Here is a 101659-nt window from a genome sequence, read left to right on the forward strand (position 1 = left end):
CGCTCGTGGTAGGTGAAGCGGGTGCGGGTTCCCACCTGGCCGGGGGCCTGGTCGGTGACGGGGGCGAGGACGAGACCGTCCAGCGAGGGCGGCATACAGGAGGCTCCCTTACAAAAGCGCTGCTCCAGGGGCTAGGGTGGCCACCGTACAAGCACTCGCGGGAGCCCGGACGCACCGGGCTGAGAGGGAGGCTGGCGGCCTCCGACCGTACGAACCTGATCCGGGTCATGCCGGCGAAGGGAGGGGCTGGACGCCCATGTCGTTGCCACGTACGTCAGACGTCCTCGTCGTCGGGGGCGGGATCATCGGGCTCGTGACCGCCTGGCGCGCGGCCCGCAGCGGGCTGGCCACGGCCGTGGTGGATCCGGAGCCGGGCGGCGGTGCCGCGCAGGTGGCGGCCGGGATGCTGGCCGCCGTCACGGAACTGCACTACGGCGAGGAGACCCTGCTCGGCCTGAACCTGGCATCGGCCCGCCGCTACCCGGCGTTCGCGGCCGAGCTGACCGAGCTGACCGGCCTCGACCTCGGTTACCGCAGGTGCGGGACGCTCGCCGTGGCGCTGGACGCCGACGACCGCGCCCACCTGCGGGAACTGCACGCCCTGCAACAGCGCTCCGGCCTGGAGTCGGAATGGCTGTCGGGGCGCGAGTGCCGGCGCCTGGAGCCGATGCTCGCGCCGGGCGTGCGCGGCGGGCTCCGGGTGGACGGCGACCACCAGATCGACCCGCGGCGGCTGGCCGCCGCCCTGGTGGCCGCCTGCGAGCGCACGGGCGTCGTCTTCCACCGCGCGTGGGCCGAGCGGCTCACCGTCGAGCGGGAGCGGGCCACGGGCTGCGTGCTGCGCGACGGCACCGCGCTCGGCGCCGAGCAGGTGGTGCTGGCCGCCGGCAGCCTCAGCGGACGCCTCGCGGGGGTGCCGGACGAGCTGCTGCCGCCGGTGCGGCCGGTGAAGGGGCAGGTGCTGCGGCTGACCGTGCCGAAGCGGTACGCGCCGTTCCTGAGCCGCACGGTGCGGGCCGTGGTGCGCGGCGGCCACCTCTACCTGGTGCCGCGGCTCAGCGGCGAACTGGTCGTCGGGGCCACCAGCGAGGAGCTGGGCTGGGACACCACGGTGACGGCGGGCGGCGTCTACGAGCTGCTGCGCGACGCGCACGAGCTGGTGCCCGGCATCACCGAGCTGCCGCTGACCGAGACCCGGGCCGGGCTGCGCCCCGGCTCCCCCGACAACGCGCCGCTGCTCGGCCCGACCGGTCTGGACGGGCTCCTTGTGGCGACCGGCCACTACCGCAACGGCGTGCTGCTCACGCCGGTGACCGGTGACGTCATGGCCCACGTGCTGACGACCGGCGAGCTGCCGGACGAGGCCCGTCCCTTCACCCCGCGGCGCTTTCGCGCCGCCGCCCTCACGGAGCAGTCCGCATGACCCTCCCCGTCCGCATCTCCGTCAACGGCGAGCCGCGCGAGTTCGCGCCCGGCACGGCCCTGGACACCGTCGTACGGGCCCTGACCGCGGCGCCCTCCGGGGTGGCCGCCGCCCTCAACGAGACCGTCGTCCCGCGCGACCGGTGGCCCGCCACCGCCCTGACCGAGGGCGACCGCGTCGAAATCCTCACCGCCGTCCAAGGAGGCTGACCCATGGCCGACGACCCCTTCGTCCTCGGTGGTACGTCCTTCACGTCCCGGCTGATCATGGGCACCGGCGGTGCGCCCAGCCTGGACGTCCTCGAACGGTCGCTGGTGGCCTCCGGCACGGAGCTGACCACGGTCGCGATGCGCCGGGTGGACCCTTCCGTGCACGGCTCCGTGCTGTCCGTGCTGGAAAAGCTCGGCATCCGGGTGCTGCCCAACACCGCGGGCTGCTTCACGGCCGGCGAGGCGGTCCTCACCGCCCGCCTCGCCCGGGAGGCGCTCGGCACCGACCTGGTCAAACTGGAGGTCATCGCCGACGAGCGCACGCTGCTGCCCGACCCCATCGAACTGCTGGACGCGGCGGAGACGCTGGTCGACGACGGCTTCACGGTGCTGCCCTACACCAACGACGACCCCGTGCTCGCCCGGAAGCTGGAGGACGTCGGCTGCGCCGCGATCATGCCGCTGGGCTCGCCGATCGGGTCCGGGCTCGGGATCCGCAACCCGCACAACTTCCAGCTGATCGTGGAGCACGCGCGCGTGCCGGTGATCCTGGACGCGGGCGCCGGCACGGCCTCGGACGCGGCGCTGGCCATGGAGCTGGGCTGCGCGGGCGTGATGCTCGCCTCGGCGGTGACGCGGGCGCAGGAACCGGCGCTCATGGCCGAGGCGATGCGGCACGCGGTGACGGCCGGTCGCCTGGCCCGGCTGGCGGGCCGCATCCCCCGGCGGCACTTCGCCCAGGCGTCCTCCCCGGCGGACGGCCTGGCCGACCTGGACCCGGAACGCCCGGCCTTCTGAAGCGGGGCGGGGCCCGCGTCCGGAATCCGGCCGGGCCCGCGTGCGTGCCCGGCCCGACCCCGCGTCCGAAGCCCGGCCGAGGGCACGGGTGGGATTGGAGCCAGCCCGCCCGCGGAACCGGGCCGGCCCCACGCGTGAAGACGGACGCGCCCCCTGCCCGAAGCACGGTCGGAGGCGCGTCCGTACCCCGACCGAGCCCGCGTCCTGCCCGGCCGAGGGAGCCCGAGGGCCCGGAGCGCGCACGCGCTCGGAATGGGAGCGGGCCCGGGTCCGGAGCCCGGCCGGGGGAGCGCGAGGGCCCGGAGCGAGCACGCCCGCCGAACCGGGGGGCCGAGCCCACGCACGAAGCCAGGCCGAGGCCACTCGTGGACCCCGGTGGGGCCACCCGTGGACCCCGGTGGCCCTCCGTAGGCCCCGGCCGGGCCACCCGTGATCCCCGTCCGGGCCCCGCCCGTGACCCGGGCCAGGCCCGTGCGCCCCGCGTGCGCTCCCCGCTCGGCGCCCGCGCGCGTGGGAAGCGTCACAGCTCGGCTGCAGTCCCGGGGTGCGGGCCCGCCAGGCGGCTCGGGTGTCCGTGGCGGCTCGTAGACTCCCCTGCGTGGATACGACCCTTCAGGACCCTCTCGTCGGGCAGGTGCTCGACGGCCGGTATCGCGTCGACGCGCGGATCGCCGTCGGCGGGATGGCCACGGTCTACCGGGGCCTGGACACCCGCCTGGACCGCGTTCTCGCGCTCAAGGTGATGCACCCCGCGCTCGCGGCCGACGGTTCGTTCGTGGAGCGGTTCATACGGGAGGCCAAGTCGGTGGCCCGCCTGGACCACCCGAACGTGGTGCAGGTCTTCGACCAGGGCACCGACGGGTCGTACGTCTACCTGGCCATGGAGTACATCGCCGGCTGCACGCTGCGTGACGTGCTGCGCGAGCGCGGGGCGCTCCAGCCGCGGGCCGCGCTGGACATCCTGGAGCCGGTGCTCGCGGCGCTCGGCGCGGCGCACCGCGCCGGGTTCGTGCACCGGGACATGAAGCCGGAGAACGTCCTGATAGGGGACGACGGCCGGGTCAAGGTCGCCGACTTCGGACTGGTCCGGGCCGTGGACTCGGTCACCAGCACCACCGGCGCCGTCCTCGGGACCGTCTCCTACCTCGCCCCCGAGCAGATCAAGCAGGGCACCGCCGATCCCCGGGTCGACGTGTACGCGTGCGGTGTCGTGCTGTACGAGATGCTCACCGGTGGCAAGCCCCACCAGGGCGACAGCCCCGCCCAGGTGCTGTACCAGCACCTGCACGAGGACGTGCCGGCCCCGTCCGCCACCGTCCCCGGACTGCCGTTCGCGCTGGACGAGCTGGTCGCGGCGGCCACCGCGCGCACCCCGGACGTCCGCCCGCACGACGCGGTGGCGCTGCTCGCCCGGGTCCGCGAGGCCCGCGCGGCGCTCACCGCGCAGCAGCTGGACGCCCTGCCGTCGCAGGCCCGCAGCGCCGGGCACGACAACGCCCAGGACCGTACGAGCGTGATCCCGCGCGCGCTGACGGTGCCGCGCCCGCTGCCCGTCGACGAGGACGACGAGGCCGCCGCGACCGGGGCCGCGCTCCACCGCACCAGCCGCCTGGAGGCGCCCGCGGCCCTCGCGGCCCGGCGTCCGGGGCGGCGGCCCCGGCGGCTGGTGCTGACCGTGGTCGCCGCCGTCCTGCTGGTCCTCGGTGTCGGCGGTGGCGTGTGGTACATCAACTCCGGCCAGTTCACGAAGGTGCCGCCGCTGCTGGCGAAGACCGAGACGCAGGCCCGGGCACGGCTCGGGAAGGCCGGTCTCGACGTCAAGGCCGTCGAGCACGCCTACAGCGACACCGTGAGGCGCGGCACGGTCATCAGCACCGACCCGGCCGCGGGCGCCCGGATCCGCAGCCACGACGGGGTGACCCTCACCGTCTCCGACGGCCCGGAGACCGTGAAGGTGCCGGACCTGAAGGGCCGCCCGCTGGGCGCGGCCCAGGGCCTGCTGAAGAAGGCCGGGCTGGAGCCGGGCATGGTGAGCCGCGCGTTCAGCGAGGACGTCACCGCGGGCTCGGTGATCAGCACGAACCCCGACCCGGGCACCGCGCGGCACGCGGGCTCCGCGATAGCGCTCGTGGTCAGCAAGGGCCGCCCGGTGGACGTCCCGGACGTCACGGGTGAGGACCTGGACCAGGCGAAGTCCGACCTGGAGGACGCGGGCCTGAAGGTGACGGTCGCCTCCGAGCAGGTCAACTCCGGGTTCGACAAGGGCCAGGTCGCCCGGCAGACCCCGGCGGCCGACGGCAAGGCGGCCGAGGGCGAGACGGTCACGCTGACGCTGTCCAAGGGCCCGGAGATGGTCGAGGTCCCGGACGTGACGGGCGACAGCGTCGACGACGCGAAGAAGGCACTGCGGGACGCCGGCTTCCAGGCCGAGGAGGACCGCGGGTTCCTCGGGCTGTTCGGCGACACCGTGAAGAAGCAGTCGGTGGAGGGTGGCGAGCAGGCGCCGAAGGGGTCCACCATCAAGATCACCATCAGATGACGAGACGGGGATCACGACGGCCCGCCGCCACCGGCCGCGGGCCGTCGTGACACCCTGAACGGGTGAGCAGTCAGCCGTCCCCCGCTTCCCCCTCCCGGCCCGGCGCCGTCCGCGATCCGGTCGCCCTCCGCAATCCGGTCGGCGGCCACGTGCCGGTGGCCGGCGGCCTCCACCGCGTCGGCCTGTCCTACGCCCGTGAGCTGGGGGCCGAGACGGTGCAGGTCTTCGTCGCCAACCCGCGCGGCTGGGCGACGCCGGACGGTGACCCGCGCCAGGACGAGGCGTTCCGCGCGGCCTGCGCCGAGGAGTCCGTCCCGGCCTACGTCCACGCGCCCTACCTGATCAACTTCGGCTCGCACACCGAGGCGACCGTGGAGCGCTCGGTCCACTCGCTGCGGCACTCTCTGCGGCGCGGGCGGGAGATCGGCGCGCTGGGCGTCGTCGTGCACACCGGGAGCGCCACCGGCGGCCGGGACCGGGGGGTGGCGCTGAAGCAGGTACGGGAGCACATGCTGCCGCTGCTCGACGAGCTGACCCACGACGACGACCCGTACCTGCTCCTGGAGTCGACCGCGGGCCAGGGCGCGTCGCTGTGCTCGCGCACCTGGGACTTCGGACCGTACTTCGAGGCGCTGGACGCCCATCCGAAGCTGGGCGTGTGCCTGGACACCTGCCACATCTTCGCCGCCGGGCACGACCTGACCGGCCCGGACGGGATGCGCCAGACGCTCGACCTGCTGGTGGGCACCGTCGGCGAGGGACGGCTGAGGCTCATCCACGCCAACGACTCCAAGGACGTGGCGGGTGCCCACAAGGACCGGCACGAGAACATCGGCGCGGGCCACATCGGCGAGGATCCGTTCCGCGCCCTGATGGCGCACCCGGCGACCGCGGGCGTGCCGCTGGTCATCGAGACGCCCGGCGGCAAGGAGGGGCACGCGGCGGACGTGGCCCGCCTGAAGCGGCTCAGGGACGGCTGAGCCGGAGCCAGCCTCACAGCCCCGGGCCGTCCCCGGCTTCCTCCTGGTAGGAGTAGCGCTGTTCCTTCCAGGGGTCGCCGATGTTGTGGTATCCGCGTTCCTCCCAGAAGCCACGGCGGTCCGTGGTCATGTACTCCACACCCCGGACCCACTTGGGGCCCTTCCAGGCGTACAGGTGGGGGACGATCAGGCGGAGCGGGAAGCCGTGCTCGGCGGTGAGCAGTTCGCCGTCCTTGTGGGTGGCGAAGAGGGTGGTCCCGGCCGTGAAGTCCGCGAGGCGCAGGTTGGAGCTGAAGCCGTACTCCGCCCAGACCATCACATGGGTGACGTCCGGCGCGGGCGGCGCGATGTCCAGGATCGTACGGGCCGGGATGCCGCCCCACTCGGCGCCGAGCATGCTGAACTTCGTCACGCAGTGCAGGTCGGCGACGCGCGTGGTGTACGGCAGGGCCGTGAACTCCTCGTGGGTCCAGCAGTGCTTCTCGCCGTCGGCGGTGGCGCCGAAGACCCGGAAGTCCCAGCGCTCGGGGCGGAACTTGGGCACCGGCCCGTAGTGGGTGACCGGCCAGCCGCGCTGCAGCCGCTGCCCCGGCGGAAGCTCCGGCTGTGCCGCCGCTCCCCGCGCTGCTCCCGACGCCTCCCCAGACGAGCGTTCCACCGGCTGACCCATGCCTCCATCCTGACAGACCGGGCGGGGTGCACATGACCAGCCCCGCATTCATTCGGACAACTCGCATAAGCGTGCACTTACTGGACGACTGTAGGTGCCGGTGCAATCATGCGGCGCTATCGGACCGTACCGGCCCAAATCGTCCCAGTCAGGCCCGTCAGCGCAGAAGGAGTTCTCCGCATGCAAGGCGACCCCGAGGTCATCGAACTGCTCAACGAGCAGCTCACCGCCGAGCTGACCGCGATCAACCAGTACTTCCTGCACGCCAAGCTCCAGGACCACAAGGGGTGGTCCAAGCTCGCCGAGTACACCCGGGCCGAGTCGTTCGACGAGATGCGGCATGCGGAGATCCTCACCGACCGCATCCTGCTGCTCGACGGCCTGCCCAACTACCAGCGGCTCTTCCACGTGCAGGTCGGGCAGACGGTGACCGAGATGTTCCGGGCCGACCGGCAGATCGAGGTGGAGGCCATCGACCGGCTGCGCCGCGGCGTGGAGGTCATGCGCGACAAGGGCGACATCACGTCGGCCAACGTCTTCGAGGCGATCCTGGCCGACGAGGAACACCACATCGACTACCTGGACACCCAGCTGGAACTGGTCGACAAGCTGGGCGAGGCGCTGTACCTCTCGACGGTCATCGAGCAGAGCCAGCCGGACTCGTCGGGCCCCGGCACCAGCGGCTTCTCCGCCCACTGACGGGGCCACGCGGCCGGACGGGTTGCTCAGGCGGCGTCGCCCAGTTCCTCGGGGGCGGCGCCGTCGGCCTGCGGGGCGAGCCGGGCGAGGGCCGGGGCGCGGCGCTCGATCAGTTCACGGCGCGGGCAGGCGCCCCGGCCGAGCAGCGCCTGGATGCGGCGGACGCAGCCACCGCAGTCCGTGCCCGCCTTGCAGGCCGAGGCGATCTGGCGGGGCGTGCAGGCGCCGCTCTCCGCGTGCTGCTTGACCTGCTGCTCGGTGATGCCGAAGCAACTGCAGACGTACACGCTTCGCTCACCTCCCGCCGGGATCGATCAGTGGTGCCGCCCCGACTTCTCGGTGAGGCAAACCTAACCTTACCCGCCGCTCCAGGCCTGTGAAAGTGGGTGGGGCGCGGACCGTGTGTGATCCGCGCCCCACCCCTTCATGCGGCCCGATGCCTCACTGGTCGCGGTACATCTCCGCGACGAGGAAGGCCAGGTCAAGGGACTGGCTGCGGTTGAGCCGCGGGTCGCAGGCCGTCTCGTAGCGCTGGTGCAGGTCGTCGACGAAGATCTCGTCGCCGCCGCCCACGCACTCGGTGACGTCGTCACCGGTCAGCTCGACGTGGATGCCGCCGGGGTGCGTGCCCAGTTCCTTGTGTACCTCGAAGAAGCCCTTGACCTCGTCGAGCACGTCGTCGAAGCGGCGGGTCTTGTGCCCGGAGGCCGCCTCGAAGGTGTTGCCGTGCATCGGGTCGGTCACCCAGGCCACGGTCGCGCCCGAGGCGGTGACCTTCTCGACCAGCTCGGGCAGCTTGTCGCGGACCTTGTCGGCGCCCATGCGGACGACGAAGGTCAGCCGGCCGGGCTCTCGGTCCGGGTCCAAGCGCTCGATGTACTGCAGCGCCTCCTCGGCCGTCGTGGTCGGACCGAGCTTCACGCCGATCGGGTTGCGGATCTTCGAGGCGAACTCGATGTGCGCGTGGTCCAGCTGCCGGGTGCGCTCGCCGATCCACACCATGTGCCCGGAGACGTCGTAGAGCTGTCCGGTGCGCGAGTCGACGCGGGTGAGCGCCGTCTCGTAGTCGAGCAGCAGCGCCTCGTGCGAGGAGAAGAACTCGACGGTCTTGAACTCCTCCGGGTCGGTGCCGCAGGCCCGCATGAAGTTCAGCGCGTTGTCGATCTCGCGGGCGAGCTGCTCGTAGCGCTGGCCGGAGGGGGACGACTTCACGAAGTCCTGGTTCCAGGCGTGCACCTGGCGCAGGTCGGCGTAGCCGCCGGTGGTGAAGGCGCGCACCAGGTTCAGCGTGGAGGCCGAGGCGTGGTACATCCGCTTCAGCCGCTCCGGGTCGGGGACGCGGGCGGCCTCGGTGAAGTCGAAGCCGTTGACGGAGTCGCCGCGGTAGGTCGGCAGGGTCACGCCGTCGCGGGTCTCGGTCGGCTTGGAGCGCGGCTTGGAGTACTGGCCGGCGATCCGGCCGACCTTCACCACCGGCACCGAGGCGGCGTACGTCAGCACGGCGCCCATCTGCAGGAGCGTCTTGAGCTTGGCCCTGATGTCGTCGGCGGACACCGCGTCGAACGCCTCGGCGCAGTCGCCGCCCTGGAGGAGGAACGCCTCTCCCTTGGCGACGGCCGCCATCCGGGCGCGCAGGTTGTCGCACTCCCCGGCGAAGACGAGCGGCGGGAAGCTCTCCAACTCGGTGATCACCTTACGGAGAGCGCCCTGGTCCGGATACTCCGGCTGCTGGGCCGCCGGGAGGTCTCGCCAGGTGTTCATGTCGATGATGGAGGCGTTTGGGTTCACGCCCCCAGCCTACGGGCTGCGTGCGCGGTGCCGGCCCCATGCCCAGACTGTGGGACACCGGGTCCCGGGGAGCCGGCACCCGGCGGGGACCGGATCGCGCCGTCTCAGGCGGGCCCCGGCCTTCCGGCCGCCCTCACGCGCCGGTCCCGACGTCCAGCTGGTTCCGGTCGACGTTGATCTTCGAGCCGCCGTACGTCTCGGTCCGGTCCCCCGCGTACTGGTGGACGCGCTGCCCGTCGGTCCACAGGGCGGCGGGCAGGGCCGCGTCGGTGGTGACGGCCTCGTCGTTCCAGCGCGCGAAGTGGATCACGTCCGGCAGGGTGGTCCTGGTGGCGTTGCCGACCAGGTCGGCGACCAGGGAGGAGACGCTGCCGTACGCCCCGGAGCGGTAGCCCAGCTCGTGCAGCCGGCCGGTCCAGGCCTCCAGGTAGCCGAGGACGCGGGCGGTGAGGGCGGCGCCGGGCGTGTACTGCTCCAGGTCGTTGTAGAGCACCGAGCCCTTGCCCAGCCCGAGCGCGCCGGCCTGGGCGACGGCGTCGTCGGCGGCGGCCTTCCCCTGGGCCGCCGGGTCGGTGATGGCGGCGCAGCCGGCGGTGCAGCTCCCGGCGTCGGCGGCCGGCTGCGGGCCGACGTAGAGCGGGAGGAGGCGCCAGCCCTTGGCGTACTGGGTGCGCACCCAGTCGGCGGTGAGGTTCGCCTGGGCGCAGCCGCGGTTGACGCCGCCGATGTAGATGCCGACGGCGCCGTAGGGCGAGCCGGCCTTCCAGGCGTCCATGGCGCTCTGGCCCGGCGCCGTACAGGTGTCGAAGCCCTTCCCCCGGTGGGCGGTGGCGTCGGCGGGCAGGGCCGGGACGGACACGGCGGGGTCCGCGGTCTCGGAGCGCGCGGCGGAGACGGGCAGCCCCGCGCTGTCCAGCACGCGTTCGACCGTGGCCCGGTCGTCGCGGTAGGGGGCCGTGACGGCGATCCCGTCGGCCGCCGCCGTGGCGTGGAAGAGGTGTGCGGTGCGGTTCTCGGTGACGGCGGCCTTCGCCGCGGTGGCCGGCCGCACCCACAGCGCCTCGGTGCTGCCGGTGACCCGGGCCGGGCAGTCCTGGGTCCCGCCCGGGTCGCCCAGGTAGACGGCGTGCCGGTCGAAGCGGACGCAGGCCGAGGGGTGCGCGGCGAGGTCGACGACCTCCCAGTCGGCGGGGACGGTGAAGGTGTGGCCGCGGTAGGCGACGGTCCTGGTCGCGCCGCCGGACGGCCCACTGGGCGGGCCACCGGACGCGGTGCCGGCGGCGGCCGGAACGCCTGTGGCGAGGGCGGTGCAGGCGGTCAGCCCGGACAGGAAGGCCAGGACGCGGGGCGTGCGGCGGTACGGGCGGGAGGGGCGCGGGTGGGGCCGGGGCGGGCGTGGTGCGCGGATGGCGGGCTCCTCGGTCGGCGGGGCTCGGACGCCCGCCCTCCTTCCACCTCCCGTGCCCGGGGGAAACCGGCGTGTGGTGCGTCCGGGCGACCCGCGCGGGCCGGGTGCGGTAGGGTGCGGGGCATGTTCGCGCACTCGATCCAGATCCAGAACTGGTGGTGGACCGCTTCTCCGGCGGCCCGCTGACTGCGCGTATCCAGACTTCGCGAAGGCCGCCCGAGGGGCGGCCTTCGGCGTTTTCGGGGTCGTTCCTCACCGACATCGATCACGGCATCGATCACGACAGTGATCGCGGCGGTGGTCACTCTCATCGACGGAAGAGGACCCATGGACCCGGACCTGGCACGGCTCCTGCACGACGACCGCCCCTTCGCCCTGCTCAGGCGCCGCACGCCCGGACACGACCACGACCTGGTCGAGGTGCTCCTCGGCCCGGTGTCCACGTGCGAGCGCCTGGCCGACCTGCCCGAGGAGGGGCTGGCCCTGGTCCCGTTCCGGCAGATCCGTGAACGGGGCTTCGACGTCCGCGACGACGGCACCCCGCTGACGGTGCTGATCCCCGAGGAGACGTACACCCTTCCGCTCGCCGAGGCGCTGGCGCAGCTGCCCGCGCACGACGTCCGCGTCGAGGGCGGCGGTTTCGACGTCTCTGACGAGGAGTACGCGCGGATCGTCGGGCGGGTGCTGCGTGAGGAGATCGGCACGGGCGAGGGCGCCAACTTCGTGATCCGGCGGACGTACGAGGGCGGGATCCCGGGCTTCGGACGGGCCGACGCGCTGGCGCTGTTCCGGCGGCTCCTTGAGGGTGAGCGGGGGGCGTACTGGACGTTCGTCGTGCACACCGGAGACCGGAAGGGGCCCGAAGGGCCTTCCTTGGAAGGGCGGGGGTGGGAGACGGGTGGGCGCACGCTGGTGGGCGCGAGCCCCGAGGTGCATGTGCGGATGTCCGGCGGCACGGTCGTCATGAACCCGATCAGCGGCACGTACCGCTACCCCGCCGAGGGGCCGACCCCCGAGCACCTGCTCGGTTTCCTCGCCGACGGCAAGGAGATCGAGGAGCTGTCGATGGTCGTCGACGAGGAACTGAAGATGATGTGCACCGTCGGCGACATGGGCGGGGTCGTGGTCGGGCCCCGGCTGAAGGAGATGGCGCACCTCGCGCACACCGAGTACGAACTGCGCGGCCGGTCCTCGCTGGACGTGCGCGAGGTGCTCAGAAAGACCATGTTCGCGGCGACCGTCACCGGATCGCCGGTGCAGAACGCCTGCCGGGTCATCGAACGCCACGAGGTCGGCGGGCGCGGCTACTACGCGGGCGCCCTGGCCCTGCTCGGCCGGGACGCGGGCGGCGCGCAGACCCTGGACTCCCCCATCCTGATCCGCACCGCCGACATCGACGCGGCCGGGCGGCTGCGGGTCCCGGTCGGCGCGACGCTGGTGCGCGGCTCCGACCCGGCGGGCGAGGTGGCCGAGACCCATGCGAAGGCGGCGGGTGTGCTGGCCGCCCTGGGCGTAGGGCCCGCCCGGCCGCGGGCGGAGGGGGAGCGGCCGCGCCTCGCCGACGACCCGCGGGTGCGGGCGGCGCTGGACGGGCGGCGGGCCTCGCTGGCTCCGTTCTGGCTGCGGATGCAGGAGACGTCGGACGTGCTGTCGGGGCACGCGCTGGTGGTGGACGGCGAGGACACGTTCACCGCGATGCTCGCGCACGTCCTGCGGTCCTCGGGTCTTGAGGTCACCGTCCGCCGCTACGACGAGGCCGGGCTGCGCGCGGCCGTCCTCGCGCACGAGGGACCGGTCGTGCTCGGGCCCGGCCCCGGCGACCCGTCCGACCTGGACGACCCGAAGATGCGGATGCTGCGCGCACTGACCGCCGAGGTGATCGCCGCGCACCGGCACGGCGTGCTCGGCGTCTGCCTCGGGCACGAGCTGATCGCGGCCGAGCTGGGCCTGGAGATCGTCCGCAAGGAGGTGCCGTACCAGGGTGCGCAGACGACGGTCGACCTGTTCGGGCGGCCGGAGACGGTCGGCTTCTACAACAGCTTCGTGGCACGCTGCGACGACGAGGCCCACGCCGAGCTGGCCGCGCACGGCATCGAGGTGAGCCGCGGCACGAACGGTGAGGTGCACGCGCTGCGCGGGGTCGCGGGCGCGCCGGGGAGCGGGTTCGCGTCGGTGCAGTTCCACCCGGAGTCGGTGCTGACGCTGAACGGGGCGTCGATCGTGACGGGCCTGGTGGGTCAGCTGCGCGGGACCAGCACGTTCTCCGAGCGGCGGCCCGCCCTGTAGTCCAGGACGTTGCGCACGGTGGCGTTGACGATCTGCCGCAGGGCGTCCTCGGTGTAGTACGCCTGGTGGGAGGTGACCAGGACGTTGGGGAAGGTGACCAGGCGGGCCAGGATGTCGTCCTCGATGGCCTCCAGGGACTTGTCGAGGAAGAACAGACCCGCCTCGGACTCGTAGACGTCCAGGCCGACGCCGGTGAAGCGGCCCTCGCGCAGTTCGGTGACGAGGGCCGCGGTGTCGACGAGGCCGCCGCGGCTGGAGTTCACCAGGATCGCGTCGTCCTTCATCGCCTTCAGGGCGTCCGCGTCGATGAGGTGCTGGGTCTGGGGCATCAGCGGCACGTGCAGGGAGACCAGGTCGGACTCGGCGAGGAGCTGGTCCTTGTGGACGTACGTCATGCCGAGTTCCATGCAGGCGGGGTTCTCGGCGATGTCCCAGCCCAGCAGCCGCATGCCGAAGCCGTGGGCGATCCGGGCGAACGCCTCGCCGATCTTGCCGGTGCCGAGCACTCCGGCGGTGCGGCCGTGCAGGTCGCGGCCCATCAGCCCGTCGAGCCGGAAGTCGAAGTCGCGGGTGCGGGTGGAGGCGCGCACGATGCGCCGGTTGACCGCGAGGGCGAGCGTCCAGGCGAACTCGGCGACGGCGTAGGGCGAGTAGAACGAGACCCGGGCGACCGTCATGCCGAGCCGTTCGGCGGCGTGCAGGTCGATGTTGTTGAAGCCGGTGGAGCGCTGGGCGACCAGCCGGGTGCCGCCGGCCGCGAGGGTCTCCAGGACGCGGGCGCCGAGTCCGGCGTTGACGCTGGTGGAGACGATCTCGTAGCCGGCGGCGATGGGCGCGGTGTCCTCGTTGAGGAAGACGTCCAGGCAGCGGACCTCCTGGTGGTCCCGGAACGCGTGCTCGATCAGGGGCTTCTCGTCGGCCTGCACTCCGAAGGCCAGGATCTCCACGGCGACTCCCGTTCTGGTGGGGTATGAGCCGAATATACGGGGATGTACGGGGACATACGGCTCACCCCCCGCGCGACCGGCCCCCCGCTGCCGTGCGGTCAGCCGAAGAAGACCCCGGCCTCCTCGTACAGCTTCGGGTCCACGGTCTTCAGCTTGGCGGTGGCCTCGGCGATCGGGACGCGGACGATGTCGGTGCCGCGCAGGGCGACCATCTTGCCGAAGTCGCCGTCGTGGACGCAGTCGACGGCGTGCAGGCCGAACCGGGTGGCGAGCCAGCGGTCGAAGGCGCTGGGCGTGCCGCCGCGCTGGATGTGCCCGAGGACGGTGGTCCGCGCCTCCTTGCCGGTGCGCTTCTCGATCTCCTTGGCCAGCCACTCGCCGACCCCGGAGAGGCGGACGTGCCCGAAGGAGTCCAGCGACCCGTCCTTGAGCACCATCTGGCCGTCCTTGGGCATGGCGCCCTCGGCGACGACCACGATCGGGGCGTAGGAGGCCCGGAAGCGGGAGGTGATCCAGGCGCAGACCTGGTCGACGTCGAAGCGCTGCTCGGGGACGAGGATGACGTTCGCGCCGCCGGCGAGGCCGGAGTGCAGGGCGATCCAGCCCGCGTGACGGCCCATCACCTCGCAGACCAGGACCCGCATGTGGGACTCTGCGGTGGTGTGCAGCCGGTCGATCGCCTCGGTGGCGATGCCGACGGCGGTGTCGAAGCCGAAGGTGTAGTCGGTGGCCGACAGGTCGTTGTCGATGGTCTTGGGCACGCCGACGCAGGGCACGCCGTACTCGTCGCTCAGCCGCGCGGCCACCCCCAGGGTGTCCTCGCCGCCGATCGCGATGAGCGCCTCGACCTCCTGCTTGGCGAGGTTGTCCTTGATGCGCCGGATGCCGCCCTCCTGCTTGAGCGGGTTGGTGCGCGAGGAGCCGAGGATGGTGCCGCCGCGCGGCAGGATGCCGCGGACGGCGGGGATGTCGAGGCGGACGGTGTCGTTCTCCAGGGGGCCGCGCCAGCCGTCCCGGAAGCCGACGAAGTCGTAGCCGTACTCCTGGACGCCCTTGCGGACGACACCCCGGATGACGGCGTTGAGCCCGGGGCAGTCGCCGCCACCGGTCAGTACTCCGACGCGCATGGAAATGTCCCTTCGCCACGGTTGCCTGGTGAAGGGCACGTTAATGGTGACCCACGTCACTCCGACATGGGCGGAAAAGTCAATTCCTGTGGATTGTCCGGTAGTTGATCACGGCAAATCCACTCGAAAGAGTGGGTGGGCCGGGTACGGCGGTTTACTCGCCGTCGAGTCCGCGTTCGATGGCGTACCGGACCAGTTCCACCCGGTTGTGCAACTGGAGCTTGCCGAGGGTGTTCTGCACATGGTTCTGGACGGTGCGGTGCGAGATGACCAGGCGTTCGGCGATCTGCTTGTAGCTCAGGCCCTTGGCGACCAGGCGCAGCACCTCCGTCTCACGCTCCGTGAGGCGTGGGGCCTTCGGGCCGCTGCCGGCCGCGGCGTCGGCGGCCACGGGTTCGGCGGCCAGGCGCCGGTACTCGCCGAGGACCAGCCCGGCCAGACCGGGGGTGAACACCGGGTCACCGACGGCGGTCCGGCGCACGGCGTCCAGCAGTTCCTGCGTCGAGGCCGACTTCAGCAGGTAGCCGGTCGCCCCCGACTTCACGGCCTCCAGCACGTCGGCGTGCTCACCGCTCGCGGAGAGCACCAGCACCCGCAACGCCGGGTTGTGCGCGACGAGTTCCTTGCAGACCTGGGCGCCGGGCTTCGCGGGCAGGTTGAGGTCGAGCACGAGCACGTCGGGCGCCGCGGCCTTGGCCCGGCGCACCGCCTGCTCGCCGTCCCCCGCGGTGGCGACCACCTCGATCCCGGACCCGGCCAGGTCACGGGCGACGGCGTCCCGCCACATGGGGTGGTCGTCGACCACCATCACCCTGATCGGTTCCTGCTGTGCGCTCATCGGCTCTCCGTCTTCCCCCGTGCCGGCTTCGCCCGCTTCGGTACGTTCAGTTCGACTTCCGTGCCCTGCCCGGGCACCGAGATCAGCTCGGCGGTGCCGCCGACGTCACGCAGCCGGCCCCGGATCGACTGGGCCACACCGAGCCTGCCCTCGCCCTCGGCCTGCGCGAGCCGCCCCTCGGGGATGCCCGGCCCCTCGTCCCGGACCGTCACCAGCACCGCGTCCGGCTCGTCCTCCACCAGGATCCAGGCCCGCGCGTCCTCGCCCACGTGGTGCCGGACGTTGTCCAGCGCTGCCCCGACCGCCGCGGCCACCTGCCGGGCCACAGCGGCCGGCAGCGGCACCGGGGCGCCCGGCTCGGCCAGCGCGGTACGGGAACCGGCGTACGGGGCGAGCAGCGCGCGCAGGTCGACGGGCTCCTCGCCCCGCTCCCCGTCGTACGCGTCGTACCCGTCGTACCCGTCGTCCTCGACGACCCGGACGACCGCGCCGTCGGCCGCGCTCTCGGAGACCCGCGAGACGGGCACCAGCCCGCCGGAGACGAGGGTGCGCAGCGCCACCTCCTGCTCACCCGCCAACCGGCCCAGCTCCGCCGCCTCGCCGCCGATGACCGCGCCGCGCCGCTGCACCATGGCGAGCACCTGGAGCACTCCGTCGTGGATGTCGCGGGCCAGCCGCTCGCGTTCCCTGGTCGCCGCCTCGATCTCCAGGGCGCGGGCCAGAGTGCGTTCGGAGGCGCGGGCCACCTCGACGACGTAGCCGATGGCGATGGAGGCGACCCAGACCAGCATCACGTTGTGCACGGTGTCGCGGGCCGGGGTGCCGCGCTCGACCAGGTTGGCGAGGGCGACGGCGGTGGAGGCCACGGCGGCCCAGCGCCAGCCGCCCTTGACGGCGAAGGCGAGGACGGAACCGGCCGTCCATATCGACGGCAGCGTCGGGCCGCCGTCCGCGATCCGCGCGTGCGCGTCCGCGAGCGGGGTGAGCAGGATGCCGCCCACCGCCAGCGCCAGGTCGGCGGCGAGGAAGCGCTTGGTGCAGTGCGCGGCGCTCGCGACCCTGGGCAGGGTGGCCAGCGTCCACACGAACAGCACGCAGTAGTAGGCGATGGCGACCCCGGGGCGGGGGAAGCGGCCGTAGGCGGTGGCGAACAGGCCGGCCGCGTAGAACAGGGTCAGCACCCGGTAGCCGGCGAGCGCCCGCCACAGCGGCTGCTCGACCGACATCCTCATGACGCGCTCGCGCCTGGCCATGCCCCCCCGGTCCCCGTTCCGTCCCCGCCCCCCGGCGGGGGCTACTGCGCGCCCGTCTCCCGCTCGGCGCGGTCCTCGCCGGCCGCGGGGCCGCCTTCCGCGGCAGCGGCCTGCGCCGCCTTCTCCGCCCTCTCCGCCTCTTTCCCGGCTTCCTTCTCGGCCTTCCCGGCCTTCTCCGCTTCCTTCTCGGCCTTCGCCGCCTCCGCGATCTGCCGCTTGGCCGCGGTCGCGTAGATGTCGACGTACTCCTGGCCGGAGAGCTTCATGATCTCGTACATGACCTCGTCGGTCACGGCGCGCAGGACGAAGCGGTCGTGCTCCATGCCCTGGTAGCGGCTGAAGTCGAGGGCCCTGCCGATCCTGATGCCGGGGCGCATCAGCTTGGGGACGACCTTCCCGGGCGGCTGGATCTTCTCCGTGTCGATCATGGCGACGGGGATGACCGGCGCCCCGGTGGCCAGCGCCACCCGGGCCAGGCCGCCCGGCTTGCCGCGGTAGAGGCGGCCGTCGGGCGAGCGGGTGCCCTCGGGGTAGATGCCGAACAACTCACCGCGCTCCAGCACCTCTATGCCGCTCCTCACCGCCGCCTCGCCCGCGCCGCGCGCGCCGGAGCGGTCCACGGGAAGCTGGCCGACGCCCTTGAAGAACGCGGCGGTCAGCCGCCCCTTCACGCCGGGCGTGGTGAAGTACTCGGCCTTGGCGATGAACGTGACCTTGCGGTCGAGCACCGCAGGCAGGAAGAACGAGTCCGAGAACGAGAGGTGATTGCTGGCCAGAATGGCGGGGCCCTCGGCCGGAATGTTCTCCGCGCCCTCCACCCAGGGCCTGAAGGCGAGCTTCAGCGGCCCCCCGATGGCGACCTTCATCGTGCCGTAGAACAACCGACTGCCTCCCGTGTGTGTCGCTCAGACCATAACCCGGGGCGACGCGGAAGGCGCCTGCGGCCCTGGTCGGTGTCAGTGCCGTCGCGTACGGTGAAGTACCTGCGATCGGCGGCCGTGTGCCGCAGGCGCACCACCCTGCCCCGCGCACACCTGTCATCGACGTGCCCAGCCCACTTCACGAACAGGAGACCGACGTGCCGGTCCTCCCCGGAGCCGAGCCGTTCCGCCACGAGGGCGGGGAGGTCGGCGTCCTCCTCTGCCACGGCTTCACCGGTTCCCCCCAGTCGCTGCGCCCCTGGGCCGATCACCTGGCCGAGCGCGGCCTGACGGTCTCCCTCCCGCTGCTGCCCGGGCACGGCACCCGCTGGGAGGACATGCAGCTCACCGGCTGGCAGGACTGGTACGCGGAGGTGGACCGCGAACTGCGCGCCCTGAGCGAGCGGTGCGCGCAGGTGTTCGTGGCCGGGCTGTCCATGGGCGGGGCGCTGGCGCTGCGCCTCGCGGCCCGGCACGGGGACGCGGTCGCCGGGGTCGTGGTGGTCAACCCGGCCAACAAGGTGCACGGCCTGTCCGCGTACGCGCTGCCCGTGGCCCGGCACCTGGTGCGCACGGCGAAGGGGATCGCCAGCGACATCGCGAAGGAGGGCAGCGCGGAACTGGGCTACGACCGGGTGCCGCTGCACTGCGCGCACTCGCTGCGGACCTTCTTCCGCCGGGTGGACGGGGAGCTTCCGCAGGTCACGCAGCCGCTGCTGCTCCTGCGCAGCCCGCAGGACCACGTGGTGCCGCCGGCCGACTCGGCGCGGATCCTCGGCCGGGTCTCCTCCGTGGACGTCACGGAGGTCCTGCTGGAACAGAGCTACCACGTCGCGACGTTGGACCACGACGCGGACCGGATCTTCGAGGAGAGCCTCGCCTTCATCGGCCGGATCGCACCCAGTGTCGGCAAGGAAGGGACGGCCGCAGGTGGCTGAGCACGACTCCGACCGCGAGAGCCGCGAGGGCCGTGAACCGGGCGAGCCCGGGCGACCCGCGCAGCCCGGGCAGCCGGCCGAGACCGCGCAGCCGGTGGAGCCCGCGCAGTCCGATCGGCATGCGGACCCGGCGCCGCCCGTACAGCCCGTGGAACCGGTGCAGCCCGTGCCGCCCGTCGAGCCGGTCACGGCGGCCGACGCGGCCGCTACCGCGGGGTCCGTCGATCCGGTCGGTCCCGGCGCTTCCACCGGTGCCGCCGAATCCTCCGGGGCCTCCGCGGCCACTGGTCCCTCAGGTTCCACCGGCCCCTCAGGCCCCGGTGGTCACACCGGTCACGGCGGTGACGGGGTGGCGCTCGACGAGGAGGCCGCGTGGGCCGCGATCGTCGCCGGGTACGGCCAGGAGCCGCCGGACCCGCCGGGGGCCAAGCCGTTCAAGCCCATCGAGGACCTGCTGCTGCCGGAACCGCCGAACGCCGACGGCACGGACGGTGCCGGCCGCGGGGAGCCGAACCCGGCCAGGACGCTGGGCGGCTCGGTCTCCTTCGCGCCGGGCGTCGCCTCGCCGGGCACGGGCCCGCGCGACTACGCGCCCGACGAGCCGTCCGACGACGACTTCGGCACGGACGACGAGGGCCACTTCGTCCCGCCGGAGCCGCCGCCGCTGCCGGACGCGGACGCGACCGCGAAGTTCGCGTGGCTGGGGGTGATCGGCGGCCCCGTCCTGCTCCTGCTGGCCGTCCTGCTGGGCTGGGACATGACCTGGTGGCTGACGACGCTCGGCATCGGCGGCTTCGTCGGCGGCGTCGCGACGCTGGTGGCCCGCATGAACCCGGGCGACGAGGACGACGACGACCCGGGCCGCGGCGCCGTGGTGTAGCCCACCCCGGTCCGCCCCGGGCCGGGGCCGACGGCAGGGGTCACGCGTCTGCCGGGACCCGTAGGGCCGCCAGGACCGGGAGGTGGTCCGTGCCCGCCCTCAGGTCCGCGTCCGTCACTCCGACGAGCCCCTGCGGCACCCCGCAGCCGAGGATCTCGACGCCGTGCGTCGCGAAGACCGCGTCGATGCGCCGGTGCGGGTCGCGCGACGACCAGGTGCGCTCCCCGCCCCAGGGCGCCGTGGCCCAGCCGTCCTGGAGCGTGCCGGCCAGCCGGCGGAAGGCGGGGCCCTCCGGTCCCTCGTTCAGGTCGCCGCCCGCGACCGCGTGCGGCACGCCCATCCCGGCCAGCCGGTCCAGGAGCAGGCCGCTCTGCGCGTACCGCTCGTCCTGGTCGAGCGAGAGGTGGCAGCCGAGCACGCCGAGCCGGGCACCCCCGAAGCGGACCACCGCCGTGGCGAAGCCGCGCCGGTGCTGGCCCGGTGTGAGCGGCAGCAGGACGTCCTCGGTGCGCTCGACGGTGGCCCGGAGGGAACAGAGCACCGCCGGTCCCGCCGCCGTCCCGCCGCCGGTGAGGACCACCAGGTCCGAGGCCGCCGCCAGCCGCGCCAGCTTCTTGCGCCAGCGGAAGAAGCGGGGCGCCTCCTGGAGGAGGACGAGATCGGGCGCGCAGGCGCTGATGACCCGGGCGAGGGCGGCGGTGTCGTCCCGCATCGACCGGATGTTCAGGCTCAGGACGCGGACGACGGCGGAACCGTCGGGTTCGGTGCGGGAGTTGGGCAGCTGCATGACGATCAACATACGCGGGGACGGGACCGCTTCGGCACGGCGGTCGGGCTGAGGCCCCGGGCACCCCGGGTACGCCCCGTGTGCGGCGGCCCCGACCGGCCCGTACGCCGGTTCCGTACGACGCTTCCCCACGCCGTTCCGTACGCCGGTTCCGTACGACGCTTCCCCACGCCGTTCCGTACGCCGGTTCCGTACGACGGTTCCGTACGACGGCGCCCACCGGCCCGGGCGGAGGGGACGGTGGGCGCTCACGGCGGCAGGTGCCTCACATGACCGGGTCGGGCTCCCGGGCCAGGTCGGCCGCGCCCACCAGACCGGCCTTGTTGCCGAGCTGGGCGGCGATCACGTCGGCGACCGGACGCCAGTTGCCGCCGACCAGCCACCGCTTGTACGACTTGCGGATCGGGTCGAGGACCAGGTCGCCCTCGTCGGAGAGGCCGCCGCCGACGATGAAGGCGGACGGGTCGAACAGGGACGCGAGGTCGGCCAGGCCCGCGCCGGCCCAGCGGGCCAGCTCGCGGTAGGAGTCGACGGCGACCGGGCAGCCCTGGCGGGCGGCCATGGAGATGTGCTTGCCCTCGATGCCGTCCGGGGTCCCGTCGCCGAGGGCGAGCAGCACCTCGGCGCGCTCCGGGGTGGCGTTGGCGCGCTGCTTGGCGTACCGCACGAGGGCGCGCCCGGAGGCGTACTGCTCCCAGCAGCCCTGCGAACCGCAGCCGCACAGCAGGCCGTCCGGGACCATCCGGATGTGCCCGAACTCGGCGGCCACGCCGAAGTGGCCGCGGCGCAGCTTGTTGCCGATGATGATGCCGCCGCCGAGGCCGGTGCCGAGCGTGATGCAGATGACGTTGCGGTGGCCCTTGCCGGCGCCGAACCTGTACTCGCCCCAGGCCGCGGCGTTCGCGTCGTTCTCCACGACGACCGGGAGGCCGACGCGCGCCTCGACCTTCTCCTTGAGCGGCTCCTGGCGCCAGTCGATGTTGGGCGCGAAGTAGACGGTGGAGCGCTGCCGGTTGACGTATCCGGCGGCGCCGATGCCCACACCGACGATGTCGTGCCCCGCGCGTGCGCCCTCCACCGCCGAGGCGATGGCGTCCACGATGGCCTCGGGCGTGGTGGGGGTCGGCACCTTGAAGGTCGAGAGGATGTTGCCTTCCTCGTCGACCACGCCGGCCGCGATCTTCGTGCCGCCGATGTCGACGCCGATGGTGAGTCCCATGAATCCCTCAGTTCCGGTCGAGCCCCGCTACGGCCAACCGTACCCGAGCATGGGGTCAGTCCAAGTCGATGCGCTCCCCGCCGCCGGTGCCCTCGCCCCGGTCCCGTCGGCCGTCGGTGCTCTTCGGGGCGCCGTGCGGGCGGTCCCGCGGTCCGTCCTTCGGGCCGGCGCCGCTCCAGCCGTCCTCGGCGCCGCCCGTACGGGACGTCCAGTGGCGTTCCTGGGCCTCGACGGCGGAGCGGTAGGCGGCGAGCAGTTCGCCGCCGGCCGCCGCGAGGTGGTCGATGACGTCCGGGTTGCGCTCCAGCACCGGTTCCACGGCCGCCTTGGCCTGCTGCACGACCTGCCGCACCATCTGCTGGGCGGCGGGTCCGGCGACCGCGCCGAGCAGCGGCGAGCGCAGCGAGGACAGTCTGTCGGCGACGGTGTCGACGAGTTTGCGCAGCTCCTCGGCGGCCGAACCCGGCGGCGGCCCGTACTGCGTGCGGCGCCGGGCCTTCTCCGCCTCCAGGTCCTCGGCGCAGGCCGTGGCCCACGCGTCGGCGTCGGCGGCCCGCCACTGCCCCTCGTCGGCCGTCCGCCGCTCCCCCTGCTGGCGGGTCCCGTCCGCACCGGGTGCACTGCCACGGCCGGCGGTCTGCTCCTGAGCGGCGTCGTCCCGCGCGGCGTCGTCGGACGGTGGGCGCTCTTCGCTCATGGCGGGCTCCTGACTACGGTTCGTCCTTCCGACGTTACCCGACCGGGGTCCCTGGTTCACCTGTCGCGCGGCCAGAGCGCCGGGTCCGGCGCGAACCGGATGCGCAGTGCTCCCTCGCGCAGGGCGGCGCCGTCCACGGCGCACCGGCGCAGCGCCGAGGGCAGTGCCACGATGCGGCGGAAGGCGCCCGCGGTGAGCACGAGTTCGTCGCCGCGCCGCACGAGGTCCAGTTCGTCACGCAGGGCTCCGGGCAGCGGGATGTGCCACACCAGGACGCCGTCCTCGGCCAGCCGGTCCTCGACGGGCCACTCGACGGCGGCGGGGGCGGGGCCGGCCGCGGGGACGGCGAGGGCGGTGACGTCGTCGGGGCCGCGCGGGTCCCGGCCCAGGTGGGCGGCCGGGTGGACGGTGTACGTCTCCTGCCACTCCTCCAGCGCCTTGCGCTGCTGGGCGGCCAGGCCGGTCAGCCAGGAGTCGGCCGGGGTGTCGGGCAGCACACGGGAGGCGACCAGGGACTCGACGGGCAGGGCGCGCACGGCCAGGCCGAGGGCGGTGGCGCGGACGGCGTCGGTGCCGGCCGGGCCGGGCTCGGCCACCAGGCGGACGGCGGTGCCCGGGGCGGCGACGACGGCCTCGACCGCGGCCAGCTCGACGTCCCAGCGGCCCGCCGTCTCGTAGAGCCAGTCGGCGGGCATGGGGACGCCGGCGAGGCGGCCCAGGACCGGGCGCAGGGCGCGGGCGGCCTGCCGTTCGGCCGGCAGGAGGCGGCGCAGGTAGCGGCGGAGTTCGGCGGGCAGGGCGAGCAGGGCGAGGGCCTGCGGGGCGGGCGGCAGGTCGACGACCAGCAGCTCGAAGCGCTCGGAGAGGGCGGCGTCGCGCAGCGCGCGCAGCAGGGCGAGTTCCTCGGCGCCGGGCAGCGGGGTGACCTCCTCGGCGTCGAGGCGGGAGGCCCCGAGGAGGTCGAGGACGCTTGCCGCGCGGTCCTGGAAGGCGGCGAGGTCGGCGCGGAAGCCGGCCGCGGCGTCGGGACGCCAGGCGGTCAGGTCCGGTGCGGCCGGCCCGGGCCGCGCGCCGGTGGGCACCCCCAGGGCCGCGCCGAGGGTGTCGGTGCGGTCGGCGCTGAGGACGAGGGTGCGGGTGCCCTCGCGGGCGGCGGCGATCGCGGTGGCGGCGGCCACGGTGGTGCGACCGGAACCGCCCGGGCCGGTGATCAGCAGGGTGCGCATGGGGGTGAACGCTACCTTCGCGCTCCGCCGCACGGACGCCCGCGGCCGGGCCTCCTGCTCGCCCGGCGCCACCCGCCGCCTACTCGCCCGACTCCACCCGCTTCTTCAGTCCCGCCAGGGCGCGGTCGATGACGACCTTCTCGGCCTTGCGCTTGATCATGCCGAGCATGGGGATCTTGACGTCGACGGTGAGGCGGTAGGTCACCTCGGTGGCGCCCGCGCCGGCCGGCCTGAGCAGGTAGGTGCCGTCGAGTGAGCGCAGCATCTGGGACTTGACCAGGGTCCAGGAGACCTCGTCGTCACCGGTCCAGGTGTAGGCGAGGGTCTGGTCGTCCTTGATGGCGCCCGCGTCCATGACGAGGCGGACCTGCTCGGCGCGGCCGCGGTCGTCGGTCCTGAGGACCTCGGCCTCCTTGACCTCGCCGGTCCAGTCGGGGTAGCGGGCGAAGTCGGCGATCACCCCCATGACGTCGGCGGGGGCCGCCTCGATCGTGATGCTCGAGCTGGTGTGTTCCGCCATCGCCGTGGCTCCTCCAGATGCGGGCCGGAAGTCGGTCGTCGTGCGCACGTGTGTGCAGCGTGAAGGCTACCGCGCAGCCGAACGGCGGACGCCACCCCCGCCTGGGGACATGGCGCGAAGCCGCGTCCGGGGGGCCACCGCCGCCGCGTGAGGGCCAGTTGCGCGCGCCGGGGGCCGCCGCCCGCCGGGGGCCGCTGTCACCACTGGAGGGCCCAGGGGGTGCCGGTGCGCGCGAAGTGGCCCACGTTCACGCACTCGGTGGCGCCGACGCGCATGCGGCGGACCAGCGGCTGGTGGACGTGGCCGAACAGGGCGTAGCGGGGGCGGGTGCGGCGGATGGCGTCGAGCAGGGCGCGGCTGCCGCGTTCGAAGCGGCGGGCGACGGTGTCGTAGACGAGTTCGGGCACGTCGGGCGGGATGTGGGTGCACAGCACGTCGACCTCGCCGACCGCCTCTATCTTCGCGGCGTACTCCTCGTCGCTGATCTCGAACGGCGTCCTCATGGGGGTGCGCAGGCCGCCGCCGACGAAGCCGAAGACGCGGCCGCCGATCTCGACGCGTTGGCCGTCGAGGACGGTGGTGCCCTCGCGGACGTACTCGGGCCACAGCGGCGGCATGTCGACGTTGCCGTAGGTCGCGTACGTCGGGGTGGGGAAGGCGGCGAAGAGTTCGGCGTACTGCTTGCGCACGGCCTCTTCGACGACCTGGGTGCGTTCGCCGTCCAGGCCCGCCCACAGCCGGGCGCCGAGTTCGCGGGCCTCGGTGAAGCGGCGGGCGGTGCGCAGCTCGACGATGCGGTCGGCGTTCTCCACGCCGAACAGGTCGGGGAAGATGCCGCGCGAGTGGTCGGCGTAGTCGAGGAAGAGGATGAGGTCGCCGAGGCAGATCAGGGCGTCGGCACCCTCGCCGGCTCGGGCCAGGTCACGGGCGTTGCCGTGCACGTCGCTGACCACATGGACACGTGTACCGCTGCGACGGACTGGTGTGGGTGCCATGGAGACAAAGGGTATGCGGTGAACAGTGGCGGTCGGACCTGCGGTTACTGGCCAGTCGTTCAGCGGGTCGACTACTGTGCGCGAGGAAACACCCATCGTGTGACGCAGCGAACATCTCACGGGGACCCCCTGTCGAAAAAGCCATACCGACGGGTAACCTCCGGGCAGTCCAGTCGTGCTCTGGATTTCAACCACCGGGCCCGAAGCGGCTCCTTGGCGAAGCCCCTGGGCACCCCACCGAGCCTTGGACCGCACCGTCGCATCACACAACGTCGTGGCGCCGGCGCCCTATGAGGAGCAGCAGTCTTGCGCGAGTTCAGCCTTCCGGCTTTGTACGAGGTCCCCACGGACGGGAATCTGACCGACATCGTCCGCAGAAACGCCGCGCAGCATCCCGAGGTCGCCGTGATCGCCCGCAAGGCGGGAGGCGTCTGGCAGGACGTCACCGCGCGGGACTTCCTCACCGAGGTGCACACCGCCGCCAAGGGCCTCATCGCCTGCGGCGTCCAGCCGGGCGACCGGGTGGGCCTGATGTCGCGTACGCGCTACGAGTGGACGCTGCTGGACTTCGCGATCTGGAGCGCGGGCGCCGTCACCGTGCCGGTGTACGAGACCAGCTCGCCGGAGCAGGTGCGGTGGATCCTCGGCGACTCGGGCGCGACGGCCTGCCTGGTGGAGACGGACACCCACGCCGCCGCCGTGGAGTCGGTGCGCGAGAGCCTGCCCGCGCTGAAGAACGTATGGCAGATCGAGGCGGGCGCGGTCGCGGAGCTGGGCCTGGCGGGCCAGGGGATCAGCGACGCCACGGTGGAGGAGCGCGGTTCGCTGGCCAAGGCCGACGACCCGGCGACCATCGTCTACACCAGCGGCACCACGGGCCGCCCCAAGGGGTGCGTGCTCTCCCACCGCAGCTTCTTCGCCGAGTGCGGCAACGTGGTGGAACGACTGCGTCCGCTGTTCCGCACCGGCGAGTGCTCGGTGCTGCTGTTCCTCCCCCTCGCGCACGTCTTCGGCCGGCTGGTGCAGATCGCGCCGATGATGGCGCCGATCCGGCTGGGCTGCGTCCCGGACATCAAGAACCTCACCGACGAGCTGGCCGCGTTCCGCCCGACGCTGATACTGGGCGTCCCGCGGGTGTTCGAGAAGGTCTACAACTCGGCGCGCGCCAAGGCGCAGGCGGACGGCAAGGGGAAGATCTTCGACCGGGCGGCGGACACGGCGATCGCCTACAGCAGGGCGCTGGACAGCGCGGCCGGCCCGTCGTTCGGCCTCAAGCTCAGGCACAAGGTGTTCGACAAGCTGGTCTACAGCAAGCTGCGCGCGGTCCTCGGCGGGCGCGGCGAGTACGCCATCTCCGGGGGCGCCCCGCTCGGCGAGCGCCTCGGCCACTTCTTCCGCGGCATCGGGTTCACGGTCCTGGAGGGCTACGGGCTGACCGAGTCGTGCGCGGCCACCGCGTTCAACCCGTGGGACCGGCCGAAGATCGGCACGGTCGGGCAGCCGCTGCCCGGCTCGGTCATCCGGATCGCGGACGACGGGGAGGTGCTGCTGCACGGCGAGCACCTGTTCAAGGAGTACTGGAACAACCCGGCCGCCACCGCCGAGGCGCTGGCCGACGGCTGGTTCCACACCGGGGACATCGGCACCCTCGACGAGGACGGCTACCTGCGCATCACCGGCCGTAAGAAGGAGATCATCGTCACCGCGGGCGGCAAGAACGTCGCGCCGGCCGTGATCGAGGACCGCATCCGCGCGCACGCGCTGGTCGCGGAGTGCATGGTGGTGGGTGACGGGCGGCCGTTCGTGGGCGCGCTGGTCACGCTCGACGAGGAGTTCCTGGGCCGCTGGTGCGCCGAGCACGGCAAGCCCGCGGGGTCCACGGCGGCGTCGCTGTGCGAGGATGCGGATCTGCTCGCGGCGATCCAGAGCGCGGTCGACGACGGCAACGCCGCGGTGTCGAAGGCGGAGTCCGTGCGCAAGTTCCGTGTCCTGCCCGACCAGTTCACCGAGGAATCGGGACACCTCACCCCGTCCCTGAAGCTGAAGCGGAACGTGGTGGCGAAGGACTACGCGGACGAGATCGAGGCGATCTACGCGAAGTAGTTCGCGAGGGGGGCGGGCTCCAGAGGTTCGCCCATCCGCCGGACAGGCCTCAGAGCAGCTCCTCGAGCCGTTCCGCCAGTAGGTCCCAGCGCCACTTCTCCTCGATCCAGCGGCGGCCCCGCTCTCCCATGCGCCGGCGTAGTTCCGGGTCGCCCAGGAGGGTGGTGATGCGGTCGGCGGTCTCCTCGGGGGCGTCGCCGCGCACCACCCAGCCGGTCTCGCCGTCGAGTACGGCGTCGGGTGCGCCGCCGGAGTCACCGGCGACGACGGGGAGGCCGGTGGCGGAGGCCTCCAGGTAGACGATGCCGAGGCCCTCGACGTCGAGGCCGCCGCGTCGGGTGCGGCAGGGCATGGCGAAGACGTCACCGGCGCCGTAGTGGGCGGGCAGTTCGCTCCAGGGCACCGGGCCGGTGAACCGGACGGACGCGGCCACCCCGGTCTCCCGCGCCAGCCTGCGCAGGTCCTTCTCGTACGGCCCGCCGCCGACGATCAGCAGCACCGCGTCCGGCTCGGCGGCCAGGATCGCGGGCATCGACCGGATCAGGGTGTCCTGGCCCTTGCGCCGGACCAGCCGGGAGACGCACACGACCACCGGCCGGCCGGCGAGGCCGAGCCGGGCCCGTAGCTCGTGGCCGCCCGATCCCGGGTGGAAGGTCTTCTCGTCCACGCCCGGTGGGAGCCGCACCATCCGCGAGGCGGCGCCGGGGGTCAGCGCGGCGGCGATCCGGGAGCGGGTGTACTCGCCGAGGTAGGTGATCGTGTCCGTGGACTCCCCGACGCGGCGCAGCAGTTGCCGTGCCGCGGGCAGTTGGGCCCAGCCGGCCTCGTGGCCGTGGGTGGTGGCCACCAGCCGCTCGGCGCCGGCCCTGCGCAGCGCGGGCGCCATCAGTCCGAGCGGGGCCGCCGCGCCGAACCAGACGGACGTGCAGCCGTGCTCCCGCAGCAGTCCGGCCGCGCGCCGGGTGGCGTCCGGGGTGGGCAGCAGCATCGTCGTACGGTCTCGTACGACGGTGAAGGGCTGCTCCGCGTCGAAGGCGGCCGTCGCCCGGACGCCCTCCGCGCTCCGCTTCCAGGTGGAGGCGTAGACGACGAGCCGCTCGGGCTCCAGGCGCAGCGCCATGTTGTGCAGGAACGCCTGGATGCCGCCGGGGCGGGGCGGGAAGTCGTTGGTCACGACGAGGGTCTTGTGCATCGCCGCAGACCTTATCCAATCCCGCTGTCCTGTCCCCCGTCCCCTTGTCCCGTTCCCCTTGTCCCGCCCCTGACGCCTCCCCCTGACGCACCACCGCCCGCTCAGCCCAGCTGCGCCCGCACGTACTCCCGCCACCGCGCGGTGAAGCCCTCCAGGGTCGTGCCCAGCACCGTGTGGAGCGCTTCCTCGACCGCGCCGGGCCGTCGCTCGTGGGCGCCGACGGCCCGGTAGAAGGCGTCCAGCCGGTCCTCGCCCCAGTGGGCGGCGATCATCCGGCAGGCGAGCCAGCCGCTCTCGTAGGCCTGGGCGAGCCGGGTGGCGTCCTCGGCGAAGCCGAAGTCCTTGTCGGTCGGCAGCGCGGCGGGCACGTGTCCGGCGGCCACGGCGTGCTGGAGTTCCGGTGCCGCCTGCTCCGGGGTGCGCCCGGAGCGCCGGTAGCCGACCCAGTCGGCGTAGCCCTCGGACAGCCACAGCGGGGTGGCGGCGTCGGTGTGGGTGCGGGTGGCGACGTGCGTGGTCTCGTGGGTGAGGACGACCTGTCTGCCGAGGGGGCCGAGCAGGCTGTACGCGTCGGGGTTGATGACCACCCGGTCGGCCGGTGCCCGACCGCCGCCGCCCGCCTCGCCGGTGGTGACGGCGGCGATGCCGCGGTAGTCGTCGGCGGGCGAGCCGAGCAGCGCCGCCATGCCGTCCAGCGAGCCGGGGACGAGGACGACGACCCGGCGGCTCCACTCCGTGCCCCAGGCGTCCGACACGGCGGGCACCGCGTGGTCGGCCAGACCGGCGTAGCCGCGCAGCGTGCCCGCGCTCTGCCCGACGCCGAGGACGATGCTGCTGCGGCCCCGGACCACCGACACGGTCCCCTGGTCCCACAGCTGCTGGACCGAGCTGTGCGCGGGCCGGTCGGAGTCGACGTACCACTTCCCGTCGGCGGTGGTGGACAGGGTCAGGGTGCGCGCGACGGTGACGGGGGCCGTGTCGTAGCCGGTCACCCGGTAGCTCAGGTCGGCGTCGGCGGTGGCGCGGTCGCCGCTGCGGCGCAGGGCGGTCACACGGTAGGACCAGGCGGTGAACGGCACGGCGCCGAGTCCGGCGTACGGGGCCCGGGTGCCGGTGGTGGCGTACGCCGCCGGGTCGTGGTGGAGCACCGCGGCGGCCCGGGTGTCGAGCAGTCGTTGCACCTGGTCGCGGGCGGTGTTGGTCGCGGAGTGCCCGCCGCATGCCGTCAGGGACGCGAGCAACAGGGACGCCGCCGCCACCGACGTTCCCGGCACCCGCCATCGACCAGCCATTTCCCGATCGTACGGCTGCCCGGGGGCGGCGTCAGACCCTGGTGACCGACGAGACCGGCAGCATGTGCACGGGGTCGTAGCGCACGGGGGCGCCCGGGTAGGGGGCGTGGATCACCCGGCCGCCGCCCACGTACATCGCCACGTGGCTGGCGTCGGAGCGGTAGACCACGAGGTCGCCGGGGCGGGCCTGGGAGAGCGGGACCTGCCGGCCGGCGTAGCGCTGTTCCTGCGAGGTGCGCGGCAGATGCACCCCGGCCTGTGCGTACGACCACTGCATCAGGCCGGAGCAGTCGAACCCCGAGGGGCCGCTCGCGCCCCAGACGTAGGGGCGTCCGAGGGCGGAGCGGGCGGCGGCGAGGGCGGCCGCCGCGCGCCCGGAGGCGGCCGGGCCGCCGCCGGGGCCGGACAGCAGGTCGTCGCGGCCGGGCAGGACGCCGTCGCCGCCGGAGCGGGACGCCCGGTCGTAGGCGTCGCGCTCGGAGCGGGTCAGGGAGTTGAGCAGCCGCCGGGCCTGCGCCAGTTTCCGCTCGACGGTGTGCTTGTGGGCGGCGACGGCGGTGCGGCTCTTCTCCAGTTCGGCGAGGGCACCGGTGGCCTCGGCGCGTTCCTGGGCGAGTTCGCGCAGGGCCTGGCGCAGTTCCTGGAGTTCGCCGGCCTGGTGGGCGCCGATCCGGTCGAGCGTGGTCGCCTTGTCGAGGTACTCGGCCGGGTCGCGGGAGAACAGCAGCGCCAGGGACGGGTCGAGGCCGCCGGAGCGGTACTGGGCTCCGGCCACCGAGCCGATCGACTCCCGCAGCGCGTTGACGCGCTGCTGCCGCCGGGCGATGCGGTCCTGCGCGTCGCGCACCTGACGGCGCAGCACATCGGCGCGCTCGTCGGCCCGGTCGAAGTCCTGGGTCGCCTTCTCCGCCTCGTGGTAGAGCCGGTCCACCTCGGCCCGCGTGCCGCCGTGCGGCGCGGCGACGGCCGAGGTGGCCGGAAGGGCGCCGAGGACGGCTGCCGCGGCGGACAGCGCGGTGACGGCGGCACGGGCGGCACCGGCGCCCCGGTCGAACCCGGACGGTGCAAGGCGGCGATGGGACCCCACGGGAAGCCGAACTCCCTCCACTGGCTGGCAAGGACTGCCTCCCCGCAGGCCGGGTACCGGGGCGGGGTGCGCCACGGCGGCAGGGGGAAACGCGGCAGACAGTAGCCGCGCGGAGACGCACCGGCCAAAGACCTCGGCGGGCGCACGACACGGCGCCCCGCCTCCGACACAGGTCAGGGGCGGGGCGCGGGGTCAGCGTGCGTTGATGCGATTCGCCCGTTCGGGCGGTGTGACAGCGTGCCGGGGCGGCTGGCTTACGGGCCGGGAGGCCCGGTTCGGGGGCCAGGAGGTCCGACCCACGGACCGTGGGGTCCGGCCCCCGGGCAGGGAAGCCCGGTGCGCGTGCGGGTGGGTCGGGATCAGATGCGGACGCCGAACTGGAAGGGCATGTTGCCGATCGACTCGTAGCGCACGTTGGCGCCGGTGTGCGGGGCGTGCAGGACCATGCCCTTGCCCGCGTAGAGCCCGACGTGGTGCAGGTCGCCGTAGAACAGGACCAGGTCGCCCACCTGGAGCTGGCTCTGCGAGTAGATCCGCTGGCCGGCGTTGGCCTGTGCCTCGGAGGTGCGCGGGATGGAGACGCCGGCCTGCGCGTACGCCCAGGAGGTCAGGCCCGAGCAGTCGAAGGAGGACGGGCCGGTGGCGCCGTAGACGTACGGGGTGCCTATCTTGCTCTGCGCCGCGGAGAAGGCGGCGCCCGCGTGGCCGCTGCCCGGGGTGATCTTGCCCATGGAGACCCGCTCGGTGCCGCGGGTGGCGCGGGTCTGCTCGGCGGCGGCGAGCTGCTGCTTCTCCTTGGCCGTGAGCGTGTTGAGCAGCTTCTGCGCCTCGGCGAGCTTGCCCTGGACTTCCTTCTTCTTGCTGCCCAGTTCGGTGCGGGTGGCCGCGAGGTCCTTGAGCTTCGCGGTGGCCTCGGCACGCTGCTGGGCGAGCTGGCGCTGCTTGTCCTGGATCTTCTTCAGCGCGTCGGCCTGCTGGCCGCTGACCTGGTCGAGCGTGGCGGCCTTGTCCAGGTAGTCGTCCGGGTGGGACGAGAGGAAGAGCTGGAGGGAGGGGTCGATACCGCCGGTGCGGTACTGGCCGGCCGCCATCGAACCGAGGCCGTCGCGCAGTTTGTTGAGGTCCTGCTGGCCGCGGGCGACGTTGTCCTGGATGGTGGAGATCTCCTTCTGGAGCTTCTCCTGGTTCTCCTTGGCACCGTTGTACTTCTCGGTGGCCTGCTCCGCCTGCTCGTAGAGCTTGTCGACCTTGGACTTGACCTCGTCCTTGCTCGGCTTCTCGCTCGGCGCCGCGTTGGCCGCCTGCGCGCTGATCGCGACGGCAGCGGCGGCTGCGGTGGTGAGCATCGTCACGCGTGCGCGACTGGGCTGTTTGGGTCGACGGTGGGACGCCACGGAAGCGAGCTCCTTCTTGTGAGTGACCACCCGCTCGGAGGTTCGAAGCCAGACCCTAGTGACCTCATCGTGATGAATTCAAATCCTGCCACCAAGAAATTCCGTCACAGCCCGCATTCTTTGCACGCAACTCACGAGGGGTGAGGCATGGTTGACGCTACGTCGCGTGACGGTTCCGTCAATTCGGGCATCAAACCTCTATGTTGCGAATGATAAGTAAATCGCCTTTTGCCCGAATTCAGCCGTGGGCAGGTCCTTCAGCCGTGGGCAGGTCCTTCAGCCGTGGGCAGGTCCTTCAGCCGTGGGCAGGTCCTTCAAGTCGTGGGGCACGCCCTTCAGCCGCGCGGCGAGGGAACTTCAGCCGCGCGACAGCCGCTTCAGCAGCACCGCCGACGCCACCGGACGCGCTCCCGCCCGGGCCACCCCGTCGGCCACCTCACGGTCGGTGGAGGCGACGATGACCGGCCGGCCCGGCGGCTCGGCGCGCACCAGCTGGCGGATCAACTCGTCCGCGGTGACACGCGGCTTGGAGAAGAGCACCCGCACTCCGCGCGGCGGCGCGAGCAGCACCGGCGCGGCCAGTTCGGCCCCGTCGAACACACAGGTGACCTCCGCGCCGGTCTGCGCGGCGAGCTGCGAGAGCTGCCCGAGGAGCCTGAGGCGCTGCTTCTCCAGCGGCATCTGCGGATAGCCGGTCTTGGTGACGTTGTAGCCGTCGACGACCAGGTGCGCCTGCGGCAGCGCCAGCAACTGGTCGAGGATCGCCGGGTCGTGCTCGGACAGCGCCCGGGCGGCGATGTCCTTCGGCGTCATCCGGCCCGGCTCCACCGCGTCCACGGTCTCGGCGGGCCGTACGGACACCGGCGGCAGCGCCAGTTCACGCCGGAGCCCCTGGGCGGCCTCGAGCACGGTGTCCAGCAGCAGCCGCACCCGCATGTCCTCGACGCTGCGCCCCTCGCGGGCCGCCTTGCGGGTGGCCTCCAGGGCGGCCTCCGCCTCGCCCAGGCGGGCCTTGAGCCGCCGGTTCTCGCTCTCGGCGGCCGACACCTGCACCTGCGCCTCGGCGCGCACCGCCTCGGTCTCGCCGCGCAGCTTGCGCAGCGCCGCCTCGCCGCGCTTGACGTCGCTGAGCGCCGCGCGCAGCTTGCGGTGCAGCGACTCGGCCTCCTTGCGGGCCGCGTCCAGGTCGGCGCGCAGCCGTTCGGTCTCGGCACGGGTCTGCTCGCGGGTGGCGGCCACCTGCCGGCGCAGCCGCTCCAGCTCGGCGCGGTTCTCCTCGTCGGCGCGTTCGGCGTGCGCCCGCAGGGCCTCCTCGCCGGCCGCGGTCACCAGCTTCACCCAGCCCGCCGGGCGCAGGACGTAGGCCGCGGCGGCCACGTCGAGCGGGTCCGCGGCCGGGGGCGGCGAGCCGGCGTCGAGGGCGCCGCACAACTCCTCCTGCGCCTCCCGGAACTTCTCCCCGACCCGCTGCCGGAACACCGCGTCCGTCTCCAGGGCCGCCGCCATCGCGTTGCCCGCGAACTTGGCCCGGCGGTTGGGCGCGAACCGGGCGTACTGGCGCAGTTGCGCGGGCAGCTCGCTCACGGTCAGCCGGCCGAAGGCGTCGGCCACGATCTGCACGACCCGGCGACGCACGCCGTCGGGCAGCGGACGGTCGAGCACCTCGGCGGCGCCGTCGCCCGGCTCCCCGCCTCGTGTCTCCGCCATCCGTCACCCCAATGCCTCACGGGACCCCCGCGGGGTCACCTGTGCGGGCCCGCTCCGCTCAGGAGCCGGTGCCCGGCCTGTCCACGAGTTCGACCTTGTCCACGGCGTTGCACCAGCGGCAGCGCACCGACTCGATGGTCTCACTGACGACCTCGCGCTCCTCGACCGTGGGCTCTCCGGCCAGGTCGAGGTGGACGTACTCGACGACCTTCGACGAACGCGTCACGTCGAAACGGGTGAGGTTGCCGCAGAGGGTGCAGCGCCACCGCGTCGTGGCGGTCGGCAGGGGAACCGTCATCGGGGCTGCTCACTTTCCTTCCCAAGTCCGTGACGCGCCGGCTTCCCGGTGCGCCGGCTCGTAACCCTACGGCCTGGGGGCCCCTCGGCGCCCGGCTGTCCACGGCGGCGAGGCGATCTGTGCTGGTACGCCCCGTTGCGTCATGCTCTGTGCACATGATCAGCTACAGGAACGCGGTCGCCGCCCGGGCGGTCAGGGCCCTCAGAGCGGTACGGACCACACCGGCGCCGGTGACGACCGCCCTGATCGTCCTGTGCTGCGCGGTCTTCGCGAGCGGCCCCGCGGCGGGCCTCGTCCCCGCCTACGGCACCGGGGACGCCCTGGTGCGGGCCCAGCAGGCCTACTTCCGGCACTGGGGCGTGCTCCCCGCCGACCTCTTCACGGGCTCGGCGCGGGCCGCGCTCACCCCCGCGACGGCCCTGTTCGTGCACGGCAGCTGGGTGCACCTGCTCGGCAACATGCTCTTCCTGTACGTCTTCGGCGCGATGACCGAGGAACGCGTGGGCCGCGTCGAGTTCACGCTGTTCTACGTCGGCTGCGGCTACCTGGCCCTGCTGGGGTACGCGGGCGCCCACGCGGACTCCGCCCAGACCCTGGTCGGGGCGTCGGGCGCGATCTCGGCGGTGCTCGGCGCCTTCCTGTACCTCTTCCCGCGGGCCCGGGTCACCAGCGTGCTGCCGTTCCTCTTCTTCCTGCCGCTGCGCCTGCCCGCCTGGGTCGTCCTGCCGTTCTGGGCGGCCCTGCAGTGGCTGGCGGCGGGCCGGGCGGCCGACGGGCCCGGCGTGGCCTACCTGGCCCACGTCGTCGGCTTCGCGCTCGGCTTCGGCTACGCGTGGGCCAGGTTCGGGCGGCCGACTAGAGTGAAGGTCACCCCTGCTCCGGCCCCCGAGGGAGAGAACCAGCCGTGATCACCGCGATCGTCCTCATCAAGACCAGCGTGGACCGGATCCCCGAGATCGCCGAGCGGATCGCCTCGCTGGAGAGCGTGAGCGAGGTCTTCTCCGTCACCGGGACGTACGACCTGATCGCCATGGTGCGGGTGGGCCGGCACGAGGACCTGGCGGAGATCATCCCGGGCCGGATCAGCAAGATCCCCGGCGTTCAGGCCACGGACACGCACGTCGCCTTCCGCACGTACTCGCAGCACGACCTTGAGGCGGCGTTCGCGATCGGTCTTGACTCCTGACCGCCTGAACACCGCCTCCTGGACACCACCCTGCGGACACCGCGTCCGGGGCGCCGGGCCTCACACGGCCGGGACGCAGCGGCCGTCCTCCGTGCGGTACGACCACTTCGCACCCTCGGCCACCAGTTCCCGCACCGCCGTCACGAAGCGCTCCACGTGCTCGTCGGGGGTGCCCGCGCCGAAGCTGACACGGATGGCGTTGAGGGACTTCTCGCCGGGCGCGGCCTCGGGGGCGCCGCACTCGCCCTGGGTCTGCGGGTCGCTGCCGAGCAGGGTGCGCACCAGCGGGTGGGCGCAGAACAGGCCGTCGCGGACGCCGATGCCGTACTCGGCGGAGAGCGCGGCGGCGAAGTGCGAGCTGTTCCAGCCCTCCACGACGAAGGAGATCACGCCGACCCGCGGGGCGTCGTCCCCGAACAGGGAGAGCACCTTGACCTCCGGGACCGCGGCCAGCCCCTTTCGGACCTCGCCGATGAGGTACTGCTCGCGGGCCACCAGCGTGTCGAACCCGGCCTCGGTCAGCGCCTTGCAGGCCGCGGCGATGGAGTAGGCGCCGATGACGTTCGGCGAGCCGGCCTCGTGGCGGGCGGCGCTGTCGTGCCACTCCACGTCCACTCCCCCGTCGGTGCGCCGCGTCACCCGGCGGCTGGCGCCACCGCCCGCGAGGTACGGCTCGGCCGCGCGCAGCCAGTCCGCGCGCCCGGCCAGCACGCCGGAGCCGAAGGGGGCGTAGAGCTTGTGGCCGGAGAAGGCGACCCAGTCGACGTCGAGGTCCTTGACGGACACCGGGTGGTGCGGGGCGAGCTGGGCGGCGTCCAGGACGATCCGGGCGCCGTGCGCGTGCGCGGCGGCGGCCAGCTCCCGTACGGGCCACAGTTCACCGGTGACGTTGGAGGCGCCGGTGACGCAGACCAGGGCGGGGCCGTGCGGCTCGCGCTCGGCCAGGGCCCGCTCCAGGGTGGCCACGGCCTGCTCGGGGGTGCGCGGGGCGTTGAGGTAGGTCACCTGCGCGTCCCGCCACGGCAGCAGCGAGGCGTGGTGCTCGGTCTCGAAGACGAACACCCGGCAGTCCGCCGGGACCACCCGGGCCAGGAGGTTGAGGGAGTCGGTGGTGGACCGGGTGAACACCACCTGGTCGTCCGCGCGGCAGTCGAGGAACTCGGCGACCGTGCGCCGGGCGTTCTCGAAGAGGTCGGTGGAGAGCTGCGAGAGGTAGCCGGCGCCGCGGTGGACGCTGCCGTAGTACGGCGCGTACGCCGCCACGTCGTCCCAGACCCGCTGGAGCGCGGGGGCGCTGGCCGCGTAGTCGAGGGCGGCGTAGCTGACCTCGCCACCGGTCACCAGCGGCACGGTGACATCCCGTCCCAGAACGGGCAGCGGCCCGGAAATGTCACGGCAAACGGACTGGTCGGCGGCAACGGTGGAGACAGACATGGAGGAACTCCCGTGAAAGCAGGTGGAATCACCGCGCGAGCACGTACTGCTCGAAGACCGGAAGAGGCTCCAGCGCGGCGAAGGTGAAAAAGGGTGTGCGGAGGCGGGGCTCGACGCCCTAACGCATTCGCTTGCTCACGGAAGGCTCCCTCGTACGACCAGGACCCCTGGTGACGCGAGGGGTCCGCGCTTGCCGTAGACCTCGCTGCCTACGACCTGGTCTTCACCCGGGGCACCCCGCCACGGACGGAGGGTTGCCGGACAGCCGGCCGGGGCCATATGGCTGTCACTCATGACCTGGTCCAACATCCTGCCATACGATCTTGTGCGCGCAAGGCGCAGTCCGGATCGTGGACTGCGCCCCGCGTCGCACCGCACGGCCTCAGGCGTTGCTCGCGGCCACCCAGCGCTCCAGCGTGCGCCGTGCCGCCCCGGAGTCGATCGACTCGGCCGCCCGCGCCATCCCGGCCCGGATCCGCTCCACCAGCGTCCCGGAGCCCGGCTCCAGGGCGACCAGGGCCGCCGCCGAGTTCAGCAGCACGGCGTCCCGTACGGGGCCGCTCTCGCCGTCCAGCAGGCGGCGGGCGACCTCGGCGTTGTAGGAGGCGTCCGCGCCGCGCAGGGCCTCCACCGGCACCAGTTCCAGACCGACGTCGCGCGGGTCGAAGGCCTCCTCGGTGACCTCGCCGTCCCGGACCACCCACACCCGCGAGGTCGCGGTGGTGGTCAGCTCGTCGAGCCCGTCGTCGCCCCGGAAGACCAGGGAGGAGTTGCCGCGTTCGGCGAAGACACCCGCCACGATCGGTGCCTCGTGCGCCACGGCCACACCGACCGCCTGGGCCTTCACCTTCGCCGGGTTGGTCAGCGGACCGAGCAGGTTGAACACCGTACGGATGCCCAACTGCCCGCGGGCGGCGCCGACATGGCGCAGCGCCGGGTGGAACTTCACCGCGAAGCAGAAGGTGATCCCGGCCTCCTCGGCGACCTCGACGACCCGTCGCGGGGTCAGGTCGAGGTTGACGCCGAGCTTCTCCAGCACGTCGGAGGCCCCGGACGCGGAGGACGCGGCCCGGTTGCCGTGCTTGACGACCTTGGCGCCGGTGCCCGCGACGACGATCGAGGACATGGTGGAGATGTTCACCGTCTTGGCTCCGTCGCCGCCGGTGCCGACGATGTCGACGGTGGCGCCGGGAACCTGGATCACGTTCGCGTGCTCGTACATCGTGCGGACGAGTCCGGTGATCTCCTCGACGGTCGCACCCTTGGCGCGCAGGGCGACCGCGAAGGCCGCGATCTGGGCGTCCGTCGCCTCGCCGCCCATGATCCGGTCCATGGCCCAGGCGGTGTCGTCGGCGGCCAGGTTCCGGCCCTCCAGCAGACCGTTCAGCATCCGGGGCCAGGAACGGCCCGCCGCGGTGTCGCCTCCAGCGGGGGTCACAGCGCTCATAAGCCGCTCCTGAATCGGTGTCCGGGACGCCCGGACGTTCTGCCGTATCGCCTTCCACCCTATCCAGCCCCGGACAGGGCGAAGGGCCCCGTCCGGGGTTCGGACGGGGCCCTTCGACCGTGGCGTGGCGACGCTCAGGGTTAAGCGATCAGTGGTGGCCGTGGCCGCTCGTGATCTCCTTGTACTCCTCGACGGTCGGCTTCGCGATCTGGCTGTCCTCACCGAAGTACGCGTTGCTGAGCTTGGCGCGCAGCTTCTCCGTACCGCCGACCTTGCGCTCGACACCGTTCTCGTCGACCGTCGGGCCGATCTCGGCCGGCTCGTACTGGTGGTGAGCCGTGAGGGTGTACAGCTGCTCCTGGCTGAGCGGCTCGTGGACCTCGATGAACTCACCGTGCGGCAGGCGCTTGATGATGCCCGACTCGCGGCCGTGCAGCACCTTGTCCTTGTCCCGCCGCTGCAGGCCGAGGCAGATCCGCTTGGTGACGACGAACGTGATGACGGGCACCAGGAAGAACGCGATGCGGACGAACCAGGTGATGGCGTTGATCGACAGGTGGAAGTGGGTGGCCCACAGGTCGTTTCCACCACCGACCAGCAGCACGAAGTACCAGGCGATCCACGCGGCACCGAAGGCCGTGCGGGTCGGGACGTTGCGCGGGCGGTCCAGGATGTGGTGCTCGCGCCGGTCGCCGGTGACCCAGGCCTCGATGAACGGGTACAGCGCGATCGCGGCGAGGACCACACCGAAGAGCGCCAGCGGGATGAACACGCCCAGGACCAGCGTGTGGCCCCAGAAGTTGATCTCCCAGCCCGGCATGGCGCGGATGAGACCCTCGGCCATGCCCATGTACCAGTCGGGCTGGGCGCCGGTGGACACCTGGTCCGGCCGGTAGGGGCCGATGGCCCAGATCGGGTTGATCTGCGCGATCGCCGCGATGGCCGCGATGGCACCGAAGACCAGGAAGAAGAAGCCTCCGGCCTTGGCCATGTAGACCGGCAGCAGCGGCATGCCGACGACGTTGTTGTTGGTCTTGCCGGGGCCCGCGAACTGCGTGTGCTTGTGGTAGAAGACCAGGATCAGGTGGCCGACGACCAGGCCGAGCATGATGCCCGGCAGCAGCAGGATGTGGATCGAGTAGAACCGGGCCACGAAGTCGTGACCGGGGAACTCGCCGCCGAAGAGGAAGTACGAGATGTACGTGCCGATGATCGGCACGGACAGGATCGCGCCCTCCATGAAGCGGACACCGGTGCCGGACAGCAGGTCGTCCGGGAGCGAGTAGCCGGTGAAACCGGTGAACATGCCCAGGACGAACAGCAGGAAGCCGAACATCCAGTTGATCTCACGCGGCTTGCGGAACGCGCCGGTGAAGAACACGCGCATCATGTGCACGAACATGCCCGCGAGGAAGATCAGCGCGGCCCAGTGGTGGATCTGCCGGATGAGCAGACCACCGCGCACCTCGAAGGAGATGTGCAGGGTCGAGTTGAACGCCTCGCTCATCAGCTGTCCCTGGAGCGGGACGTAGCTGCCGTGGTACACCACCTCGTTCATCGAGGGGTGGAAGAACAGCGTCAGATACACACCCGTGAGGATGATGATCAGGAAGCTGTAGAGGCAGACCTCACCCAGCATGAACGACCAGTGGTCGGGGAAGATCTTGCGCATGTTGGCCTTGGCCAGGCTGTAGATGCCCAGCCGGCCGTCGGCCCAGTCGGCGAGCTTCTCGCCGGCCGGTGCCTTCCCGCGCGAGCGGGTCGGGTTGCTCGCAGTAGTACTCATCCGCGCTCCCAGAATGCAGGACCGACGGGCTCCTCGAAGTCGCCGAGCGCCTCGAGGTACCCCTCGCTGTCCACGCCGATGCGCAGCTGCGGCAGGGCGTGACCGGCCGGGCCGAAGATGACTCGGGCGCCGTCGGAGAGGTCGAAGGTGGACTGGTGGCACGGGCACAGCACGTGGTGCGTCTGCTGCTCGTACAGGGAGATCGGGCAACCGACGTGGGTGCAGATCTTCGAGTAGGCAACGACGCCCTGGTGCGACCATGCGAGTTCGCGCTTGTCCTTGATGTTGTCCGGCTGGAGCCGGACGATCATCAGGGCCGCCTTGGCGATCTCGGTCTGGAAGTCCTCGTTCGTCTCCTCCAGGCCCTCGGGCTTGGCGAAGGTCAGCGAACCGACGGCGACGTCCTCGGGACGCAGCGGCTGGTTGGTGTTCATGTTGACCAGGCGCTTGCCCTTGGCCCACATGGTGTGGCGGAGGGACTCCTTGGGCAGCGGGCCCAGGTCGCGCAGCAGGAACAGGCCGGAGAGCGGGACCAGGGTGAGCGCGCCCAGCATGGTGTTGCGGATCAGCGGGCGGCGGCCGATCGCGGACTCCTTGGCGCCCTGCTTGAAGTCGGCGTGGACCTTCGCGCGGACCTCGGGGGACGCCTCGATCGGGTGACGCTCGTCGGCGACCTCCGCGTCGGACATCAGGGTGCGGGCCCAGTGGACCGCGCCCGCGCCGATGCAGAACAGCGCCACACCCAGCGTCAGGCCCAGCGCGAAGTTCATCGCGCTGATGTGCCCGAGCGGGAAGACGAAGATCGACTTGTCGTTCGGGATGGTCACGTACGAGGCGATGAACCCCGCGGTGGCCAGCATCGAGACCGTGAACAGCAGGGCGACGGCACGCTCGGACCGCCTGGCGGCCCGCTCGTCGATGTCCTGGATCCGGTGCTCGTGGGGCGGCAGGCCCGGGTCGGCGAACGGGTTCTTGTCGTCCGCGACCCCTACGGCGCCGTGCGCCGTGCCCTGCTCGGCAGGCAGGTTCTCTTCTGGAATGTCTTGGCTACTCATGACTTCTTGGCCTTTGCGGTCCGAGCGGCGACCCACACGGCGACGGCGATCAGCGCGCCCAGTCCGAAGATCCACGCGAACAGACCCTCGCTGACCGGCCCGAGGCCGCCCAGCTCAAGACCGCCGGGGTTGGTCGTCTGGTCGCCGTTGATCGCGTTCAGGTACGCGATGATGTCCTTCTTGTTCTTCCCGGACATGGTCGTGTCGGGGAAGGACGGCATGTTCTGCGGGCCGGTCTGCATGGCCTCGTAGATGTGCTTCGGGGCGACGCCCGTGAGGTCCGGGGCGAACTTGCCGTGCGTGAGCGCACCGCCCTTGCCGGTGAAGTTGTGGCACTGGGCGCAGTTGGTACGGAACAGCTCACCGCCCTTGGCGATGTCCGCGCCCTCCGGGCTGTACTGGTTCTTCGTCGGCACGGCCGGCCCGGAGCCCAGGGAGGCGATGTACGCCGCCAGCTGGTCGATCTCGGCCTGGCTGTAGATGACCTTCTTGCGCGGGATCTGCGCGCCCGGCTGCTGGGCCGGCATACGGCCCGTGCCGACCTGGAAGTCGACTGCCGCGGCGCCCACGCCCACCAGGGACGGACCGTCAGTGGTGCCCTGACCACCGGTGCCGTGGCAGCTTGCGCAGCCGACCTGGTAGAGCTTCTTGCCCTCCTCGATGGTGAGGGACTGAGCGGAGTCGTCGGCCTTCGCCTTGCTCGCGGGCGCGAACGCGGTGTACAGCCCCCCCGTGGCCGCCAGCGCGAGAAGGAGGACGACGACCGCCGCCAGCGGATGGCGTCGTCGTGCGGAGAGCTTTTTCACGGATTACCCCGGTGTCAGGATCTTCTGCGTCGATGCTTTGCGGACTCGGATCGGTTCTTCGGCTACTTGATCAGGTAGATCGTGGCGAAGAGGCCGATCCAGACGACATCGACGAAGTGCCAGTAGTAGGACACGACGATGGCCGCCGTCGCCTGCTCGTGCGTGAACCTCTTGGCCGCGTAGGTGCGGCCGAGGACCAGCAGGAAGGCGATGAGACCGCCCGTCACGTGCAGGCCGTGGAAGCCGGTGGTCAGGTAGAACACCGAGCCGTACGGGTCGGAGGACAGGGAGAGCCCGTCCTCCTTCACCAGGCTGGTGTACTCGTAGATCTGACCGCCGATGAAGATCGCACCCATGATGAAGGTGACGGTGAACCAGCCCCGGAGCTTCTTCACGTCACCGCGCTCGGCGGCGAAGACGCCGAGCTGGCAGGTGAGTGAGGAGAGCACCAGGATCGTGGTGTTCGCCGACGAGAAGGGGACGTTGAGGTGGTCCGCCATCTCCTTCCAGTGCGCCGGACCCGTCACCGATCGCAGGGTGAAGTACATCGCGAAGAGGGCCGCGAAGAACATCAGCTCGGAACTCAGCCAGATGATGGTTCCGACGCTGGTGAGGTTCGGCCGGTTGACCGACGGGTGCGCGTGCCCGGTTTCTACTGTCGTTGCTGTCGCCACGACCGACATTATGTCGGTCGCTTATCCCGCCCTCACTCCGGGGGGTGCCGTTCGGAGTGTCTGTGGGGTGTGTCCAGCCCGTATGGCCCATCGAAGGGGTGTTCCAGGCGGTGTTGGGCGAGTCTGGGAGGGAGTAGCATCCGCGCCATCGGTACCCGGAAGTTCCCGCACTTTGCTGTGTCTTCTCAAGGTCTTCCCAAGAGGCGTGGAGGAACAATGCAGGCGACCGCGACGGTCCTGGTCTACAGCGACGACGCCAACACCCGGGAGCAGGTGCGGCTGGCCACCGGCCGGCGGCCGGCGCAGGACGCGCCCGTGGTGGAGTTCGTGGAGTGCGCCACACCCGCGGCGGTCCTCGCCGAGCTGGACCGGGGCGGGATCGACGTCTGCGTCCTGGACGGCGAGGCCGTGCCGATGGGTGGCATGGGGATGTGCCGCCAGATCAAGGACGAGGTCTTCCGCTGCCCGCCGGTGCTGCTGCTCATCGGACGGCCCCAGGACGCCTGGCTGGCGACGTGGAGCCGTGCGGACGCGGCGGTCACCTCGCCGGTGGAGCCGGTGGAGTTCGCCACCGCGCTGGCCGCGTTGCTGCGCAAGCCCGCGCTGGTCTGAGCGGCTGGGCGTCCGAGGGGCGGGGGCGGCCCGGTGCCTCGCGGCCGCGGGCAGTCCCGGGCCGGGCTCGCCCACGCGGCGGAGCCGCATGTCGGTGCCGTCCCGGGCCCCTCCTGGTCCTGCCGCCTCCTCAGAGGCCCTGGGGGCTCAGTCTGGCCGGGTTGCCCTGGGGGGTGGCCGACTGGGCGCCGGAGGTCAGGGCGCTGCCCTGGAGCCACTTCTGCCAGGGCAGGTTCCAGTCGCCGAAGCCGTTGTCGAACAGCTCCATCGCCTTGCCCTTGGAGTTCACGACCTGGACGACGTCGCCCTCGTGGATGTTGTCGAAGAACCACTTGGCGTTCGAGGTGCTCATGCCGGTGCAGCCGTGGCTGACGTTGGCGATGCCCTGGGAGCCCACGGACCAGGGGGCGGCGTGCACGAACTCACCGCTCCAGGTCACCCGGGTGGCGTAGTACACCGGCATGTCGTAGGAGTCCGAACTGCCCGCGGCGATGCCGACGGTGGAGCTCTTCATCCGCACGAAGTACTGCTTGGCGAGGACCACCTTGACGCCGTTGCGGGTCTCGAAACCGGCCTTGCCGGTGGTGACGGGGATCTCCTTGATCTTCTCGTCGTTCCTGTAGACCGTCAGCCGGTGCGTGGCGGCGTCCGTGACGGCGACGACGCGGTTCCCGGTGGTGATGGTCAGCGGCTTGGCGGTGCCGCCGTACAGGAGGTCGCCGATGCGGATGTCCTGGAGCGTGCTGCGCACCTTGATGGTGGCGCCGACGGGCCAGTAGTCCCTGGGCCGGTAGTGGAGCGTCTTGTCGTTCACCCAGTACCAGGTGCCGCGCACGGCGGGCGTGGACTCGACCTGGAGGCCGCGCTCCACGACGGCGCGTTGCGCCTTGTCCTTCACCGGCTGGTCCAGTTCGGCCACGATGGGCTCGCCGACCCCGTAGGTGCCCGCCTCCGGGCCGAACGTCACGTTCAGGCGCTTGGTGGTGGTGGGCTTGCTGGTGTCGAAGGTGAGGACCTTGCGGCCGGGGGAGCCGTCGTCGTCCTCGGTGCTCACCGTCAGCGTGTAGTGGGCGCCCGCGGCCAGGGGTGAGGTGCTGTGCCAGCGGCGGCCGTCGGCGGCCAGTTCGCCGGAGACGTGCCGTCCCGTGGCGTCCACGGCTGTGACGTCCGTGATGCGCCCGTCGGAGCCCGAGGTGGTGATGACCAAGGGCTTTTCCGGGTCGGCCTGCTTGCCGGCCTCCGTGGGACCGTTGAAGGTGATCTGGTCCGCCGCGTCGTAGGGGTCGGCTGCCAGGGGGTTGTCGTCCGCTCCGCAGGCGGTCAGACCCGTGCCGAGGGCGACCACCAGAAGAGTGCAACTGACACCGGCCTGTGCGCCCCGGGAGAACAGTGTGGTGCTCATGGCAGCACGCTAAGTAGCTCCGTCAACTCCGGCACGGTGGGTCGTCCATTCGGGGGACACAGGTACGACGAAAAGAAGGAACCCGGGCACTCGTTCGACGGAGTGCCCGGGTTGCCCGGTCTTCAGTTCGTGCTACTGGGTCCTACTGGGTGCGGTTCTCACCGCGGTAGTACTCGAAGACCCAGCCGAGCAGAGCGATGAAGACGATCGGCGCTCCGAAGTACAGCAGCCACCAGCCGAGGGCCACGCCCAGGAAGGCCAGCGCGCCACCGACACCGAGGGCGAGCGGCTGCCAGCTGTGCGGGCTGAAGAAGCCCAGCTCACCGGCGTCGTCCGCGACATCGGCCTCCTTGTTGTCCTGAGCGCCCGCGTCGACCCGCTTGGCCGTGAAGCCGAGGTAGAAGCCGACCATGATGCTCAGGCCGAAGGAGAGGAAGAGGGCCGTGGTACCGGCCGGCTCCTTCGACCACACGCCATAGACGATCGCCATGACGAGCAGGAAGGCGCTCAGCCAGATGAACATCTTGCCCTGGATCTTCACTTGCCGGCCTCCTTGCCGCCAGCGAGGGCCTTCTCACCGTGACCCGCGTTCTCGAGCTGGTCGAGCGCGGCGATCTCCGGGTGGTGCAGGTCGAACGCCGGGGATTCACTGCGGATCCGCGGCAGGGTGAGGAAGTTGTGCCGCGGCGGCGGGCAGGAGGTCGCCCACTCCAGCGAGCGGCCGTAGCCCCACGGGTCGTCCATGTTGACCGGCTTGCCGTACTTGGCCGTCTTCCAGACGTTGTAGAAGAACGGCAGGATCGACAGGCCGAGCAGGAAAGAGAAGATCGTCGACACCGTGTTCAGGGCGGTGAAGCCGTCGGCCGACAGGTAGTCGGCGTACCGGCGCGGCATGCCCTCGACGCCCAGCCAGTGCTGGATGAGGAAGGTGCCGTGGAAGCCGATGAACAGCATCCAGAAGGTCATCTTGCCCAGGCGCTCGTCGAGCATCTTGCCGGTGAACTTCGGCCACCAGAAGTGGAAGCCGGAGAACATCGCGAAGACGACCGTGCCGAAGACGACGTAGTGGAAGTGCGCCACCACGAAGTACGAGTCGGAGATGTGGAAGTCCAGCGGCGGGGCCGCCAGGATGACGCCGGTCAGACCACCGAACGTGAAGGTGATCAGGAAGCCGGTCGCCCACAGCATGGGCGTCTCGAAGGAGAGACTGCCCTTCCACATGGTGCCGATCCAGTTGAAGAACTTCACACCGGTCGGGACCGCGATAAGGAAGGTCATGAAGGAGAAGAACGGCAGCAGCACACCACCGGTGACGTACATGTGGTGGGCCCACACCGTCACGGACAGACCCGCGATGGAGATCGTGGCACCGATCAGACCCATGTAGCCGAACATCGGCTTGCGGGAGAAGACCGGGATGACCTCACTGATGATGCCGAAGAACGGCAGCGCGATGATGTACACCTCTGGATGGCCGAAGAACCAGAAGAGGTGTTGCCAGAGCAAGGCTCCGCCGTTCGCCGCGTCGAAGACGTGGGCTCCGAACTTGCGGTCCGCCTCCAGGGCGAACAGGGCGGCGGCCAGCACCGGGAAGGCCAGCAGGACCAGTACCGCGGTCAGCAGCACGTTCCACACGAAGATCGGCATGCGGAACATGGTCATGCCGGGCGCGCGCATGCAGATGATCGTGGTGATGAAGTTGACCGAGCCGAGGATCGTGCCGAAGCCGGAGAAGGCCAGACCCATGATCCACATGTCGCCGCCGATACCCGGCGAGTGCACCGCGTCCGACAGCGGGGCGTAGGCGAACCAGCCGAAGTCGGCCGCACCCTGCGGGGTGAGGAAGCCGCCCACCGCGATCAGCGAGCCGAACAGGTACAGCCAGTAGGCGAACATGTTCAGCCGCGGGAACGCCACGTCCGGGGCGCCGATCTGCAGCGGCATGATCCAGTTGGTGAAGCCGGCGAACAGCGGCGTCGCGAACATCAGCAGCATGATCGTGCCGTGCATCGTGAACGCCTGGTTGAACTGCTCGTTCGACATGATCTGCAGGCCCGGACGGGCCAGCTCGGCGCGCATGAGGAGCGCCATCACGCCGCCGATGCAGAAGAACGCGAACGACGTGACCAGATAGAGCGTGCCGATCGTCTTGTGGTCCGTGGTCGTCAGCCACTTGATCACGACGTTACCGGGTTGCTTGCGCCGGACCGGCTGCTCGCTCCCGAAGGAGCCCGCTGCCGCCGCGGCACCCTGAGGTTCGTTGAGGATGCTCACAGGTTGTTCGTCTCCCGGTTCTTCTCGTGGCTCGTCTGCGCGATGCCGGCGGGAACGTAACCGGTCTGCCCCTTCTTAGCGAGGTCCTTGAGGTGCTGCTCGTAACGGTCCGGCGAGACGACCTTCACGTTGAACAGCATCCGGGAGTGGTCCTGGCCGCAGAGCTCGGCGCACTTGCCCCGGAAGGTGCCCTCCTGGTTGGGGGTCACCTGGAAGGAGTTGGTGTGGCCGGGGATGACGTCCATCTTCATCAGGAACGGCAGCACCCAGAACGAGTGGTTGACGTCCCGAGAGGTGAGGATGAAGCGGACGGTCTTGCCCTTGGGCAGCCACAGGGTCGGACCCGGGTTGCCGTTCTGCGGGTTCCGCGTGGCCGGCGTACCGAAGTCGTAGACACCGCCGGCGTTCGCCGGGAAGTCCTTCTTGAACCGGTCCGGAATGGCCAGCAGGTTCTTGTCGGTCTTCGCGTCACCCGCCGAACCGGCGACGGGCGTGACGTAGTTGAACGCCCAGCTCCACTGGTAGCCGACGACGTTGACCGTGACGTCGGGCTTCTTGGATTCGTCGAGGAGCTTCGACTCGTCGCGGGCCGTGAAGTAGAAGAGCACCGAGACGATGATGAGCGGGACCACCGTGTACAGGGCCTCGATGGGCATGTTGTACCGGGTCTGCGGAGGTACCTCGACCTTGGTGCGGCTGCGCCGGTGGAAGAAAGCACTCCACAGGATCAGACCCCACACCAGCACGCCGACCGCGATCGCGGCCGCCCAGGACCCCTGCCACAGCGAGAGGATCCGCGGAGCCTCTTCCGTGGCCGGGGTGGGCATACCCAGCCGGGGGAAGTCCTTGTATGTGCAACCGGTTGCGGTCGCCAGGACCAGGCCCGCAGTCAGTGCCTGCAGCAGCTTCCGCCGCATCGGGCGCCGCGGCGAGCGGTCGGAGCCGTTGGGACTCACGTAGCGCCTTCCCGAGAGTCTCGCCCGCGCGGTTGGCTGCGGCCTGCCTTCTCGCTGGTCGGTCGCCGCCCTGCGTCGGGCAGGGGTTTGGATGTTTATGCGGACCAAACCCTACTGGACGCCTTCGGGCGGGTCGCGGGGAGGGTGCCATACGCGCCGCGGGTCACCCCGAAGGGGTGGGATGTCCCCGGGTGCGTCGGTATGTGACGGCAGGTCGGGCGCGGTCCGGCTCGGGTGGTTTCCGTCGTGCGCGGCGGACACGGGTACGTCGTGGCTGGTCGCGCGGTTCCCCGCGCGCCCTCGGGGCGCTTAGCGTTGCGGTGTGGTCTATTTCGACGCGGCCTCCGCCGCTCCTCTGCATCCGGTCGCCCGGCAGGCGCTGCTCGCCTCCCTGGACGAGGGGTGGGCCGATCCCGCCCGGCTCTACAAGGAGGGACGGCGGGCGCGGTTGCTGCTGGACGCGGCACGGGAGGCGGCGGCCGAAGCGGTGGGGTGCCGGGCCGACGAGCTGGTGTTCACCTCGTCCGGCACGCGGGCCGTGCACACCGGTGTCGCGGGCGCGCTGACCGGGCGGCGCCGCGTCGGACGCCACCTGATCGTGTCAGCCGTCGAACACTCCTCGGTGCTCCATTCGGCAGAGTCGCACGAGGCGGACGGCGGGACGGTCACCCGGGTCCCGGTCGACCGGGGTGGTGCGGTCGGTGCGGCGGCGTACGCGCGGGCGCTGCGCCCGGACACCGCGCTCGCCTGCCTCCAGTCGGCCAACCACGAGGTCGGCACCGAGCAGCCGGTCGCCGAGGTGGCCGAGGCCTGCCGGACGGCGGGCGTCCCGCTGCTGGTCGACGCGGCGCAGTCGCTGGGCTGGGGGCCGGTGGCCGGGGACTGGTCGCTGCTGACGGCGAGCGCGCACAAGTGGGGCGGGCCGCCCGGAGTCGGACTGCTCGTGGTGCGCAAGGGCGTGCGGTTCGCGCTCCGGGGACCGGCGGACGAACGGGAGTCGGGCCGGGCGGCGGGGTTCGAGAACCTGCCGGCCATCGTGGCGGCGGCGGCTTCCCTGCGGGCGGTGCGGGCCGGGGCGGCGGCGGAGGCCGTACGGCTGCGGGAGCTGACGGAGCGGATCAGGGCGCGGGTGCCGCGGCTGGTGCCGGACGTGGAGGTGGTGGGCGACCCGGTCCGCCGGCTGCCCGGTGTCGTCACCTTCTCGTGTCTCTACGTCGACGGGGAAACGCTTCTGCACGAGCTGGACCGCGAGGGTTTCTCGGTCTCCTCCGGCTCCTCCTGCACGAGCAGCACGCTGACCCCGAGTCATGTGCTGAAGGCGATGGGGGTGCTGAGCGAGGGCAACGTCCGGGTGTCGCTGCCGCCGGGGGCGCAGGAGGAGGACGTCGAGCGGTTCCTGGCGGTGCTGCCGGGGGTGGTGGCCGGGGTGCGGGAGAAGCTGGGCGCGCCGCCCGCGCCCCGGGCGGCCGCGCACCAGGGGGAGCTGGTCCTCGACACCCTCGGCAAGCGCTGCCCGCTCCCGGTCATCGAGCTGGCGAAGGTCATCGGGGACGTGCCGGTGGGCGGTACGGTCCGCGTGCTCGCGGACGACGAGGCCGCGCGCCTGGACATCCCGGCCTGGTGCGAGATGCGGGGTCAGGAGTACGTCGGCGAGGAGAGGGCGGAGCGCGGTACGGCGTACGTCGTCCGCAGGGTCTCCTGAGGACCTCGCCGGGGCCCGCGGGACGCTGTCGTCCCGCGGGCGGGCCGGCGGTCAGAGGTGGGCGCGCACCTCGTCGGCCGCCTCGTCGCCGTAGGCCTTGGTGAAGCGCTCCATGAAGTGCCCCCGGCGCAGCTGGTACTCCTGCGTGCCCACCGTCTCGATGACGAGGGTCGCCAGCATGCAGCCGACCTGGGCGGCGCGCTCCAGGGAGACGTCCCAGGCCAGGCCGGACAGGAATCCGGCGCGGAAGGCGTCGCCCACCCCGGTCGGGTCGGCCTTGCGCTCCTCCTCCGCGCAGCCCACCTCGATCGGGTCCTCGCCGGAGCGCTCGATGCGCACGCCGCGCGAGCCGAGGGTGGTCACCCGGTGGCCGACGCGGTCCAGGATCTCGGCGTCGCTCCAGCCGGTCTTGGTCTGGATGAGGCCCTTCTCGTACTCGTTCGAGAACAGGTACGTCGCGCCGTCCAGCAGTATCCGGATCTCGTCGCCGTCCATCCGGGCGATCTGCTGGGAGAAGTCGGCGGCGAACGGGATGGACCGCGAGCGGCACTCCTCGGTGTGCCGCAGCATCGCCTCCGGGTCGTCGGCGCCGATCAGCACCAGGTCGAGGCCGCCGACGCGGTCCGCGACGGTCTTCAGCTCGATGAGGCGGGCCTCGCTCATCGCGCCGGTGTAGAAGGAGCCGATCTGGTTGTGGTCGGCGTCGGTGGTGCACACGAAGCGGGCGGTGTGCAGGGTCTCGGAGATGCGGACCGAGGCGGTGTCGACGCCGTGCCGGTCCAGCCAGGCCCGGTACTCGCCGAAGTCGGGGCCGGCGGCGCCGACGAGCACCGGGCCGGTGCCGAGCTGGCCCATGCCGAAGGCGATGTTGGCGCCGACCCCGCCGCGCCGCACGTCCAGCTGGTCGACCAGGAAGGAGAGGGAGACCGTGTGCAGCTGGTCCGCGACGAGCTGGTCGGCGAAGCGGCCGGGGAAGGTCATGAGGTGGTCGGTGGCGATGGAGCCGGTGACTGCGATGCGCACGGCGTGGACGCTCCTGGTGGGCGGAGGGACTGACAGTTCACGCTACCCGTTCCGTGCGGGGCGCTGAAGCGGGCGAAACTACCCGATAGTAGATCTTTCTCGGCGGGCCGGGACGTGCTTACGGTTCGGTCATGACGAACCACGAGGTCCATGCTGCCCCCGCCCCGGCCGACCTGGAGGGTGATCTGGCGTCCCTGCGCGGGGACTGCGCCCGGATGGCCCCGCGCTGGTCGGCGCCGGACGGGGACGGCGGCGGCGCCGCCTCCCGGCCGGGGCCGGTCTCGCCCGCCCGCATCCACGGCGTGTCGGTCCCGGACTCCTCCGCCCGGCTGCTGGAGTCGATGTCGGACTACGGGGACTGAGTCCGGCTCCGGGGCCGCTTCGGACTACGGGGACTGAGTCCGGCTCCGGGGCCGCGTCGGACTACGGGGACTGAGTCCGGCCGCGGGGCCGCGTCGGACTACGGGGCCGAGCGGCGCGCTCGGTACCCGGTGGGCACCGGGTGGAACCGGGCGCTCCCCCGGCACGTCCCATCGCCGTCCCCCGTATGAGGGAGGCGGTGTACGACCCGTCGGCCGGTGACTTTGTCAGGGCCGGGTCAGAAACACCGGGACGGTGCTGTGCAGTCGAAGGAGCGATGCGGTGAACACCGAGCGACCGGAGCGACCCGAGCGACCCGGCGACGAGGACGCGGTGGAGGCGGCGGTCGGCGCCTGGGACGCCGCAGGCGTCGGCCCCCGCGGCGGGCCCGGTGCGGACGACGGCGCGGGCGGCGGCGAGGTCGCGGGGGCGGGACGCGACGCCGGCTCGGCCAGGGGCGCAGGATCCGCCGAGGCACCCTTGGGGCAAACGGAAGTCTCCGAGAACGGACTTGCGCCGAGCCCTGTACATGGTGCCGGCGGGAGTGACGGTCACGGCGGAGGGCCCGGCGGCGGGCGGGGCGAGGGCGGCGACCGCGAGGACGAGGGCGACGGAGGAGAGCCCGGCGAGGGCGGGGGCGGGCGCTTTCGGCGGGGGCGGGGGCCGCTGGTCGCCGCCTCGGTCGCGGCGGCCGTGCTGCTGGTGGGCGGCGGAGCATACCTCGCCACGGGTGCCTCCGGCGGCAACGAGGACCGTACGGGCACGGCGGCGTCCGGCGGACACGGCACACCCCCGCCGCTCGTCCTGGACGACCACGTCTCCACCGGTACGGCCACGGAAGCGGGCACGGGTGGCACGGGTGGCACGGGCGGCACCGGCGGCGCGAACGGCATCGCGCCCGGGGAACCCAACCCGTACGGCGCCGTCTACCAGGCCGCCGGAACACTGCCCGCAGGTCCCGGTTCGGCGCCGGTGTACACCGCGCGGGGCGAGGTCACACGGGACGAGGCGGCTCGGCTCGCCGCGGCGCTCGGGGTCACGGGCACGCCGGTGACCGACGGGCAGGCCTGGCAGGTGGGGAACGTGAAGGACGGCGCGGGTCCGGTACTGCGGGTCGGCCGGTCGGCGCCGGGGAACTGGACGTTCAACCGGTACGTGCCGGGTACCGACGACTGCAAGGGCAAGGGCGTGCTGTGCGCGCACGACCCGGTGGCCCCCGCCGCGCACCCGGTGAGCGTGGCCGCCGCGATGAAGGCGGCGGCACCGGTGCTCAAGGCGGCCGGGCAGGACGCCGCCAAGGCGGACGCGAGCGGCATCATGGGCGCGCAGCGGGTCGTCGACGCCGACCCGGTCGTCGGCGGGCTGCCCACCCACGGCTGGGCGACGAGCCTGACCGTGGGCCCGCAGGGCGAGGTGATCGGCGGCAGCGGCCGGTTGAAGGCACCCGTCGAGACGGACACGTATCCCGTGCTGAGCGCGCGCCGGACGCTGGAACTGATGAACGCGGAGCCGGGTACCGGCCACCGGACGGGCATCGGCGGCTGCGCGAGTCCCGTACCGCTGAAGGACCGGCTGGAGGCACCGTACGGCACGTCCGCATCGGGCGGCGGGGCGTCCGCTGCGGGCAGCGCCACGTCCGCTCGGGGCGGCGGCGCGCGGGACACCCTGAGCATCGAGAAGGCAGTGTTCGGTCTGGCGGCGCACCCGTCCGGCGGGCGGCAGGCGCTGGTGCCGTCCTGGCTGTTCCAGGTGCGGGGGGCGACCGGGCAGGACGCCTTCACGGTGACGTATCCGGCCGTCGACCCGAAGTACCTGGCCGCGCCGGGCGTATCGAACGGGTCCGGCAGTACGGCCGCCCCGGCCACCCGCGAGGTGCGGCCGGCCGGCTACAGCGCCCACGGCAAGGACCTCACGGTGACCTTCGAGGGCGGGGTGTGCGCCGACTACCGGGTGACGGCGAAGGAGGAGTCCGGGCGGGTGACCGTCACGGTGACCGAGACGCCGTGGCAGGGCAAGGTCTGCATCATGATCGCGAAGGTGTACCACCGGACGGTGCACCTGGACCGGCCGCTGGACGGCCGGTCGGTGGTCGGGCCGGACGGCCGGGCCGTTCCTTCCCGGGCGGCGGGCGCCGGACTGCCCCAGTCGGGGACGCCGGTGCGGTGAGCCGCGGCGGGAACGAACGGAAGGCGGCAGCCCTCGCGGGGGCTGCCGCCTTTCCGTTCGTCTGCCGTCGTGCTCCCGGCAGTGCCGGGGCCGCGGCTCAGCTGAAGGAGTCGCCGCAGGCGCAGGAGCCCGTCGCGTTCGGGTTGTCGATCGTGAAGCCCTGCTTCTCGATCGTGTCCACGAAGTCGACGGTGGCGCCGCCCAGGTAGGGGGCGCTCATGCGGTCGGTGACGACCTTGACGCCGCCGAAGTCCTTCACCACGTCCCCGTCGAGCGCACGCTCGTCGAAGAAGAGCTGGTAGCGCAGGCCGGAGCAGCCGCCGGGCTGGACGGCGACCCGCAGGGCGAGGTCGTCGCGGCCTTCCTGGTCGAGCAGGGCCTTGACCTTCGACGCGGCGGCGTCGGTCAGGATGATGCCGTCGGTGACGGTGGTGGTCTCGTCCGATACGGACATCTACATCTCTCCCGGGTTGTACGGAGACTGCTTGCCGACGAGTGCAACCGGCAAGGCCGCGGATTCATTCCGGGCCGGGCACTTGATTGTTCTCTTGTCCATGCTCGCCCCCTTCATGCTCGCACACCCGCCGGGAACCGGGCAGAGCCTGTGGACGGCGGGCCGCCGGACGACCGACCGGCCGGACTGCAGCCCGGCCGGTCGGACCGCCGGTCGGCGGGAGCGGTGGTGGCACCGGGATTCACGTCACATGGACATGATGGGCATCGTCAAAGTGACGTGAAGCGGTTATGATAGATAACGTCAATTCGACGAAAAGTAGAAAGGGTGCGTGTCGTGACCACCGCCCAGACCCAGGAGCTCGACGTTCAGCCGACGCCCCTCGCCCTGCTGCTGCTCGGCCGTGAGGCCGACCCGAGGAGCGAGCGCGGCGTCGAGTGCCCCGGTGACCTCCCCGCCCCGTCCGACCCGGACCTGGTGGCGCGCGCCCGCGCCGCCAAGGAGAAGCTCGGGGACAAGGTCTTCGTGCTCGGCCACCACTACCAGCGCGACGAGGTCATCCAGTTCGCCGACGTCACGGGCGACTCCTTCAAGCTGGCCCGGGACGCGGCGGCGCGTCCGGAGGCCGAGTACATCGTCTTCTGCGGTGTGCACTTCATGGCGGAGTCCGCGGACATCCTGACGACCGACGCGCAGAAGGTGGTCCTGCCGGACCTCGCCGCCGGCTGCTCGATGGCCGACATGGCGACGGCCGAGCAGGTCGCCGAGTGCTGGGACGTACTGACCGAGGCGGGCGTCGCCGAGCAGGTCGTTCCCGTCTCCTACATGAACTCCTCGGCCGACATCAAGGCGTTCACCGGCAGGCACGGCGGCACCATCTGCACCTCGTCGAACGCGAAGCGGGCCCTGGAGTGGGCCTTCCAGCAGGGCGAGAAGGTGCTGTTCCTGCCCGACCAGCACCTGGGCCGCAACACGGCGGTGCGGGACATGGGCATGGCGCTGGACGACTGCGTCGTCTACAACCCGCACAAGCCGAACGGCGGGCTGACCGCCGAGGAACTGCGCGCCGCGAAGATGATCCTGTGGCGCGGCCACTGCTCGGTGCACGGCCGCTTCAGCCTCGACTCGGTGAACGACGTCCGCGCCCGCATCCCCGGCGTGAACGTCCTGGTGCACCCCGAGTGCAAGCACGAGGTGGTCTCCGCGGCGGACCACGTCGGCTCGACGGAGTACATCATCAAGGCCCTGGAGGCCGCTCCGGCCGGCTCCAAGTGGGCCATCGGCACGGAGCTGAACCTGGTCCGCCGCCTGGCGAACCGTTTCGCCCCCGAGGGCAAGGAGATCGTCTTCCTGGACAAGACGGTCTGCTTCTGCTCGACGATGAACCGCATCGACCTCCCCCACCTGGTCTGGGCCCTCGAATCCCTGGCCGAGGGCAACCTGGTCAACCACATCCAGGTCGACAAGGAGACGGAGGCTTACGCCAAGCTGGCGCTGGAACGGATGCTGGCGCTGCCGTAGCAGGCCTCCGCGCGGGCATGGAAAAGGGGCGCTTCCCGGCGGCTGCCGACGGCCGGGAAGCGCCCCTTCCCTGTCCCCCCGCCAAGGGGCGGGCCGTGACCATGAGGGGTGCGGCGGCGTTCTTAGGGATGTACTTCTTAGATATACGTCCCTAATACGTCTCACCACGAAGCATCGAAGAGGCACTGTGGCCCGCCCCAAGCACCGCAGCATCCCCAAGCCGTCCGCCATGTTCGACCGCGACTGGGAGTGGAGCGAACTGACCGCCTTCGCGACGAGCGAGGGCGCCGGTCCCCGCCTCGGCGTGGTCTCGGGGCGCCGCCGCCAGGGCAAGAGCTTCCTGCTGAACGCCCTGGCCGAGGCGACCGGGGGCTTCTACTTCGCCGCCCTGGAAGCCTCGGCGGCCGAGTCGCTGCGCCTCCTGGGCGAGGCCGTCGCCCGCTACACCGGCGCCAGTGCCCCCGCCCGTCCCCGGGACTGGGGCGAGGCCCTGGAACTCCTCTTCGAACTGGCGGCCGACCGTCCGGTCACCGTCGTCATCGACGAGTTCCCGTACCTGGTCCGCAACGACCCCTCGCTGCCCTCCCGCCTCCAGGCCGCCCTGGGCGTACGCGCGGGCCGCTACCTCGAACGCCATCCCCGTCTGATCCTGTGCGGCAGCGCCATGTCGTTCATGGGCGGCCTGCTCTCCGGCACCTCGCCGCTGTACGGCCGTGCCAACCTCGACCTCGTCGTCCACTCCCTCGGCTACCGCGAGGCGGCGGAGTTCTGGAACATCGAGGACCCGCGGCTCGCCGTGCTCACGCACTCCGTGGTCGGCGGAACGCCCGCCTACCGCCGCGAGTTCGTCGACGACGACACCCCGGACGGTCCCGGCGACTTCGACGCCTGGGTGTGCCGTACCGTCCTCAACCCCGCCCGCCCGTTGTACGGCGAAGCGGATTTCCTGCTGGCCGCCGAGCCCGACGTACGGGACCGGTCCCTCTACCACTCCGTCCTCGCCGCGGTCGCCACCGGCAACCACACCAGTGGCGGCATCGCGAGTGCCGTCGGCCGCAAGGCCACGGACATCTCCCAGCCGCTGACGGTCCTCAAACGCTGCGGTCTGCTCACCGCCGAACCGGACGCGTTCCACGGCAACCGCAGCGCCTACCGCATCGCCGAGCCGCTGATCGCGTTCCACCACGCCGTCGTACGCCCCAGCCAGACCCTCCTCGCTCACAGGCGCGGGGCCGCCGCCGTCTGGGAACGGGCCCAGGAGACCTTCCTCAGCCAGGTCGTGGGCCCGCACTTCGAGCGGCTGTGCAGGGAATGGGTCTCCTGGCACGCGGACGCGGAGACCTTCGGAGGACTGCCCATCGACGTCAGCGCGGGCAGCGTCCCCGACCCGGCCGCCCGCACCTCGCACGAGGTCGACGTCGTCGTGCGCGGGGCCGTCGGCCAGGACCAGGGCATCCTGCTGTCGGTCGGCGAGGCGAAGTGGAACAAGGTCATGGACGTACGCCACCTCGAACGCCTCCGGCACATCCTCGGCCTGCTCTCGACCCGCGGCATCGACACCAGCCACACCCGCCCGGCCTGCTACAGCGGCATCGGCTTCACACCGGCGCTCCAGGCAGCGGCGGCGCGGGGCGAAGTGGTCCTCGTCGACCTGGGGCGGCTGTACGGCGGGGCGTGATCCTTCGATGCCGGTTCCGGTGTCTTCACCGCCCGTATGACCCCAGGTTCGAGGTGAAGTCGGCGACGATCCTGCAGTCCTGGGCTCGTTCAGCGGGCAACCGATACGGCGTCAGCTGAGGTCCGCCCTGCCTTTACGGTCAGAGTATGGATGCCGACTGCCGGCCAACCCTCGACGAGATCGAGAATCGCTTCATCGAGCTTGCTGCGGGTCGGCTGTCCCGGGACGAGGCCGACCGCTGGGCGGCGAGGTGGGTGATGGAGGACGGGATCGTCCGGGACGACCTCTCCTGGTGGGCGCTGAACCGGCTCCACGGGATCGATGTTCCCTCCGGCAACGGGGGCGGCTACCTGCACGACGACGAACAAGTGCGGGGCTGGCTCGCCGACCTGAGGAATCGCCGGGCGAGGTGAGGGGGTCGCAGCGCCGGGCTGCAATCCCCTGTTCTCATTGGCCTACTCGGCCGTCGATCCGTTCGCGGAGGAGGTCGGCGTGGCCGCAGTGCCGGGCGTACTCGGTGATCTGTGCCACCAGGATCTCGCGGAGCGATGCCTCCCCCGTGCGCGTGCCGAGGTCGGTGAAGCCCGCGATGAAGCGGTCGGTCAACTCTGCCTCGGCCCGCCAATGCTGCCACGCGTCCGCCACGACCGCCGGGGAGGCGATCGCGCCGTTCCAGTCGCCGTCACGGTCCTCAGCGGTGCGGTAGATCCGCGGCGAGTCCTCGCCGGCCATTCTGCGGAAGTGGCGTTCGTCCTCGGCCATGTGCCGCACCAGCCCAGCAGCGACATCGTGGACGGGGGTACGGAGCGGCGGGCCATCTGTTCGGCGTCCAGGCCCGCACACTTCATCTCGACGGTGAGGCGGAAGTGGCGCAGACCGTCCAGCAGCGCGCCGCGTTCGTCGACTATCTCGGCTTCGCTTTCGCGCGGGTCATCCACCGGGTCGACCCACATGTCGGGGTGGACCGTGGAAGGGGTCCACCGGGTCACCACCGCTTCTTCGTTTTCTTCGTTGCGCTCGCTCGACGTCATGATCGCATCGTGGACGTCCTCGACTGCCTACGCCCACCACATATCAGGCCTCCGGCAACCGCGCTCCCCTGCTCGCCGCGATCCTCAGTGCGTCCGTCAGGGCCGCCGCCAGTTGTACTCCCGCGAAGCGCAACTCCCCCTCACTCGTTGCCTCGTCCGCCAGCAACGGTCTCGCCTCCGCCAGGACGAACTCCGCCGAGTCGAGCAGGTCCGCCTCCACCTCGTCGGCCAGGCGGGACAGGCGGCTGTACGGGTCGTCCGTGCTCAGGTAGCACGGGGCGCCGTCCGGTCTCGTCCACGGCAGCAGCCTCAGTGGCGTGCCGTCCCGTCCGTCGAGGATCATCACGTCGCTCCCTCCGGTGAGGTCCGGGCGTTTCGCTGCGGGCCCGGATCTCCTGTCGTTACCTTCTGTGTCGTCATCGTTGCGCTGAGACACAGGGCCACAACAGGTCCGTCGCGTCCCAGCGTTGAGGACGGGACGACCCAGCCAGGAGGCACGCCGATGGCGTTCAAGCCGCAGACCCTCACCCCCTACCTCTCCGCCCGCCACTACTTCGGCGCCGAGCAGCGTCGCCATCGCGACGCCGCCGGGCTCTCGTTGCTCCAGCTCGCCGACATCCTCAACTCCAGCAAGAGCACCCTGGCCCGCATCGAGACCGCCGAGCTGATGCCGCCACCCGACCTGCCCGACCGGCTCGACGCCGCCTTCGGCACGGAGAAGCACTTCCGGGGACTGTACGAACTCGCCAAGCGCGAGGCCCACCCCGACCAGTACCGCCGGTTCATGGACTTCGAGGCCCAGGCGGACGTCATTGAGAACTACGGGACGCAGGCCCTGCCGGGGCTGTTGCAGACCAGGGGGTACGCCCGTTCTCTTCTCAGCCGCCAGGAGGACTTGTCCCGCGAACAGGTGGAAGAGCGCGTCAACGCCCGCCTCTCCCGGCAGGGTCGGCTGCGGGAGGCGGAATCGCCTCTGCGGTGGGCCATCATCGACGAGTCCGTACTGCGGCGGCAGATCGGCAGCAGGGAGTGCATGTACGAACAACTGGCCTGGCTGCTCGTGCAGGTGGATACTCCGGAGAGCAAGGTTCAGGTCATGCCCTTCAGCGCGGGTCCACACTCGCTGATGGGCGGCGCACTGACCCTGCTGACACTTCCCAACTGCTCCACGGTGGTCTACGAAGAGGGCATCCAGGTCGGACACCTCTACGAGGACCGGGAGTCGGCGAAGAAGTGGCGAAGGCAGTACGAAGTGCTCCGCGCCAACGCCCTTTCGCCGGTTGCCTCGGCGGAGCTGATTCGAGAGGCGATGGAGGACTACACGTCATGCGACACACCCCCGAGCTGACCGTCGCCCGCTGGCGCAGAAGCAGCTACAGCAACACCAACGGGGGCGAGTGCGTCGAGATCACCGAAGACTTCCCCAGCACCGTCCCCGTCCGCGACAGCAAGACCCCTCACGGGGACATCATCGTCGTCCCAACCGGCGTCTGGGACGCCTTCGTCCGCTCCCTGAAGGCGTAGGGAACGAAGCAGATGCGGAACGGCCGGGCTCCCAGGAGGGGAGCCCGGCCGTTCGTTGTGTGTGGTGGGGTCAGACTCCCGCCGGTTCCAGTTCCTCCCGCTCCGTCTTCGCGTCCTGTCCCTGCCCGCGCTTCGCCGCGCGCTTCTTCGCGCGGCGCTCCTTGCGGAGTTCCAGCATGGCGTAGAGGGTCGGGACGAGGAGGAGGGTCAGGAGGGTGGAGGTGATCAGGCCGCCGATCACGACCACCGCGAGCGGCTGGGCGATGAAGCCGCCCTGGCCGGTGATGCCGAGGGCCATCGGGAGCAGGGCGAAGATGGTCGCCAGGGCGGTCATGAGGATGGGGCGCAGGCGGTGGCGGCCACCTTCCACCACGGCCTCCACGACCCCGTACCCCTGCCTGCGGTACTGGTTGATGAGGTCGATCAGGACGATCGCGTTGGTGACCACGATGCCGACCAGCATCAGCATGCCGATCATCGCCGGGACGCCCAGCGGGGTGCCGGTGGCGATGAGCAGGCCGAGTGCGCCGGTGGCGGCGAACGGGATGGAGACCAGCAGGATCAGCGGCTGGGCCAGCGAGCGGAAGGTCGCCACCAGCAGCATGAACACGATGGCGATGGCTGCCAGCAGGGCCAGGCCGAGGTTCTTGAAGGCGTCGTTCTGGTCGGAGGTGACGCCGCCGATCTCGGCCGTCGCGCCCGCCGGGAGGTCCAGGGCCTTGATCTTCGACTGGAGCTTGGTGCTGACCGCGCCGGTGTTGTCGCCGGTCGGCTTGGCGGTGACGGTCGCCGCGCGCTGGCCGTCGATGCGGGTCATGGAGACCGGGCCGTCGACGAGCTTCACGGTGGCGATGTCGCCGAGCCTGACCGGGCCGAGGCGCAGGTCGCGCAGCTGGGCCAGCGTCTCGGCCGGCTTCGCCGACTTGATGACGACGTCGCGCTCGGTGTCGTCCAGGACGGCCTTGCCGGCCGTCGTGCCGCGGACCGACTGGGCGACGGCCGCGCCGAGGGTCTGCTCGGTGAAGCCGGCGGCTGCCGCCCTGTCGTTGGCGCGCACGGAGACGCGGGGCACGCTCTGCGACAGGTCGCTGGTGACGTCGCTGACGTCGCCGAGTCCGGCGACCGTCTTGCGGACCTGCTCGGCCGCGGTGCGCAGGGTGCGGGCGTCGGGTGCCTTGACGACGACCTTGAGGTCCTGGTCGCCGAAGCCGTCACCGGCGTTGACGGTGGTGGTGCCGATGCCGGACAGCTTGTGCAGTCCGGCCTCGATGTCCTTGCGGACGTCCTCGGCGGACGCGGAGTCCTCCAGCATGACCTGGTACGAGGCGTGGTTGGCGTCCGTGGAGCCGCCGAAGGCGGCCATGAAGCCGGAGGAGCCGACGGTCACCTGGTAGTCCTTGACGCCCTTGGTGGCGGCGAGCAGCTTCTCGACCTTCTTCGCCTGGGCGTCGGTGGCCGCCAGGCTGGTGCCGGGCTTCAGGGCCTGCTTGACGCTGAGCACCTTCTGGTCGCCGGGGTCGAAGAAGTTGGTCTTCAGCAGCGGGGCCAGACCGAAGGTGCCGACCAGCACGACCACCGCGATCAGCACGCTGGTGAGGCGGCGGCGGGTGGCGAAGCGCAGGACGGGCACGTAGAAGCGCTGGAGGCGGCTGTTGGTCTCCTTCTCCTCCGCCGCGCGGCGGGCCTCCTCCGGGTCGGCGGGCATGTTCTTGGGGGCGCGCAGGAACCAGTACGACAGGACGGGCACGACCGTCAGCGACACCAGCAGGGAGGCCAGCAGGGCCACCGTGACGGTGATGCTGAACGGGCCGAACAGCTCGCCCACCAGGCCGCCGACGAGGCCGATCGGCAGGAACACGGCGACCGTGGTGAGCGTCGAGGACGTCACCGCGCCGGCCACCTCGCGCACGGCGCCCAGGATGGCCTCGCGGCGCTCCTCGCCGTAGCCGAGGTGGCGCCGGATGTTCTCCAGGACCACGATCGAGTCGTCGACGACACGGCCGATGGCGATGGTCAGGGCGCCCAGGGTCAGGACGTTCAGCGACAGGTCGCGGGTCCACAGGACGATCAGGGTGACGACCACGGAGAGCGGGATGGAGACCGCCGTCACCAGCGTGGAGCGCAGCGACGCCAGGAAGACCAGGATGACCAGGACGGCGAAGAGGAGACCGAGGGCGCCTTCGGTGGTCAGGCCCTCGATGGACTTGGAGACGGCCGGGCCCTGGTCGCTGACCGTGGTGATCTTCGCGTCGGAGCCGAGGCTCTTGCGCAGTTCGGGCAGCTTGTCCTTGACGGCGTTCGACACGGCGACCGCGCTGCCGTCGTGGTCGAGGGTGACGGCGACGGCGAGGCTGGGCCGGCCGTCGGTGCGGGTGATCGAGTCGGCCTTGGCGGGCTGCTGGCGGACGGTGGCGACGTCGCCGAGCCGGGCCGGTGCCTTGGCGTCCCCGGCGCCGGGGGCGCGCTGACCGGCGACCCTCAGGTCCTCGATCTGCCGCAGCGAGGTGTAGCCGCCGCCGACCTGCACGGTCCGGTTGGCGCCGCCCTCGTCGAAGGAGCCGGCCGGGACGGTGGCCCCGCCGGCCTGGAGGGCCTGGGCCAGGTCGGCGGTGGTGAGGCCGGCCTTTGCGAGCTTCGCGTCGTCGGGGGTGACGGTGACCTGGAGGTCGCGCACGCCGTCCACGGTGACCTGGCTGACGCCGTCGATGTTCTTCAGCGTCGGTACGACCGTCTTGTCGAGCTGGTCGGCGAGCGCCTGCTGGTCCTTGCCGGAGGTCACGGCGAGGACCACGGTGGGTATGTCGTCGGTGGAACCGGCGACGACCTGCGGGTCCACGTCGTTCGGGAGCAGCGCCTTGGCGCGGTTGACGGCCTGCTGGACGTTGGCGACCAGCTGCTGCGTGTCGTTGCCGTACTCGAAGGACGCCGTGATCACGGCGCTGCCCTCGCTCGCGGTGGCGGTCACGCCGGTGATGCCGTCGACGGCCTTGAGGTTGTTCTCCAGCGGTTCGACGACCTGCTTCTCCACCACGTCCGGCGAGGCGCCCTGGTAGGGCGCGAGCACGGACACCACGGGAAGCTCGATGCTGGGCAGCAGCTGCTGTTTGAGCTGGGGGATCGCGATGGCCCCGAAGACGAGCGCGACGATCGAGATCAGTCCGATCAGGGCCCGTTGCGCGAGGCTGAATCTGGACAGCCAGGACATGGGTCAGGGTCTCTCTTCCGTGAGCGTCTGTGAGCGCCGGGAGCGGCACGCCAAAAGTGGCGGGAGGAGCGGCACGGGCGCGCACCGGCGCCCACCCCTACACCCTCGGGCACGGCCACCCGGTGATCCGTAGGCCCCTGGTCCATTTCCGTGCGGCGCGTCTACTCCGGCCGCAGTACGCCCGGGTCGGGCCCGCTCCACCCCTGGATGTACCGGGGCGGGCCGGGCTCAGTCCACCCTGGGGCGGACGAGACCGGACTCGTAGGCGATGACGACCAGCTGGGCCCGGTCGCGCGCGCCGAGTTTGGCCATGGCCCGGTTGACGTGGGTCTTCACGGTCAGCGGGCTGACCTGGAGGCGTTCGGCGATCTCGTCGTTGGAGTGGCCGCCGGCGACCTGGACGAGGACCTCGCGCTCGCGCCCGGTCAGTGCGTCCAGGCGGGCGGAGCGGATGGGGTCGCGGCCGTCGTCGGCGTCGCCCTGCGCGAGGAAACGGGCGATGAGGCCCTTGGTGGCCGCCGGTGACAGCAGCGCCTCCCCGCCGGCCGCGATGCGGATGGCGCTGAGCAGTTCCTCGGGTTCGCTGCCCTTGCCGAGGAAGCCTGAGGCGCCCGCGCGCAGCGACTGGACGACGTAGTCGTCGACCTCGAAGGTGGTCAGGATGACCACCCGTACCTGGTCGAGGGCGGGGTCGGCGCTGATCAGGCGGGTGGCGGCGAGGCCGTCGGTGCCGGGCATGCGGATGTCCATGAGGACGACGTCGGCGCGCTGTTCCTTCGCCAGGCGTACCGCCTGAGCACCCTCGGACGCCTCGCCGACCACCTCCATGTCGGGCTCGGAGTCGACGAGCACGCGGAAGGCGCTGCGCAGCAGTGCCTGGTCGTCGGCGAGCAGGACACGGATCGTCATGCGGCGTCCCCCGGGGCGCGGGTGCACGTACTCGTGCGGCGGGTGCTGGTGTCGGTCTTGACGGGAAGGATCGCATGGACGCGGAAACCGCCGCCGTAGCGGGGGCCGGTGGTGAGGGTGCCGCGCACGGCGGTGACCCGCTCGCGCATGCCGAGCAGCCCATGGCCGCCTCCGCCGACGTGGGGGACGTCGTCCGCGCCGGCGCCGTCGTCGAGGACGGTGACCTCCAGGTTCGGTCCGACCCGTACGACGCTGACCTCGGCCCTGGCCCGGCCGCCGGCGTGTTTCTGCACGTTGGTGAGGGCCTCCTGGACGATCCGGAAGGCGGCCAGGTCGACGGCGGCGGGCAGGGCGGTGCCGCCGTCGGCGCGGGCGACCTCGACGTGCAGGCCCGCGCTGCGGAAGGTGCCGACGAGGTCGTCGAGGCGGTCGAGGCCGGGGGCGGGCTCGGTGGGGGCCTCGGGGTCGTCGGACTGGCGCAGCAGGCCGACCGTGGCGCGCAGTTCGTTCAGCGCGGAGCGGCCGGCCTCGCGGACGTGGGCGAGGGCCTCCTTGGCCTGGTCCGGGCGCTTGTCCATGACGTGGGCGGCGACTCCGGCCTGCACGTTGACCAGGGCGATGTGGTGGGCGACGACGTCGTGCAGGTCGCGGGCGATGCGCAGCCGCTCCTCGACGACGCGGCGGCGGGCCTCCTCCTCGCGGGTGCGTTCGGCGCGTTCGGCGCGTTCGCGGATGGCGCGGACGAAGGCGCGGCGGCTGCGGACGGCGTCCCCGCCGGCGGCGGCCATGCCGGTCCAGGCGAAGATGGCGAGGTTCTCCTGGGCGTACCAGGGCTCGGGGCCGCCGAGCATGGCGGCGCCGGTCAGCACGGTCATGGTGGACAGGCCCAGGCGCCAGGTGGTGGGGCGGTCGGTGGCGGCGGCGACGGTGAACAGGGCGACGACGGCCGACATGGCGACCGGGGCCCGCGGGTCGCCGGTGACGCACTCGACGAGCGAGACGGTACCGGTGACTGCGAGCACGGTGCGCGGGGCGCGGCGGCGCAGGACGAGCGCGGCGGCGCCGAGGGCCATCAGGACGAGGCTGAGCAGTTCCGGCCGGCGCAGGGCCCAGTTGACGCCGTGCTCGCCGCGCGGGTCCACGAGGGACCCGGCCACCATGCAGACGAGCACGGCGGCCGCGATCCCCGCGTCCAGCGCGAGGGGGTGCGCCGTCAGCCGGTCGCGGACACGGTCGAGGGGGGCCATGTGTGCCAACGGTACGGGGTGGCCGGTGCGCGGGGGTCCTGGCCCAGGGCTTCAGGGGACGGGGTCAGCCGGGGATCAGGCCGTCGTCGCTGAGCATGTCCCGTACTTCCTCCAGGGTGGCGTCCGCGGCGGGCAGGATCAGCTCGGACGGCTCCAGGGCGTCGTCGGGGAGGGGGTCGCCCAGTTCCCGGACCTTGGCGAGGAGGGCGGCCAGGGTGCGGTGGAAACCCGGGCCGTCGCCCTTCTCCACTTCTGCCAGGAGTTCGTCGTCCAGCCTGTTGAGTTCGGTGAAGTGGCCGTCGGCCAGCCTCACCTGTCCCTCCCCCATGATCCGTACGATCATGTCGCCCTCCTCGGCGCGTGGGCCCCGGCTGCCCGTGCGGCGGCCGGTGCCCCGGTGCTCACTGCTTGTCGAAGCGGGGGGTGTCCTGCGCCTGCTGCTGGGGCTGTGCCTGACCCTGGCCGCCCTCGATGGCCTGGCGGTCGGCGGAGGAGCCTCCGGCCAGTTCGGCCTTCATCCGCTGCAGCTCCAGCTCTACATCCGTACCACCGGAGATCCGGTCCAGCTCGGCGGCGATGTCGTCCTTGGCCGTGCCGGTGGGGTCGTCCAGGGCCCCGGAGGCGAGCAGTTCGTCGATGGCGCCGGCGCGGGCCTGGAGCTGCTGCGTCTTGTCCTCGGCGCGCTGGATGGCCAGGCCGACGTCGCCCATCTCCTCGGAGATGCCGGAGAACGCCTCGCCGATCCGGGTCTGCGCCTGGGCGGCCGTGTAGGTGGCCTTGATCGTCTCCTTCTTGGTGCGGAAGGCGTCGACCTTGGCCTGCAGCCGCTGGGCCGCGAGGGTGAGCTTCTCCTCCTCGCCCTGGAGGGTGGTGTGCTGGGTCTCCAGGTCCGTCACCTGCTGCTGGAGCGCGGCGCGGCGGGAGAGCGCCTCGCGGGCCAGGTCCTCGCGGCCCAGCGCGAGCGCCTTGCGGCCCTGGTCCTCCAGCTTGGTGGACTGCTGCTGCAACTGGTTCAGCTGGAGCTCCAGCCGCTTGCGGCTGGTCGCCACGTCGGCGACGCCGCGGCGGACCTTCTGCAGCAGCTCGAGCTGCTTCTGGTACGAGTAATCGAGGGTTTCGCGCGGGTCCTCGGCCCGGTCAAGGGCCTTGTTCGCCTTCGCGCGGAAGATCATCCCCATACGCTTCATGACACCGCTCATGGGCTTCGCGCGCCCCCTTCTGACGGACTCCAGCTCACAGCTCTGCGACAGAACCCACAGTACGGGCCCTGCATCCATTACCGCACTGTTCGGGAACGGATGCGGTCATCCCCAAGGACGACTGCGCGCGTTTCCGATCCGGCGTAGGGAGTAGGTGACCCCCGGCGTACCTCCCGGTCGGACGTGCGGACCGTCCTCCCCCTGTCCCTGTGAGACGACCGGCGTTGCCGGATCGTTCCCCACCGGGCTGGGGTCCATGCGGGGCGAGCCCGTACCCTTGGGATTTGTGTTCCGTAGCCGTGCCAAGGAAGAGAAGGCGCCGGTCGCCGAAAAGACGACGGTGAGCATCTCCAAGCAGCCCCGTGACCCGCAGGCGCCCAAGGGCCGCCCCACGCCGAAGAGGAGTGAGGCCCAGAGCCAGCGCCGCAGCGTCGCCCAGACGCCGACCAACCGCAAGGAGGCCGCCAAGCGGCAGCGCGAGGACCGCCGCGTCCAGATGGAGCGGCAGCGCCAGGCGCTGGCCAGCGGCGACGAGCGCTACCTCCCGGCCCGGGACAAGGGCCCGGTGCGCAAGTTCGCGCGCGACTTCATCGACTCGCGGTTCAACATCGCGGAGTGGTTCCTGCCGATGGCCGTGGTCATCCTGGTGCTGAGCATGGTGCGCGTCGGCTACCTGCAGAACATCGCGCTGCTGCTGTGGCTCGTGGTGATCGTGCTGATCGTGCTCGACTCGCTCGCCAGTGGCCTCCGGCTGAAGAAGCGGCTGGCGGAGCGCTTCCCCGACCAGAGCCGCAAGGGCGCCGTCGCCTACGGGCTGATGCGCTCCCTCCAGATGCGCCGGCTGCGCCTGCCGAAGCCGCAGGTCAAGCGGGGGGAGCGGCCCTGAGTACGGCTGCTTTCTCCGGGGGTGCGGCGGATGCCTGGCCGGCCGAGCTGGGCGGGCTGCGTGATGTCGTACGGCAGGAGCTGGTGGCCCGGCAGCTCGACGAGCAGATAGCCGGGCGGTTCCCGGTCGGGCAGCGGCTGCGGGTGCTCGACGTCGGTATGGGGCAGGGCATGCAGGCGCTGCGGCTGGCCCGGGCCGGCCACCAGGTCACCGGCCTGGAGCGCGACCAGAAGATGATCTCCGTGGCCCGCCGGTCGCTGGCCGCCGAGCCCGAGGGCATCCGGGCACGGATGCGGATCGTCGAGGGCGACGGCCAGGACACCGGCGTGCACTTCCTGCCGGGCAGCTTCGACGTGGTGCTGTGCCACGGCGTGCTGATGTACGTCGAGGAGCCCGATCCGCTGCTGGCCGGGCTGGCCCGGATGCTCGCGCCCGGCGGACTGCTGTCGCTGCTCGTGCGCAACGCCGACGCGCTGGCGATGCGGCCGGGGCTGTCCGGCGACTGGGCGGCGGCGCTGGCCGCGTTCGACACGACGGTGCACCTCCCCCGTTCTCGGACAGACCCGAACGGGGGGACCCCCACCCGGCTGGGCCTGGACGCACGGGCGGACCGGCTCGCCGACCTGACGGCGACGCTCGCCGGGATCGGCGCCCCGCTGCACACCTGGTACGGGGTACGGGTCTTCACGGACACGGCGGCGGACGGTGCGCAGGCGCCCGCGGACGTGGACAGGCTCCTGGACACGGAGGAGCGGGCCGGGCGGACCGACCCGTACCGCGGGGTCGCGGCGCTGCTGCATCTGTGCGGGGTGCGTGGCTAGGACGCGGCAGGTACCTGGGGCGGCCGCCCGCCGCCCGTACGGGGGAATCCCGGGGGCCGGGGCCCCGGGCCGGCGACAGACTCGACTCATGGACGTCTCCCGTGCCCGCGCCCGTGCCGGTTCCTTCGGCTGCGTCTTCGGCCGTGCTCGCGAGCGTTTCCGTGACCGTCTCCGTGATCGGGTCCGTCGTCGTGTCCGCCGGCTGGTCGGTCCGCCGGCCGCGCTGGTGTGCTGTGCCGCCGTGCTGTCCGGGTGCAGCGGTTCCGGCGTGCCCGAAGCAGCGGCGGACGCCGCCAGCCGGGCGCCCTCCGGCGGGCGGCAGGTGGCCGCCCCGGCGACCGCGGACGACCTGCAGAGCGACTACCAGCGGGTGATCAAGGAAGTCCTGCCGTCGGTCGTGCAGATCCAGGCGAGCCACGACCTCGGGTCGGGGGTCGTCTACGACGACAAGGGACACATCGTCACCAACGCGCACGTCGTCGGGAACGAGAAGCGGTTCCACGTCACCACGGCGGGCAGCGAGGAGACGCTCACGGCGACGCTCGTCTCCGCCTACCCGGAGCAGGACCTCGCCGTCGTCAAGCTGGACAAGGTGCCCCACGGGCTGAAGGCGGCCACGTTCGGCGAATCGGAGAAGGTCGCGGTCGGGCAGATCGTGCTCGCCATGGGCTCCCCGCTTGGGCTGTCGTCGAGCGTCACCCAGGGGATCGTGTCGGCGACCGGGCGGACCGTGAGCGAGGGGCAGAGCGGCGGCGGCACCGGTGCGACGATCGCCGACATGGTGCAGACCTCGGCCGCGATCAACCCGGGCAACAGCGGCGGCGCGCTGGTGAACCTCGACGGGCAGGTCATCGGCATCCCGACGCTCGCCGCCACCGACCCGCAGCTCGGCGGCAGCGCGGCGCCCGGCATCGGCTTCGCGATCCCGGCGTCCATGGTGAAGACGATCGCCGGCCAGATCGTGCGGTACGGCAGGGTCGTCGACTCCGGGCGGGCCGCGCTCGGCATCACCGGGCGCACCGTCGTCGACGCCGGGTACCAGCCCGCCGGGGTCGCGGTCGTCGACGTGAAGGCGGGGGGCGCGGCGGACCGGGCGGGCATCCGGCCCGGGGACATCGTCCTCAGGGTCGGCGGCAGGGACATCACGACCATCACCTCGTTGTCCGAGGCGCTGGCCGCGGACAAGCCGGGGCAGCGTACGAAGGTGACGTACTCGCGCGACGGCATCACGAAGACGGTGGACGTGACGCTGGGCGAGCAGTGAGCGGTCGGCGACCAGCGGTCGACGGTCAGCGATCGGTCACGGGCAGCCGGCGGCGGACGGCGCGGGGGCGGCCGTCCGTGGCCGCCCCCGCCCCGCGCCGGACCGGCCGGCTCCGGGCCCGCCCTACGCCTGGGCCTGGTCGGCGTGCAGGCTCATCGGGCCGTAGATCTCCGCGGCGTCCTCGAACAGCCGCACCTGGTCGGCGCCGCCGTCGGCCAGGGCCTTCCAGTTCTCGCCGATCCAGGACTCGGCGTCGCCCTGCGTGGTGAACTCCTCCGGCTGCACCGCGGGCTGGACCTCCGCCCCGTCGGCCGTCTCGAACCGCCACGTCCATGCCGCCATGTACGCCTCCCTGATTTGAACCCTCCCCGAGCTGAAGCAAGGGGATTCCTGACTCAAGCCGCTCGTTCGTTCAGCGAACGAACGAGACTGACGCCCTCAGCACCAGCCGGGACGGAACCTGCCCGGTTGCCCATCAGAACAAAAGACCTGCGCGTGCTTGGTTCTCGCGACGCACAGCGATCACCCTACCCGACCGTGTGAGGGGCCTCTCGGCGTTTGCGTCGAACCCGATGCGCGGGATTCGCAGCCGCCCGCGAAAATCAGGTCCGTGGACGTGACTCTGCTCGGCACCGGTGCCCCCGCGGGGCTTCCCCGCCCCCACTGCCCCTGCGCGGCCTGCGCGACGGCCCTCGGCGCGCGGGCCCGCGCGGCGACGGCGCTGCTCGTGGACGGGGCGCTGCTGCTGGACCTGACGCCGGGGGTGGCGTTCGCGACCGCCCGCGCCGGGCAGTCGCTGGGCCAGGTGGCGCAGGTGCTGCTCTCCCATCCGCACGACGGGCCCGCCGTGGAGGTGCCCGCCGGGCTGCCGCAGCCCGGCCGGGTGCCCGACGGGCGCGAGCTGGCCCTGCTGACCGGGCACCGGGTGCGGGCGGTGGCGATGGACGCGCCGGGCACCGGGTACGCCGTGACGGGGCCGGACGGGAAGCGGCTGCTGTACCTGCCGCCGGGCGGGGCCCCGGCCGGTCTGGAGGAGGGGTCGGCGCAGGCGTACGACATGGTGCTCGCGGACGTGGTGGGGCGGCCGGACGCGCTGGCGAAGCTGCGGGCGGTGGGGTCGGTGGGGCGGGCGACGGACGTCGTCGCGGTCCACCTCGACCACGACGTGCCGCCGGGTCCCGAGCTGTACCGGCGGCTGGCGGCGGCCGGGGCGCGGGCCGTGCCGGACGGCACGACGCTGACGATCGGGGCGTACGAGAACATGGCGGCCGTACCGGACGTGCCCCGGCGCACGCTGGTGCTGGGCGGGGCGCGTTCGGGCAAGTCGGTGGAGGCCGAACGGCGGCTGGAGACCTTCCCCGAGGTGCTGTACGTCGCCACGGGGGGCACCCGGGGCGGTGACACCGAGTGGGCGGCGCGGGTCGCGGTGCACCGGGAGCGGCGGCCGGGTTCGTGGCGCACGGCGGAGACCTGCGACCTGGTGCCGCTGCTCGCGCAGGAGGGGCCGCCCCTCCTGATCGACTGCCTGTCGCTGTGGCTGACGGACGCGATGGACTCCGTCGGCGCGTGGGACGACGACGAGTGGGCGGGCGGCGGCGAACGGGCCCTGCGGGAGCGTACGGCCGCCCTGACGTCGGCCGTACGGGCCGCCCGCAGGACCGTGGTCGCCGTCTCCAACGAGGTCGGCTCGGGCATCGTCCCGGCCACCTCCTCCGGCCGCCGCTACCGCGACGAACTGGGGCGCCTGAACGCGTCCTTCGCCGCCGAGTGCGAACAGGTCCTGCTGGTGGTGGCGGGCCAGGCGCTGCCGCTGCGCGGGTAGGCCCTGTTGCCGGACTCCCGTCCGCCCCGTGGCGCCGCGACCCGGGGGAAGCCGCCCGTCAGGTCGGACGGGCCGTGTCGCGGCGGGCGACGACGCGGTAGGTGTTCGAGAGGCCCGGGGTGCGCCGGAGCAGCGGGGCGAGGGTGAGGTCCACGAGCGCGGCCAGGTCGACCAGGGGTCTGGCCGTGGTGGCGAGGACCGCGCGCAGGCCGCGCCGGAGGGCGGTCGGCGGCGTCTGCCGCCAGGGGGCGTCGGGGGCGGGCAGGAGACGGGCGAGGACCAGGGCGAGGGCCGCGGACAGGTCGTTCGGGGTGTGCGGGGTGCGGCGGTCGGTGACGAGGACGGTGCAGCCCGCGGCCTCCAGTTCGGCGCGGACGTTGCGCAGGGGCGGCAGGTGCAGGTGGCGCGGCTGCCCGTGCGGCAGCCACCACTTGCCGAGGAGAAGCGCGAACGCGCTGCCGGGGTCGGGCAGTTCGATCAGGAGGTGGCCGCCGGGGCGCAGCACGCCGAGCGCGCCGCGCAGTTCCGCGCGGGGGTCCGGGGCGTGGGTCAGGTGGTGGAACATGCTCACCACGTCGTAGCGCCCGCGCAGGCGTTCCACCACCTGCGGGTCGGACAGGTGTCCGACGTGGGCCTCCTCGATCCGCCCGGCGGCGCGCGCGGCCTGCACGCGGGGCGTCGGGTCGAGCCCGTCGAAGGAGGTGTACGGGAACACCTCCCGGGCCGCGGCGGGGAAGTGGGCGTGGCCCGTGCCGACGTCCAGCCAGCTCTCCGGTTCGCCCACGGCGCGCATCAGGTGGGCGTCCCCGCGGTGCCTGCGGTGGCTGCGGCGCGTGGCGAGCACCGGATCGGGCAGGCCGTCCGGGTCGCTCTCGTCGAAGTCGCGGTGGTAGAAGGCCAGTCCCGCCGGAGTCAGCCGGGGGTTCTGGAAGGCGTGCCCGCAGTCGCGGCACTGGTCGAGCGCGAACCGGCCCGGCTTGCGCTGGAGCAGGTCCGGCGCGCACAGCCGGGTGCGCAGCCGGGCGGAGCCGCACCACGGGCAGTCCTCGCGGCGCGGCTCGTGGAAGTGGCCGGTGCCCCGGGCCAGTTCGGCGGCGTAGCCGATGCGGCGCGGGTCGTAGACCCGGGGGGCGTACGGCAGGGGCGGCATGGGCGGCTCCCGGTGAGCGGGGGTGCGTACGGCGGGGAGCGGCCGGGCGGTGGCCGGCCGGGCCGCCCCGCCACCGTCGACAATTCCCTGCAAAGGGAACGTATGGGATGGCGATCTCGGACGGGAAGACGCCGTACGGGTGTGGCGGCGACATGAGGACGCGGCTCCGCCGTGGTCGACCGGGGCCGGTACTGTTCGGCGAATGAGCTCGCTGAATCTCGACGACTTCACCGATCTGATCGAGCGCCCCGACGGCGGAGTGCGCCGTGATGCCGAGGCGCGCCGGGAGCGTCAGATCGTGCCGCCCGGTGCGCTGGGCCGCCTCGACGACCTGGGTGAGTGGCTGGCCGCGGCGCAGGGCGCCGTACCGGTGCGGCCGGTCGAACGACCGCGGGTCGTCCTCTTCGCCGGTGACCACGGGGTCGCCGAACTCGGCGTGTCGGTGCGGCCCGCGGGCAGCGCCGAGCAGCTGGTGCGGGCGGTGCTGGAGGGCGGCCGGCCCGTCTCCGTGCTGGCCCGGCGCGGCGGTGTGCCGGTGCGGGTGGTGGACATGGCCCTGGACTGCGCGCCCGAGACCCTGCCCGCGGAGGTCGTACGGCACCGGGTGCGGCGCGGCAGCGGGCGCATCGACATCGAGGACGCGCTGACTCCCGAGGAGGCCGAGGCCGCGTTCCGGGCCGGGGTCGCCGTGGCCGACGAGGAGGCCGACTCCGGTACGGACCTCGTGGTGCTCGGCGACGTCAGCGTGGGCGGGACGACTCCGGCGGCCGTGCTGATCGCGGCGCTGTGCGGGACGGACGCGTCGGTGGTGACCGGCCGCGGCGGCGAGGCGATCGACGACCTGGCGTGGATGCGCAAGTGCGCCGCGATCCGCGACGCGCTGCGCCGGGCGCGGCCGGTGCTCGGGGACCAGCTGGCGCTGCTGGCGACGGTGGGCGGGGCCGACCTGGCCGCGATGACCGGCTTCCTGCTCCAGTGCGCGGTGCGCAAGCTGCCGGTGATCCTGGACGGCGTGGTCTCGGCCGCGTGCGCGCTGGTGGGCCAGCGGGTGGCGTTCCGGGCACCGGACTGGTGGCTGGCGGGGCAGAGCAGCGGCGAGCCGGGGCAGGCCAAGGCGCTGGACCGGATGGCGCTGGAGCCGCTGCTGGACCACGGGGTGCGCGTCGGCGAGGGCGCGGGCGCGCTGCTGGCGCTCCCCCTGGTGCAGGCCGCGGCGGCCCTGGCGGCGGAGCTGCCCGAGAACCCGGGGGAAGAAGCGGAAGAGACCGGGGTCCCGGTGGAGGAGAAGGCGGACTCCGGCACGGAGTGACGGCCCGGCACATCGTTGGGGCGGTACGGCGCGACGCGCGTCCGTACCGCCCTTTGCCGCACAGGCGCCCATATGATCAGCTTTCATGGGAGATGCCCGAGTCGCACCTGTTCGCCCCGGTGAAGCGGTCTCGCGGCGGGCCGCCGCGTGGGCCGTCTGGTATCTGCGGGCCGTCGCGTTCGTCAACTTCCTCAGCGCGGTGTGGGTCTCCCTGGGCCAGGACGTGCGCCGGCACAACCAGGCGGACCTCTTCACCCCCTACCTGCTCACGGCCGGCTTCGCCCCCGGCGTGTTCGCCGCCTTCCTGGCCGTCACCATGCGGCGGCGCAAACGGGCCGCCTGGATCCTCAACCTCGGCCTGAGCGGCCCCTTCCTGGTGCTGTTCGCCTTCGCGCTGACCCTGCCGGAGATCCGCCGCTCCCCGCAGAACTGGGTCTCCCTGGTCCTCACCGCCGCCTTCGTGGCCGCCCTGCTGCTCGGGCGGCGCGAGTTCTACGCCAAGGGCGACCGCGCCAACCCCCGGCTGGCCGCCGTCGTCGCGGCGGCCGGGCTGCCCCTCGCCTCCGTGCTCGCCACGCTGCTGGTGACGCTCACCGATCAGGCACCGGACGCGTCCCGCTCGACGTACCTGGAACGCTGGCACTACGGCACGCTGCGGCTGGTCTCGGTCGCCGCCCCGGAGGCCCGTTTCCCGGGCATCGCCACCCCGAACTGGGCGAACGTCGCCATCAACGTCATGTCCACGGCGCTCTTCCTCGCCGTGCTCTACGCCGCCTTCCGTTCCCGCCGGGCGGTGGACCCGTTCACCGAGGACGACGAGAAGCGGCTGCGCGCGCTGCTGGACCGGCACGGCGAACGGGACTCGCTCGGTTACTTCGCGCTGCGCCGCGAGAAGAGCGTCATCTGGTCGCCGACCGGGAAGGCGGCCGTCGCCTACCGGGTGGTGGGCGGGGTGTCGCTGGCCTCGGGGGATCCGCTGGGCGACCCGGAGGCCTGGCCCGGCGCCATCGGGCCGTGGCTGGCCGAGGCGCGGGCGCACGGCTGGATCCCGGCCGTGATGGGCGCGAGCGAGGAGGCGGGCACGGTGTACGCGCGCCATGGCCTCGACGCCCTGGAACTGGGTGACGAGGCGGTGGTGGAGGTCGCCGAGTTCACCCTGGAGGGCCGGGCCATGCGCACCGTGCGGCAGGCCTACAACCGCGTACGGCGGGCCGGGTACACGGTGCGCGTCCGGCGGCACGAGGACATCCCCCCGGGCGAGATGGCGTCCTTGCTGCGGCGGGCGGACGACTGGCGGGACGGGGCCACCGAGCGCGGGTTCAGCATGGCGCTGGGGCGGCTCGGCGACCCGGCGGACGGGCGGTGCGTGATGCTGGAGTGCCACGACGGGCACGGCGAGCCGCGGGCCCTGCTCTCCTTCGTGCCCTGGGGTCCCCACGGGCTGTCCCTGGACCTGATGCGCCGCGACCGGGACGCCGACAACGGGCTGATGGAGTTCATGGTCATCGATCTGCTCCGCCGCGCCCGGGAGGTCGAGGTCACCCAGGTCTCCCTCAACTTCGCGATGTTCCGGTCGGTCTTCGAACGCGGCTCGCGCCTCGGCGCCGGGCCGGTGCTGCGGCTGTGGCGCTCGCTGCTCGGCTTCTTCTCCCGGTGGTGGCAGATCGAGTCGCTCTACCGCGCCAACGCCAAGTACCGGCCGATCTGGGAGCCGCGGTTCCTGCTCTTCGAGAAGAGCGCGGACCTGCTGCGCATCGGTCTCGCGGCGGCCCGCGCGGAGGGCTTCCTGCCGGCGGCCCCCGCCGCGCCGGGCCTCCCGGGCCCCAGGTCCTGAGGACCTGATGAGGAGGATCGCGCGCTGGGCCCGCGCCGAGTGGGGGTCCGTGTACGACACCGTGCGCGGGCCGCTGCTGCGGCGACGGCTGCGGGCGGTCCCGATGACCCTCGCCGCCGTCTGCCTGACCGCGCTGCTGTGGTGCGCGCAGAACGGGCCGTGGGGCCACGGCCTCGTCCGGCAGGCCGGGACGGTACGGGCCGAGGACCCGCTGTGGCAGGCCGTACTGCGCACCCCGCTGTCCCTGTTCGTGCCGGCGCCCGACCTTCCGGTGTGGGGTGCGCTGGCACAGGTCCTGTGCGTGTTCGGCACCGCCGAGATCTGCCTGGGCCGCCGGCGCACCCTGGCCGTCGCCTACGTCGCCACGCTCGCCGGCACCCTGTACGCGCGCGTGGGCATCGCCCTCGGCCCGCACCGCCCGCTGGGCCTGCCCGGCACCGACGCCCAGGTGGTGGACACCGGCCCGTCGGCAGCCGTCGTGGGCCTCGCGGTGTATCTGGGCCTGCGCCACGGGGCGTACGCCACGGCCCTCGCGGTGACCGCGGCGATGACCGCCGAGGTGCTGCTGAAGGAGAACCTGGCGGGCAGGGAGCACCTGGCGGCGATCGCGGGCGTGGCCGCGGGGTGCGCGGTGGCAGCCCTGCGGCGCCGGCGGCCGGGGTTGCGGTGGCGGCGGATGGGGCTGCCGCGTCGCCGGCGGTACGGGCGGCCCTTCGCGGGCCGGGGGCGGCTCCTCGGCGGGTGGTCCGCGCGCGTCCTCGGGTCCGGTCGGTCCCGGCCCGGTCACTTGCGGCCGGGCCCCCTGCCCGACTCCGGGCCCGGGCCGCTGCCGGGACCCGCGCCCGACTCCCTGCCCGGCCCGGCGCCCGGCCCCGGCCCGGCCTCCGGTAGCTCCGGCGGCCGGCTGTCCGGTTTGCCGGCGATCCAGTCCTGGAACGCGCGGCGCGGCACGGCCCAGCGGCGGTCGTGACGGCGGGCGCGCAGGTCGGCGCGGGCCCGTGCGCGCGGGCGGCCGCGGTAGAAGCGCCGGTCCCAGTACGAGCCGGGGCGGGCCAGCCGCACGGCGGCGACCAGGGCGAGGAAGGGCACGATCGCGCCGAGGACGGCCAGCCGCAGCTTGCCCTTGCTGAGGGCGACCAGGGAGAAGAGGAAGTTGACGGCCACGCCCACGATGACCGAGCCGCGGTCCTGGAGTTCGCCCGGGGTCACGTCGTTGACACCGAACGGGGAGAAGCCGGCGAGGACCAGACCCACCAGGGCCGCGGTGAGGACCACCACCTCGACGCTCTTGCGGCCCGCCTCGGACCAGTAGACGTCGTCCAGGTGCAGGATGAGCGCGAACTCGTCCAGGACCAGGCCCGCGCCCACGCCGAAGACCACCGCGAAGAGCGACGTGCCCACGGCGTGCCGGCTGCTGGTGGCGACCGCCCCGAAACCGCCGACGACGGTGAGGACCACGCCGGGGACGACGTGGTGGATGTGCAGTCCGCCGGCTCTGACGTTCCCGAACGGTCCCTTCCCGGCGCGGATGAGGCGGGTGATGACCCGGGTGACCAGGAAGGTGAGGACGAAGGCGCCCAGGGCGAGGAGCAGGGGCAGTTTGCCGGGTTCGACGATGTTGCGGTACAGCCAGTGCCCCATGTATGCAGTCTGCCCCGTCCGCCGGGGCGCCGCCCGTCCGTCGGCGGGCGCGCGGCTCTCCCGTAGTCTGCCCGCGTGTCCGCCCCCTCCTCCTCTCCCTCGTCCCCCCCGCCCTCGCCGGCGTCCGCGCTGCACGGGCTCCGGTTCGCCTTCGGCACGCTGACCGTGCTGCCGGTGCGGGTGAGCCGCTGGGACCGCGGGGCGGCGCGCTCGGGGATGCTGTGCGCCCCGCTCGCCGGGCTCGTGACCGGCGCCGCGGCGGCGGGCGCGGGCCTGCTGCTGCTGTTCCTCGGTGCCGCTCCGCTGCTCGCCGCCGTCGCCACCGCCGCCGTGCCCGCCGCGCTGACGCGCGGGCTGCACCTGGACGGGCTCGCGGACACCGCCGACGGGCTCGGCAGCGGCAAGCCCGCCGAGGACGCGCTGCGCATCATGAAGCAGTCGGACATCGGCCCCTTCGGGGTCATCACCCTGCTGTTCGTGCTGCTGGCCCAGGTGGCCGCCCTGACGCAGGCCTACGCCGGCTCGTGGGCCCGGGGCGCCCTCGCGGCCGTCGTCTCGGCGACCGCGGCCCGGCTGGCGCTGACCCTGGCCGCGCGCAGGGGTGTTCCCGCCGCCCGGCCGGAAGGGCTGGGTGCGGCCGTCGCCGGGGTCGTGCCGGTGCCCGGGGCGCTCGGCGCGGCGCTCGCCGTCACCCTGGCGGCGGGCGCGGCCGGCGCGGGACTCGGGACGGGTACGGCCCTGCTCTCGGCGGGCGCCGTGCTCGCCTCCCTCGCCGCCGCCGAACTCCTGCTGCGCCACTGCACGCGCCGCTTCGGCGGGGTGACCGGGGACGTCTTCGGCGGCCTCGCCGAGACGGCGGCGACCTGCGCCCTGGTCGTTCTGTCACTGGGCTGAAACGTATTCCCGCCGGACCCTTCGGCCACCCGCTCGCCCTCGGTAGGCTGAGCGGCCGAACAGACAGTGAGCGGGATCGGGGGACGTCTGTGCCGAAGCTGCGCCGTGCCATGGCCTGGTTGATCGACTTCGCGCTGGTGGTCGCCGCGGCCTCCGCGCTCGCCGTACTCACCTTCCACCGGATCGCCGTCCTCGTCACCGACGTACCGGAACTGGCCACCCGCGGCGGCCTCGACCTGCTCGGCTCGCGCGGTGACGTCATCGGCAGCTCCGAGCACCTCGGGCTGTCGCTGTGGAACAGGGCCGTGCTGTACGTGGAGCAGGCGTTCGCACTGCTGGTGCTCGCCGCGTTCCTGTACCAGTGGGCCTGCCTCGCCCTGACCGGGCGGACGGTCGGAAAGGCGCTGCTCGGCCTGAAGGTCGCGCCGCTCTCCCCGCTGTCCCGGCGGGCCCGCTCGGCCGCGCTGCGGGCCGCCGTCACCACCGCGGCCGACGTAGCCGTCTACGCCGTGGCCTGTGTCCTGCTGGTCGAGGGCCACTTCCTGCTGTCGGTGCTCGTGTGGGCGGTGGCCGTGCTGCTCTTCCTCGTGAACGCCCTGCCGGTGCTCCTCCCCGGCCGGCGGTCACTGGCCGACCGGGTGGCGCGGACGACGGTCACCGGGCTGTGGACGGCCGCCACCGGCGGACCGGCCGGCACCGCGGGTCCGGGCTGGTCCGCACCGCCCGGCGGGCCGGGCTTCCCCGCACCGCCCGGCGGGCCCGGGTTCAACACGCCCGGCGGGCCCGGGTTCAACACGCCCGGCGCCACGCCCCCAACTCGTACTTCTTGAGCAGCGAACTCAGCTTCAGGCTGCGGGACTCGGCGCAGAAACGGCTGGTGGGCAGTTCGTACTCGACGTGGAAGACCGCCTTGCCGGCCGCCACGAACGGCTTGAGGTCGGCGCATTCGCCGTACTGGGCGCACTGTTCGTTGACCGCGAAGTCGAAGTCCCCCACCAGCTGCGGGATCTGGTCCAGGTCGTTCTTCAGGCCGACCGACATGCCGCGCTCGTGCGCGAGGGAGGCGAGGAGGCGGTTGTAGCGCAGTTGGTCGGCGGCCGTCAGCGGGAAGCCGGTCCGGTTGTTGTAGCCGTCCATGTTGTCCGGCTCGACCGCGTCGAACCCCTTGTCACGGCACATGTCGAGGCGCGCCGCCATCAGGGGCTCCAGCACGTCGGTGCGGCGGATGTCCAGCCAGCGCTCGCCCTTCCAGCCGTTGCCCGTGCCGAGCACCGCCTTGGGGAACCGGCCCGCGTCGGGGCGGAAGTCCTCCCAGGCGCCGGTGGAGACGTAGCAGATGACCTTGCGGCCCGCGCGGTGCAGTCCGGCGACGGTCTCCTTCGTGTGGTCGAAGCCGTCGATGTCGTAGACCGCCGCGTCGACGGAGGTGTCGAGGCGGCCGCTGAGCTGCCACTGCCACGTGGTGCCCGGGCCGGGCCGCCAGCGGGTCGCCGGGGCCGCGGTGGCGGCGCCCGGGGAGGCCGTACTTGGGCCGGTGGAGCCGTCCTTCGCCGAACCGGCGTCACCGTCCGCCCGGCCCGCGCAGCCGGCGAGCAGCAGCAGGAGCAGGGCGGCGAGGAGGGCCGGGCGCCGCGCCGGACGGGCCGCGGTACGCGCCGCCGGGCGTGTCCCTGGGCGGGGCGCCGGGCGTGCTCCCGCACCGGCCGCGGGGTGAACCGGAGTACGTGTGGGGTGGTCTGTGGGGGTGTGCACCCGACGATCATCGCCGATGCGCCGATCCCGCCCGCCGCCAGGGCAGTTGCCGTGCCGCCCGGACCCCGGAACGCGCGTGCGCGGGGCGGCCGGTGACGGCCGCGCCGCCCCCGGGTGGAGCCCGCGCGACGGATCGGCGCACCGACGCGCGTAGGCTCGTGCCGGGTGTTTGCCTGCCCGGGTGAAGACCGCACCGCAGGAGGAGTCGGGTCCGTGAGGGCCTAAGGTCGGTCGTGGGGCCCGGTCGACCCACCCGCATTCGGCCAACCACCTTTCACAGGGAAGCGAGAAATCACCACCGTGACTGCTCTCACTCTCAGCACCGCCGCGGCGCCCGGCCTGCGCGCCGACGCGATCGTCGTCGGTGTCGCCAAGGACGCCAAGGGCCCGGTCGTCGCACCGGGCGCCGAGGCCGTCGACGCTGCCTACGACGGCAAGCTCGCCGACGTCCTGGAGACCCTCGGTGCCTCGGGCGCCGAGGGCGAGGTGACGAAGCTGCCCGCGCCGTCCGGTTTCAAGGCCTCGCTCGTGCTGGCGGTGGGCCTGGGCGCGGCGCCCGAGAAGGACTCCGGGTACGACGCCGAGGCGCTGCGCCGGGCCGCCGGTGTGGCCGCCCGCGCCCTCGTCGGCGCGAAGAAGGCCGCGTTCGCGCTGCCGCTCGCGGACGCCGCCGACGCCGGTGCCGTCGGTGAGGGCGCGCTGCTGGGCGCGTACTCCTTCGACGCGTACAAGGAGAACGGCAAGGACGTCAAGGGCCGGGGCGGCAAGGCGCCGCTGGCCGACGTCGTGCTGCTCGGCGGCAAGCCCCGCGACAAGGCGTACAAGGCGGCCCTGGAGCGCGCCACCGCCGTGGCCGAGGAGCTGAACCGCGCCCGCGACCTCATCAACACCCCGCCCAACGACCTCAACCCGGCCGCCTTCGCCGCCCTGGCGCAGGACGCGGCCAAGGCGAACGGCCTGAAGATCCAGGTGCTGGACGAGAAGGCGCTCGCCAAGGGCGGCTACGGCGGCATCCTCGGCGTCGGCGCCGGCTCGGCGGCGGCACCGCGCCTGGTCAAGCTGTCGTACACCAGCCCGAAGGCCAAGAAGCACCTGGCGCTCGTCGGCAAGGGCATCACCTACGACTCGGGCGGCATCTCGCTCAAGCCGGCCGGTCACAACGAGACGATGAAGTGCGACATGAGCGGCGCCGCCGCGGTGTTCGCCGCCGTCGTCGCCGCCGCCCGCCTCGGCCTGGAGGTCAACGTCACGGGCTGGCTGGCGCTGGCCGAGAACATGCCTTCCGGTTCCGCCACCCGCCCCGGTGACGTACTGCGCATGTTCAGCGGCAAGACGGTGGAGGTGCTCAACACCGACGCCGAGGGCCGGCTGGTGCTCGCGGACGCGCTGTGGGCGGCCTCGCAGGAGAAGCCGGACGCGATCGTGGACGTCGCGACCCTGACCGGCGCGATGGTGCTGGCGCTGGGCAACCGCACCTTCGGGATCATGGCGAACGACGACGCGTTCCGTTCCGCGATCCACGAGGCCGCCGAGGAGGTCGGCGAGGAGGCCTGGCCGATGCCGCTGCCCGAGCACCTGCGCAAGGGCATGGACTCCCCCACCGCCGACATCGCCAACATGGGTGAGCGGATGGGCGGCGGCCTGGTCGCCGGTCTGTTCCTGCGCGAGTTCATCGGCGACGGCATCACCTGGGCGCACCTGGACATCGCCGGCCCGGCCTTCAACGAGCAGGGCCCGTTCGGTTACACGCCCAAGGGCGGCACGGGCAGCGCGGTCCGCACCCTGGTCCGCCTCGCCGAGCTGACGGCGGCGGGCGACCTGGGCTGAGCCCCGCCCCTCCCCGAGAACGGCCCCGGGCGACCGCCGCCCCCGGGGCCGTCCTCGTTCCCGGCGTGCCCGGCGTGCCCGGCGTTCCGGTTCTTTCCAGCGTTCCCGGCGTTCCCGGTGTGCCCGGCGCTCCCGCTCTTCCCGGCATTCCGGTTCTTTCCAGTGTTCCCGGCGTTCCCGGTGTTCCCGGCGTTCCCGGCGTTCCCGGCGCCCACGACGGCTTTCGTCGCGGGGGCGCCCGGTGGCTGTGCCGTCGGGCGGCCCCCGTGCGTCCGGTCGGGTCGGGCAGGTGCGGTCGGCGGGTGGGATGTCTCACACCCCGGCCCCGCGTCTCGTTCGCCCCCGACAAGTGCGAAGATGGGCCACGGCAGGACAGGGCCCCCACCCAAAGGGCCGAAGAACGAGCGGCCGGACACAAGCCGCCCGCCGGTCACCGACGACCGGCACGGCGCACATGCATGGAGGACGTGACGTGGCGAACGACGCCAGCACCGTTTTCGACCTAGTGATCCTCGGCGGTGGCAGCGGCGGTTACGCCGCGGCGCTGCGCGGGGCGCAGCTGGGCCTGGACGTCGCCCTGATCGAGAAGGACAAGGTCGGCGGTACCTGCCTGCACCGGGGTTGCATCCCCACCAAGGCCCTGCTGCACGCGGGCGAGATCGCCGACCAGGCCCGCGAGAGCGAGCAGTTCGGTGTCAAGGCCTCCTTCGAGGGCATCGACGTCCCCGCCGTCCACAAGTACAAGGACGAGGTCATCTCGGGCCTGTACAAGGGCCTGCAGGGCCTGATCGCCTCCCGCAAGGTGACCTACATCGAGGGCGAGGGCCGGCTGTCCTCCCCGACCTCCGTCGACGTCAACGGTCAGCGGATCCAGGGCCGCCACGTCCTCCTGGCGACCGGATCCGTGCCGAAGTCCCTGCCCGGCCTGACCATCGACGGCAACCGCGTCATCTCCTCCGACCACGCCCTCGTCCTGGACCGCGTGCCCAAGTCCGCGATCATCCTGGGCGGCGGCGTGATCGGCGTCGAGTTCGCCTCCGCGTGGAAGTCCTTCGGCTCCGACGTCACCATCGTCGAGGGCCTCAAGCACCTCGTCCCGGTCGAGGACGAGAACAGCTCCAAGCTGCTGGAGCGCGCCTTCCGCAAGCGCGGCATCAAGTTCAACCTCGGCACCTTCTTCGAGAAGGCCGAGTACACCCAGGACGGCGTCAAGGTCACCCTCGCCGACGGCAAGGAGTTCGAGGCCGAGGTCCTGCTCGTCGCCATCGGCCGCGGCCCGGTCTCGCAGGGTCTGGGCTACGAGGAGGCCGGGATCGCGATGGACCGCGGTTACGTCCTCGTCGACGAGTACATGCGCACCAACGTTCCGACCGTCTCGGCCGTCGGCGACCTGGTCCCCACCCTCCAGCTCGCGCACGTCGGCTTCGCGGAGGGCATCCTGGTGGCGGAGCGCCTGGCCGGTCTGAAGACCGTTCCGATCGACTACGACGGTGTTCCCCGGGTGACGTACTGCCACCCGGAGGTCGCCTCCGTCGGTGTCTCCGAGGCCAAGGCCAAGGAGATCTACGGCGCGGACAAGGTCGTCGCCCTGAAGTACAACCTGGCGGGCAACGGAAAGAGCAAGATCCTCAAGACCGCGGGCGAGATCAAGCTCGTCCAGGTCAAGGACGGTGCCGTGGTCGGCGTCCACATGGTCGGCGACCGCATGGGCGAGCAGGTCGGCGAAGCGCAGCTGATCTACAACTGGGAGGCGCTGCCGGCCGAGGTCGCGCAGCTCATCCACGCCCACCCGACGCAGAACGAGGCGCTCGGCGAGGCCCACCTGGCCCTGGCCGGCAAGCCCCTCCACTCCCACGACTGAGCCTTCGGTCAACGGGCGCGACGACACAGACTTCCGTACTTCGTAAGGAGCAACCGAAACCATGGCGGTTTCCGTAACCCTGCCGGCGCTCGGCGAGAGCGTCACCGAGGGCACTGTCACCCGCTGGCTGAAGGCCGAGGGCGAGCGCGTCGAGGCCGACGAGCCGCTGCTCGAGGTCTCGACCGACAAGGTCGACACCGAGATCCCCTCGCCGTCCGCCGGTGTGCTGGCCTCCATCAAGGTCGCCGAGGACGAGACGGTGGAGGTCGGCGCCGAGCTGGCCGTCATCGACGACGGCTCCGGCGCCCCCGCCGCGGCGCCCGCCGCCGAGGCCGCCCCCGCCCCGGCCGCCGAGCCCGAGTCCGTGCCGGCTCCGGCCGCCGAGGCTCCCGCCGCTGAAGCCCCCGCCCCCGCCGCCGAGGCCCCGGCCGCTCCGGCCGGCGCCGCCGAGGGCACCGACGTGGTCCTGCCCGCGCTGGGCGAGTCCGTCACCGAGGGCACCGTCACCCGCTGGCTGAAGTCGGTCGGCGACTCCGTCGAGGCCGACGAGCCGCTGCTCGAGGTCTCCACGGACAAGGTCGACACCGAGATCCCGGCGCCCACCTCCGGTGTGCTGCTGGAGATCGTGGTCGGCGAGGACGAGACCGCCGAGGTCGGCGCCAAGCTCGCGGTCATCGGCGCCCCCGGTGCCGCTCCCGCGGCTGCCCCGGCCCCGGCCGCACCGGCCCCGGCGCCCGCCGCCGAGACCCCGGCCCCGGCCCCCGCCGCCCCGGCGGCTCCGGCTCCCGCCGCTCCGGCCCCGGCCCCGGCCCCGCAGGCCCCGGCCCCGGCCCCGCAGGCCCCGGCCGCTCCGGCCCCGGCTCCGCAGGCCCCGGCCGCCCCGGCGCCCGCTCCGGCCCCGGCCGCCGCCCCCGCGGCTCCGGCTCCCGCCGCGCAGGCGACCGACGAGGGCGCCTACGTGACCCCGCTGGTGCGCAAGCTCGCCGCCGAGAACGGCGTCGACCTGGGCGCGGTCAAGGGCACCGGCGTCGGCGGCCGCATCCGCAAGCAGGACGTGCTCGCCGCCGCCGAGGCCGCGAAGGCCCCGGCCCCGGCCCCCGCCGCTGCCGCGCCCGCCGCGAAGAAGGCCCCCGCCCTGGAGGCCTCCCCGCTGCGCGGCCAGACCGTGAAGATGCCGCGGATCCGCAAGGTCATCGGCGACAACATGGTCAAGGCCCTGCACGAGCAGGCGCAGCTGTCCTCGGTGGTCGAGGTCGACGTGACCCGGCTGATGAAGCTGCGCGCCAAGGCGAAGGACTCCTTCGCGGCGCGCGAGGGCGTCAAGCTCTCCCCGATGCCGTTCTTCGTCAAGGCCGCCGCGCAGGCGCTGAAGGCCCACCCGGCCATCAACGCGAAGATCAACGAGGCCGAGGGGACCATCACCTACTTCGACACCGAGAACGTCGGTATCGCGGTGGACTCCGAGAAGGGCCTGATGACCCCGGTCATCAAGCACGCCGGTGACCTGAACATCGCCGGTATCGCCAAGGCCACCGCCGAGCTGGCGGGCAAGGTGCGGGCGAGCAAGATCACGCCGGACGAGCTGTCCGGTGCGACCTTCACCATCTCCAACACCGGTTCGCGTGGCGCGCTGTTCGACACGATCATCGTGCCGCCGGGCCAGGTCGCGATCCTCGGCATCGGTGCCACGGTCAAGCGTCCGGCCGTCATCGAGACCGAGGAGGGCACGGTCATCGGCGTCCGCGACATGACCTACCTGACCCTCTCCTACGACCACCGCCTGGTGGACGGCGCCGACGCGGCCCGTTACCTGACGGCGGTCAAGGCGATCCTGGAGGCGGGCGAGTTCGAGGTCGAGCTGGGTCTGTGACCCGGGTCGAGGGTCCCGACGGCGTCGGGACCGGCCTCTGACCTCGTCCCCACGCGGGAAGAGCGGGTGCGGCGCCCCCGTCCGGAGCACTCCGGGCGGGGGCGCCGCCGTTTGCCGCTTTTTGGCCATCACGGCGTGTAAGCCTCGTCTCACCTGCGTGAAAGCGCCCGTATGCGCCCTTCCGCCCCGCGCGGACCGCCGTATTGTCTAAGCGTCAACGCCCCCGGGGGCCGCCGCCCGGTCCCGCTTTAAGGAGCCTCCATGACCGCGCCCGTCGTCCACTCGCTGCGCGAGCAGATCCGCGAGCACATCGTGGAGGGGATCGTCAGCGGGCGCTGGAAGCCGGGCGAGCGGATCGTGGAGCGGCGGATCGCGACCGAGCTGGAGGTCAGCCAGACCCCGGTGCGCGAGGCGCTGCGCGAGCTGGAGTCGCTGCGGCTGATCGAGTCCGCCCCCAACAAGGGCGTACGCGTACGCAACCTGACCGCCGCCGACCTGGAGGAGAGCTACCCCGTCCGGGCCGGACTGGAGGCCATCGCGGCGGAGCTGGCGGCCGACCGGCTGGCCGAGGACTGCTCGGCCCTGGAGCCGCACGTCAGCGCGCTCTACGACGCCGACCTGCGGGCCGACGGCACCGCGCAGGTGCGGCACACGGTGGGCTTCCACCGGGAGCTGGTGCGCGCCGCCGGCAACTCGGTGCTGCTGCACACCTGGGAGGGCCTGGGCATCGAGGTGTTCACGGCGCTGTCCATCCGCTGGCTGGGCACGGTCCAGCAGTCGTACGCGGAGGAGCACGAGGAGCTGGTGCAGGCGTTCCGCAGGCGTGATCCGCGGATCGCGGAGCTGGTGAAGGCGCACGTCCTGGGCTGCGCGCCGCGCCCCTGAGCCCCCGCGCCCCCGCGCCCCCAACCGGGGAGCAGCCTCCGGGCGTCGCGGTTCCCCGCCGCGGGCAGTCTCTCCGAGCCACCGCCGGCCACCGTGCGGCAGTCGAGCACCCCCCAGCTCACCTGCGGAAACAGTTCGAAAATGCGGCACCGCGTGCCTGTTCGAAAGGCACCCCGTGCCGACTTTCTCGGAATCGAGAGGTTTTGCCCCTCAACCCTTTGATCGATCATCGATCAGGGAGTTACAGTCGGCGACGGGCTCCCACCAGAGCCCCTTGAGCCCTGTCCTGCCAAAGACCTAGGGCACCCCCGAACCCTTGCAGATGAGGGAACCCCCTTCGACTGAGGAAGGCGGCGACATGACCGACCCCAACGCCATCCAGCCGAGCGAGCTCGACCAGCTCCCGGACCGCGACCCCGAGGAGACCGCCGAATGGCGGGCCTCCCTGGACGCCGTTGCCAAGGCGGCCGGGCCGCACCGTGCCGCGTACCTGATGCGCCGCACGCTGGAGCGCGCCGAGGGCACTGGTGTCGCCCTGCCGAAGCTCCTGGAGACCGACTACGTCAACTCCATCCCGACCGCGGCCGAGCCGGCCGTCCCCGGTGACGAGGCCATGGAGGCCCGCATCACCGCGTGGAACCGGTGGAACGCGGCCGCGATGGTCACCCGCGGCTCCAAGTACGGCGTCGGTGGCCACATCGCCACCTTCGCCTCGGCGGCATGGCTGTACGAGACCGGTTTCAACCACTTCTTCCACGGCAAGGAGGGCGACGGTTCCGGCGACCAGCTGTACATCCAGGGCCACGCCTCTCCCGGCATCTACGCCCGCGCGTTCCTGGACGGCCGCCTGAGCGAGGCCCACCTGGACAAGTTCCGCCAGGAGGCCGGGGGCGGCGGGCTGCCGTCCTACCCGCACCCGCGCCGCCTGCCCTGGCTGTGGGAGTTCCCCACGGTGTCGATGGGCCTCGGCCCGCTGTCGGCGATCTACCAGGCGCGCTTCAACCGCTACCTCACCAACCGCGGCATCAAGGACGTCTCCGCCTCGCACGTGTGGGCGTTCCTCGGCGACGGCGAGATGGACGAGCCCGAGTCGACGGCGGCCCTCGCGCTGGCCGCGCGTGAGCAGCTGGACAACCTCACCTTCGTCATCAACTGCAACCTGCAGCGCCTGGACGGCCCGGTCCGCGCCAACTTCAAGATCGTGCAGGAGCTGGAGGCCCAGTTCCGCGGCGCCGGCTGGAACGTGGTCAAGTCGCTGTGGGGCACCGCCTGGGACGAGCTGTTCCAGCTCGACACCACGGGCGCGCTGCTGCGCCGCCTGCGCCAGGTGCCGGACGCGCAGATCCAGACGTACCAGACGCGCGACGCGGCCTACATCCGCCAGGACTTCTTCGGCGCCGACCCGGCGCTCGCCGAGATGGCGAAGCTGCTGAGCGACGACAAGATCATCGAGTGCTTCCACTACTCGCGCGGCGGCCACGAGGCCCGCAAGGTCTACGCCGCCTACAAGGCCGCCCTGGAGCACAAGGGCGCCCCGACGGTGATCCTGGCCCAGACGGTCAAGGGCCACACCCTGGGCAGCGGCTTCGCGTCGAAGAACGCCAACCACCAGATGAAGAAGCTGACGGTGGACGAGTTCAAGCAGATGCGTGACCTGCTGGAACTGCCGATCAAGGACAGCGACTTCGTCGACGGCCAGGTCCCCTACGGCCACCCCGGCGCCGACTCCCCCGAGGTGCGCTACCTCCAGGAGCGCCGCGCGGCCCTCGGCGGCCCGGCCCCGGCCCGCCGCGTGCACCCGCTCGCGCCGCTGCCGGCCCCGGCCGACAAGGCCTTCGCCGCCTTCGACAAGGGCTCCGGCTCGCAGAGCGTGGCCACCACGATGGCGTTCGTCCGCCTGGTCAAGGACCTGGTCCGGGACAAGGAGACCGGCAGGCGCTGGGTGCCGATCGTCCCCGACGAGGCGCGCACCTTCGGCATGGAGAGCCTCTTCCCGTCCCTCGGGATCTACTCCCCCAAGGGCCAGACGTACGAGCCGGTCGACCGCGACCAGCTGATGTACTACAAGGAGGCCAAGAACGGCCAGATCCTCAACGAGGGGATCACCGAGGCCGGTTCCATGGCCGACTTCATCGCCGCCTCGTCGTCGTACGCGACGCACGGCGAGCCGATGATCCCGTTCTACATCTTCTACTCGATGTTCGGCTGGCAGCGCACCGCCGACCAGATGTGGCAGCTCGGCGACCAGCTCGGCCGGGGCTTCCTGGTCGGCGCCACGGCCGGCCGCACCACGCTCACGGGTGAGGGTCTCCAGCACGCCGACGGCCACTCGCCGGTCATCGCGGCCACCAACCCGGCGGCGCTGTCCTACGACCCGGCGTTCGCGTACGAGATCGCGGTCATCGTCAAGGAGGGCCTGCGCCGCATGTACGGCGAGGCGGCCGAGGGCGAGGACCAGAACGTCTTCTACTACCTCACCGTCTACAACGAGCCGATGCCGCAGCCGGCCAAGCCGTCCGGCCTCGGTATCGACGAGGGCATCGTCAAGGGCCTGTACCGCTTCAACACGGCCGAGTCGGCCGGTCTGACGGCCCCGGCGAACGCCCCGCGCATCCAGCTGCTCGGCTCGGGCACGGCGATCCACTGGACGCTCAAGGCCCAGCAGATGCTGGCCGAGGAGTGGGGCGTGGCCGCCGACGTGTGGTCGGCGACCTCCTGGGGCGAGCTGCGCCGGGACGCCCTGGAGGCCGACGCGGCGCTGCTGCGCGGCGAGGAGCGGGTGCCCTACGTACGGCAGGCGCTCCAGGGCGCCGAGGGCCCGGTGCTGGCCGTGTCCGACTACATGCGCCAGGTCCCGGACCAGATCGCGCAGTGGGTCGAGCAGGACTGGTCCTCGCTGGGCGCCGACGGCTTCGGCCTGTCGGACACCCGTGAGGCCGCCCGCCGCCACTTCGGCGTGGACGCCGAGTCGATCGTCGTCGCGGCCCTGGCCCAGCTGGCCCGGCGCGGCGAGGTGAAGGCCTCGGCGGTCAAGGAGGCCCGGGAGAAGTACGGCCTGTAAGGGCTGGACGTCTCGTGACGAAGGGGTACGGCGCTCGCCGTACCCCTTCGCTGTCGGTGGTCCCCGGCATCATGGCCGTATGCGCGCCGCCCGCCTGATCAAGATGGTCCTGCTGCTCCAGTCGCGGCAGCCGATGACCGCCGCCGAGCTGGCCCGCGAGCTGGAGGTGTCGGAGCGGACCGTCACGCGGGACGCGCAGGCGCTGTCGGAGGCGGGGGTGCCGGTCTACGCCGACCGGGGGCGGGCCGGCGGCTACCGGCTGGTGGGCGGCTACCGCACCCGGCTGACGGGGCTCGCGCGCGCCGAGGCGGAGGCGCTCTTTCTGAGCGGCGTGCCCGGCGCGCTGCGGGACATGGGCCTTGAGGACGCCGCCTCGGCCGCCCGTCTGAAGGTGTCCGCGGCGCTGCTCCCCGCCGTGCGCGACGCTTCCCGGACGGCGGCGCAGCGCTTCCACCTGGACGCCCCGGCCTGGTTCCGCGAAAGCGCGACGCCCGCGCTGCTGCCCGCCGTCGCGGAGGCGGTCTGGAGCGACCGCCGGATCACCGCGCGCTACCGGCGCGGGGAGGGCGGCGACGAGGTCGTACGGGAGCTGGAGCCGTACGGGCTCGTGCTGAAGGCGGGTGTGTGGTACCTGTGCGCGCGGACCGCGGAGCACGCCTCGGGCGGCGGGCCGGGGCCGCACCGGGCCGGGGAGGCCGCCCCTGGAGCCGACGCCGTTCGCCGGGCCCACCGGGTCTACCGGGTCGACCGGCTGAAGGCGGTCGAGGCGGGTGAGGAGCGGTTCGCGCGGGACGGGACGTTCGACCTGCCCGGCTTCTGGGCGGAGCGCGCCGAGCAGTTCGCCCGCTCCATCCTGCGCGCCGAGGTGGTCGTACGGCTGTCCGAGGAGGGGGTGCGCAGGCTCGCGCACGCCGTCGATCCGGCGGCGGCCCGCGAGGCCCTGGCCGTCGCCGGCCCCGTGGACGAGCACGGCCGAAGGACGGTGACGCTCCCGGTGGAGTCGGAGGAGGTCGCGCACGCCCAGCTCACGGCCCTGGGCCCGGAGGCGGAGGTGCTGGCCCCCGCGTCCCTGCGCGCACGCCTCACCCGGGACGCGCGGCGCCTGGCCGGACTGTACGGCGCCCCGGGCCCGGCGGGGGCGGAAGGGACGGACCCGGCGGGGGCGGAGGGGACGGACCCGGCGGGGGCGGAGGGGACGGACCCGGAGGGGACGAGAGGGGCGACAGGGGACCCGGGGGCGGGGTGAACGGGCGCGGTGCGCGCGGAGTATGTACGGGACGCAACGATCCGCGGCACTCCGCGTGCGGGGCCCGGCGTGAGGGCCGATGCTTGACCCGTGATGGACGAGACGGAGTTCTGGGAGCTGATCGACGCCACCCGCGGGGCAGCCGAGGGGGACCCCGAGGAGCAGGCCGATCTGCTCGTGGAGCGGCTGCTCGGGTTCGATCCCGAGCAGGTCCTGGACTTCGCCCGGCACTTCGAGTCCCGCTACAACCGCGCGTACCGGTGGGATCTGTGGGGCGCCGCGTGGGTGCTGCTGGACGGGGCGAGCGACGACGCCTTCGACTACTTCCGGTGCTGGCTGATCGGCCAGGGCCGGGAGGTGTTCGAGGGCGCGCTGCACGACCCGGACACACTCGCCGAGTTGCTCGACGACTTCGACGAGGAGATCGACGGCGACGGCGAGGAACTGGGGTACGCGGCCGACGAGGCCTACGAGCAGCTCACCGGCACGGTCGCCCCCGACCTGGGCGTCCCGCCCGCCCCGGCCGAACCGGCGGGTACGCCGGTCGGGTTCGAGGACGACGAGGCGCTGGCCCGGCGCTACCCCCGCCTGTGGACCCGCTTCCGGGACTGAGTCCGCACCCCTCGGGGACGGACGCCCCGGTGGGCCGGGTCAGGTACGGCCCTGCAACCGGGCCGCCGTCTCGCGGATCGCGGGGAGCCGGATCGTCAGGGCCGCGCCGGGGCAGGTGGTGCGGAAGCCGTCGGTGTGGCCGGCGAGGGCCGGGAGCAGCGCGGCGGTGCCGGCCTCGTAGCGGGCGAGCCGGTTGCTGGAGACCAGCGTGACGCTGCCGCGCGGGTCGACTCCGGCCAGGCCGAGTTTCCAGGCGGCCAGCGCGGCTATCGCGTCGGTCATGGCCCGCGGCACGGGCGCCCCCGTCGTGAACGTGCCGATCGCCGCGATGCCTGCCGTGCGGTGGTTGAACCCCTGGGTGTGCGCGCCGGTGACGGCCCGTTCGACGCCGCCGGCGCGCCCTTCGTAGATCGTGCCGCAGCGGTCGACGAGGAAGTTGTAGCCGATGTCGTCCCACTGGCGGGCGCCGGTCTGCCCGGCGTAGAGGTGGCGGATGATGCTCGGGGCGTCGGCGCAGGCGTAGCCGTTGGGCGAGTCGGTGTGGTGGACGAAGACGGCGACGACCTTGTCGTCGTAGCGCGGGGGCGGCTGCACGTGCCGTGCGGTGGCGTCGAGCCAGAGCGACCGCGACACGATGCGCGGCCGGGGCGCGCGGTGCGCGGTGGCGGCCGAGCCGGGCGCCACGGTCTGCGCGGACAGCGGGTCGGCGCCCTGGGCGTGTGCTCCCGTGGGCGCCCGCTCGGTGACCGTACGGCCGACGCCCTCCGCGCCCAGCAGCAGCGCGCCGACGGCGGCGGCCACCGGCAGGAGGCACAGCAGCCCGATCAGGGCGCGCCGCAGCAGGAGTGTCCGCCGGCGCACCGCCGTGACGCCCCGCGGCTCCCCCGGGGTCCGGTCCCCGCCCGGTTTCCACCAGGTCCGCACGGTCCGGACAGTCCGCACGGTCAGCCCGGCCGGCCCGGTCCGCCCGGCTACGGCCCGCCCGGTTTCGGTCAACCCGGCCCGCCCGGTTTCGGTCCGCCGGGTCCGCCACGTCGGCCGGGTCCGCCGGCTCCACGGGGCGCGCTGCCGCTTCGGGCCCCAGGGGCTCCGGGCGCGCCCTTCCTCGCCCACTCCACGCATGACCTCACCCTCACCCCCATCCGCCCCGTCCGCGATGTGTGCTGTGCCACCTGGTGGAACCATCGTCCTGGTCCGGGGCGTTTCTGTGGGTACACGTACACGTGGCCGGTTCCCGGACCCACGTGCGCGTACCCGATCACGCTGATCGCCGGGCCCGTCCCGCGCGTACTCGGGTCCGAGAGAAAGGCGGCATGCGTGGACCTGCTCGATCTCGTGCTGTTGCTGGTGATCGTGCTCTACGCCGTCTCCGGCTACCGGCGCGGACTGGTGGCCGGCTGCGTCTCGCTGGCCGGTTTCGTGGGCGGTGCGGCCGTCGGCGTGTGGGTGCTGCCGTGGGTGATGGACCTGGTCACCCGCGGGACGACGGCGGCGACGGTCACCGCGGTGGTCACGGTCCTGGTGCCCGCGGTGCTCGGGCACGAACTGGCGGGGCGCCTCGCACTGCGGCTGCGGCGCGAGCTGGACCGGGCCGGCCGCAGCCCGCTGCGCGTGGCCGACGGCATCGGCGGCGCCGCCGCGAACTCGGTGGCGGTGCTGATCGTGGCCTGGGTGGCGGCGAGCGTCCTGGGCGCCTCCTCCTCCCCCGCGGTGACGACGGCGATACGGGACTCGACCCTGCTCGGCGCCGTGCAGAACGCGATGCCGGAGACCACTCCGGCCTGGTTCTCGCGGGCCACCTCCGCACTGACGGAGGCGGGTTTCCCGCAGGTCTTCAACCCGTTCGAGAACGAGCCGGCGGCCGGTGTCGCCCGGCCCTCCGGCGACAGCGTGACGGCGAGCGCGACGAGCGCCGCCCGGCTCAGCACGGTCAAGATCGAGGGGACGTCGGGCAACCAGGGCCGCGAGGGCAGCGGCTTCGTGTACGCGTCCCGGCACGTGATGACCAACGCGCACGTGGTGGCGGGCATCGATCACCCGTTCGTGCAGATCGGCGGCGTCGGGCACTCGTACGCGGCACGGGTGGTCCTCTTCGACCCCGACCGGGACGTGGCCGTGCTGTACGTCCCCGGGCTGCGCGCTCCCGTGCTGCGTTTCGACGACACCGCCGGGCGCGGCGACGCGGCCGTGGTCGCGGGCTATCCGCAGGACGGCGGCCTGGACCTCCAGGCGGCGACGGTGGCGAACCGGATCCGGGCCACGGGTCAGAACATCTACAACGACGCCACCGTCACCCGGGAGATCTACTCCGTCCGCTCCACGGTCCGGCCGGGCAACTCCGGCGGTCCGCTGCTGACCACGGACGGGCGCGTGTACGGCATGGTGTTCGCCCGCTCCATCTCGGACGCCGAGACGGGGTACGCGCTGACGGCGGCCGAGGTGGCGCCGGACGCGCAGCGGGCGGCGAGCGCCACGGCGGCCGTGGCCACGGGCCGGCTGGTCGCCTCCTGACGCGCCCGCATCACAGCGGGCGGCCCATGAGCACGTCGTCGACGTAGCGGCCGTCCAGGTGGAACTCCTCCGGCTGGACGCCCTCCACGACGAAGCCCTCGGACTCGTACAGCCTGCGGGCGGGGGCGTTCGGGCCGAGGACGCGCAGGGTGATGCGGCGGGCGCCCAGGCGGCGGGCCTCCTCGACGGCGGCGCGCAGCAGGGCGCGGCCGATGCCGGTGCCGCGGGCCTCCTCGGCGACGGCGAGGCCGCGGATCTGGCGGACGTGCGCGTTGGCGGGCAGTTCGGTGGGGCGGCCGAGGCGGATGTAGCCGACGAGGCGGCCGCCGGCTTCGGCGACCAGGTGCTGGCCGGGACCCGACCGTTCGGTGAAGAACGGCTCGTACGGCGCCTCGGGGCGCGGTTGCACGGAGTGCAGTGGGGACCAGGCGGCCCGGTCGAGGCGGCCCAGGGCCTCCTCGTCGCCGGGTGCGGCACGGCGTATGCGCGGGGCGGGGGCGGTGCGGGGCGGGGGAACACTGTCGGGCATGGGGGAACTGTAGGGGCGGGCGGGGGCGCTGTCGCCGGAAATTCCGTGGCGGGCGGGGCGGGAGGGGCCCGGCGGGGCAGGATGAGCACATGGAACGTTCACGCATCGCGGTGGCCGGCGCGTCCGGCCTGATCGGCAGCGCCCTGGTGCGGTCCCTGGTCGCGGACGGGCACGAGGTGGTGCGCCTGGTGCGCCATCCGGCCCGCGGCGCGGACGAGGTCCGCTGGGACCCGGAGGGGCAGTACGTCGACACGACGGGGCTCATCGGGTGCGACGCGGTGGTCAACCTCGCGGGCGCGGGGGTGGGCGACCACCGCTGGACGGACGCGTACAAGAGGACGATGCGGGACAGCCGGGTGCTCGGTACGGCGGCGCTCGCCGAGGCCGTCGCCGCGCTCGGCACACCGCCGCGGGTCTTCGTCGGCGGCAGCGCGATCGGCTTCTACGGCGACACGGGCGAGCGGGCCGTCGACGAGGACGCGCCGCCCGGTGACGGTTTCCTGCCCTCGCTGTGCGTGGAGTGGGAGGAGGCCGCGGCCCCGGCGCAGGAGGCGGGCGTGCGGACGGTGTTCGCGCGGACGGGGCTGGTGGTGGCCCGCGAGGGCGGGGCGTGGGGGCGGCTGTTCCCGCTGTTCCGGGCCGGTCTCGGCGGGCGGATGGGGGACGGGCGGCAGTACTGGTCGTTCATCGCGCTGCACGACGAGGTGGCGGCGCTGCGCCATCTCATCGACACCGAGAGCCTGTCCGGGCCGGTCAACCTGACCGCTCCGCACCCGCTGACCAACCGTGAGATCACGGCGGCGATGGGCCGGGTGCTGCACCGGCCGGCGCTGTTCCCGGTGCCGGCGCCGGTACTGCGGACCGTGCTCGGGGAGATGGCCGGGGACGTGCTGGGCAGCGCCCGGGTGGTGCCGAGGCGGTTGCTGGAGTCGGGGTTCTCCTTCGCCTTCCCGGGCATCGAGGACGCCGTACGGGCGGCGTTGTGACGGGTGGCTCGGAGGGGCGTGCGGGCGGCGCCGTGACGGCCGGCGCGGAGGACGTGCGGGCCGCGCCGTGACGGGCGGCGCGGAGGACGTGCGGGCCGCGTCCTGACGGCCGGCGCGGAAGGCGTGCGGGCGGCGCCGTGACGGGCGGGCGAGGGGCGGGCGAGGGCCGCCGGGGCGGCTGGTGCGAGCGGTGTGTGACACCTCTCGACCGGTCGGCGAAAGTTTGCGACCGTATGCGACCGCCGTGCGACCGTGCCCTGTCCATGCGCGACTGCCCCTGACCGACCGCGGCTCTAACCTCGTGCCGAACTCGGGTATTCCTCAAGCCGGTCGAGGGCATCACTGCTCCACCGGTCGCGCAACCTCGAGGAGGGGCACGTGCTTGAGCCCGCGTACCAGGTGGATGTCGTCGTGGTGGGAGCCGGGGTGGCCGGGCTCTGTGCGGCGCATCGGCTAACCAGCGCAGGAGTAACGACCGCAGTCCTGGAGGCCGCCCCTCGCGTGGGCGGTCGCATGTCGACGGAGAAGATCGACGGCTTCCGGCTCGACCGGATCGGGCAGCTGCTGTTCACGTCGTATCCCCAACTGGGCCACGGCCCAGGGCTGGACGCGCTCGTGCTGCGCCCCTTCGCGCCGGGGGTCCTGCTGCACAGCGACGGACGGCACCACCGGGCGGGCGCCCCGGCGGCCGGCGGGAGCGCACGGAGCGCGCTCCACGCTGTGCGCGCCTTCGCGAGCGCCCCCCGGCCCCCGGTCCCCTCCAGGGGGCGGGCCGGCCGCGCCCTGCGCCCCGTTCCGCCCCTGAGGGCCCGGGCCGGCACGGGCCCGGCGACGGCCCTGCTCGACGAGGCCCCCGCGCCCGGCCCCGCGCCCGCGGCCGACCGCGCCCAGCCCTTCGGCATCGGCACCCCGCTGCGGCTGCGCGCCGCCCTCACACGGATCGCGGCCACCCCGGTCGAACGCCTCATGACCCGGCCCGAGATGCCCGCCGGGCAGGCGCTGGCGGCCCGCGGACTGCCCGCCCGCACCGTCGACGGCTTCCTGCGCCCGCTCCTGTCCGCCCTGCTGTGCGACCCGGACCTCACCACGTCCAGCCGCTGCGCGGACCTCGCGCTGCGCGCCTTCGCGGCGGGCCGGCTCTGCCTGCCGGAGGGCGGGGCCGAGGTGCTGCCGGAACTGCTGGCGAGCACGCTGCCGCCGGGCACCGTGCACACCGGTGTACGGGTCACCTCGGTCTCCACCAACGCGGTGACCACCGCGGAGCACGGGGAGATCCGCTGCCACGCGGTGCTGGTCGCGACCGGCGCGCGGACCGCGGCCGAGTTGCTGCCCGGGCTGCGCGTGCCCGACTTCCACCCCGTGACGGTCGTCCACCACACGACGGACGAACCGCCGCGGACGGGCGCCCACCTGCTGCTCGACGCGGAGCGTGGCGGGCCGGTCGCGCACACGGCCGTGGTCAGCCGGGTCGACCCGGCGCGCGCTCCGGCCGGCCGGACCCTGGTCTCCTCGACGGTCCTGGGCGAGCCGCCGGCCGACGTCGACGCCGCCGTACGCCGTCATCTGGCCCGCCTGTACGGCACCTCGACCGGCCGCTGGGAGACGCTGGCCGTGCACCACAGCGCGGAGGCGGTCCCGGCGATGCGCCCGCCGCACGACCCGAGGCGCCCCGTACGGCTCCTGGCGGGCCTCTACGTCTGCGGCGACCACCGGGACACCAGTACGCTCCAGGGCGCCCTGCACTCCGCCCACCGCGCCGCGGCGGCGATCCTGGCCGACCTGGGGGCCGGCCGGCCGATGCACAGCGCGGACCCCCACCCGACGGCGGCCCCGCGGGCGGCGGCGGCCTGACTGCGGGGCGGGGCCCCGTGGGTCCCGCCCCCTCCCTTCGGCCGGGGGCCGGCAGCCCCGTCAGCCGAGGGCCGCCACCTTGTCGCGGTAGGTCCGGACCACAGGGGCGTCCTTGTACGGCTCCAGGCGGCGCTCGAAGTCGCGGACGTACTCGTCGGCGCGTACCGAGCGCATGTCCGCCGCCTGGGTGGCCGCCTCCGCGCCGTGCCGGCAGGCCTGTTCCAGGTCGCCGAGGCCGAGCCGGGCGGTGGCGAGGACGACGCGGCAGAACAGGCGACTGCGGGCGTGCGCCGGCGCGCGCAGCTGGAGCGAGCGTTCGGCGTGCTGGGCGGCGGCGCGGTACTGCTGGAGGTCCCGGTGGCAGTGCGCGAACTCGTCGGCGAGCTGTGCCTCGTCGAAGGAGCGCGCCCAGAACGGCACCTCGTCGCCCGGCCGGACCGCCTCCAGGGCGCGTTCGGCGCGCGCGAGTGACGCCGTGCAGGCGCGCACCTCGCCGAGCACGCCGTGCCCGCGCGCCTCCGCGGCGTGCAGCAGCGCCTGCACGGCGGGCGGTGCCGCGCTGCCGAGGCCCTGCTGGGCCACCCGCGCCAGCTGGACGGCCTCCCGGCCGTGGGCGAGGTAGACGGCCTGCCGGCTCATGGTGACCAGGACGTAGGCGCCGTAGGGCCGGTCGCCCGCGGCCTGGGTGAGCCGGAGGGCCTGGACGAAGTAGCGCTGGGCGAGGCCGTGCGCGGCGATGTCGTACGACGTCCAGCCGACGAGCCGGGTGAGGTCGGCCGCCGCCGCGAACAGGCGGCGGCCCGTCTGCTCGCCGTAGCTGCCGCGCAGCATCGGTTCGCACTCGTGTTCCAGATAGCGCACGAGGGCCTGGCGGGCGTGGCCGCCGCCGTACATGTCGTCGAGGCTGCGGAACAGCTCCCCCACCGAGCGCAGCGCGGCGATGTCCCCTGCGGTGACCCGCCGGGGGGCCTCGCGCTCGGCCTGCGGGCGCTCGGTCCGGCCGCGCTGGCGGGGCACCCCGGGTACGGGCTGGACGGGCTGTCCGGCACCGGCGGGCACGGCGAGCGGGAGCGCGGCGGCGGTCCTGCCCTGGGCGGGGACGCGGGCGGCGGCGGGCGGCTCCGGGCGGGCGACGCGGTCGTCGGCCCGTCCGATCAGCCAGTCGCGGCTGGGCACCACCAGACCGGCCGGGGTGAAGGCGATCTTGCGCAGTTCGGCGTGGCTGCCCGAGTCCTTGCGCCACAGGCCGCTGACGATGTCGACGGCCTCCTCGGGGGCGGCGGCGAACTCCAGCCCGGCGTAGACCGGGGCGCAGGCGTCGAGGCCGAGGTCCTGGGCGGTCAGGCGGCGGCCGAGGCGCCGGGTGAAGACCTCCGCGATGAGGGCGGGCGTGGTGCCCCGGGGCTGCTGGCCGCGCAGCCAGCGGGTGACCGACGTCTTGTCGTATCTCAGGTCCAGGCCGTGTTCTAGGCCGAGCTGGTCCACGCGACGGGCCAGACCTGCGTTGGAGAACCCCGCTTCTGCGATGAGCGCGGCGAGCTGGCGGTTGGGAGTGCGCTGCGCGGGTCGTTCCGTCATCTGCGGTGCGGTCTCCTGCCTTTCGGGCCTGCACGCGGCCGCGTGGTGCCCGGATTGCCTGTGAGCAGCCCTTATGGCCTCATGAACGGCGTGAATGTAGCGGAGAGTGAGCAGCCGACCGCGGTCTTCGGCGCGCATTCATCCGATCGTGTGAGGATTGCCCGCGCGGCTGACGCCAGACGGCCGGACGTACAGTGGCGTGGGCACGTTACGTGCCTTACGACCTTCCAGGGAGGCGCTTGCCGTGAGTGAGTTGCGGTTCGTCCGCAGGGGATTCGGTGCCGAGGCCGTGGACTACCAGGAGGCCTGGGACGAGCAGCGCCGGGTGCACGCCGCCCGGTTCGCGGACGAGGTCCCCGACACCGTGCTGCTGCTCGAACACCCGCCGGTCTACACGGCCGGCCGGCGCACGGAGGACAGCGAGCGCCCGCTCGACGGCACGCCCGTCATCGACGTGGACCGCGGCGGCAAGATCACCTGGCACGGCCCCGGTCAGCTGGTCGGCTACCCGATCCAGAAGCTGCCCCGCCCCGTGGACGTGGTCGCGCACGTGCGGCGCCTGGAGGAGGCTTTGATCCGCACCTGCGCGGAGTTCGGCCTCCCGACCACGCGGGTCGAGGGCCGCAGCGGCGTGTGGGTGCTCGGCGACCCCGTCGAGCAGCGGCCGGCGCTCGGCGGGCTCTCCCTCGACTTCGACCCGCGCCTGAGTGACGACGAGTTCGACCCGCGCCTGAACGGTCCGGAGTACGCCCCCTCCAACGCCGGCCAGCGCCGCGAGGACCGCAAGATCGCCGCGATCGGCATCCGGGTGGCCAAGGGCGTCACCATGCACGGCTTCTCGTTCAACGTGAACCCGGACAACAAGTGGTTCGACCGCATCATCCCCTGCGGGATCCGCGACGCAGGCGTCGCCTCGCTGGCGGGCGAACTCGGCCGGGACGTCACCATCGACGAGGTGCTGCCCGTCGTCGAACGCCACCTCAAGGACGTCCTGGGCAACGCCGACCTCAAGCCCCGCGTGATCGAGAAGGCGACCGCCTGACGGCGGGGCCCGTCGGGGCCGGTGAGGTCACCCGGCGGGTCCCGAGGGGCGGGAATGATCTCCGGGCATACGTGGTTGGCCTCACCGACCGGGCAGGCCCTGGGCGCAACCATCACGGGCGTACCCTGGTGTACGCCGAAGAATCGAAGCTACAGGGAGCCGACGTGTCCGCAGTCGCACCCGACGGACGCAAGATGCTGCGCCTGGAGGTCCGCAACAGCCAGACCCCCATCGAGCGCAAGCCCGAGTGGATCAAGACCCGGGCGAAAATGGGTCCCGAGTACACGAAGATGCAGAACCTCGTGAAGAGCGAGGGCCTGCACACGGTCTGCCAGGAAGCCGGCTGCCCGAACATCTACGAGTGCTGGGAGGACCGCGAGGCGACCTTCCTCATCGGCGGCGACCAGTGCACCCGGCGCTGCGACTTCTGCCAGATCGACACCGGCAAGCCGGAGGCGCTCGACCGGGACGAGCCGCGCCGCGTGGGTGAGTCCGTGGTCACCATGGACCTGAACTACGCCACCATCACCGGCGTCGCCCGCGACGATCTGGAGGACGGCGGCGCCTGGCTGTACGCCGAGACCGTGCGCCAGATCCACGCGCAGACCGCCGGACGCGAGGGCGGCCGTACCAAGGTCGAACTGCTCGCCCCCGACTTCAACGCGGTGCCCGAGCAGCTGGCGGAGGTCTTCTCCGCCCGCCCCGAGGTCTTCGCGCACAACGTGGAGACCGTCCCGCGGATCTTCAAGCGCATCCGCCCCGGCTTCCGCTACGAGCGCTCCCTGAAGGTGATCACCGAGGCCCGCGACGTCGGCCTGGTCACCAAGTCGAACCTGATCCTCGGCATGGGCGAGACCCGTGAGGAGATCAGCGAGGCGCTGAAGCAGCTGCACGAGGCGGGCTGCGAGCTGATCACCATCACGCAGTACCTGCGCCCGAGCGTGCGCCACCACCCGGTGGAGCGCTGGGTCAAGCCGCAGGAGTTCGTCGAGCTGAAGGAGGAGGCCGAGGAGATCGGCTTCTCGGGCGTGATGTCCGGCCCGCTCGTACGGTCCTCCTACCGTGCCGGGCGGCTGTACCGGATGGCGATCGAACAGCGTCATTCAGCTGCTCCGCAGCGGGGGGACGCCTTCGTCGCCACGCAGGCCGTCTGACGCCGCCTGACACTCCGTCACCTTCCGTGCGCACCAAGCCGGGCGGGCGTTCTGTGAATTCGCGCACAAGAACTTACCGTCCGGTAGTGACCGGTACGACGCGGTCCCGGCCGTCGCCGCAGATGAGGGCGCCCGCCGGGGCCGCGTCGCCCGTTCGGCCCGCGATGTCAGGGCTTCATCCGTGTTTGACCGGTCGGTCACGCCCTGGTAACACCAATCAGTGACGCTGGACTCACGCCACGCGCACCCGGAGCCGTTACGAGGGGGACCTCCACCATGCAGGCCGCGCCCGTTCGCGCCACAGCCATTCCGTCCCTGACGGACGCACTCCGTGCGGTCGAGTCGCTGCTCATGAGCGGCGGCCAGCGCACCGCCCGCCGCAACGCCTGGACCTCCGTCCTGGAGGACCGCAGGCGCGCCAAGGACCGGGTCGAGGCCCAGCGCGTCCTCGACCAGTTCCCTGCCGTACGCCCGTAGGGCCGCGCCCGGGTCACGCCGCCGACGCGGGTGCCGCCCGGCCCCCGGCCGGGCCCCCGGGCACTGCGTCGTCGGTCACTCCCGGGGCCACGTAGACTTCGTGGCATGGCGAGGAAGGAAACCGCAGCCGAGGCTGCCAACCCGGGGCGACTGAAACAGATCGCCCTGACGTACAAGATGACCCGCAAGGCCGACCCGAAGATCGGTCTTGTACTCGCGGCTGTCGGCATCGTCGTCTTCGGTGTCCTTCTCGGGATCGGCTTCTTGATCGGCCACCCCGTCTACCTGGGCATCCTGGGCTTCCTGCTCGCCTTCCTCGCGATGGCCGTCGTCTTCGGACGGCGGGCCGAGCGCGCCGCCTTCGGGCAGATGGAGGGCCAGCCCGGCGCCGCGGCGGCCGTGCTGGACAACGTCGGCCGCGGCTGGACCACCACCCCGGCCGTCGCCATGAACCGCAGCCAGGACGTGGTGCACCGCGCGGTCGGCAAGGCCGGCATCGTGCTGGTCGCCGAGGGCAACCCGAACCGGGTGAAGACCCTGCTCGCCGCCGAGAAGAAGAAGATGAACCGCATCGTGGCGGACGTCCCCGTGCACGACGTGGTCGTCGGCACCGGCGAGGGCCAGGTCGAGCTGAAGAAGCTGCGCACGACCATGCTGAAGTTCCCCCGCGTGCTGACCGGTCCCCAGGTCACCGCCACCAACGACCGGCTGCGCGCCCTGGGCGACCTGATGAGCAACATGCCGCTGCCCAAGGGGCCGATGCCCAAGGGCATGCGGATGCCGCGGGGCGGCCCGAAGGCCCGCTGACCTCCCGCCTGTGACGTCGTACGACGATGGACCTCGCCCTGGTCGGCCGGGCGGTAACCGGTGAGCGCCTTGAGCAGGGTGGACTTGCCGGAGCCCGACGGACCGATGACCGCGATCA

At 72.7% G+C, this 101659-nt stretch carries 91 protein-coding genes, 3 pseudogenes and 2 riboswitches (1 of these 96 cut by a window edge); of the genes and pseudogenes, 45 read left to right on the forward strand and 49 right to left on the reverse strand.

Annotated features, from left to right (window positions below):
- Positions 1-95, reverse strand: partial view of a hypothetical protein gene (locus AB0G56_RS03715; protein WP_360963045.1) — the start only. Its footprint begins 247 nt before the window's first position; 95 of the gene's 342 nt are visible here — the first part of the coding sequence; its start codon is at positions 93-95; the stop codon falls past the left edge of the window.
- A 52-nt stretch (positions 96-147) separates the two neighbouring features.
- Positions 148-259: riboswitch (TPP riboswitch) on the forward strand.
- Here AB0G56_RS03715 and thiO point away from each other — a divergent pair.
- The 5 genes from thiO to AB0G56_RS03740 all read left to right on the forward strand — a co-directional run bounded on the left by thiO (position 257) and on the right by AB0G56_RS03740 (position 5949).
- Positions 257-1423: a glycine oxidase ThiO gene (thiO, locus tag AB0G56_RS03720; protein WP_360963048.1), complete on the forward strand. Its 1167-nt coding sequence runs from the start codon at positions 257-259 to the stop codon at positions 1421-1423. It overlaps the preceding riboswitch by 3 nt.
- The gene (gene thiS / locus AB0G56_RS03725) at positions 1420-1632 is read left to right on the forward strand and encodes a sulfur carrier protein ThiS (RefSeq protein WP_360963051.1); all 213 of its coding nucleotides are present in this window, start codon (positions 1420-1422) and stop codon (positions 1630-1632) included. The genes thiO and thiS overlap by 4 nt, the downstream gene beginning before the upstream one ends.
- 3 nt (positions 1633-1635) lie before the next feature.
- A complete protein-coding gene (locus AB0G56_RS03730) occupies positions 1636-2430 on the forward strand; it encodes a thiazole synthase (RefSeq protein WP_360963054.1) in 795 nt (264 codons plus the stop codon).
- A 598-nt stretch (positions 2431-3028) separates the two neighbouring features.
- Positions 3029-4969: a Stk1 family PASTA domain-containing Ser/Thr kinase gene (pknB, locus tag AB0G56_RS03735; RefSeq protein WP_360963057.1), complete on the forward strand. Its 1941-nt coding sequence runs from the start codon at positions 3029-3031 to the stop codon at positions 4967-4969.
- Between the two features lie 149 nt (positions 4970-5118).
- Positions 5119-5949: a deoxyribonuclease IV gene (locus AB0G56_RS03740; protein ID WP_360963308.1), complete on the forward strand. Its 831-nt coding sequence runs from the start codon at positions 5119-5121 to the stop codon at positions 5947-5949.
- A gap of 13 nt (positions 5950-5962) precedes the next feature.
- On the opposite strand, the gene AB0G56_RS03745 is transcribed toward AB0G56_RS03740, so the two are convergent.
- Entirely contained in the window at positions 5963-6619 is a 657-nt protein-coding gene (locus AB0G56_RS03745) for a sulfite oxidase-like oxidoreductase (RefSeq protein ID WP_360963059.1), read from the reverse strand.
- Positions 6620-6799: 180 nt separating this feature from the next.
- Between AB0G56_RS03745 and bfr the strand changes: the two genes are divergently transcribed.
- Complete coding sequence (gene bfr, locus AB0G56_RS03750) at positions 6800-7318, forward strand: bacterioferritin (protein WP_360963061.1); 519 nt, start codon at positions 6800-6802, stop codon at positions 7316-7318.
- 26 nt (positions 7319-7344) lie between these two features.
- Here bfr and AB0G56_RS03755 read toward each other — a convergent pair whose 3' ends face one another.
- The 3 genes from AB0G56_RS03755 to AB0G56_RS03765 all read right to left on the reverse strand — a co-directional run bounded on the left by AB0G56_RS03755 (position 7345) and on the right by AB0G56_RS03765 (position 10649).
- A complete protein-coding gene (locus AB0G56_RS03755; RefSeq protein WP_360963064.1) occupies positions 7345-7605 on the reverse strand; it encodes a (2Fe-2S)-binding protein in 261 nt (86 codons plus the stop codon).
- A gap of 154 nt (positions 7606-7759) precedes the next feature.
- A complete protein-coding gene (locus AB0G56_RS03760; protein WP_360963311.1) occupies positions 7760-9079 on the reverse strand; it encodes a class II 3-deoxy-7-phosphoheptulonate synthase in 1320 nt (439 codons plus the stop codon).
- Between the two features lie 160 nt (positions 9080-9239).
- Entirely contained in the window at positions 9240-10649 is a 1410-nt protein-coding gene (locus tag AB0G56_RS03765; RefSeq protein WP_360963067.1) for a glycoside hydrolase domain-containing protein, read from the reverse strand.
- On the opposite strand from AB0G56_RS03765, the gene AB0G56_RS03770 reads away from it, so the two are divergent.
- On the forward strand, positions 10638-10700 hold the full coding sequence (locus tag AB0G56_RS03770) for a trp operon leader peptide (protein WP_360963314.1): 63 nt from the start codon (positions 10638-10640) through the stop codon (positions 10698-10700). The genes AB0G56_RS03765 and AB0G56_RS03770 overlap by 12 nt on opposite strands.
- 141 nt (positions 10701-10841) lie before the next feature.
- The gene (locus AB0G56_RS03775) at positions 10842-12800 is read left to right on the forward strand and encodes an anthranilate synthase family protein (RefSeq protein ID WP_360963070.1); all 1959 of its coding nucleotides are present in this window, start codon (positions 10842-10844) and stop codon (positions 12798-12800) included.
- Here AB0G56_RS03775 and AB0G56_RS03780 read toward each other — a convergent pair.
- From AB0G56_RS03780 to AB0G56_RS03800, 5 genes are all read right to left on the reverse strand, one after another.
- Positions 12752-13747 (reverse strand): 2-hydroxyacid dehydrogenase, encoded by a 996-nt coding sequence (locus AB0G56_RS03780; RefSeq protein WP_360963073.1) that lies wholly within the window; start codon positions 13745-13747, stop codon positions 12752-12754. The genes AB0G56_RS03775 and AB0G56_RS03780 overlap by 49 nt on opposite strands.
- A 98-nt stretch (positions 13748-13845) precedes the next feature.
- Entirely contained in the window at positions 13846-14874 is a 1029-nt protein-coding gene (locus AB0G56_RS03785; RefSeq protein ID WP_360963075.1) for a 6-phosphofructokinase, read from the reverse strand.
- A gap of 154 nt (positions 14875-15028) precedes the next feature.
- Positions 15029-15712, reverse strand: a complete 684-nt coding sequence (locus AB0G56_RS03790; RefSeq protein ID WP_360963078.1) for a response regulator transcription factor — start codon at positions 15710-15712, stop codon at positions 15029-15031.
- A complete protein-coding gene (locus AB0G56_RS03795; protein ID WP_360963081.1) occupies positions 15709-16965 on the reverse strand; it encodes a DUF5931 domain-containing protein in 1257 nt (418 codons plus the stop codon). The genes AB0G56_RS03790 and AB0G56_RS03795 overlap by 4 nt, the downstream gene beginning before the upstream one ends.
- Before the next feature lie 41 nt (positions 16966-17006).
- Entirely contained in the window at positions 17007-17831 is an 825-nt protein-coding gene (locus tag AB0G56_RS03800) for a lysophospholipid acyltransferase family protein (RefSeq protein WP_360963317.1), read from the reverse strand.
- Between the two features lie 212 nt (positions 17832-18043).
- Between AB0G56_RS03800 and AB0G56_RS03805 the strand changes: the two genes are divergently transcribed.
- Both AB0G56_RS03805 and AB0G56_RS03810 read left to right on the forward strand, forming a co-directional pair.
- Positions 18044-18823 (forward strand): alpha/beta fold hydrolase, encoded by a 780-nt coding sequence (locus AB0G56_RS03805; RefSeq protein ID WP_360963320.1) that lies wholly within the window; start codon positions 18044-18046, stop codon positions 18821-18823.
- Between the two features lie 349 nt (positions 18824-19172).
- Entirely contained in the window at positions 19173-19703 is a 531-nt protein-coding gene (locus AB0G56_RS03810) for a hypothetical protein (protein WP_360963323.1), read from the forward strand.
- Between the two features lie 40 nt (positions 19704-19743).
- Here the strand turns inward: AB0G56_RS03810 and AB0G56_RS03815 are convergent, their stop codons facing one another.
- From AB0G56_RS03815 to AB0G56_RS03840, 6 genes are all read right to left on the reverse strand, one after another.
- Complete coding sequence (locus AB0G56_RS03815; RefSeq protein WP_360963084.1) at positions 19744-20490, reverse strand: endonuclease/exonuclease/phosphatase family protein; 747 nt, start codon at positions 20488-20490, stop codon at positions 19744-19746.
- 265 nt (positions 20491-20755) lie between these two features.
- Positions 20756-21709 (reverse strand): ROK family glucokinase, encoded by a 954-nt coding sequence (locus AB0G56_RS03820; protein ID WP_360963087.1) that lies wholly within the window; start codon positions 21707-21709, stop codon positions 20756-20758.
- 55 nt (positions 21710-21764) lie between these two features.
- Positions 21765-22406, reverse strand: coding sequence for a DUF5304 family protein (locus AB0G56_RS03825; protein ID WP_360963090.1), 642 nt, complete (start codon positions 22404-22406; stop codon positions 21765-21767).
- Positions 22407-22462: 56 nt separating this feature from the next.
- Positions 22463-23632 carry an ArsA-related P-loop ATPase gene (locus AB0G56_RS03830; RefSeq protein ID WP_360963093.1) on the reverse strand — a complete coding sequence of 390 codons (1170 nt, stop codon included), beginning with the start codon at positions 23630-23632 and terminating at the stop codon, positions 22463-22465.
- A 79-nt stretch (positions 23633-23711) separates the two neighbouring features.
- Positions 23712-24152 carry an SRPBCC family protein gene (locus AB0G56_RS03835; protein WP_360963096.1) on the reverse strand — a complete coding sequence of 147 codons (441 nt, stop codon included), beginning with the start codon at positions 24150-24152 and terminating at the stop codon, positions 23712-23714.
- Positions 24153-24349: 197 nt separating this feature from the next.
- Positions 24350-25147, reverse strand: coding sequence for a metallophosphoesterase (locus AB0G56_RS03840; RefSeq protein WP_360963099.1), 798 nt, complete (start codon positions 25145-25147; stop codon positions 24350-24352).
- 306 nt (positions 25148-25453) lie between these two features.
- Here AB0G56_RS03840 and AB0G56_RS03845 point away from each other — a divergent pair, with 306 nt between their 5' ends.
- Positions 25454-27250 carry an AMP-dependent synthetase/ligase gene (locus AB0G56_RS03845; protein WP_360963102.1) on the forward strand — a complete coding sequence of 599 codons (1797 nt, stop codon included), beginning with the start codon at positions 25454-25456 and terminating at the stop codon, positions 27248-27250.
- 49 nt (positions 27251-27299) lie between these two features.
- Here the strand turns inward: AB0G56_RS03845 and AB0G56_RS03850 are convergent, their stop codons facing one another.
- From AB0G56_RS03850 to AB0G56_RS03875, 6 genes are all read right to left on the reverse strand, one after another.
- Positions 27300-28442, reverse strand: a complete 1143-nt coding sequence (locus AB0G56_RS03850) for a glycosyltransferase family 4 protein (RefSeq protein WP_360963104.1) — start codon at positions 28440-28442, stop codon at positions 27300-27302.
- A gap of 101 nt (positions 28443-28543) precedes the next feature.
- Positions 28544-29734: a hypothetical protein gene (locus AB0G56_RS03855; protein WP_360963107.1), complete on the reverse strand. Its 1191-nt coding sequence runs from the start codon at positions 29732-29734 to the stop codon at positions 28544-28546.
- A 31-nt stretch (positions 29735-29765) separates the two neighbouring features.
- A complete protein-coding gene (locus AB0G56_RS03860; protein ID WP_360963110.1) occupies positions 29766-30821 on the reverse strand; it encodes an NlpC/P60 family protein in 1056 nt (351 codons plus the stop codon).
- A gap of 359 nt (positions 30822-31180) precedes the next feature.
- A complete protein-coding gene (locus AB0G56_RS03865) occupies positions 31181-32215 on the reverse strand; it encodes an NlpC/P60 family protein (RefSeq protein WP_360963113.1) in 1035 nt (344 codons plus the stop codon).
- 357 nt (positions 32216-32572) lie between these two features.
- Positions 32573-33922: an NYN domain-containing protein gene (locus AB0G56_RS03870; protein ID WP_360963116.1), complete on the reverse strand. Its 1350-nt coding sequence runs from the start codon at positions 33920-33922 to the stop codon at positions 32573-32575.
- A 58-nt stretch (positions 33923-33980) separates the two neighbouring features.
- On the reverse strand, positions 33981-34220 hold the full coding sequence (locus AB0G56_RS03875) for a hypothetical protein (RefSeq protein WP_360963118.1): 240 nt from the start codon (positions 34218-34220) through the stop codon (positions 33981-33983).
- 155 nt (positions 34221-34375) lie between these two features.
- On the opposite strand from AB0G56_RS03875, the gene AB0G56_RS03880 reads away from it, so the two are divergent.
- Positions 34376-35128 carry a rhomboid family intramembrane serine protease gene (locus AB0G56_RS03880; RefSeq protein ID WP_360963121.1) on the forward strand — a complete coding sequence of 251 codons (753 nt, stop codon included), beginning with the start codon at positions 34376-34378 and terminating at the stop codon, positions 35126-35128.
- A complete protein-coding gene (locus AB0G56_RS03885; RefSeq protein WP_360963124.1) occupies positions 35125-35406 on the forward strand; it encodes an Lrp/AsnC ligand binding domain-containing protein in 282 nt (93 codons plus the stop codon). Before AB0G56_RS03880 ends, AB0G56_RS03885 begins: the two co-directional genes overlap by 4 nt.
- Positions 35407-35466: 60 nt before the next feature.
- Here the strand turns inward: AB0G56_RS03885 and AB0G56_RS03890 are convergent, their stop codons facing one another.
- The 6 genes from AB0G56_RS03890 to AB0G56_RS03915 all read right to left on the reverse strand — a co-directional run bounded on the left by AB0G56_RS03890 (position 35467) and on the right by AB0G56_RS03915 (position 42617).
- Complete coding sequence (locus AB0G56_RS03890) at positions 35467-36840, reverse strand: aminotransferase class V-fold PLP-dependent enzyme (RefSeq protein WP_360963127.1); 1374 nt, start codon at positions 36838-36840, stop codon at positions 35467-35469.
- A gap of 181 nt (positions 36841-37021) precedes the next feature.
- A riboswitch (SAM riboswitch) is annotated at positions 37022-37138 on the reverse strand.
- A gap of 84 nt (positions 37139-37222) precedes the next feature.
- On the reverse strand, positions 37223-38287 hold the full coding sequence (gene trpD / locus AB0G56_RS03895; protein ID WP_360963130.1) for an anthranilate phosphoribosyltransferase: 1065 nt from the start codon (positions 38285-38287) through the stop codon (positions 37223-37225).
- Between the two features lie 148 nt (positions 38288-38435).
- Positions 38436-40073, reverse strand: coding sequence for a ubiquinol-cytochrome c reductase cytochrome b subunit (locus tag AB0G56_RS03900; protein WP_360963133.1), 1638 nt, complete (start codon positions 40071-40073; stop codon positions 38436-38438).
- Positions 40070-41128 carry a Rieske 2Fe-2S domain-containing protein gene (locus tag AB0G56_RS03905; RefSeq protein ID WP_360963136.1) on the reverse strand — a complete coding sequence of 353 codons (1059 nt, stop codon included), beginning with the start codon at positions 41126-41128 and terminating at the stop codon, positions 40070-40072. The genes AB0G56_RS03900 and AB0G56_RS03905 overlap by 4 nt, the downstream gene beginning before the upstream one ends.
- Complete coding sequence (locus tag AB0G56_RS03910) at positions 41125-41934, reverse strand: c-type cytochrome (RefSeq protein WP_360963139.1); 810 nt, start codon at positions 41932-41934, stop codon at positions 41125-41127. The genes AB0G56_RS03905 and AB0G56_RS03910 overlap by 4 nt, the downstream gene beginning before the upstream one ends.
- A 62-nt stretch (positions 41935-41996) precedes the next feature.
- Positions 41997-42617: a heme-copper oxidase subunit III gene (locus AB0G56_RS03915; RefSeq protein WP_360963142.1), complete on the reverse strand. Its 621-nt coding sequence runs from the start codon at positions 42615-42617 to the stop codon at positions 41997-41999.
- A gap of 207 nt (positions 42618-42824) precedes the next feature.
- On the opposite strand from AB0G56_RS03915, the gene AB0G56_RS03920 reads away from it, so the two are divergent.
- Positions 42825-43220 (forward strand): hypothetical protein, encoded by a 396-nt coding sequence (locus tag AB0G56_RS03920; protein ID WP_360963145.1) that lies wholly within the window; start codon positions 42825-42827, stop codon positions 43218-43220.
- Between the two features lie 130 nt (positions 43221-43350).
- Here the strand turns inward: AB0G56_RS03920 and AB0G56_RS03925 are convergent, their stop codons facing one another.
- The 4 genes from AB0G56_RS03925 to coxB form a co-directional block, all read right to left on the reverse strand.
- The gene (locus AB0G56_RS03925) at positions 43351-44622 is read right to left on the reverse strand and encodes an Ig-like domain-containing protein (RefSeq protein ID WP_360963148.1); all 1272 of its coding nucleotides are present in this window, start codon (positions 44620-44622) and stop codon (positions 43351-43353) included.
- A 142-nt stretch (positions 44623-44764) separates the two neighbouring features.
- On the reverse strand, positions 44765-45163 hold the full coding sequence (locus AB0G56_RS03930; protein WP_360963150.1) for a cytochrome c oxidase subunit 4: 399 nt from the start codon (positions 45161-45163) through the stop codon (positions 44765-44767).
- A complete protein-coding gene (gene ctaD, locus AB0G56_RS03935) occupies positions 45160-46896 on the reverse strand; it encodes a cytochrome c oxidase subunit I (RefSeq protein ID WP_360963153.1) in 1737 nt (578 codons plus the stop codon). Before ctaD ends, AB0G56_RS03930 begins: the two co-directional genes overlap by 4 nt.
- Positions 46893-47852: a cytochrome c oxidase subunit II gene (gene coxB / locus AB0G56_RS03940; protein ID WP_360963156.1), complete on the reverse strand. Its 960-nt coding sequence runs from the start codon at positions 47850-47852 to the stop codon at positions 46893-46895. Before coxB ends, ctaD begins: the two co-directional genes overlap by 4 nt.
- 322 nt (positions 47853-48174) lie before the next feature.
- Here coxB and AB0G56_RS03945 point away from each other — a divergent pair, with 322 nt between their 5' ends.
- Positions 48175-49554 (forward strand): aminotransferase class V-fold PLP-dependent enzyme, encoded by a 1380-nt coding sequence (locus AB0G56_RS03945; RefSeq protein ID WP_360963158.1) that lies wholly within the window; start codon positions 48175-48177, stop codon positions 49552-49554.
- A gap of 51 nt (positions 49555-49605) precedes the next feature.
- Here the strand turns inward: AB0G56_RS03945 and AB0G56_RS03950 are convergent, their stop codons facing one another.
- Entirely contained in the window at positions 49606-50577 is a 972-nt protein-coding gene (locus tag AB0G56_RS03950; protein ID WP_360963161.1) for a carbohydrate kinase family protein, read from the reverse strand.
- Positions 50578-50708: 131 nt separating this feature from the next.
- Between AB0G56_RS03950 and AB0G56_RS03955 the strand changes: the two genes are divergently transcribed.
- Both AB0G56_RS03955 and AB0G56_RS03960 read left to right on the forward strand, forming a co-directional pair.
- Entirely contained in the window at positions 50709-50939 is a 231-nt protein-coding gene (locus AB0G56_RS03955) for a hypothetical protein (RefSeq protein WP_360963164.1), read from the forward strand.
- Between the two features lie 280 nt (positions 50940-51219).
- Positions 51220-53103, forward strand: a complete 1884-nt coding sequence (locus AB0G56_RS03960) for a hypothetical protein (protein WP_360963167.1) — start codon at positions 51220-51222, stop codon at positions 53101-53103.
- Between the two features lie 97 nt (positions 53104-53200).
- Here the strand turns inward: AB0G56_RS03960 and erpA are convergent, their stop codons facing one another.
- Positions 53201-53557 (reverse strand): iron-sulfur cluster insertion protein ErpA, encoded by a 357-nt coding sequence (gene erpA / locus AB0G56_RS03965; protein WP_360963170.1) that lies wholly within the window; start codon positions 53555-53557, stop codon positions 53201-53203.
- 336 nt (positions 53558-53893) lie between these two features.
- Between erpA and nadA the strand changes: the two genes are divergently transcribed.
- From nadA to AB0G56_RS03980, 3 genes are all read left to right on the forward strand, one after another.
- On the forward strand, positions 53894-55078 hold the full coding sequence (gene nadA / locus AB0G56_RS03970; RefSeq protein WP_360963173.1) for a quinolinate synthase NadA: 1185 nt from the start codon (positions 53894-53896) through the stop codon (positions 55076-55078).
- Positions 55079-55265: 187 nt separating this feature from the next.
- Positions 55266-56756, forward strand: coding sequence for an ATP-binding protein (locus AB0G56_RS03975; protein WP_360963175.1), 1491 nt, complete (start codon positions 55266-55268; stop codon positions 56754-56756).
- Positions 56757-56902: 146 nt separating this feature from the next.
- Positions 56903-57169, forward strand: a complete 267-nt coding sequence (locus tag AB0G56_RS03980) for a hypothetical protein (RefSeq protein WP_360963178.1) — start codon at positions 56903-56905, stop codon at positions 57167-57169.
- 34 nt (positions 57170-57203) lie between these two features.
- Here the strand turns inward: AB0G56_RS03980 and AB0G56_RS03985 are convergent.
- Both AB0G56_RS03985 and AB0G56_RS03990 read right to left on the reverse strand, forming a co-directional pair.
- A pseudogene (locus AB0G56_RS03985) lies at positions 57204-57709 on the reverse strand (DinB family protein).
- Between the two features lie 121 nt (positions 57710-57830).
- Positions 57831-58130, reverse strand: coding sequence for a hypothetical protein (locus AB0G56_RS03990; protein WP_360963181.1), 300 nt, complete (start codon positions 58128-58130; stop codon positions 57831-57833).
- Between the two features lie 159 nt (positions 58131-58289).
- Between AB0G56_RS03990 and AB0G56_RS03995 the strand changes: the two genes are divergently transcribed.
- Positions 58290-59135: a helix-turn-helix transcriptional regulator gene (locus tag AB0G56_RS03995; RefSeq protein WP_360963183.1), complete on the forward strand. Its 846-nt coding sequence runs from the start codon at positions 58290-58292 to the stop codon at positions 59133-59135.
- Positions 59114-59311, forward strand: a complete 198-nt coding sequence (locus AB0G56_RS04000; protein ID WP_360963186.1) for a DUF397 domain-containing protein — start codon at positions 59114-59116, stop codon at positions 59309-59311. The genes AB0G56_RS03995 and AB0G56_RS04000 overlap by 22 nt, the downstream gene beginning before the upstream one ends.
- 70 nt (positions 59312-59381) lie before the next feature.
- On the opposite strand, the gene AB0G56_RS04005 is transcribed toward AB0G56_RS04000, so the two are convergent.
- The 5 genes from AB0G56_RS04005 to AB0G56_RS04025 form a co-directional block, all read right to left on the reverse strand.
- Complete coding sequence (locus AB0G56_RS04005; protein ID WP_360963188.1) at positions 59382-62516, reverse strand: efflux RND transporter permease subunit; 3135 nt, start codon at positions 62514-62516, stop codon at positions 59382-59384.
- 228 nt (positions 62517-62744) lie between these two features.
- Positions 62745-63425, reverse strand: coding sequence for a response regulator transcription factor (locus AB0G56_RS04010; RefSeq protein ID WP_360963191.1), 681 nt, complete (start codon positions 63423-63425; stop codon positions 62745-62747).
- Positions 63422-64672: a histidine kinase gene (locus AB0G56_RS04015; protein WP_360963194.1), complete on the reverse strand. Its 1251-nt coding sequence runs from the start codon at positions 64670-64672 to the stop codon at positions 63422-63424. Before AB0G56_RS04015 ends, AB0G56_RS04010 begins: the two co-directional genes overlap by 4 nt.
- A 64-nt stretch (positions 64673-64736) precedes the next feature.
- Entirely contained in the window at positions 64737-65015 is a 279-nt protein-coding gene (locus AB0G56_RS04020; RefSeq protein ID WP_360963197.1) for a hypothetical protein, read from the reverse strand.
- A 58-nt stretch (positions 65016-65073) separates the two neighbouring features.
- Entirely contained in the window at positions 65074-65871 is a 798-nt protein-coding gene (locus AB0G56_RS04025; RefSeq protein WP_360963200.1) for a PspA/IM30 family protein, read from the reverse strand.
- A 256-nt stretch (positions 65872-66127) separates the two neighbouring features.
- On the opposite strand from AB0G56_RS04025, the gene AB0G56_RS04030 reads away from it, so the two are divergent.
- From AB0G56_RS04030 to AB0G56_RS04040, 3 genes are all read left to right on the forward strand, one after another.
- Positions 66128-66757, forward strand: a complete 630-nt coding sequence (locus AB0G56_RS04030) for a DUF3043 domain-containing protein (RefSeq protein WP_360963203.1) — start codon at positions 66128-66130, stop codon at positions 66755-66757.
- A gap of 83 nt (positions 66758-66840) precedes the next feature.
- On the forward strand, positions 66841-67578 hold the full coding sequence (locus tag AB0G56_RS04035; RefSeq protein ID WP_360963206.1) for a methyltransferase domain-containing protein: 738 nt from the start codon (positions 66841-66843) through the stop codon (positions 67576-67578).
- Between the two features lie 226 nt (positions 67579-67804).
- A complete protein-coding gene (locus AB0G56_RS04040; RefSeq protein ID WP_360963326.1) occupies positions 67805-68842 on the forward strand; it encodes a trypsin-like peptidase domain-containing protein in 1038 nt (345 codons plus the stop codon).
- A 123-nt stretch (positions 68843-68965) separates the two neighbouring features.
- Here AB0G56_RS04040 and AB0G56_RS04045 read toward each other — a convergent pair whose 3' ends face one another.
- Positions 68966-69184, reverse strand: a complete 219-nt coding sequence (locus tag AB0G56_RS04045; protein ID WP_360963209.1) for a hypothetical protein — start codon at positions 69182-69184, stop codon at positions 68966-68968.
- A gap of 268 nt (positions 69185-69452) precedes the next feature.
- Here AB0G56_RS04045 and AB0G56_RS04050 point away from each other — a divergent pair, with 268 nt between their 5' ends.
- A complete protein-coding gene (locus AB0G56_RS04050; RefSeq protein WP_360963212.1) occupies positions 69453-70664 on the forward strand; it encodes a bifunctional adenosylcobinamide kinase/adenosylcobinamide-phosphate guanylyltransferase in 1212 nt (403 codons plus the stop codon).
- A gap of 58 nt (positions 70665-70722) precedes the next feature.
- Here the strand turns inward: AB0G56_RS04050 and AB0G56_RS04055 are convergent, their stop codons facing one another.
- The gene (locus AB0G56_RS04055) at positions 70723-71814 is read right to left on the reverse strand and encodes a class I SAM-dependent methyltransferase (protein WP_360963214.1); all 1092 of its coding nucleotides are present in this window, start codon (positions 71812-71814) and stop codon (positions 70723-70725) included.
- A 202-nt stretch (positions 71815-72016) separates the two neighbouring features.
- Between AB0G56_RS04055 and cobT the strand changes: the two genes are divergently transcribed.
- From cobT to AB0G56_RS04070, 3 genes and pseudogenes are all read left to right on the forward strand, one after another.
- The gene (gene cobT, locus AB0G56_RS04060; RefSeq protein WP_360963217.1) at positions 72017-73123 is read left to right on the forward strand and encodes a nicotinate-nucleotide--dimethylbenzimidazole phosphoribosyltransferase; all 1107 of its coding nucleotides are present in this window, start codon (positions 72017-72019) and stop codon (positions 73121-73123) included.
- A gap of 85 nt (positions 73124-73208) precedes the next feature.
- Positions 73209-74957, forward strand: a complete 1749-nt coding sequence (locus tag AB0G56_RS04065; protein ID WP_360963220.1) for a phosphatidylglycerol lysyltransferase domain-containing protein — start codon at positions 73209-73211, stop codon at positions 74955-74957.
- 7 nt (positions 74958-74964) lie between these two features.
- Positions 74965-75609, forward strand: a pseudogene (locus AB0G56_RS04070) (hypothetical protein); the annotation flags it as partial.
- A 131-nt stretch (positions 75610-75740) separates the two neighbouring features.
- On the opposite strand, the gene AB0G56_RS04075 reads toward AB0G56_RS04070, so the two are convergent.
- Positions 75741-76598 carry a hypothetical protein gene (locus tag AB0G56_RS04075; protein WP_360963223.1) on the reverse strand — a complete coding sequence of 286 codons (858 nt, stop codon included), beginning with the start codon at positions 76596-76598 and terminating at the stop codon, positions 75741-75743.
- A gap of 75 nt (positions 76599-76673) precedes the next feature.
- On the opposite strand from AB0G56_RS04075, the gene AB0G56_RS04080 reads away from it, so the two are divergent.
- Entirely contained in the window at positions 76674-77492 is an 819-nt protein-coding gene (locus tag AB0G56_RS04080; RefSeq protein ID WP_360963225.1) for an adenosylcobinamide-GDP ribazoletransferase, read from the forward strand.
- Between the two features lie 110 nt (positions 77493-77602).
- Complete coding sequence (locus AB0G56_RS04085; protein ID WP_360963228.1) at positions 77603-78322, forward strand: RDD family protein; 720 nt, start codon at positions 77603-77605, stop codon at positions 78320-78322.
- Here the strand turns inward: AB0G56_RS04085 and AB0G56_RS04090 are convergent.
- Positions 78282-79100: an endo alpha-1,4 polygalactosaminidase gene (locus AB0G56_RS04090; RefSeq protein WP_360963328.1), complete on the reverse strand. Its 819-nt coding sequence runs from the start codon at positions 79098-79100 to the stop codon at positions 78282-78284. The two genes, AB0G56_RS04085 and AB0G56_RS04090, sit on opposite strands and share 41 nt — an antisense overlap.
- A gap of 444 nt (positions 79101-79544) precedes the next feature.
- On the opposite strand from AB0G56_RS04090, the gene AB0G56_RS04095 reads away from it, so the two are divergent.
- The 7 genes from AB0G56_RS04095 (at position 79545) to AB0G56_RS04125 (ending at position 90606) form a co-directional block, all read left to right on the forward strand.
- Positions 79545-81071, forward strand: coding sequence for a leucyl aminopeptidase (locus tag AB0G56_RS04095; protein ID WP_360963231.1), 1527 nt, complete (start codon positions 79545-79547; stop codon positions 81069-81071).
- 472 nt (positions 81072-81543) lie between these two features.
- Positions 81544-82932, forward strand: coding sequence for a dihydrolipoyl dehydrogenase (lpdA, locus tag AB0G56_RS04100; protein WP_360963234.1), 1389 nt, complete (start codon positions 81544-81546; stop codon positions 82930-82932).
- A gap of 61 nt (positions 82933-82993) precedes the next feature.
- The gene (gene sucB, locus AB0G56_RS04105; protein ID WP_360963237.1) at positions 82994-84802 is read left to right on the forward strand and encodes a 2-oxoglutarate dehydrogenase, E2 component, dihydrolipoamide succinyltransferase; all 1809 of its coding nucleotides are present in this window, start codon (positions 82994-82996) and stop codon (positions 84800-84802) included.
- A 261-nt stretch (positions 84803-85063) separates the two neighbouring features.
- Positions 85064-85687: a GntR family transcriptional regulator gene (locus AB0G56_RS04110; protein ID WP_360963239.1), complete on the forward strand. Its 624-nt coding sequence runs from the start codon at positions 85064-85066 to the stop codon at positions 85685-85687.
- A gap of 358 nt (positions 85688-86045) precedes the next feature.
- Positions 86046-88748 (forward strand): pyruvate dehydrogenase (acetyl-transferring), homodimeric type, encoded by a 2703-nt coding sequence (gene aceE / locus AB0G56_RS04115; protein WP_360963242.1) that lies wholly within the window; start codon positions 86046-86048, stop codon positions 88746-88748.
- A 79-nt stretch (positions 88749-88827) separates the two neighbouring features.
- On the forward strand, positions 88828-89994 hold the full coding sequence (locus AB0G56_RS04120; protein WP_360963245.1) for a WYL domain-containing protein: 1167 nt from the start codon (positions 88828-88830) through the stop codon (positions 89992-89994).
- Between the two features lie 93 nt (positions 89995-90087).
- Positions 90088-90606, forward strand: coding sequence for a DUF4240 domain-containing protein (locus AB0G56_RS04125; protein WP_360963330.1), 519 nt, complete (start codon positions 90088-90090; stop codon positions 90604-90606).
- A gap of 39 nt (positions 90607-90645) precedes the next feature.
- Here the strand turns inward: AB0G56_RS04125 and AB0G56_RS04130 are convergent, their stop codons facing one another.
- On the reverse strand, positions 90646-91467 hold the full coding sequence (locus AB0G56_RS04130) for a peptidoglycan recognition protein (RefSeq protein WP_360963333.1): 822 nt from the start codon (positions 91465-91467) through the stop codon (positions 90646-90648).
- A 456-nt stretch (positions 91468-91923) separates the two neighbouring features.
- Here AB0G56_RS04130 and AB0G56_RS04135 point away from each other — a divergent pair, with 456 nt between their 5' ends.
- Entirely contained in the window at positions 91924-93117 is a 1194-nt protein-coding gene (locus tag AB0G56_RS04135) for a MarP family serine protease (RefSeq protein ID WP_360963248.1), read from the forward strand.
- Positions 93118-93127: 10 nt separating this feature from the next.
- Here AB0G56_RS04135 and AB0G56_RS04140 read toward each other — a convergent pair whose 3' ends face one another.
- Positions 93128-93646 carry a GNAT family N-acetyltransferase gene (locus AB0G56_RS04140; protein ID WP_360963250.1) on the reverse strand — a complete coding sequence of 173 codons (519 nt, stop codon included), beginning with the start codon at positions 93644-93646 and terminating at the stop codon, positions 93128-93130.
- An 89-nt stretch (positions 93647-93735) separates the two neighbouring features.
- On the opposite strand from AB0G56_RS04140, the gene AB0G56_RS04145 reads away from it, so the two are divergent.
- A complete protein-coding gene (locus AB0G56_RS04145; RefSeq protein WP_360963253.1) occupies positions 93736-94632 on the forward strand; it encodes a TIGR01777 family oxidoreductase in 897 nt (298 codons plus the stop codon).
- 399 nt (positions 94633-95031) lie between these two features.
- On the forward strand, positions 95032-96483 hold the full coding sequence (locus AB0G56_RS04150) for an NAD(P)/FAD-dependent oxidoreductase (protein WP_360963336.1): 1452 nt from the start codon (positions 95032-95034) through the stop codon (positions 96481-96483).
- Positions 96484-96543: 60 nt separating this feature from the next.
- Here the strand turns inward: AB0G56_RS04150 and AB0G56_RS04155 are convergent, their stop codons facing one another.
- Positions 96544-98061 (reverse strand): regulator, encoded by a 1518-nt coding sequence (locus tag AB0G56_RS04155; protein WP_360963256.1) that lies wholly within the window; start codon positions 98059-98061, stop codon positions 96544-96546.
- 199 nt (positions 98062-98260) lie between these two features.
- Here AB0G56_RS04155 and lipB point away from each other — a divergent pair, with 199 nt between their 5' ends.
- The 4 genes from lipB (at position 98261) to AB0G56_RS04175 (ending at position 101541) form a co-directional block, all read left to right on the forward strand.
- Positions 98261-99103: a lipoyl(octanoyl) transferase LipB gene (gene lipB, locus AB0G56_RS04160; protein ID WP_360963259.1), complete on the forward strand. Its 843-nt coding sequence runs from the start codon at positions 98261-98263 to the stop codon at positions 99101-99103.
- A 164-nt stretch (positions 99104-99267) separates the two neighbouring features.
- A complete protein-coding gene (lipA, locus tag AB0G56_RS04165) occupies positions 99268-100257 on the forward strand; it encodes a lipoyl synthase (RefSeq protein WP_360963262.1) in 990 nt (329 codons plus the stop codon).
- 276 nt (positions 100258-100533) lie between these two features.
- Positions 100534-100734, forward strand: coding sequence for a hypothetical protein (locus tag AB0G56_RS04170; protein ID WP_360963265.1), 201 nt, complete (start codon positions 100534-100536; stop codon positions 100732-100734).
- Between the two features lie 105 nt (positions 100735-100839).
- Positions 100840-101541 carry a DUF4191 domain-containing protein gene (locus AB0G56_RS04175; RefSeq protein ID WP_360963267.1) on the forward strand — a complete coding sequence of 234 codons (702 nt, stop codon included), beginning with the start codon at positions 100840-100842 and terminating at the stop codon, positions 101539-101541.
- 32 nt (positions 101542-101573) lie between these two features.
- Here the strand turns inward: AB0G56_RS04175 and AB0G56_RS04180 are convergent.
- Positions 101574-101657 (reverse strand): annotated as a pseudogene (locus AB0G56_RS04180) (ATP-binding cassette domain-containing protein); the annotation flags it as partial.
- Positions 101658-101659: the final 2 nt, after the last annotated feature.

This window comes from Streptomyces sp. NPDC021356 (assembly GCF_040641015.1).
GTDB lineage: Bacteria > Actinomycetota > Actinomycetes > Streptomycetales > Streptomycetaceae > Streptomyces.

Bases quoted from the DNA above. Each gene is read 5' to 3' on its own strand.
- AB0G56_RS04110 (WP_360963239.1), top strand. From the start codon at position 85,064: ATGACCGCGCCCGTCGTCCACTCGCTGCGCGAGCAGATCCGCGAGCAC.
- AB0G56_RS04020 (WP_360963197.1), bottom strand. From the start codon at position 65,015: ATGATCGTACGGATCATGGGGGAGGGACAGGTGAGGCTGGCCGACGGC.
- aceE (WP_360963242.1), top strand. From the start codon at position 86,046: ATGACCGACCCCAACGCCATCCAGCCGAGCGAGCTCGACCAGCTCCCG.
- thiO (WP_360963048.1), top strand. From the start codon at position 257: ATGTCGTTGCCACGTACGTCAGACGTCCTCGTCGTCGGGGGCGGGATC.
- AB0G56_RS03830 (WP_360963093.1), bottom strand. From the start codon at position 23,632: ATGCGCACCCTGCTGATCACCGGCCCGGGCGGTTCCGGTCGCACCACC.
- AB0G56_RS03905 (WP_360963136.1), bottom strand. From the start codon at position 41,128: ATGAGTAGCCAAGACATTCCAGAAGAGAACCTGCCTGCCGAGCAGGGC.
- trpD (WP_360963130.1), bottom strand. From the start codon at position 38,287: ATGAGCGCTGTGACCCCCGCTGGAGGCGACACCGCGGCGGGCCGTTCC.
- AB0G56_RS04075 (WP_360963223.1), bottom strand. From the start codon at position 76,598: ATGGGGCACTGGCTGTACCGCAACATCGTCGAACCCGGCAAACTGCCC.
- AB0G56_RS03850 (WP_360963104.1), bottom strand. From the start codon at position 28,442: ATGCACAAGACCCTCGTCGTGACCAACGACTTCCCGCCCCGCCCCGGC.
- AB0G56_RS04125 (WP_360963330.1), top strand. From the start codon at position 90,088: ATGGACGAGACGGAGTTCTGGGAGCTGATCGACGCCACCCGCGGGGCA.
- AB0G56_RS03840 (WP_360963099.1), bottom strand. From the start codon at position 25,147: ATGGCACCCACACCAGTCCGTCGCAGCGGTACACGTGTCCATGTGGTC.
- cobT (WP_360963217.1), top strand. From the start codon at position 72,017: ATGAGCTCGCTGAATCTCGACGACTTCACCGATCTGATCGAGCGCCCC.
- AB0G56_RS03955 (WP_360963164.1), top strand. From the start codon at position 50,709: ATGACGAACCACGAGGTCCATGCTGCCCCCGCCCCGGCCGACCTGGAG.
- AB0G56_RS03920 (WP_360963145.1), top strand. From the start codon at position 42,825: ATGCAGGCGACCGCGACGGTCCTGGTCTACAGCGACGACGCCAACACC.
- AB0G56_RS04030 (WP_360963203.1), top strand. From the start codon at position 66,128: ATGCGGGGCGAGCCCGTACCCTTGGGATTTGTGTTCCGTAGCCGTGCC.
- AB0G56_RS03990 (WP_360963181.1), bottom strand. From the start codon at position 58,130: ATGATCCTCGACGGACGGGACGGCACGCCACTGAGGCTGCTGCCGTGG.
- AB0G56_RS04000 (WP_360963186.1), top strand. From the start codon at position 59,114: ATGCGACACACCCCCGAGCTGACCGTCGCCCGCTGGCGCAGAAGCAGC.
- AB0G56_RS04055 (WP_360963214.1), bottom strand. From the start codon at position 71,814: ATGCCGCCCCTGCCGTACGCCCCCCGGGTCTACGACCCGCGCCGCATC.
- AB0G56_RS03875 (WP_360963118.1), bottom strand. From the start codon at position 34,220: ATGACGGTTCCCCTGCCGACCGCCACGACGCGGTGGCGCTGCACCCTC.
- AB0G56_RS03900 (WP_360963133.1), bottom strand. From the start codon at position 40,073: ATGAGTACTACTGCGAGCAACCCGACCCGCTCGCGCGGGAAGGCACCG.
- AB0G56_RS03775 (WP_360963070.1), top strand. From the start codon at position 10,842: ATGGACCCGGACCTGGCACGGCTCCTGCACGACGACCGCCCCTTCGCC.
- AB0G56_RS04140 (WP_360963250.1), bottom strand. From the start codon at position 93,646: ATGCCCGACAGTGTTCCCCCGCCCCGCACCGCCCCCGCCCCGCGCATA.
- AB0G56_RS03745 (WP_360963059.1), bottom strand. From the start codon at position 6,619: ATGGGTCAGCCGGTGGAACGCTCGTCTGGGGAGGCGTCGGGAGCAGCG.
- AB0G56_RS03835 (WP_360963096.1), bottom strand. From the start codon at position 24,152: ATGGCGGAACACACCAGCTCGAGCATCACGATCGAGGCGGCCCCCGCC.
- AB0G56_RS04175 (WP_360963267.1), top strand. From the start codon at position 100,840: ATGGCGAGGAAGGAAACCGCAGCCGAGGCTGCCAACCCGGGGCGACTG.
- AB0G56_RS04045 (WP_360963209.1), bottom strand. From the start codon at position 69,184: ATGGCGGCATGGACGTGGCGGTTCGAGACGGCCGACGGGGCGGAGGTC.
- AB0G56_RS04010 (WP_360963191.1), bottom strand. From the start codon at position 63,425: ATGACGATCCGTGTCCTGCTCGCCGACGACCAGGCACTGCTGCGCAGC.
- AB0G56_RS04145 (WP_360963253.1), top strand. From the start codon at position 93,736: ATGGAACGTTCACGCATCGCGGTGGCCGGCGCGTCCGGCCTGATCGGC.
- AB0G56_RS04155 (WP_360963256.1), bottom strand. From the start codon at position 98,061: ATGACGGAACGACCCGCGCAGCGCACTCCCAACCGCCAGCTCGCCGCG.
- AB0G56_RS03825 (WP_360963090.1), bottom strand. From the start codon at position 22,406: ATGAGCGAAGAGCGCCCACCGTCCGACGACGCCGCGCGGGACGACGCC.
- AB0G56_RS04085 (WP_360963228.1), top strand. From the start codon at position 77,603: ATGGCCTGGTTGATCGACTTCGCGCTGGTGGTCGCCGCGGCCTCCGCG.
- AB0G56_RS04015 (WP_360963194.1), bottom strand. From the start codon at position 64,672: ATGGCCCCCCTCGACCGTGTCCGCGACCGGCTGACGGCGCACCCCCTC.
- AB0G56_RS03730 (WP_360963054.1), top strand. From the start codon at position 1,636: ATGGCCGACGACCCCTTCGTCCTCGGTGGTACGTCCTTCACGTCCCGG.
- AB0G56_RS04005 (WP_360963188.1), bottom strand. From the start codon at position 62,516: ATGTCCTGGCTGTCCAGATTCAGCCTCGCGCAACGGGCCCTGATCGGA.
- AB0G56_RS03925 (WP_360963148.1), bottom strand. From the start codon at position 44,622: ATGAGCACCACACTGTTCTCCCGGGGCGCACAGGCCGGTGTCAGTTGC.
- AB0G56_RS03915 (WP_360963142.1), bottom strand. From the start codon at position 42,617: ATGTCGGTCGTGGCGACAGCAACGACAGTAGAAACCGGGCACGCGCAC.
- AB0G56_RS03880 (WP_360963121.1), top strand. From the start codon at position 34,376: ATGATCAGCTACAGGAACGCGGTCGCCGCCCGGGCGGTCAGGGCCCTC.
- AB0G56_RS03820 (WP_360963087.1), bottom strand. From the start codon at position 21,709: ATGGGACTCACCATCGGCGTCGACATCGGCGGCACGAAGATCGCGGCC.
- AB0G56_RS03890 (WP_360963127.1), bottom strand. From the start codon at position 36,840: ATGTCTGTCTCCACCGTTGCCGCCGACCAGTCCGTTTGCCGTGACATT.
- AB0G56_RS04170 (WP_360963265.1), top strand. From the start codon at position 100,534: ATGCAGGCCGCGCCCGTTCGCGCCACAGCCATTCCGTCCCTGACGGAC.
- AB0G56_RS04065 (WP_360963220.1), top strand. From the start codon at position 73,209: ATGGGAGATGCCCGAGTCGCACCTGTTCGCCCCGGTGAAGCGGTCTCG.
- erpA (WP_360963170.1), bottom strand. From the start codon at position 53,557: ATGTCCGTATCGGACGAGACCACCACCGTCACCGACGGCATCATCCTG.
- AB0G56_RS03785 (WP_360963075.1), bottom strand. From the start codon at position 14,874: ATGCGCGTCGGAGTACTGACCGGTGGCGGCGACTGCCCCGGGCTCAAC.
- AB0G56_RS04120 (WP_360963245.1), top strand. From the start codon at position 88,828: ATGCGCGCCGCCCGCCTGATCAAGATGGTCCTGCTGCTCCAGTCGCGG.
- AB0G56_RS03855 (WP_360963107.1), bottom strand. From the start codon at position 29,734: ATGGCTGGTCGATGGCGGGTGCCGGGAACGTCGGTGGCGGCGGCGTCC.
- AB0G56_RS04025 (WP_360963200.1), bottom strand. From the start codon at position 65,871: ATGAGCGGTGTCATGAAGCGTATGGGGATGATCTTCCGCGCGAAGGCG.
- sucB (WP_360963237.1), top strand. From the start codon at position 82,994: ATGGCGGTTTCCGTAACCCTGCCGGCGCTCGGCGAGAGCGTCACCGAG.
- AB0G56_RS03800 (WP_360963317.1), bottom strand. From the start codon at position 17,831: ATGAAGGTCGCCATCGGGGGGCCGCTGAAGCTCGCCTTCAGGCCCTGG.
- AB0G56_RS03995 (WP_360963183.1), top strand. From the start codon at position 58,290: ATGGCGTTCAAGCCGCAGACCCTCACCCCCTACCTCTCCGCCCGCCAC.
- bfr (WP_360963061.1), top strand. From the start codon at position 6,800: ATGCAAGGCGACCCCGAGGTCATCGAACTGCTCAACGAGCAGCTCACC.
- AB0G56_RS03760 (WP_360963311.1), bottom strand. From the start codon at position 9,079: ATGAACACCTGGCGAGACCTCCCGGCGGCCCAGCAGCCGGAGTATCCG.
- AB0G56_RS03815 (WP_360963084.1), bottom strand. From the start codon at position 20,490: ATGCAGCTGCCCAACTCCCGCACCGAACCCGACGGTTCCGCCGTCGTC.
- AB0G56_RS03795 (WP_360963081.1), bottom strand. From the start codon at position 16,965: ATGGCCAGGCGCGAGCGCGTCATGAGGATGTCGGTCGAGCAGCCGCTG.
- thiS (WP_360963051.1), top strand. From the start codon at position 1,420: ATGACCCTCCCCGTCCGCATCTCCGTCAACGGCGAGCCGCGCGAGTTC.
- AB0G56_RS03980 (WP_360963178.1), top strand. From the start codon at position 56,903: ATGGATGCCGACTGCCGGCCAACCCTCGACGAGATCGAGAATCGCTTC.
- AB0G56_RS03790 (WP_360963078.1), bottom strand. From the start codon at position 15,712: ATGAGCGCACAGCAGGAACCGATCAGGGTGATGGTGGTCGACGACCAC.
- AB0G56_RS03870 (WP_360963116.1), bottom strand. From the start codon at position 33,922: ATGGCGGAGACACGAGGCGGGGAGCCGGGCGACGGCGCCGCCGAGGTG.